Source organism: Ruegeria sp. CDSA241 (assembly GCF_059611265.1).
This window is the reverse complement of the sequence record NZ_JBXWPF010000009.1, coordinates 1-115,343: the sequence shown is the minus strand read 5'-3', so window position 1 is coordinate 115,343 and position 115,343 is coordinate 1. Positions and strand designations below refer to the sequence as shown.

The window sequence follows — 115,343 nt, the reverse complement described above, 5'->3', positions numbered from 1 at the left end:
ATATCCTGCGCGAGAGTTGTCTTCCCAACTTGCCGCGGCCCAAGCAGGACTACGCCCGCCTGGTTCTCGAGAGAGTCTTCGACTGACTTTCTATCACCGCGCTTGATCATACCTTGCATTTATTCCATTTGGTGGAAGATTTACAAGGATAAAATTCCAAATTACTGTCCAGTGAAACCCTATCGTCTCGGCCCTTCACCCCAAAACCATGACACGCAAGTCTGGACCTTAGGTCGAGCATAATCGTGGAAAGCTGCGTCCCATTTGATCAAGAGAAAATAGAACCTGAGTACGTTCTTCTTTCTTAACTATTAAATTTGAAGAGTCCTCTTTGCGTCCCTCAATTTCATTTCCATTGCCCTGAAGGGCGAAGCCAACTAGGTACTTGCCGCGCACAAACCCCTAAGAATCTGCGAAAAATCAAATCGCAGAAAGGACCAGGATCATGACCATACCAGCAATCAAAAACGCTGACACAGGCACGCTGGCTGGCTCGGGAATGCATATTCTGGTCGATCATTACGGCAGCCTATACCTAACCGACGTTATGCGCATCGAAGAGGCACTGACCCGCGCGGCGCGGGAGGCTGGCGCAACGATACTGTCGGGCAAGTTCCACAAATTTGGCGGGCATGGCGGTGTGACCGGAGTGTTGTTGCTGGCAGAATCCCATATCTCGATCCACACTTGGCCGGAAAATGATTATGCCGCCATCGACATCTTCATGTGTGGCACAACGCAACCGGACAAAGCGGTCGCATATCTTGAGAAGCACCTGCGCCCTGCCCGAGTTGAAATTACGCGCGTCAACCGCGGTTTACTGGAACCAGTAGTCCCAACCGTCTAAGTAATATCCCATCAATGCGTGCGATTGCAGTGTATTAGGTTCGGCATCGACCCGGTCGGTATCACCGCCAAAAATCTGTGCCGCGCGCCAAACATCATCGTCGAGATAGCTCAACCCATCCGGCAGTTCGATTCTACGGTCGGTCAATGGTTCAAATGTAGCCAGAACAAACCCCCATTCGCCGAAGCTCGGCACGTAGCTGTGATAGGGAACCGCCTGCAGTCCCCGCCCGGGCCTTTGCGGATTGCGGCTGCTCTCGATCGTTTCGGCCACCGACCAAAAGGCCTGCCGAGCAAAGAACGGTGATCCGGCCTGGGTGACAAAGACCCCCTGCCCGCTTAGCCGTTCGGCCAGCAAGCCGTAGAATTGCTTGGTGTATAACCGGGACAAGGCAATGGATTTGGGGTCTGGCAGATCAATGATCACCACGTCGTAAATCTGGGTTTCCCGCTCCAGAAACCTCCAGGCGTCTTCGTTGACAACCGTCACGCGCGGGTCGCTGAGAGCATTGTCGTTCAGCTTGGACAGATCTGGATGGTCGCGAAACAACTGCGTCACACGCGGATCAAGATCCACCAGCGTCACGGATTGCACCTCGGGATAGCGCAGCACCTCGCGCGCGGCCATGCCGTCTCCACCCCCAAGGATCAGGATGTCACGCGCGCGTGGTGCAAGGGCCATGGCCGGATGCACAAGTGGCTCGTGATAGCGGTGTTCGTCAAGGGAATCGAACTGGATCGAATGATCCAGAAACAGGCGCACCCGGTCGCGGTACCGGGTGACGGTGATCTGCTGATACGGCGTGGCCTCGGACAGGATGACATCATCCTCGAACAGCTCAGCCTCGGTGACCGAGACCAGCCGCTCGGACTGCCACAACGCGCCCAGTGTTGCCACAAAGGCCACCGCCCAAACCGCAACCTGGACTCGCGTGGCCCATTCCCGAAATACCAGCAGGGACAGGCCTGCGACGGCGAGGTTCAGCCCTCCGAAGGCCAGGCTGGCAGACATCAACCCCAGATATGGGATTACCAGCAGTGGAAAGGCCAGCGAGGCGACCAGCGCACCGATGTAGTCGACGCTCAGCACGTTTTCGAAACGGAATTTCAGCGCCCCAATCTGTTCCAGAACGCGGGCGATTAAAGGGATTTCCATCCCCGACAGGATACCAATGGCAATCAAGGCGCCGTAAAGCGGCAAGGCCACCTGCCCCATCCACGCGTAGTTCAGAAACAGCACCGGCGCCAAAAACCCGCCGACAATGCCCAGTAGGATCTGCGCCCAGACAAATCCGGAAAACGCATCCGAGACAAAGCGCGATAGCCAGGCCCCGACCCCCATTGCTGACAGAAAGATACCAATCACCAACGAGAACTGGCGGACGGAGTCCCCCAGCAGATAACTCGAAAGAGTGGCTGCAATCAGCTCATAGATCAGACCGGCGACAGCCACCAGAAAGGTGGCCAGCAACAACCACGCGGCACGCGCCTCAACCGCGCGGGGCTGGGTCATGACAGGATGACGGCCGCGATGATGATGGACACCGCCACAAATAGCAGCCCGATCAGGATCGCCAACGCGATATTCTGATCTTTTTCAATCTCGTGCACGACCGAGAAGGGCGTCATCCAGTCGATCACCTTCCACACGACCCACATCAGCGTCACGCCCAGAAGGGTGTAAAAGATTGTGCTGATGATCTCTGCAATCTGAATTGCTGCTATATAGTCCATTGATTCCTCACTATTTTATCCGATTTGACCGATAGTACCCGCCGCCACCGCTGCCGACCCGAACCGAAGTGTCCAAGTCACGGCTTTCGGCCCAATACCCATGCCACGAGACATAACCTGTGGCAGCCACGGCCAGGGTCGAAATGACGATGAAAATGATCCTGAAAGCTGTCACTCTAATCCTCATCTACCCAATCAGTTCCCGACCACCGGGCGCGTTGATGAATCCATTTGCGCCCGAACTGGAACAGGAACAGCGCTCCAAAAACCCCGGCCAGCGCAAATGCCCAGAGACCACTGGACAGTCCGGTTTTGACACTGACTTGCAACTGGCTGAACGGCTGCCCGGGCACATGATCTGCGCCCTGTCCGTTCCAAAGCCCCTGCTCTGGCACGTCCAGTGCCAATGTGTAATCACCCGTGCGATCTGGCCGAAACGTCAGGCTCGCAAATTTGCTGCCTTCACGCCATGTGCCGTCCGAGTCGCGACCGGTGTAATATTCGATTGTTCGACCCGCCTGGAACACCGGCTCTCCGTCCGGATCAAGCATCTCGATGTCCAGATAGATCCAACTGTTTTCAACATTGCCCGAAAAGGTAACGTTCGTCAGTTGGCTATTGGCTTCAAGCGGGATTGTGATCTCGGCGGGGAAGTCGCCACGTTTTAGCGCCTGACGCTCTATCGCCCTCTCACCTGATCGTTGAGAGAAGGAGACCGCCATCACAAGACAGAGGATCGTAAACACGAATGATACGACCAGCAAAAATCTATAGTTTGGGCCCTCGATGAAAGGTTGCAGCGGATGCACCCGATGTGGGTTCAGGTTCAATGAAACCCCAAAAGCTGCTTCGGCCTGCTGTTTCGAAACATAGAACAAGCGATAGGTCTCACGCTCGGACCCAGTGGTTGAAAACCCCAGCATCGCCGTATCAGACATCGCTGAAATCGTCGTTGTCTTTTCGCCCAGTGAAGGCGTCCAGGTGAATTCGCCCTCGACATAGGTGACCGCGCTTGTGGTGGTCTCGTAATACACAAAGCGCCCATCCTCGGTCGTCACAGAGGGAGGAGATTCCGCTGTCTCAACCCACCGCTCCGACATCCAGGCCGATCCGCGATAGCGTCTGGAAAACACCAGATGCCCCGCCTCAAGCGTTAGCCAGGCATAGCCGTGAGTTGGCGAATAGAGCTGATGGTCTATCCATTGATAGACCCGTCCGCCCCAGCGTTCGGCATGCTCGATCAGACCGATTATGGTGAACTCAGCACCATACAACGACCCACTCATCCCAATCGAAAGCGGGGTTTCCGGGCGTTTCTGATCCTTGAACTGGCGTAGAGTCCGGTAGTTGTTCTGTGCATCCAGTTCGGCCCCGCAATAGGAACAGATCTGCACGATCACCCTGCCCCCGCCCAGCACATCCAGACCGGCGCCGCAGCAGGTGCAGTTGATCGAAAGAAGACTTGGATCTCGGGTCATGGCTGCCGCTGAACCTTCACGTCAAATGCGTCGTACCACCGACCGTAGAACCAGATCGCATGACCCGGCCAGAATTCGCCGGACAACAGTGCCTCATCCCCGGCGGATGCGTTCACGAACTCATGGCTTTCCCCGACCTTTAGCACCTCATCGAACTGTCCACGCAGGGCGATACATTCGGCATGTTCAACTTCGGTAACCGTGAATGTGGCCGCGTCGAAATCCAGCGTTTCGCCCAGCTTGAACGGAGGCATGAATTTCGGCGTGTCCTTTTCGGTCAAGCGTTTCTGCCGAACGACATCTCCCTCATCGAGCGATATCCAGCAGGTGCGGCCATCACCATCGACACCGCAGAACTCATCCCAGAACCCCCGCCCGTAGGAATAGCGCGCATGACCAAGAATCAATGTCGACGTTCGACCCAGTTGCACTTGATCGCCTATCCCAAACAAAAGCGGTGCATCGTGCATCTCACCCTGCTGGCCCGCCGATTGAACCTGGACATCATTGATCATCAACGTCGTACCGCAGGACGCACAGGTGGCAACCTTTATCCCTTTCAGCGCAATCGGGGTTTGCGCACCGCAGTTTGGACAGTTCAAAGTCTTCATGCTTTCAAGTCGCGCAAAGAAAATGAAAGTTCAAGCCGTTATTGGTTCTGGAGAATACACGTCCGGTGCCGCCTCGCCCTTGTTGCCAGAATTCAAACAGAACCACTTAGGTGGAACTGAACATGCTGGCGGTTCTGTTAGAAGTGCCGTCAGCCCCAGCAATCATCTGAGTTAGTCGTGAAATAGGATTTCAGCTGCGTCTTTGCTTATGGTTGTGCCCTTCCTGCCCGCAACGATATCCGCCAGATCGGCCAGTGCGCCGATGGCTGCGGATTTGCCGGTAAGCCGCGCAAACTGGGCGGCGGCCTCGACCTTTGGGCCCATCGAACCGGCAGCGAAATTGAACTTGGCCATGGCCTTTGGTGAGGCGGCTTTTATGCCACGCTGAGTATCGGTACCCCAGTCCAGATAGGCACAATCAGCATCCGTTGCCGAAATGAACAAATCGGCCCCGACCTCTCGGGCCAGCAGCTCCGAGGCCAGATCCTTGTCGATCACCGCTTCTATCCCCTCCAGATAACCCGGAGAAGTATAGGCCGTGGGAATGCCACCGCCACCGGCACAGATCACCACGGTTTGCCGTTCCAGCAGCCATTTAATCGGCCTGATTTGAAAAATCCGTTTCGGCAGCGGAGAGGCAACAACCCGTCGCCATTTGTCACCATCCGCACGAATTTGCCAGCCCTTGTCGGTGGCCAATCGTTCAGCCTCGGGTTTGTCATATACCGGACCGATGAATTTTGTGGGGTCGTCAAAGGCGGGATCCTTGGCATCGACCTCAATCATGGTCAGCAGCGTGGCCAGAGGCGTCTCGGGCGGCAGACGGTTGCCCAGCTCTTGCTCGATCATATAGCCGATCATGCCCTCGGTTTCCGCCCCAAGCACGTCCAGCGGATAGGCCTCATCCGGTTTATAGGCGTTGCCCTGTAGGGCCAGTAATCCCACCTGAGGGCCATTCCCGTGGGTCACAATCAACTCGTTCCCCTCGGCAATGGTGGCCAGCGCCTGCGCGGCGATGGCCGTGTTTTCACGCTGGTTCTCGGCAGTCAGGGCCTGACCCCGCCGCAGCAGCGCATTGCCCCCAAGGGCGACGACGATGCGCATGACTCAGGCCCCCAGAGTGGCGACCAGAACGGCCTTGATTGTGTGCATTCGGTTTTCGGCCTGTTCGAACTGAATACCGGCGGGGCTTTCGAATACCTCTTCGGTGACCTCCATTTCGGTGATGCCGAATTTCTCGTGGATGTCTTCGCCCACTTTAGTCTCGGTATTGTGAAAGGCGGGCAGGCAATGCATGAATTTGACGTTTGGATTGTTTGCCGCTGCCATTAACGCGCTGTTGACCTGATAGGGGGTCAGCTGCTTGATCCGGCTGTCCCAGACCTCTGGTGCTTCGCCCATCGAGACCCAGACATCGGTGTGGATGAAATCCACGCCATCCACGGCGGCCGCAGGATCATCGGTGATGGTCAGCGTCGCGCCGTAACGCGCGGCGGCTTCTTCTGCCGGACCGCGGAATTCGTCGGACGGCCACAGATCACGTGGGGCGGCGATGCGGACGTCCATCCCCATCATGCAGCCCGCGATCATCAGCGAATGGCCCATATTGGACCGCCCGTCGCCCACATAGGCGTATTTGATGTCATGCAGGGGCTTTTCTCCATATTCCTGCATGGTCAGCAGATCGGCCAGCATCTGGGTCGGGTGGAACTCATCGGTCAGCCCGTTATAGACCGGCACGCCCGCATTGGCGGCCAGAGTTTCCGCCAGTTCCTGCCCAAAGCCGCGATATTCGATGCCGTCGAACATGCGACCCAGCACGCGGGCAGTGTCCTTCATGCTTTCCTTATGCCCGATCTGTGATCCCGAGGGGCCGAGATAGGTGACGCCAGCCCCCTGATCCATCGCGGCCACTTCAAAAGCGCACATGGTCCGGGTCGAGGATTTTTCGAAGATCAGGCAGATGTTCTTACCCTTCAGATGCTGGATTTCAGACCCCGCATATTTTGCGCGTTTCAGATCGCGCGACAGGTCCAGCAAATAACGCAGCTCGCGCTGGTCGAAATCGAGCAGTTTCAGGAAGCTGCGGCCCTTGATGTTAAATGCCATTGGTCAATCTCCTTTTTCAGTAATCGGGTTCAATAATCCACGGGGTCACGCCAGATCGGGCAGGTCATGCAATGCCCGCCGCCTCGTCCACGCCCCAGTTCCGAGCCCGAGATCGTGATCACCTCGACCCCCGCCTTGCGCAGCAGCGTGTTGGTATAGGTGTTGCGGTCATAAGCGACGACCACGCCGGGCTCTAACGCCACCACGTTGTTGCCGTCGTCCCACTGCTCGCGTTCCTGATTGAATGCGTCTCCGCCGGTCTGCACGATGTTCAGAGATTTGATCCCCAGACATTCGGCGGCCACATCGAACAGATGTTTGTCATCGCGCCGGAAGTCGATCGTGTCCTCTTTGTTTCCGGGGCGCAGGCTGATGCACTGGATGTCGTTACAGACATCAACATAGGCAGTCGCGGTCTCGCGGTCGCAATGGCTGAACACTGTATCCAGATGCATAGCCGCGCGGCTGCGGGGCATCTGACAGGCAACAACCCTCTCCGCCGCGCCTTTGGCAAACAGAGCGCGGGCAACCTGACCAACCGCCTGCGGACTGGTACGTTCGCCCATGCCGATCAACACACTGCCATTGCCCCAGGGCATGACATCACCGCCTTCGACCGTGGCCGCGCCGTGATCCTTGTCTGGGTCACCCCACCAGATCTCGAAATCTGCGTCGCGGAACTCGGGGTGGAACTTGTAGATCGCGGTCACCAACAGGGTTTCGGGGCGCCGCGCCGGCCAGTACATCGGGTTGACCGTAACGCCGCCATAGATCCAGCAACTGTTGTCACGAGTGAACTGCGTATTTGGAATCGGTGGGATCACAAAGCCCAATGGCCCCAGATAGCTGCCGAACATACCTGAGGGTTTGAACGGCATATCTTCGACCGCGATGCCTCCGATCAGATATCTGGCCAGATCCTTGGCCGCCATCTCATCCAACCAGCCGCGCAGCTCATTCAGCATACCGACGCCCACCTGATTTTCGGTAATGCGGCGGTCCAGAACCCAATTACGGGCTCCCTTGTCCTTCAGCGTTTCTGCAAGCAGCGTCTGGAATTCTAGAACCTGAACCCCGCGATCCTCCATCTTCATGCGGAAATCGGCATGGTCAGAGCGGGCTTTGTGCACCCAAAGGACATCGTCATAAAGCAACTCTGCCGCATTGCCAGGGGTCAGGCGGGAATGGGCCAGACCCGGTTCGCAGACCATCACCTTTCGAAGTTTCCCAATCTCGGAATGTGCGCCAAATCCAGTCATGATATCTCCTTTGATGTAATCGCGCCGGACTGCCAACGCAGCCAGACATGGATGGGCAACCCAGCCAACAGCAAAAGGACGCCCCAGAAAACGACGTCTTTTCCAGCGCCGAAGATCGCCCAGAATGAATAGACAAAACCGAGACCCGCCAGCACAAAGGCCTGCGGTGGCAGGCGGGTGCGTTCTTTGCGTTTTGCGCGGATCATAATCTCGGCACCTGCGCACAGCAGGTAGGGAACCAGCGTGGATAGGGTGGCCAACAGAATGATGAATTCAAACTGTTCAGCCAGGGATCGGGTATAGTTCATAGCGATCAGAGCGCTGGCGAGCAGGCTTGAGGAGATCAGGCCAAATGTCGGCGTACCAGTCCGTGACACCCGGGCAAAACCGGCCGGGAACAACCCGTCACGCGCCGCGCCCAGTGGCACTTGCCCGGTCAGCAGCACAAATCCGTTGAGCGTGCCGAAGGTCGAAACGCAGGCCCCGACCGCGATGAATACCGCACCGCCAAACCCCCACATCACATGCGCAACATCCGCCAGCGGTGCGTTGCTTCCGGCCAGCGTGCCGGATGGTACTACCCCAAGCGCCACATAGGTCGTGGCGATATAGACCAATGCGGCAACACAGGTTCCGACAATCGTCGCAAGAGGGATCGTTTTGGTAGGGTTCCTGACATCGCCCGCCGGAACCGTTGCGGATTCGAGCCCCACAAATGCCCAAAGCGTCAACGCCGCGCAGGCCGAGATCGCCGATATGTTCGGCATACCGCTGAGGTTAACCGGCCGGAAGTTTTCAGGTTGGACATGAGCCAGGCCCAGCAGGATCAGCACCAGCAGCGGGGACAGCTTCATCACCGTGGTCACCACTTGCACAATCCCGGCCTGCCGAACGCCGCGCAGATTGACCCAGGTGAGCAGCCAAATCGCACCAAGTGAGACCGCCAATCCCGCGAGCGCAGTTTCCCCGATGGCGGGTACCATAAAGCTGAGATAGCCAGCAAAGGCGACGGCAACGGCGGCATTCCCAGACCACAGCGCGATCCAATAGCCCCAAGCAATCAGGAAACCGGCAAAATCACCAAAGCCCTCGCGCGCATAAGCGTATGGCCCGCCGGTATTGGAAGACAATCGCGCCAGCCGTCCAAAGATCAGGGCCAGCACAATCGCGCCACCTGCGGTCAGAACCCATCCCGCCATCGAGATTGGCCCGAACACGGCCAGAGAAGAGGGCAGCAGGAAAATACCGGACCCGATCATATTGCCCACCACCAGCGCGGTGCACATCCAGAACCCAAGGGTTCCTTTGGGTTTAGATCGGGTGTCGGTGGGCATAATGCGACCTCATGCCAACGCGGAAAGGCTGAGCCCGGCCATGATGATGATGATCAGGATCAGTAAAAGCGGCCACATGAACCTGAGCCAGCGTTCATAGGGCACACGCCCCAGGGCAAGCCCGCCCATGACCACCGCAAAGGTGGGGTTAATCAGGTTCACCAAACCGCTGGCTGACTGATAGGCCGTCACGACCAAAGACCGTTCTACGCCGGAAAAGTCTGCTAGCGGCGCCATGATCGGCATGGTCAGAACCGCCAGGCCCGAGGATGACGGGACGAGGAAGGACAACAGCCCCTGCAAGGCGAACATCGCATTGATAAAGGCCACTTTGCCCAAACCATCCACGGCACCTTCTGCCCAATACAAAATGGTATCGGTGATGTTTCCTGCGTCCATGACCACTACGATCCCGCGCGCGATCCCGATCACCAGCGCAACCCCCAGCAAATCCCGGGCACCGTCAACGAAGGTCGAGGTGAATTCCTCTTCCCCGATCCGTGCGATCAATCCCACGATTATCGAGGACACAATGAACAGGCCGGACATCTCGGCCATCCACCAGCCTCCTGCCGCGACACCCCAGATCATCACGCCAAAGCTGGCCGCAAAGATCAAAAGGATCAGCCCATGCATACTCGTAAAGGTCGGAGCTTCACCGCCCGTGCGGCCACCTTTGAGGAAATGCGCCTCATTGCTTTCGCGCTTGTCGGCAACGATGGACAGATCCGGATCGGCTTTGACCTTGGCTGCATATCGCATGACAAAGACCACACAGGCCAACCAGCATGCCAGCAACAGCGCAAAGCGCAGCATTATGCCATTGGTGAAGGGCACCCCCGCCGCATCCGAGGCGATGACTGTGGCAAACGGGTTAATCGTCGATCCCAGCGTGCCAACCCCCGCCCCCAGCATGATGATGGCCACACCCACTACCGCGTCATAGCGCGCGGCAATCATCACTGGGATAATCAGCGCGTAAAAAGCCAGTGACTCTTCGGCCATGCCATAGATTGTGCCCCCCGCAGCAAAGAAGGCCATCAAGATGGGGATCATCCATTTCTCGCGCCCCTTCAGACGCACCATTGCGCGCGCAATCCCGGCGTCAATCGCCCCGGTTCGCGTTACAACTCCCAAAAAACCGCCAATCACCAGCACAAAAAGTGCAACATCAATCGCCCGCGCTTCATAACTGACAGGGTCATAGAACCCCCCGATAGGGGCCAGTACGACATCATAGAACCCCTGCGGATTGGGCTCGACAACCTGATAGCTGCCCGGTACCGGAACATCGCGTCCCAGGGCTTCGTTAGCGACGCGGTCATATTGGCCAGCGGGAACAAACCAGGTTGCAATGGCGACCAGTGCTATCAACGCAAACAGAATTGTATATGCAGTTGGAAACTTGAGCTTCATGTCATCAAACTCCTAAAAGAGCTGAGATTGGGTTTCGAAACTTCCGGTCTCTTCATACAGTCTCAATATGAGATTTCTAAGGATGAATGACCCCGAGGCGACCTGAACGGTTCTACATGAACGCCATTCGCTGGCGCTGCGCATTGACCTGCATCAATAGAATTCAGGCTGACGCCGGATTCAGGTTCGTCAGTTTTTGCTTTCCTACAGATCGTAAGTTGCTCATCTGAGTGCAGCGGTTAGCACCTTGCGATCCATCGCCCCAGTCTGGCAGAAACCCGCTTGAGACTGTGGTGATCATGTTGACATATCAGCCCATTTCCCTGAACCGGTAAGTCGCACATTTGCATTAGGCTTACCAAAGGCTAATGTGCAAGAAATTAAGGCGCAAATGCCCGTATCGAACAGTAACCCAAGGCTAACAACGTGAGCTCTGAAATTCCCAGGTCCCTGCCTGCCAGACATGAGTTGCGCAAGGTGCGCAACAAGGGGCTGTCATTTCTGGCACTGGCCTTCCTGTTCAGCATCTTTGTCAACCTGCTGATGCTGACGGGGCCTTTATTCATGCTGCAGGTTTATGACCGGGTCCTTGCCTCTCGGGCGGTTGAAACCCTCACGGCGCTGTTTCTGATTGTCGCTCTATTATATAGCCTTATGGCCATGCTGGATTTTGCGCGAGGACGTATCGTTGCGCGGTTCGGAGCGAGGTTCCAGTCGCAACTGGACGAGCGGGTGTTCGAGGCAACGCTGCGAAAATCTCTTGTTCCGCAGGCCCGTGCAGCCCCAGCCACTGCCTTGCGCGACCTTGAGGCAATCCAGAACCTGTGTTCCTCACCTGTTTTGCTGGCCGTAATGGATATCCCCTGGACACCGGTTTTTCTGGCAGCAATCTTCCTATTCCACCCGATGCTTGGATGGCTTGCGGTTGCGGGTGGCGCGATCCTGATTGTCATCGCTCTGCTTAATCAGGCGCTCACTCATAGAAAGGTTGCCGCTGCACAGCAGGCCTCGGCGCGGGCAGGCTCATTCTCGGAACATGCCAGACAAGCCGCAGAAGTTGTCCGCTCGCAAGGAATGCAGCACGACATCTCGCAACGCTGGCTGACCCAGAGGACCGATGCGCTGAGACAGACCATCTCGGCCAGCGATTGGACCGGAAGCTTTACCTCATTAACCAAGTCGATGCGGCTGTTCTTGCAATCTGCCATGCTGGCATTGGGAGCTTTGCTGGTTTTAAGAAACGAACTGTCCCCTGGGGCAATGATTGCAGGGTCCATCCTGCTTGGGCGCGCATTGGCCCCGGTCGAGCAGGCGGTGGGCCAATGGGCATTGGTGGAGCGTGCGCGATCTGCGTGGATTTCACTGAACCGATTCCTGGACACCACCCCGCCCGAGCCGGACCGGACCAAATTGCCTGTACCAGATGCGCGCCTGATCGCCAAAGGACTGACCGTTGTACCACCCGGCGCCGATTTACCGACACTCAGGAACGTTTCACTGAAACTAGAACCGGGCAAAGCTTTGGGCGTGATCGGCAAAAGCGGGTCAGGAAAATCCACGCTTGCCAAGGCCCTGTTAGGATTGTGGAAACCGGCCGTTGGCGAAATCAGGCTTGGAGGCGCTACACTGGATCAATACGGGACTGATGATTTGGGCCAACACATCGGCTATCTGCCGCAGGAAGTCACTTTGTTCAACGGAACAGTGACCGAAAACATCGCCCGGATGTCCCAAAACCCGGATTCGGAAGCGGTCATCGCTGCAGCCAAGAAAGCCAAGGCTCATGACCTGATCCTGACATTGGAAAAGGGGTACGACACGTTTCTGGAAGGCAATGACAGTCAACTGTCGGGTGGCCAAAAGCAACGTATTGCTCTGGCGCGCGCTTTGTATGGAGATCCTGTCCTGCTGATCCTGGACGAGCCGAACTCGGCTCTGGATGCTGATGGCACTGAGGCATTGAACACCGCTATCCGAGAACTGAAGGCCGCGGGCAAATCAGCCATCATCATGACGCACCGACCACAGGCCATTTCGGAATGCGACGATCTTGCTGTTGTTGAAAATGGCCAGGTCGTGAAATCCGGCAGCCGCGATGAGGTGCTAAGCGCCATGGTTCAGAACGCAAATGCGATCAAAAAAGGTCTGGCACGGGTGGGTGAGTAATGCAAAAGCCCAATCATAATGAAACGCGCCCTGTTTGGCGCATTACATTTCCTGCTCTGGTCGGGTTTCTCGCACTGGCTATTTTAATCGGCGGGTTGGGCTTTTGGGCGGTGCAGACCAGGCTGGCAGGCGCCATTGTATCGCAGGGCGTCATCGAAGTTCAAAGCAACCGCCAGGTAGTCGAGCATCCAGACGGTGGCGTGGTCGGCGAGATTTTTGTGCGCGACGGTGATTCCGTCACCGGCGGCGACATTCTGTTACGTCTGGATGACACGTTTCTGACCTCGGAAAAGACCATCGTTGAGGCGCAGCTGTTTGAATTACTCGTCCGAAAGGCGCGGCTTCAGGCCGAACGCGATGGCACTGATCTGACTGTTTTGACATCCGCGCTGAACGACGTACAGAAACAAGAAGACATTGACCCTGAGCTGATCGCCGGCCAGCAACGCCTGTTCGAGGCACGTCTGAATACCCTAAATCAGCAGACTCAGCAGTTGAGCAAGCAACGCATTCAGATAGAAAGCGAGATCGAGGGCACCTTGGCGCAACTGGTCTCGCTGCGCCGTCAGGTCGATCTGATACAGGAGGAGCTGCAGGACCAGCAAAGCCTGCTTCAACGCGGCCTGACACAAGCCAGTCGGGTATCCGCCTTGCAACGCGAAGAAGCCAGCCTGACAGGTGAAATAGGCAGGCTCGAAGCGGCTGCCGCGCGGCTCAAAGGCCAAATCGCGGCAACCGAGATCAAGATTGTAGAACTGCAGGCGACACGCCGCGAAGAAGCAATCACCGCCTTACGCGATGCGCAATCGAAAATCGCCGAACTGTCTGAACGCAGGCTCTCGCTGGCTGTTCGTCTATCGCGGCTGGATATTAGGGCGCCGGTTTCCGGTACTGTCTATGGAAGCCAGGTGTTTGCACTGCATTCGGTTGTACAGCCGGCAGAACCGATGATGTATGTCGTACCACAGGAAATTCCTCTGCTGATCGCCGCTCGCGTAGATGCGATTCATGTGGACCAAGTATATATTGGGCAGCCCGCCCTCCTGCGATTTCCCGCCTTCAACCAACGCGAAACCCCCGAAATCGAAGGGCATGTTGTCACGATTTCTGCCGATACGTTCACTGATGAGAACACCGGACACACATTTTATCGCGCTGAAATGTTACCTGATGCCAACCAGATCGAGCGCCTGAACGGGCAACGTCTTGTACCCGGCATGCCAGTCGAAGCGATGATCAAGACGGACGAGCGATCCCCGTTTTCATATCTGATAAAACCGATGGCCGATTACTTTAACAGGGCCTTCCGGGAATAGATTCCGTCGTCTTTAAACCGCTTCGAGATTGCCCAACAGGATCGAAGTCATGTCAGTCGTGATCACTCCGTCTACCGCGACGACATCGACACCGGTTTCGTAGGTCACGTTTGAACTTGTGATCCCCGACAAATCAGCGTCTGCGTCCAGAAACACCCACTCTGCCTCATGCGCTGTGGGCAATCCGACGGCGATCTGCAAGATAGCCAGCGCATCCAGAGCGTTGATGAGGCCATCTTGATTGATATCGGCTGCAATTAGGTTTTCCGGTGCTGCCTGCCCCCATGTCGGGTCCAGTCCCACAGAAAGCCGCAAGACCTGCAATGCGTCCAAGGCCGTGATCTCGCCGGTCCCAGCCGAATAGGACTTTATGATATCCAGTTCACCGATAAATGTGCCCGAAGGCAGATCCAGATCGAACCTCCCTTCATCGTCGGCTTGGACACTAACCGTGCCGCCTCCGTCCGGGGTGAAACGTATTTCAGCGTTTGACAGACCGGGATTTGCAGCTTGTGAATCAATGGTAATATTCCCTTGAATGCCTGCCGAACTGTCCGGGTCGAGCCCGCCCAAACCGTTCAAATCCACCGGAATATGGTCTGGCCCGCCAAATCCGGCGCCAAAGACATCTGAACTGGTCAGCGGAGCACCTGACGCCGAAAACACCTGAACCACATTATCCAGATACCCGATCTGCGCACCTTGCGCGGTGGACGTAAAAGTGAGCTGTCCAGGTGAGCGCAGGAATGGATAGTCAAACAGATCCAGCCTGTCCGATCCGACTTCAAAATCGGTAATCGTTGTCATCGCGCTTCCGGTCTGCATCACAAAGATATCAGACCCGGAACCGCCGGTCATCGTAGTGGCCCCAATCCCCGCTATCAGGATGTCATCGCCGCCGCCGCCAAGTAGAGAGGCATCAAGGATGCTGCCACTGAGCATATCGTTCTGCGCGGTTCCAGTGACTGTCCCATAACCGTCCGCTACTATACCCGGGTCAGCGACCGAAAAAGTAAGCTGCGTCAACCCGGCCTCTTCTTGTGAGGCGGCAAAGATCTGAATGTCGTCCCCGACATGGGCCACGCTGAGCGATTCGACATTTTGCAGCCCGGTGCTCAACGTATCGGCAAAACTGTCCAGATAGACCAGTTGACCATCCGGTGTCAGGGTAAACAGTGTCACCCCATCATCGCCTCCCCCGGCCACGACAAACACCTGACCATTCACTTCGACCACGGCCAGGTCCTGAGCCGATTCAAAGCGGGTATTCAGTGTATCCAGGACATGATCGGTGGGTATCAACCGGCCATCACCAGACAGCTCCATGACGCTGATCGTGTTGCTTTCGCTGCCAGCAACGATGACCCAGGAATGGCCATGCGCCTGCACAATTTCGACGGCCGTTGGGGCGCCAATGCCCAAGGTCGAGACCCCATCGCCGGAATCTGCGAGGCTCAAGGTTCCCGCGCTGCTGTCCACCAAATAGGTCGTTATCGAATTGCTGGTGGCGTCGGTTGCAACGACAAAATGATCCGACCCGGACTGAGCGGTCTGGATCGAGTCGGCCTGACCTGCAACGGCCCCCGCAAAGGTCAGTGAGCCGTCTGAGCCGACCGTATAGGTCGAAATCAACCCGCTGCCCTCTTGCGCCACGGCCAGAATGTCGACCGATCCAAAGGAAACCTGCACTAAGGCCGAATAGCCACCCCCACCGTTCAGGGTCCCGGTTTCCTGTAATTCTCCGATAGATCCGTCTGGAAGGATTTCGTAGCTGACAAGGCCGGTTGCGGACCTGACATCCAGAACGATCTGATCGCCCCCCAACAGAGAAACCATTACCCCGGAACGTCCAACTGTGCCCGAGATTGTACCACTGAAATATTCTATGTCTTGCTGCTGGGGAACCGCGCCTTCGACGAGGTGCCATACAACAATGCCCCCTCCCTGTCCGGTCAGGCTGTACAGATACGTTTCCCCGTTAAACGTTTCTAAAGCCGTATCGCCGATACCTGAATCGAGCGCTGCGCTCCCTGTTGCAACTACTCCGCCGAACTGAAGCATCATACCAAATCACCCCACGCCAAAACCTGGCTCTTGAACAGGATGATCTGATGCCCGGTCCAATACCAAAGCGGGATTGTGGTGAAAACGAGGAGTTCGGTTTCAGTTTAACACAATTTTTTCTGGTCCGACCGCATGAACATCCGATGGGCAACACACATGAACAAAACGTCGCTGCCCATGATTTCAGCGCGGAAACAGCATGTGAGGGCAAGATGACCAAAACACCTGATATGACACGCAATCCTGCAAGTACCCGGCCCGATGCGGGTCAGCGGCAACAGATACGCAAGTGGATCGGCAACAAAATGCGTCGCTGGGTCGGGCGCGGTATCGCAGGCAGTCTAAGTTCGGCCTTGCTTGCCCTTCCTGCGTTGGCACAGGCCACGACCGAAGAACTGGACACCTTCCAATTCGCTGATGCGATTCCCGGCGTTAACAGCGCAAAGCTGCTGGCAAATGGCGATGTTCTCCTCAAATTGGAAGATGGGCGCACGATTTTGGTCTCGGCAGAGAATGTTCATATCCTGGATGGCGGCTCCATCATGATTGCCGAAGATGCGGCGGCGGAAATCGCGCAATTCGCACTGGCCGCCGAAGCCGGGGGAGCCGCAGCAGCCGCTGGCGGCGTTAGCGGCGCCGGTGCTGTTTTGGGGGGCCTTGGTCTGGCGGGTGCAGCCGCAGCAGGGGGAGGTGGTGGCGGCGGCGGTGGAGATGACGAGGCTCCGGCGCCCGCTCCAAATTTCCAGAGCCTGAACCTTGCTGGTCTGCAAGCGAACGCATTGAACAGCGCCAGCGCAAACCTGATGGCACCGACCGGAACCACAACGGTCGAGGTGACAATCGGGTCACTGACCAAGACGGCAACGCCCAATCCAGATGGCAGCTGGAGTATTTCCCTTACGGCGGTTGAGGCGGCTAGCCTTCCTCAAGGTGTGACAACAGTCACCGTTCGCAACCTGGATGGAGCGGGTGAGGAAGTATCGGTCGAAACGGTAAGATTCGATGTGGACACTCTTCCACCGACGGTCAGCATTACGGGCTTTTCGGACGGGGCCATTCTGAATGCCGCCGAGCAAGCGACCGATCTTACAATCTCGGGCACTTCTGACGCCGAGAGAGGTCAAACAGTAACGGTATCTGTAAACGGGCAGACTTATACTGGGACAGTGAATGGCGGCGGCCACTGGAGTGTTACCGTGCCGGCCACAGACCTGGCCGCCCTGCCTGACGGGGTGACCGTTTCAGTGACTGCCGATGTCGACGACCGCGCGGGTAATCCGGCGGTACAGACAAGCGCAAGCTTTGACACAGACTTTAGCGCTCCAACGATCACGCTTGATCCGGTCTCTGGCGGCTCGATCGGCCTGGGGGACATTAGCTCTGATCTGGTTGTGTCCGGGTCAACGTCCGCCACAGACGGTCAGACGGTCACTGTGACGTTCGATGGCCAAGCATATACCGGCACCGTGTCAGGCGGTACTTGGAGTGTCACCATACCCAGCGGCGACCTCAGCTCGCTTTCCACCGGAATTCCGGCCACGGTAAGTGTTGTCGTAGATGATGTGGCAGGAAACCCATCGGTACCGGTCACCGCCTCGGTTCCGGTCGATCTGACGGGACCCTCGGTGAATATCGCGCCATTGTCAGTTGGCGCGGTCATCAACGCTGCCGAAACCGCCTCCGACCTGACCATCAGTGGCACAACAGGAAATGTTCAGGACGGCCAGGTGGTGACAGTCACCCTGGATGGACAAACCTACACCGGTTCAGTCAGCGGCGGCAGTTGGAGCGTCACCGTCCCTGCAAGCGATCTTGCATCGCTGGCAGATGGGGGCGATTTCACGATCACGGCGGATGTGCTTGACACAGACGGCCTATCTGCACCGCAGGCAAGTGTCCCGCTTTCGAAAAATGCCACCGCGCCGACTGTAAGCATCGACAACTTTTCCGACGGCGCTGTCATGAATGCAGCCGAACAGGGCACTGATCTGACAATCTCTGGAACAACGAACGCTGAGGATGGTCAAACCGTAACCGTTTCCATGAATGGGCAGGACTACACCGCAACCGCCTCTGGCGGTACCTGGTCGGCGACCGTCCCGGCGATAGATCTTGCTGCCCTGTCCGATGCAGCAACCGTCAATGTTACCGCAGATGTCTCGGACGCGGCTGGAAACCCTGCCCTGCAGGCCAGCGGCAGTTTCACAACGGATTTCACAGCACCGGCGGTCTCTATCACCGGGTTGTCGGATGGGGCTGTCATGAACGCCGCGGAACAAGGAACCGACCTTACAGTGTCCGGAACCTCTGATACGGCAGATGGCACGGTTGTGACCGTAGAAATCGTTCGGCAGGACGGCACAGTTGACGTCACCGGCACGGCGACCGTAACGGGCGGGTCCTGGATCTATACCGCCTCAGCCGCGGATTTGGCCGGACTTCAGGATAGCGAAACCTACGATGTCGAGGCATCTGCTTCGGATGCGGCTGGGAACACAACAGCGACATCAACCAGTTTTGACACAGACTATACAGCACCAGCGGTCACCATCGACCCTCTTTCGGTCGGGTCAGAGCTGGATGTATCCGAAAAAGATAGTGACCTGACGATCACCGGGACTACGGATGCCGCCGATGGGGAAACGGTTACAGTCACACTGAACGGGCAGTCCTATACAGGCACCGCCTCAAGTGGCACCTGGTCAGCAATCGTTCCGTCCGGTGACTTGGGAGCGTTGACAGACAGCACAACCTTCCAGGTTTCAGCGACGGTTACGGATTCCGCCGGCAACATCTCTACCGCCGCCGCCACCCCGTTAGCCACGGATTTCCGGCCTGTCCTGACAATCAATGACACCGGAACAAACGGTGCCGTTTCATTGAATGACGCCCAAAATTCAGGAGTCGTTGTCTCTGGCACGTCAATAGGCCTTGCCGCAGGCGAGGCTGTAGATGTGACGTTGAATTCCATGTCAGTCGGAACCGCTACGGTCGGTGCCGACGGAACCTGGACACTGTTGGTAAGTGTTGCGACCTTTGCATCAGTCGAGGCGGGGGATGATCTGGACTTTGGCGCAGAGGTTTCTGTGGCAGGTGGCCCTGATCCTTTGCCAGTTACGGATGAAAACACGGCCCATGAACCTGCAGCCTATGTGATCACTGAAGCCGGACAAAGTGGATCAACAGTCACATTTGAAATCTACGCAGACCCTGATACGGATCTGTCCAGCGGTCTGGCGATCACAGCCGAACTGGGTTTCGATCCCTCAGTGGTGACGTTTGACACCGGATCAGATGTCGAGAATGGGGCATTCGATTTGTTCCTGACGAACCCGGTGAGTGGATCAGCCGTCAGTTTTGCTGGCGCGGCGACCACCTATTCCGACCTGTCCCAACCCATCGTCACATTCACGATGACAGTTCTAGATGCCTCTGAACCGATTGTTCTGACGTTGACGACTCCGGATGGTGGTCCATCGGTGCTGCAGATCGGGACGTCAGGCGACGACACATTGATTGCAACCAACATCGACAACGTCATTCGTGGCCAGGACGGCGATGACACAGTGGATGTCTCAGGTGCTGGTCGGGACATTGTCGTGTTCGAGCCGGACCCAACAGCAAATGGCGTTGATACGATCACTGGCTTCACGACTGGACCCGCGACTGACACCGCTGATGCGATCATGTTCAGTGGATTGGATGTCGACAGCCTGCGCGGCGACGGAACAGGTGTGGAAACGCTTTCAGTAGGGGATGCACTAGGCGCGGACACCGGAGTGGTTGGTTTGATGACAGAGCTGAGCGATCTGACTGCTCAAACCATCGAGACCGCGGTCGAAAGCCTTACCGGCGCCGAAGCAGGTGACGAGATCTATGTCCTGGCTACGGATGGAACTGACAGTGTGCTAGTCAAGGTCGACTATTCCGCATCCGATGCGGCGACAGTCGAAACGGTGGCCCATTTCACCGGATTGGATGACCTCAGCGGGCTTACTGCTGACAATATTCTGCATACCGATCCAACCGGGGCCAGTGCCTGACACTCGACTACACTGCCACCCTGCACGGGTGGCAGTATTCTCGATATTCAAGAGGTTGCCATGGCACAGAATGGCCTAGTTCCAATCAATTTCAACCGTCACAGTCATCAGTATTGGAAGCGTTTCACATCTTATGACTTTGCAGCTGAACGCACCGAGAGCGTGATCGTGGAAGAAGAGGTGCTCCAGATTGCAGCCACTTTTCCGATTGTGTTTCGCAGGACCGGCCCAGAAATTGAACCGATTGCTGTATATTCACTTCTTGCTGGTGAACCCTCGCCATTTGTTTCAACAGAAGGGCGTTGGCTGGCCAGCTATATTCCGTCCGAACTGCGCAGCCACCCCTTTTCGTGCCGCCGAATGGATAACGGCAGCACCTTTCAGCTGGTGGTAGATGAAGGTTCAGGCCTGTTGACCGAAGAGTGCTCTGACAATCCCTTTTTTTCAACTCCGGATACGCTCGGCACTGAATTGAAAGAAGTTCAAAACTTCTTGAAAGCGTGCGCAACCTCTCAGATTAGAACAACCGAAATTTGCAAGATGATAGACGCATTTGGGCTGTTTGAGCCCCTGAGCGGCAATTTGGAATTAGGCTCTGCACATAACTGGTTGCAAATCAACTCTGCACGCCTGGAACAGCTATCGGCAAAACGCAAATTTGAACTGGTCGAAACAAAAGGCTTACGCCTGATCTATGGCCATCAGGCTTCATTATCCAATCTCAGATGGCTTTTTCAGGCGCAAAAGCAGATTTCCCAGGCCGGTGCATCTGTAAAATACACCGAAAATTCAGAACTTACCGGTTTCATGAATGCATTCGCCCAAGCCCAAACCGATGACGTAATCTGGCCCTAATGAAGTGTGAATGACAAATGCCCACATGCGGTCGCTTTTTGAGTTTTCTGATTTCTGCTCTCTCTTTCAACATAGTATCGGCCTGTACCCAACCACCTGACATTGCCGGTGTCGAGGCTTCTTTTTCAACCGGGGCCGTGGGTTTCCGCACACATGAACCATCTCAGAAACTGACCACCAGTTCCTTTGGCAAGCGCGTACGGCACGCTGTCGAGACCAGCCCCAACCTCGCGCGATCTATGTCCGCGCTGGATGTGGCGGTAGCCAATCACGACGCGGCAAAAGGGGCCTTTCTTCCGCAGGTTTCACTTGGAATCAACGCCAGATCCGAGCGGGTAGACTCGGACACAGCCGACGTGACCCCTTATCTGCGGATCTCACAGCTCGTTTATGACGGGGGGGCCGCATCCGGTGATTTGACTGCTGCAAAAGCACGGGTTTTTGAAAGTCGCGGCGGCCAGTTATCAACAGCCTCGGCAACCGCTCTGGCTGCGATTGAGGTCTATATAGTGGTCTTGGATTTACGGAAAATCCTGGATATTTCGGTGAAAAATGTGGAAGTCCACCAACAGCTCGTTCAACAAATTTCCGAGAGGGCTGCATTAGGCGCTGGTTCGAACGCCGATGTATTGACAGCGCGGTCGCGGATGGCCGATGCACGGACGCGACTGGCGGATGCAAAAGCCAGAGTGGACCTCGCCGATGCCCGTTTTCGTGAAGTTTTTGGCAGCCCATCAGGTGATCTGCAACCCCCAGTCAAAGCGCCGACGATCTCACAATCGGATCATAGTATCGTAACGGGAAGCCTGCAGATTCGACGTTCGGAAGCGGCCCTGCTTGCCGCCAAGGCAGAACGTGCTGCCGCTTTGGCACGCCGTCAACCCGGCGTGAATGTTTCGGCATTTGCGGATCGCGATGATAGCAATGACGCAAATTTCGGGGTCGACCTATCCTTCAATTATGAGCTGGACTCTACTGGACAGCGCCGTGCCGCCATCACCGCGGCTGAAGCCAAAGTTCGCGAAGCGGAATTCGTTCATCAATCCCTAACGCGAGAAATACAAAGAGAGCTGGACACAATTCGCGCTGACCAAATTGCTGGAGCACAACGGCTTAGAGAGGCGCGAATAGCTGCGCAGGCGAATGCTGACAGTGTTGCAGCGGCGCGCGCGCAATTCACAATCGGACGACGCAGTCTGATCGAAATCCTAGACGCACAGCGCGACTATGTGAATGCGCAGGAGAGACTTATCCTAGCCGAACAGAACTATTTCCTGACAGATTACGCAATCCTTAGTTTGACTGGTGACATCCTGGATCTCCTTGGCATTTCAATCAGTTCCGTTGAGGGTTCTCAATGAAACAATTGACACCTGCCTTCGCAACGCCCGAGTTATCGTGCTTTGAAAAATGCCTGATGCACGCTGCGGCCCATCTTGACTGTCCAATCACGTTTGCCGGGATCCTCGCGGCCCAAACAGGCTCGAACGGAGAGCTTACAATCCGCGATTCATTGGAACTGGCACGGCGTGTTGGGGTCCAGGCGGGATACGGAAGAAGGGCTTTGTCAGCTTTTGACAACACTTTGGTTCCTGCGTTGTTGATTCTTGAAGGGGGAAGATCCGTTGTGTTTCATGGCCGAACCTCAAATGGTCGGGTTCTGATCTATGATCCGGAGGTTGGCACGGAAATAGGTCAAATTCAGCAAACCGATCTATCAGAAGTCTATACAGGGTTTGCGATCCTGCTGCGGCGCAATCACCGTGAGGATTTAGCCACGGGGCCCAGTTCTGCTTCGGGCCACTGGTTTTGGTCTGCTATGGCGGAAAATCGTTGGTCTTACACTCAGGTTGCGCTTGCGGCGGCGTTGGCAAATCTGCTTGGTCTATCTACCTCGGTTTTTATCATGGTCGTCTATGACCGTGTTTTGCCAAACGAAGCCACAGAATCTCTGATTGCTTTGACAGCAGGTGTTGGGATCGCGCTGCTTTTTGATTTCGTGCTCAAACTCCTGCGGGCAGGATTCATAGATCGGGCTGGCCAGAAAGCAGATATTTCGATGGGCCGTAGAGTCTTTGACCAGGTCCTCAACATTCGCATGAAGGCGCGCACAGGTTCGACAGGGGCCATGGCCAGCACCATTCGTGAATTTGAAACACTCCGTGAGTTTTTCACATCCGCCACCTTGGTGGCAGTCGTAGATCTACCCTTCATAGCATTGTTTGTCTTTGTCATTTACTTGGTCGGTGGCCCACTTGCACTTGTTCCAGCTCTGGCTGTGCCTGTCGTTTTGCTAGCAGGCATCATCGTGCAACCTATACTTTCTCGTCTTGCCGAGAAAAGCTTCATCGATGGTCAATCCAAGCAATCGGTTCTGGTCGAAACTGTATCCGGGTTGGAGACCATAAAAACGACAGCGGCGGCCCGGCCAATGAGGTCGCGGTGGGAGGCTGCCATACAGCTTCAGTCATCACATGGCGCGCGCAGCAGGGCAGTGACTCAATTTGCCTTGAATCTGACCGGATTTACCCAACAGGCCGCCCAGGTCCTTATCGTTTTCTACGGTGTTTTTCTTGTGATGGATGGTCAGGCAAGCATGGGCGCGCTTGTTGCTTCGGTCATGTTGACCGGGCGGGCTCTTGCGCCACTTGGGCAACTGGCACAGACCCTGACACGGGTTAATCAGGCCCGAAATGCCTATCAAAACCTTAATGCCTTAATGCAGGCCGACAGTGAACGCCCCGAAGGGCGGAGCTGGATCAGTCGCGATCGCTTTGAAGGGAGATTAACCTTCGAAAATATCCAGTTTGCTTATCCCGAAAAACACGACAACGTCTTGTCCGGTGTTTCATTCACCATCTCGCCCGGAGAGAAGGTTGCAATCCTTGGTCCGATCGGCTCGGGGAAAAGCACGGTCGCGCGGCTAATGCTTGGCTTGTACGATCCAGACGCCGGGTCCGTTCAATTGGATGGGGTCGATATCAGACAAATTGATCCAGGTGATTTGCGGCGCAATATCGGCTCTGTTCTGCAAGATATTTGGCTGTTTTCCGGGTCAATCCGCGACAATATCAAAAGCGGCGCAATCAGGCCAAGGGATGAGGACCTGATTTGGGCGGGGCAAGTCGCTGGGGTCGAGGATTTTGTCTCTCGCCATCCCGGAGGCTATGACCAAAATCTGGCAGAGCGCGGTGAGGGATTGTCAGGGGGACAACGGCAGGCCATCGCCTTGGCCAGAGCCTTGATTGGTAAACCTCCGGTTCTTCTTCTGGACGAGCCAACAAGTGCCATGGACGTCAAAACCGAAGCTGAGGTCATACAGCGGCTCAAAAAGGCGACCCCCGACACAACTATGCTGATCGTAACCCATCGAACCAGCCTATTGGAACTTGTCGATAGGGTTATCGTCATAGAGGGCGGCAAAGTACGGGTAGATGGACCAAAAAGCATACTGTCACAGCATTCCGGAAAGCAACGGAGGCATCTGAATGTCGCAGCATCATGACCTAGCCTCGCTTGCGCGGGAAATGCGAGGCGGGTCACCGGTCAGGAGTTCATTGCTTCTCTTGGTAATCCTGACTTTCCTGGCGACAGCAGCGTTTTGGGCCCATTTCACTGAACTTGATGATGTCACCCGTGTAGAAGGCCGCATCGTGCCGTCGGCGGATGTTCAGATGATTGAAGCTACGGAGTCCGGCATTCTGCAGTCATTGAATGTCCGAGAAGGCGAGGTTGTTGAAAAGGGGAAGTTGCTGATGGAGTTCGATACCACCCAAATCGACAGCAAGCTCAGCCAAGAGGAACAGCGTGCATATGGCTTGAGAGCCCGATCTCAGCGCCTGCAAGCAGAGATAGACGAGACCGAGCTGACATTTGATACGATCCTGGTCCAAGGTGCGCCGACTGTTGTTCAGTCTGAGACAGCTCTGTTTCAAGGCCGGCGATCAGAGTTGCAGGCAGAAATCTCAATTCTGATGAGCCAACGGGAACAACGGTTAAGAGAATACGAAGAAGGGCTTGTCGATACGGTGACCGCGTCCGAGACTTTGAAAGTTCTGGCCGAGGAACGGGCAATCATTACCCCCCTAGTAGAACAGCAGATGGAACCCGCCACGACACTATTGTCATTGCGACGCAGCGAGGCTGAGTGGCAAGGCCGCCGGACCAGGGCTGAAGCCGCTACCAACCGTCTGAAGACAGGATTGGAGGAAATTGATGATCGGGTTCGGGCGACACAAAGCAGGTTTCGAAGTGCGGCTTTGACCGAACTTGCATTGGCAACTGCGGAACTGGCTACTCTGGAACCATCACTGCCAGCCTTACGAAACAGAGCGGAACAGGCACAAATCAGGTCGCCGGTACGCGGCATCGTAAATCGCATTCACCGCACGACCATAGGCGGTATGGCACGGAGCGGTGAGGAACTGATCGAAATTGTACCGCTGGATGAGTCTTTGTTGGTCGAAGCCTATGTCCGCCCCGAAGACATCGCATTTCTGCACCCTGAACAGTTGGTTCGGATCAAGATTACTGCCTATGATTTTGCTCGATACGGGGCCTTGGACGGGCAAATTATCCGTATCGGGGCTGATACCGTGACGCGATCTGAGCGGGACGATGAAGAAGTTTTTGTCGTGGAAATCCGGACCAACCACTCGATGTTGGATGGGAACGGAGTAGCGGTTGAAATTATTCCCGGCATGATTGCCGAGGTGGATATTCTTGCGGGCAAGAAAACCGTTTTGGACTACCTGCTGCAGCCGATTGTCAAAGTCAAAGATCAGGCTCTTCGTGAGTAGTAATTGACCGGGCCAACGCCCATTACTTCTCGATGCCGTTCAGAATCTATGTGGGGCCCCGCCCATTCGGACTGAGCTTAGGATCCCGGAAGCTTGAATTGCTGGTCAAACAGTTGGCGGAACGTCCCGTTATGTTCGATTAGCGCATCAAGGTTGCCTTGTTCGATAACTTCACCGTCTTGAACAACCATAATGGTATCTGCCTGAAGCACAGTTGAAAGCCGGTGTGCGATTACAATGGTTGTTACATTCTCGGTCAACTTGTCCAGCGCAGCCTTAACAAGCGCCTCAGATTCCGCATCCAAAGCACTGGTGGCTTCATCCAAAAGCAAAATCTCGGCATTGCGTAGAATTGCCCGCGCGATCGCCAAACGCTGTTTTTGACCTCCAGAAAGAAACGCGCCGTTTTCGCCTACCTGCGTATCGTACCCATTTGGCAGTTGTGAGATGAACACATCAGCATGGGCAGCCTTTGCGGCCTCAATCACCTCTTCATCGGTGGCACCAGGTCGCGCAAAACGAAGGTTCTCCATCACGGTTGTCGAGAACAGGAACGTGTCTTGGCCTACATAGGAGATCTTCCGGCGCAAAGAGGCAAAACTTACATCGACAAGGTTTTGGCCATCGATTTCGACCTTGCCCTGATCGGGATCATAAAACCGCATGATCAACCCAAAAATCGTGGACTTGCCACCACCGGACTGACCCACCAGAGCTGTCGTCTTGCCTGCCTCGAAGGTCAGGTTCATATCTCGGATTACTTTTTGCTCACCCTGATAGCCGAACGTCACGTTGTTTAGACGGATTTCACCCGGGCCGGATTTCAGCTTTTCAGGGTTCACGCTTTCGACCATCGGGTCTTCCTGATCGAGCAGCTCGAACATCATCCCCACTGGTACCAGGGCCGTTTCAATCACGACCCGCATTTTTGACAGGCGTTTGGCGGGTTCATAAGCCATCAGAAGCGCTGTGATAAATGACATCAGTTGGCCTGCCGAAGTCGGCTCGCTGCCGGTAATATCAAGAGTACTGATGATCAGAACACCCGCAATCGCGACACCGGCCAGAAGCTCCATCAACGGGCTGGCAATCGACTGCAATCTGGAAATTGAGTTCGCCCGTTTTTCAACCGACCTGATCGCCCCATTCATACGGTCAGTCATGTTGTCTTCCAAAGCAAAGACCTTGATGACCCGAATGCCCGCAGATGTTTCCTGCAGAACCTTGATGATTTCAGACAGCGCCTTCATTTCTGACTGCATGATCGACCGCACACCTTTGAGGATGTAACGCACACTCAAAAGCGCAACGGGACCCACAAAGAAGAACAGAATTGACAATACAGGTTCCTGGTAAATCATCACGAAGATGAGGCCGACCAATGTCAGGGCATCACGAACGAAGCTGGTCACCATGACGTCGATAAGCCGCCGCGCGGCCTGAGCGCCATGAGTTACGCGCATAAGAAGGTTGGACGATTCTGTTTCAGCAAAGAAACCAACACCGCGTTTCAGCAGCTTATTGTAAAGCCTTTCCTGTTGCACCGCGATGATCCGGTTGCCCGCACGCGCCAGAAAGATTGACTGGATATAAGAGGCGACAGCCTTACTCAAAAACAAGCCGACGACCGCTGCGGCAATCAGGTAGACTTGCGACTTCATCTCAGGCGTGGTCATCGCATTGACGATGTTCTCCATCATCCATGCGGTTCCCGCAGTTGTTGCTGCGACGACAATCATCGCCACCATGGCAACACCGTACAACCAACCCTGCTTCCGAAGACTTTCACTCAAAAGTCGACCGAGATGGCTGGATCGCCAGTTCGCTAAGGTCTCTTTGATCATTTTACGCTCCAAAACCTTTTCGAATTCGATATCTGATCACGTTTCAACCCAAGTTAGCCTTAGCCAAAGAACCGCGCGGTTGTGTTAGTTATGCCTGACTGTACCGAGAATCCAGTGCCTGCCGAAAGATTATCAACACGCGACCGACAATAACGGGGTGGCGACCGCAATATCTACTTTAGCACCCCTACGTTCCGACAGCTTATGAGCCCGTTTCACACCGAATGCCAGATGCACCCAGCTTCGTCATCATCATCGCCAGGCGACGTCGCCCAAAAAGATGTACCCTGCCCCATAGATGGTTTTAATCAATCGCGGGTTCTTAGGGTCCTCGCCCAGTTTTGTTCGCAATCGGGATATTCGCACGTCCATGGCCCGGTCAAAGCTGTCGCCCGCGCCTCCCCCGAGCGCTTCTTGCATCTGCGACCGGCTGATCAACCGTTTAGGACTATCTAGAAACAGACGTAACACCTCGGCCTCGGCGTGGCTGAACGGCGTTTCTGATCCGGAACCGTCTTCAAGAACGTAGCGGTCGAAATACGCGGTCCAGCCGTTGAATTCTGCGATCTCTGACTGAGGAGCTGGTGCCCGCGATGATCGAAGCCGCGCCCGGATACGAGCGACCACTTCGGCTGGATCAAAGGGTTTGGTGATGTAGTCATCCGCACCAAGCTCCAATCCGGTGACACGATCCTGTACCTGTGCCCGCCCCGAAATAATGATGACTGCGGCACCTTGTTCCAAAGCCAGGCGATGAACAAGTGCCAAGCCGTCTGTGTCCGGCAAAGACAGGTCGACCAGACACACATCGGGCACCACTCTTTTCAACGATGCTTCAAATTCACGAGCACGGGAAAAACTTTGAGTGCGGAACCCCGCCTCTTCCAGTGTGTCGGTCAGGATACGACGTATCTCAGGCTCATCATCTAAGATGGTTACCAGCGGTTGGTTCATCATGCGGCCTCATTTCGGATTAAGGCAGTAAGCTGCGCTTGTGTGAACGGTTTGCGCAGAACTGGTGCCAAAGCCAGTGCCTGACGATGCAGCGGGTCGGAATAAGGCAGCGATGTCATTAGAATACACGGCAAGTCAGGGTTCACTTTCTGCAAAAGGTCAAGCCCCGTCTCTGGTCCTTCCAGCCGAATGTCGGACAATATCAATGCAATGTCTTCGATCTGGTTCACCAATGAAAGCGCCTCATCGGTTGAGGTCGCCTCAATCACGGTGAACCCCATCTCCACAAGCATATCACGGAAATTCCGACGAAGTTGGCTGCTGTCTTCAACCAACAGAACCAGCCCTTCCAGCGCAGGCGGCGCGGCGCGGTATGGTAACCGAAGAACCACCATGGCGCCGCTTGGTGTATTGCGCAGGCTCAGATTTCCGCCGGTCAATTTGACCGTATCGTAAACCATGGGCAAACCCAAACCCGATCCCTTATCACCCTTTGTGGTGAAGAAAGGATTGAGTGCTTTTCCAAGCGCTTCTTCCGAAAAGCCCGGCCCTGTGTCCGAGACGGAAATCTCGATCCAGGTTCCACCAATCGTATGCGCGCTGATCGTGATCTGACCTGTTTCTCCGCACGCATCTCGCGCATTCAGCACCAGATTCAGGATGGCGTCCTGCATCATCCCCTGATCCAACATAAGTGCCACATCCGGCAATGTATTCACGACCGAAAGCCCCATGCCACGCGGCAGTGACGGCGTGGCGAGAATACGCAAATCCTCGAGCAGAGCACGCATATCCGTGGCTTTGGGTTGCGGCGTTCGGTTGCCGGTCATGCCTGCTATGCGGTTCAGCAACTGCCCGCCGCGTTTAGCAGTCTGGCGCGTGGCGGCCACCAGCTTTTGTGCGCCTTCCGGCAGGTCCATTTTATCAAGCTTGGCCTGCATCCCCAGTATAATTGTCAGCAAGTTTGAGAAATCATGCGCAAGACCGCTTGTCATTTGCGCCGCCATTTCCCGGCGGCGTGTTTGTTGCAGGGCCACACGGGCTTGCGTTTCTTCAGTGATGTCAACTGACATCACATAGACACCGCCTTCGCTGTCGGGCGTGAACGAAACACGGATTCGACGTGAATCCTGACCCTCTGTGAATTCAAATACCGTGGCTTCCCCGTCGTAGGCACGGTTCAGGTTCTGTTCGATCCGCGCAAATGCGGCCGGTCCCAAAGCGTCAGAAATATGCATCCCAAGAATTTCAGAGGGACGGCCGGGCAAAACCGAACTGAGCTTGCGATTGGAATAATCGTACCGCCCATCGGCATCCAGATGCGCAATATGCGCTGGCATCATTTCGGTTGTCATCCGGGTACGGGCTTCGATTTCGGTTAACTGACGTTTTGCCTCTTCCAAAGCCGAAATGGTCGACGCTAGCTTTCTGTTGGTCGCTGCCAATTCCTCGGCCCGGGTCAACAATTCGTCCGACAATTCTTCGGAACGCGCCCGCAATAGCGCTTCGGCCTGTTTGGTATCTGTGATGTCGGTATAGACCGTTACCCATCCGCCGTTGGGCAGCGGTGCACCCTCGACCGAGATCACCTGCCCATTCGCCCTGACGCGCTCAATATAGTGCGGTTCAAATGTGAGGGCTTGACTGACCCTATGTGCGACGATGTCCTCGACATCCTCATCATGGCCATACTCGCCGATACTCGCCAGAAAATGTATTGTGTCACGGAACAACGCACCCGGCCGGACCAGATCATCCGGAAGGTCGAACATCACCTGAAAAGGCCGGTTGCAAAGCACCAGCCGCAACTGACTGTCGTAGATCGACAACGCCTGACCGATCAGATTCAGCCCAGCTGTCGTCATTGCCTTTATCTGGTTATCTGTGATGTTCAATCTGCCCCCTCTCTGAAGCTATGCGTAACATCAGATTGATCGCAGGTGTAGCAGAGACAGGGCAACATTCCCGACTAATGCCTGAGCTTGGATTTTGGCCCCTCTTTGGTGATGGAATGCAGGGAAAGCGTATGGTCCATATTTCGCATACGGTGCCGCAGCATCTCGCGCCCCAACCTGGCCAGGTCTGTTGCGTATTCCGGGTTGCTCGCCACGTTTTCCATTTCGCCGCGACGCAGGTGGTCAAACAAAAGCGGTGGCAGGTTTGCCGCAAACTCGACCAGCGTAAAACGTTCGTCACGCAAGATGGACAGGCATGAATCGCTACTGCCCGTTCCCAATTCCTGTTGCCAAAGGGTTGGATTTTCCGGCTCGGCAAAGTCAAGCTCGCTGAAAGAAAAGCTTCGCCAATCCTTGGGTCCCTGCCCCTGCAGAAACGGCATCAAAGACCGCCCATCCATAGAATTCGGGATACTCTGGCCCACCCAATCCAAAATGGTTGGCGTGATGTCAATCGACTCGGTCGGTGCCGTCACCACGGCTCCGGCCTGCGCCTGATTGCCTGGCATCCGGACCAGTAAAGGCGTGTGATAAGCTGCGTCATAGACGGTCATCTTACCCCAGCTATGTCGATCACCCAGCATTTCACCGTGGTCAGCTGTGATTACGATCAATGTCTCATCATATTGATTGCTGTCCTTGAGAAACTGGACAACGCGGCCGATATGATAATCGACCTCTGTTGCAAGGCCCAGATAAACAGAGCGCAGCGCCTGAATATTGGCCGTGGAGGGTTGCACCTCATCAAAACCCAAAACGAAATCCGAAGCCGAATACCGAGCCATCGTTGGTCCAAAAAACGGGTGTATTGCCAGTTCATCTTCTGGGCTGACATGACCAACCGGCCGCGGCAACGCGACGGGATCGTACATATCGTTATAGGGAGCGGGTGCGACCAAAGGAGGATGAGGCCGGATATAGGTCAGATGCGCAAACCAGCTTTGGTCGCCGAAGGCCGCGATACTGTCCAGAAAAGCGTTGGTCAAAAAGGCGGTGTCGCTGTCTTCGGCGCGGTACACCGCCGGGTCGTTCAATTTGGATGGCTCACCTGAGGTTGAAACAGGTTTGTGCAGATCCCAGTATGAGTCGAACCTGTAACCTTTTTTCAGCAAGTCAGCGCGCCAGGGATAAGATTCTTCAAGCCGCATTTCCACGACCTCTTCAAACCCCTCCATGGGACGTTCGTAAGATTTCAGGATCGGGTCATTGGCATCGTAAACCCGTGGGTCAGCCGAGGTGTCGGTATACCCGTAGAGCAAGGGCAGATATCCCGCCTTACGAATCTCGGTTGCGATGTTTGGCGTGTCGTGCCGCAAAGGCGTTCCATTGCGAACCGATCTATGATTCATCGCATATTGCCCGGTCAGGATGGACGCACGCGACGGGCCACAAGGGTTAGTAACCGAGAAATGGCGCTGAAACGTGACGGCCTCGTCCATAAAAGCGCGCAAATTAGGCAAATTGACATGCTCGGCCAGCGCGCCGGTCAGACAATCTGCCCGAAGCTGGTCAATCACGACAAACAAGACATTTCCGCGCTGCCGCATTCCCTGCCCCCGATTCCACCAAATAGGTCTCAGGGGCAGACTGTGTCGCGGTTCCGCCGCTTGCGCAACAGATTAGTCCAGCTCGTATTTTGTCTCGTAATTCTCCCTAAGCGCGGGATCCTGATCTTCCTTACGCAACAGGCAGTTCCCGATGGACAGGACCTCGATATCCGTTCCCATGAAACAGCGGAACGCATCGGTGGGCGTGCACACAATCGGTTCGCCGCGCACATTGAATGAAGTGTTCACCACCAAAGAGCATCCGGTCAGTTCTTTAAACTTTGAAATCAGCGCGTGATAGGCTGGGTTGGTCTCTTGGTGAACTGTCTGGATACGGGCAGAATAATCAACATGGGTCACAGCAGGGATGTCAGATCGTTTGACGTTCAGCTTTTCAATCCCGAACAGAGCGTCTTCTTCCTCGGTCATCTTGCGCCGGATTTTTTCCTGCACATCCGCCACGATCAACATGTAAGGGCTATCGCCATCCAGCTCGAACCAATCGGCTACGTCTTCGCGCAGAACAGATGGGGCAAATGGGCGGAAACTTTCGCGATACTTGACCTTCAGGTTCAGCGTTTTCTGCATCGAAGCTGACCGTGGATCGCCCAGAATGGAGCGGGCACCCAACGCACGCGGACCGAATTCCATCCGCCCCTGAAACCAACCAACAGCCTTACCGTCAGCCAGCGCCTGCGCCGTCTGGTCAATCAACTCACCATTTTCATAGGTGGAAAACTTCGCACCGGCCGCCGCCAGTTCTTGCGCTATGTCGTCATCTTCATAACGCGGACCAAGATAGGCCCCCAGCATCTGATCACCCGAGGTCACCTGCCGCGGCTGCGCTAGCTCTTGATGCCAGGCCGCATAGGCAGCACCCAGCGCCCCGCCCGCATCACCCGCTGCGGGCTGCACCCAAACATTGTCGAAGGCGCCATCGCGAAGGATTTTGCCATTCGCGACACAGTTCAGAGCAACGCCTCCGGCCATGCAGAGGTTGCGTATACCATGCTCTTTCGCCAGGTCCCGAGTGATCCGCAGCATGATCTCTTCGGTCACGGCCTGAACCGACGCGGCAATATCCATGTGGAACTGCGTCAGCTGGTCGGTTTCGGCTTTTCGAACCGGTTGGTCGAACAGCTCTTCCATCGCTTTGCTCGTCATGGTCAGACCAGCTGTATAATTGAAATACTTCTGGTTCAGGCGGAACGAACCGTCCTCTTTCAGGTCGACAAGATGCTCAAGGATCAGATCCTTGTATTTGGGGTCGCCATAGGGCGCCAAGCCCATGACCTTGTATTCACCAGAATTCACCTTGAACCCGGTGTAATAGGTGAATGCAGAATACAGCAGACCCAGCGAATGCGGGAAATGCAGCTCTTTCACCATGGTCAGCTCGTTACCGCGACCAACACCCACGGTGGTGGTTGCCCATTCTCCGACTCCATCGACAGTCAGCACGACCGCGTCTTCGAAGGGCGAAGGATAGAACGCACTGGCCGCGTGACTGATGTGGTGCTCGGCGAACAGCAGTTTTTCGAGATTGAATTCCGGGTCGATTTTGCGAAGCTGCTTTGCAAGCAGATCCTTGAGAAACAGCTTCTCTCGCAGCCAGACCGGCATTGCCATGCGGAAGGAATTGAACCCACGTGGCGCCACCGCAATGTAAGTCTCGATCAACCGTTCGAATTTTAGAAACGGTTTGTCGTAGAAAACCACATTGTCGACGTCTTCAAGCGCAACCCCCGATTCGGCCAGCACGTAATTGATGGCTTCTACCGGAAATCCGGGGTCGTGTTTGCGCCGTGTAAAACGCTCTTCCTGCGCGGCCGCAACGATCTTGCCGTCGCAAAGCAACGCCGCTGCGCTGTCGTGATACAGCGCCGAAATACCTAAAATGTATGCCATGTGATCAGAACAACGTGTAGACGAAAGGTGCAATCGCCGAGCCTTGGCTCAACACGATCAATCCACCAAACACACCCAAAACGATCAGAATGGGCAACAGCCAGAATTTCTTTCTGACTTTCATAAATGACCAGAGCTCGGATACGAATGTCACGCCTGGTACTCCCTTGTTAAAATTGCTGTTTCATGCTGCCGGGCTGCTCTTCACGAACAATCCAGTAGCTATCTGATGAACTGTCCAGTTTCTGTGACAGCAGGTCTTTTCCCAACAGGCGCGTAACCAGCCCAAACGGGACAAACGTAGTGACAAACACCAAAAACATGACGATTGGGGCCACAATCGCACCCAAAAGCATGCCGAGTTTGAACCAAAGCCGGTTCGGCACCTTCAGAGTGGCGGGTGCAAAAACTGTCAAAGCCAGAATAACCCCGGCGATAACCATTGGGATCAGGCGCACCGACCCTCCGCCCCACAAGGGCCAAAGAGCGATAATTAAGAAGACAGCGGTGAAGACGTAACCAAAGCCCCGTTCGGACCCGATTTCGATTTCTACCTTCGCGTGATGATCAGACATTGAACACAACCATAATAACCAAACAAAAAACCTGCGCAAAGAATAACACTACTGGTTGCCGAAACAAGCCTTTTGCAAGCTCAAACCATCATTCTTGCGATGAATGCCATCTTGCATCGCCTGATGGCTAAATACTTGAAGCGTGACAAAAACCCGTTGCAGCACCATGCAGATTCACATCAGATACCCCCATGACCCCGCCTACATTCACAACTGACCTGGATACGGATCAGGTTCACCTGCAGATATCGGGTGATCTTCACACCCAGTCTCTGGATATGGTTGAGCGTGAATTCGCGAATTTCCATCCCAACGGCGGAACGGTCACAGTTGATTTGACAGGCGTTAAGGCACTCGACACTGGCGGGGCTTGGCTGATTGCCGGCCTTGTCCGCAAGGTGAAGTCCAGCGGCGGGCAAGTAGAGCTGCACGGTGCAACCGCCGCGCATTCCGCGCTGATCGAAACGGTTTCCCGCAACATGCCGGACGAATCCGCCCCTGATCCCGGAAAGCCAGATTTTCTGGATTGGGTGGCACGTGTCGGCGAGCGTACAGTCGGTGGCTGGAAAGACAGCTTGTCGTTGCTTGAGTTTCTGGGCCTGACGCTACACCGGCTGGTCCGCACAATCTTGATGCCGCGGCGGCTGCGGCGGGCTGCGCTGGTATCGCAGATGGAAGAAACCGGATTGAAAGCGATTCCGATCGTTGCCCTTATGGGTTTTCTGATCGGCGTTGTACTAGCATTTCAGGGGGCCACGCAGCTCAAGCAGTTCGGGGCCGAGATATTCGTGGTCGAATTGATCTCGATCTCTGTGCTGCGTGAGCTGGGCATTTTGTTGACGGCAATCATTGTTGCGGGTCGCTCGGGATCTGCCTTTACAGCTTCCATCGGCTCGATGAAGGTGCAAGAAGAAATAGATGCCATGCGGACGCTGGGCCTGGATCCGATCGAGGTTCTGGTCATTCCACGCGTTGTGGCGTTGCTGATCATGCTGCCAATCCTAGGGTTCATCGCCGATATCGCCGCCTTGATTGGCGGCGGTCTTATGAGCTGGATCGACCTTGGAGTCAGCCCCGGAATGTTCGTGACCCGCCTCAAGGAAAACACCGGCATCTGGCAATTTGCCATCGGTATGATCAAGGCACCGTTCTTTGCGCTGGTCATCGGTATCATCGCCTGTTGGCAGGCCTTACAGGTCAAAGGATCGGCACAAAGTGTTGGGCAAAGAACCACCGCGTCCGTGGTCCAGGCGATCTTCTTGGTGATCGCGCTGGATGCCATGTTCTCGATCTTTTTCTCGGTACTGGGGGTCTGAAATGGACGGTGTAGCCCGCGAACAGATGCCGATTGGCGACACCCAGCGCGAGGCGGTGATACGGGTCCGCAATCTGACCAACCGGTTCGGACCGCAGATCGTGCACCAGGATCTGAATCTGGATGTCTGGCGGGGCGAAGTACTGGGCATTGTCGGCGGCTCGGGCACGGGCAAATCCGTCTTGCTCCGCACCATCGTCGGCCTGAACAAACCGGCCGCGGGAAGCATCGAAGTTCTGGGCGTCGACGTCCTGAACGGCCCCGAACAAGAGAGGCGGCGCATCGAACGCCGCTGGGGCGTCGCCTTTCAGGACGGCGCGCTTTTCTCGTCGCTCACCGTGTTGCAGAATGTCGTAGCCCCACTGCGCGAGCATACAGGAATTAGTGAAAGCCTTATGTCGGCGCTTGGCGGTCTGAAAATCAGCTTGGTCGGACTGCCGCAGCTGAGCTGTGGCAAATTCCCGTCCGAACTGTCGGGCGGGATGCGCAAACGTGCCGCTTTGGCGCGCGCGCTGGCGCTGGACCCTGAGATCGTATTTCTTGATGAGCCAACGGCCGGTTTGGATCCCATCGGCGCCGCTGCTTATGACGACCTGATTGGCGAGCTTCAGCAAGCGCTGGGTCTGACTGTGTTTATGGTCACGCACGATCTGGATAGCCTTTATGCGATTTGCAACAGGATCGCAGTTCTTGCAGAAAAACGTGTTCTGGTTGATGGTCCGATTGAAGAGATGACCAAAGTCGATCATCCTTGGGTCCAAGAATATTTCACCGGCCCCCGGGCGCGCGCAGCACAAAAAAAGGGTCAGGACAGGTAACACCCATGGAAACCCGAGCAAATTATATCCTGATCGGTGCATTCACCCTGGCTGGAATACTGGGTGCGTTTGGCTTTTTTCTATGGCTGGCCAAATTCGAGGTTTCCCGGCAATACGCCTATTACAATGTACTGTTCGACAATGTTTCGGGCCTGTCTGCGGCAGGTGGCGTCAGTTACAACGGACTGCCAGTCGGGCAGGTAATCTCCCTTAACTTGGATGACGAGCACCCATCTAAAGTGCGCGTCCGCATTGAAGTAGACGCAAGTATCCCGGTGACCGAGGATACCGTCGCCCAGTTACAATCGCTTGGGGTCACTGGGGTCAGCTATGTGGAACTGACCGGAGGCTCGGCCTCGGCCAAGCGTTTAGAACAGGACAGCCTGATCAAAAGCAAACGCAGCACCATCCAGTCCTTGTTCGAAGGTGCCCCTAAACTGTTGGAAAAGGCGATTACGCTGATCGAGGATATCGACAAGGTGGTGGATGACAAGAACCGCCAGCAGGTATCTCAGATTCTGGAGAACGTATCTTCGGCCACCGGAAGGCTGGACAAAACCCTTGCAGATTTCGAAAACTTGTCCTCAGATTTGGGTGGCGCAGCTAAAGAAATTTCAGCCTTCTCAAAACGCCTCGAAAAATTGGCAGACACCGCAGAAACAACGCTGGAAGCCGGAACAAATACATTAAATAGCCTGAAAACCGCATCCGACACAGCTGTATCGGCCCTAGACAGCGCAAAAGATACTTTTGACGCAGCAGATCGCATCATGCAGCAGGATCTGCAGCCCTTCATCGAACGGGCCTCGACCCTGGCAGACCACCTTACGGTCCTGACCGAAGATGGGCGCGTCGCGCTGGCCACGGTTTCCGAGACTTTCGTGAACGCAAACAAAACGCTCGGCTCCGTCACTGGTGCGATGGAAACAGCAAAGGGCACTTTGACCTCAGCTGAACGCGCATTTGATTCGGCCAATGAGGTGATCAACAAAGATATCGGCGTCGTCATGGATGATGTCCGCAATGCCGCCAACCAAGTGGCGTCCACGGTGACGAAAGTGACAGACAGGCTTGATGATATTTCAGCCGATATCCTCAGCGCGTCCAAATCGGCCTCGGAACTTTTGGGAACGATCGACGGCATCGTTCAGGACAATCGCCGTCAACTGTCCGATTTCATGCGGGTTGGCCTGCCACAATTCACGCGTTTCATAGAAGAATCCCAACGACTGGTGATCAGCCTCGATCGTCTGGTGGACAAAGTTGAACGCGACCCCGCCCGTTTCCTTCTTGGGACCCAAGCATCGGAGTATCGTCAATGATCAGGCATTTGATAATGACCGCAGTTTTGGCGTCTTTGGGGGCGTGTACCGGACTGGAAACGCTGCGGCAGGCCTCAGAACCCAATGATCTCTATCTGCTGACACCCAAAAGCACGTTTTCTTCTTCGCTGCCACGCATCCAGAAACAGATCGTGGTCCAAGAGCCAACCGCGACTGCCGCGGTAAATACCGATCAAATTGCAGTTCAGCCGACACCTTTGCAGGTTCAATATCTGCCGCGTGCCAGATGGGTGGATCGCGCGCCGCTGATCGTCCAGGCGCTTTTGGTCGAAAGCTATGAAAACAGCGGACGGGTATCTGCCGTGGGTCGTTCGACCGTGGGGCTTCGTCCGGATTATGTGATTGTTCCCGATCTACGCGAGTTTCAGGGCATTGTCGTTAACCAGGATGGTGAAAGCTCGACCGTACGCGTCGAAGTTCGCATGAATATCAAGATCGTGGACGAGTTCGACGACAAAATCATCGCATCGAATTCGTTCCAAGAGAACATAATTGCCAAAAGCAACCAGACCGAAGATCTGGTTACTGCCTTTGACGTTGCTCTGGGTAAAACCATGCGGGATGCTGTCGAATGGAGCATTCGTAGAATTAGTACCCATACAGCCAACAACCCTAGGTCATTCTAGTTTCTCCCAAGCCCGGACCTTACTCAGCCAGCGTCTGGGCCAGACGCATCAAGGTGACAGCTTCAGCCCGATATCCGAAAAAATCCTCATCTCGGGACAGCGTGGCCAGATCAATGGCATCCGCATAGGACCAGCCGCCAAGATATTCTCCGCCCCGGAGCAACTGACCAAATCCTGCAATCGCATAGGAAAAGCGGATGTCATCCGTGACTGTCCCTTGTCCGGGTAAAATAGGCTGCTCCATCAGATTGCTTTGATCTTCACCAGGAAGCTTGTAACGCATTTTGAAGAAACCAATTTCCGCTGAATCATCCGATATGGATTGTTCAGCATACCGCAACGGGCCGTTTCTGATCGCATCGGAACCAACTGGCGTGACCTCGTAGATCGCCGTTACAGTGTGACCTGCTCCAATATCACCAGCATCCACTTTGTCATTTGAAAAGTCCTCGCGCTGCAGGGATCGGGTTTCATAACCGATCAGACGGTATTCAGCGATCTGTAACGGGTTGAACTCGACCTGGATTTTGACGTCGTTGGCGATGGGAAAAAGCGCCCCGGTAAGTTGATCGACCAATACTTTTTGCGCCTCAACCAGCGTATCGATATATGCCGCCTGCCCGTTTCCGTTCTGGGCCAGAGCCTGCATGGTGGCATCGTCCAGATTGCCTCGGCCAAAACCCAGAACGCTTAGGAATGTACCACTGTCGCGCTTGCGGGCGATAAAATCCTTCAGGGCATCAGGGTCTGACAGACCCACATTGAAATCGCCATCGGTGGCCAGAATTACGCGGGTCACCTCACCGTCCGCAGCCATACCTTCTGCCACTTGATAGGCTTGCTGCAACCCGGCCTGCCCCGCTGTCGAGCCACCGGCTTCGAGCCTGTCGAGGGCTGAGAGTATGCTCGTCTTTTCGGCTGCCGCGGTCGGTGGCAAAACCTGCCCGGCACTTCCCGCATAGGTGACGATCGAAACCTGATCTTCCGGCCTGAGTTCAGACAGCATCAACCTGAAAGACTGTTTCAGCAGCGGCAATTTATTAGCATCCTGCATTGAGCCCGATGTGTCGATCAGGAAAACCAGGTTCAATGGAGGACGGTCTTCGATCTGGGGCATGACCCCTTGGATGCCGACATGAACAAGCTGCGTCCCCTCATTCCAAGGCGTCGGTGTCACGGTGATCGTAGAACGGAACGGTTCCACCCCATCAGGCGCTGGGTAGGAATAGGGGAAATAGTTCACCATCTCTTCAACCCGCGCCGCATCCTTGGACGGCAGATAGCCATTCATCAAAGACGACCGAACAATGGCGTAAGAGGCGGTATCTACATCAATCGAAAAAGTCGAAACCGGTTCGTCCGTCGTGATCTTCAGCGAGTTGCTGTCCGCGTTCGCGAAAGTTTCGGTATTCTGTTCCGGCGCGGGAACAGTCTCATGTTGAATGTCAAATTTCCCGACCGCCGATGCCGGCGCGCTCTGTAAAAGGTCCGCAGCCCCTAGCTGCGCAACGGCCCCCTGCCTCTTGGCGGAAGGTGCGATTGTTTCTTCAATCACAACAGGCGCCTCAACAACTGGTTCTTCGAGATTGGCCTCGGGCATATCCGCCACCAATAGGTCAGACTCCTGCCGTGCGTCGGCGCGGTCCTCGGACCAGGGCAGTGGCGCAACAACCTCGTCGCGCGTCTGCGGCAAGATCACTATCAGAGCCACAGCAGCAACTGCGGTGGTAGCGGTCAGGGCACCGCGATAAGAGAGGGCATTCAACATGGCTTTCGCTCCTTCTGTCAGGCGGGCTATGAGGCCGCGCTTGACAGTGGGACGTCGCGCAGAGGTCGATCCTTGGATATTATCGAATTTTTTTTGCGCCTGGCTCAGATTTTCAATCCGTCGCGACACATCCGGGGTCGGCGTGGCGGCGTCCATCAGCATCTTCAGCTTGTCCAGTTCATCGGTCATTGTGCCAGTTCCTCTTGCCGCAAGGCGCGCAACCGTTTGCGGATATCTGACATCCTCCAGGATACTGTCCCTTCGGAAACACCCAGCACCTCTGCAGCTTCTGCATGGGTCATCTCATCCTCGAGGGTCAGGGCCAGAGTGTCTTGCAAGTCCTGCGGCAGGGACCGCATGGCCCGTTGCAACCAATCGACAGCCTCGGCCGTTTCCTGCACCTCGGCCCGGCGCATCTGTTCCACATCCCCCCAGCCGTGGGCCGCCCGCGTGTGACGGGTCGCGCGACGGCGTGCATCCTCGGCTGCATTGACAACAACACGGTACAACCATGTCGTAAACCGGGCTTCGGCACGAAAACCTACGATCTTTGACGGCAAGGCGGCGCATATATCCTGCGTCAGATCTTCGGCCTGATCCGCGCGTCCTGTCAGTCGAAAAGCCAACCGAAAGACCCTGTCGTAGTGGCGTGCCAATAGCGTGGCAAACGCATCAGCGTCCCCTGCAGCAGCGGCCTTTGCCAGATTCTCATCCGATGTTTTCATGCGCATCACAATGGGTAAGACGAACCAAAAACATCAATCCTTGGCAATGCACACAAAAAAATCAGAAATGATGCGCCGATGCGCGATTCCAGTCCTCTGCATATTCATCCGGAAGCGGAGCCTTCAGCAAAGCGCCTTCTTCAAGATGCAAATAGAGTTCAGCATAAGAGCTATCTCTTTCATCTGCAGTACGCCGAAGGATGTCCGAAGGGTGAAGTTCGGAGACCTTTTCCTTGCCCATGGCGCCCAGCAGCTCACGAAAGCTCTCTAAAGTCGCGTCGTGATAGCGATGTACCCGTTGTCTTTTTTGCGGAACATTCACAGCGCGGCCTCGGACCGGATCCTGTGTGGCCACGCCGGACGGGCATCGGTTTGTGTTGCAGTGAAGCGCCTGAATGCATCCCACTGCAAACATCATTGCCCTTGCCGCATTACACATATCGGCCCCAAGCGCGCATTTCTCGATGATGTCATAGCCTGTGGCGACTTTGCCCGAGCAAATAATGCGGATCTTATCGCGCAAACCCACACCGCGTAGACAGTTATTCACGAAAATCAACGCCTCGTTCAAAGGCATGCCCAACCGGTTGGTGAATTCTACAGGGGCCGCGCCCGTGCCGCCTTCGGCACCATCAATGGTGATAAAATCAGGCAGGATGCCTGTTTCCAGCATGGCTTTGCATATCGCTAAGAACTCGGACGGACGACCAATGCACAACTTAAACCCAATAGGTTTGCCACCGGACATCTCGCGCAGATTCTGAACGAAATTCATCAATCCGGTAGGTCCGTCAAATGCGGAATGAATTGGCGGAGAGATCACGTCCTGATGCAGGGGAACTCCGCGTATCTGCGCAATCTCTTCATCCACCTTCGCCGCAGGCAACACCCCCCCGTGCGAGGGCTTGGCCCCTTGCGACAGCTTGATTTCAATCGCCTTGACGACCTCGTTCCTCGCTCTTTCGGTGAATTTGTCTTTGTCGAACCCGCCATCCGGTGCGCGGCATCCGAAATACCCAGTGCCAATCTGCCAGATGATATCGCCACCTTCGGCCAGATGGTGCGGCGACAGACCACCCTCACCCGTATTATGCGCAAAACCTCCATCCTTTGCCCCACCATTCAATGCTCGGATTGCATTGGCGCTGAGGGCACCAAAGCTCATCGCTGAAACGTTCAGGCGCGAGGCACTATAGGGTTGAGAACATTGCGGCCCGCCCAGCATCACCCGTTCTTCGCTTTCGGGCACATGTTTGGGCGCAAGCGAGTGATTGGCCCTGTGGTATCCAACGGTTTGGATGTCGTATTGGGTACCAAATGCCTGGGTATCAACCTGCCCTTTGGCACGGGAATAAACCAGGCTGCGAATGATGCGATTATAGGGACGGCCGTTTTCGTTGGTTTCAACAAAATATTGCCGTATCTCTGGGCTGACAAATTCCAGCATGTACCGGAAATGCCCCAGAACCGGATAGTTGTTCAGCACGTTATGCCTTGTGGTCAGGATATCATATAGCCCGACCACCGCGTATGGGATCAGGAAAAGCAGCAGCCAATGGGCCGGGGGCCAGAAAAACCCGGCCACGATTGTCAGTGGCAGGCACACGAGGCTCAACACGTAATAGAGTCTGCGTATAATCATTCGTGCTCTCCTACTGTGGCTGTTAGCTGAGTCACCGTGGTACAAATTCGCGATTGCACGCAAGCCTTTACGCCCGAAATCACGTAAATGGTGAAACTTGTGATCCGCCATGCGCAGTTGATCCCGGCCGCGCCAATCGGTATCCCGGATGGCAGGGCAACGCGGGCAGGATCATTGGCTGTGAAAAAATCGCAAACAGCATGGGCCACGGCTCTCATGTTCTGTGCCGTTTTCGCGGGTGGCGCGGCTGGGTCACTGGTCAGAGAAGCGTTGTCGCTCGGGATCTCGGGCCTGCCGATCCTGACCGAGACTTTTGGAATCAATATAGCCGCATGCTTTGTGCTTGGCTTGTTATACGCCATCCGACACCGGGTACATGCGCACGTCCTGCATCTGGGCGCGGTTGGGTTTTGTGGCGGTTTATCTACGTTTTCCTCATTTGTTGCGGAATTGGAACGTCTGGCAGAGGTCAGTTTCGGGCTTGCCCTAACCGCAGCGGGTTTGGAAATTGTGGCGGGTCTTTTTGCGGCGATTTTGGGTGAAACCTCCGGGCGTCGCTTTTCCCCGCGGAGGTCGTCAGAGTGAGCGATCTCTACCTGCATGCAATGTTTGGTTTAGGCGGCGGTCTGGGCGCGGTTCTGCGGCACTGGATCGCCATTCGAATTCGCCATGACCTGCCCGTGGCAACGCTGATCGTGAACGTCTTTGGCAGTCTGTTGCTTGGGCTTTGGGTCGGGTATCTGGGTGGACCGACGGGCGTCAGCCAGGAGGAACAGCGCCTGGTGTTCGGCTTTTGTGGCGGCTTCACCACTTTCTCCAGCTTTGCCTACCAGTCCCTGGAACTGCGGCGCGAACGTACAATCGCTACGGCGGCGGGCAATATCGTGCTGAGCCTCTTGCTGTGTTGGGGCGCGCTGTGGCTTGGGCTGATGGCGATGCGCTGATCCGGTGCAGCCGGACCTACATCGGATAGGTATGCATCCGCACCGCCAGATTCCCCATTATCCAGACCGTCCCAACAATGATGATCAATAGAACCATCGTGGAAAACAGGACTAGGTCCAGGTCCTCGCGGCTGCTGCGTCGACGGTCGATATGCAGGAAATACACCAGTTGAACAATCAACTGCGCAAGCCCCAACAAACCGATCGACAAATAAACGCCCTTGGTCTCGATCCCGAACGTATATGCAATGGTAAAGACCGCCAGTGTCAGCAGCAGCGATCCGCCATAGCCAATCACATATCGGCGGCGTTCACGTCGGTGCATTTCGCTGCGCCTATCCATAGGTCAGCCCTCCGAAATAGACGATCGTGATTATGCCGATCCAGATGAGGTCGAGAAAATGCCAGAACAGGGCCAGACGAACCACCCGTGACATCAGAACGTCGGTTAGACCAAACACACGCAGCTGAATACCCAGAACGATCAACCACAGGCACCCCGCAGCAACATGCAGCCCGTGCAGCGGCACTAGCCCGTAAAACGCTGACAGAAACCCGCTGCGCTGTGGAATGCCACCCTTTTCCGCCATAGCCAGAAAGTCACGTATCTCAAGTACCAGAAAGCTGAGGCCCAGAACCAGAGTTACCGCGAACCAAAGCACGATACGGGGCCGTGGCAGGTTGTATTTCAACGCCAGCATCGCAAGGCCCACTGTAAGGCTGCTGGTCAACAGGATCAGGGTTTGGGCAAAAATGCTGGTCAGGTCGAACAGCTCATGCGGACCGGGCCCACCCGCCTGCGCGTCGATCATGGTGATATAGATCGCGAACATCAGGCCGAAATAGACCAGATCGCTCATCAGAAAGACCCAGAACCCAAAGGTGACCACTTCGCTGGCCTTGTCGGCTCCCGGATGCCGTCGGCCCAAGTTTAGGCCCGGATAGCTGTGTGTCGGCGCGCGTTTCATGTAGTGGCCTCCAGATCGGGACGGGCTAGGCCGCGGTTCTCGGGCGCGTATTCATGATCGCGATTGACCGGAACCGATGCGCGCACAAGATCAAGCCAGGCTTCATGCTCTTTGCGGACCTGCTCGGCCGGAATAAACTCTTCGGTGTCGGTTCTGAAAGTCCAGGCGATGAAGGCCGCCAACATCGCGGCTGTCGTCGCAATAGCCAGCCACCAGATCCACCAGACCAGCGCAAACATCCAGATACCGCTGAGCACGCACAGACCGAACCCGATCGCCGTATTGCGTGGCATGAGGATATCTTCATAGGCATCAAGGGACGGATAGGCGTTGCCGCGCTCTTTTGCGGCGGCAAAATCATCCCGGTCGGTCACATGCGGAATGATTGCAAAGTTATACGGAGGCGGCGGTGCCGGAATTGACCATTCCAGCGTGCGCCCATCCCAAGGGTCGCCAACCGGTACGCGGGTTTTTTCCCGGTCTCGAATGCTGACCCACAGCTGGACAATGATCGACAGAAGCGCTGCGAGAATGACCAAAGACCCAAGCACGGCGGCGATCATATAGGGGTGAAAGCTGGGATCTTCCCAACTGTAAGATCGACGTGGCATCCCCATCAGGCCGACAAAATAAAGCGGTAGGAAGGTCAACATAAACCCAACGGTCCACAACGCGACAGATATCCGTCCCCAGCCTTCGCTCAGGCGGAAGCCAAAGGCTTTGGGGAACCAATAGTTGTATCCCGCAAGCAGGCCAAACAGGACGCCAGGCAGCAGCACATTGTGAAAATGCGCGACCAGGAACAGGGTGTTATGCACCTGATAGTCGATGGTCGGATTGGCCAGGATGACGCCCGACAACCCTCCGATCACGAACAGCATCAGGAAAGACAACCCATAGAGCATCGGGACCGAGAACCGGATACGCCCGCGAAACAGCGTGGCCATCCAATCATAGACTTTCACGCCAGTCGGTATGGCGATCAGCATGGTGGCAATCCCAAACACCGCATTGATCAGCGCGCTTTGGCCCATGGTGAAAAAGTGGTGCAGCCAGACCGTGAAGGACAGCACCGCAATCGACATCGTTGCAATCACCAAGGAGTTGTACCCGTACAGGCGCTTGGCCGAGAAGGTCGCAAAAACCTCGGAATAGATACCATAGGCGGGAAGGACCAACAGATAGACCTCGGGATGTCCGAACAGCCAGAACAGGTTGGCATAGTTCATCATGTTGCCGCCAAGGTCATTTGTGAAAAAGTGGAAATCCAAGTACCGGTCTGCGGCCAGCATCAGCGCCGCAACACCCAGCGGCGGCATGGCAAAGACAATCAGGATCGAGCTGCAGATGATCGTCCAGCAATACATCGGCAACCGCATGAACTGCATCCCCGGCGCGCGCATCTTGTAGATCGTAACGGCAAAGTTGATCCCGGTCAGAGTCGTTCCGATCCCCGATACGACGATGGCCCAAATCCAATAATCCGGCCCAACGCCGGGATTGAAGGCCGCACCGGTAAAGGGTGGGTAGGCCGTCCAGCCCCCGGTCGAGAACTCTCCGACCACCAGGGAAACCATCAGCATCATGCCCGAGGACACGGTCAGGCCTAGGCTGATCTGGTTCATCACCGGGAATGCCACGTCGCGGGCGCCGATCATCAGCGGGATCAGGAAATTGGCGGCGCCGAACACAAACGGAACGGCGACGAAGAAGATCATGATCGTGCCATGGGTACTGAAAAGCTCGGCGAAATGCTCGGCTTCCAGAAAGCCTTCGCCCGGCCCTGCGGCTTGTTGGGCGCGCATGACGACACCTTCCAGAACCCCCCGCGCCAACATCACGATGGCAAAGACGATATACATGATGCCGATCTTCTTGTGGTCGGCGCTGGTCAGCCAGTCACGCCACAGCGGCCCCCACAGACGAAACCATGTCAGCAGCCCCACAACGGCAATGGCGCCCACAATCACGATCCCAGCGGCAGCATTTGCCACGATCTCATTTGCGTTGGGCGACTGGATCAACCCGGTGATCGGAAAAGCATCCCAGTTTAGACGGCCGAAAAAACCAGTCTCGACATCGGTCATTGTGTTTTCTCCTGACCATACTCGGCAGTGCCCGGTTGCTGATCGGCAGGCAAGGGTGTGGCCCCGTGATAGCGGTGCAGGATCGACTGAAACAGATCACCATCGGCTAGTGTGAAATACAGCGCATCAGTCGGCATCTGATCATTGCCCAACATGGCCTGCACCTCATCCCGATCGGTTCGCATGGCGAGGGTTCGGTATGTTTCAGCGCTCAACGGAATCCCGTTTGTCCGGACCTTTTCGGCCCAGTCGTTGAAGTCCTGGGGCTCCATGGCAATCGCTTTGAATTTCTGCTTGGTAAAGCCACGCCCGTTATATTGCGTGTTCTCGCCCTGCATCGTTTCGGGCCTATCGGCGACAAGGTGCAGTTTGGTCGTCATCCCCGGCATGGCATAGATCTGTCCGGCCAGCGCCGGGATCATAAAGGACTGCATCACCGTATCCGTTGTCAGTGTGACAGCGACCTGTTGGTTAACGGGGAGGCCCATCTCACCCACGCTGGCGATACCAAGATCGGGGTAGATGAACAGCCATTTCCAGTCGAGACCAACAACCTGCACATTCAGCGCCGGGTCTTCCCCGAACGAAGTCGCGTAGGGGTCCAGCCGATGGGTGGCTTTCCACAGATAAAACGAGAGGATGGCCACGATAACAACCGGGATACCCCACATGAGGAATTCCAACCGGGCAGAAAAATCCCATTCCGGTCGATAATCTGCCTGCCCCTCCTTTCGCCTTCGATACCGTATGGCAATCAAAGGCACCAGGATCAGAACCGGAACAACTGCGACCAATATCAGAACAGTTGCCCGTAAAAGGTGGCTTTTCTGAAGGGCGGCGACGGGTCCCTGAGGGTCCAAGAAATTGTTGCTGGCTTCGGCAACCGGCACAAAGCCAAGACCTGCTATGGCGGCAGACAGGACAACCAAGGATGCAAAAGACGGTCTGGAATATGTCACGCCTGTTCATCCTCATTTCAAAATTGATTGGGACAACTATCGGCAGAGTCCTGAATTTTCACAAGGATTTTTACGCAGCTCTGCCTGTTTCCCGAGATTTGATCTTGCCACCCGGATCACAGCGGCAGAAACGCCGTTCTGGTAGGTTGACTTAAAGCAGATCGCAGGTGAGATCATAGGACAATGCGTTGGTTAATCCTTACTCTTGGACTTTGCTACCTGTCGACAAGTGCGACAGCACAGGATCGTGCGGCGACCGAGGCTCAGTTTCAGTCATGGCTGAAACACACGGTCTGGGCGCGGGCGAAATCCGAGGGTGTTTCAAAACGCACGATGAACAGGGCCTTCAACGGCGTCACGCTGAACTGGAAACTGCCAGACCTGGTTCCTCCGGGTACGGCAACAGCGGTTCCCAAGGAACAAAAGCAGGCCGAGTTCGGATCACCCGGGCGCTATTTCAACGCTGGTTCGGTTCAGGGGGCCACTTCTGTCGGACGCAAGATGGCCCGGCGCTATAACACGACACTGAAACAGGTAGAATCTGATACCGGAGTACCAGCGCGCGTCATTCTGGCGATCTGGGGCCGCGAAAGCGGATATGGGCAGGTGGCTATCCGGCATAATGCGTTTCAGGTTCTGGGCACCAAAGGTTTCATGAGCACCCGCTCAGAATATTTCACGTCAGAGCTTATCGCCGCGCTCAAGATTGCAGAGGCTGGCCACATACCGCCGGATCAAATGAAAAGCAGTTGGGCGGGTGCGCTTGGGCAACCGCAGTTCATGCCATCGAACTACCTGACTTATGCGGCCGATGGAAATGGCGACGGGCGCGCGGATATCTGGACCTCGGCCGAGGACACAATTTCATCGATCGGAAACTACCTCGACCAACATGGCTGGGTCTCGGGTCGTGATTGGGGGTTCGAAGTAACTGTCCCGTCTTCGGTTTCCTGCACCCTTGAAGGGCCGGATCAGGGCCGTCCTATTCGCGACTGGGCCGGGTTGGGGATCACCCGTGTATCTGGCAAGCCGTTTCCAAAACAAGAAATGCAGGGACAAGGGTTTTTGATGATGCCCGCCGGGCGCAATGGCCCGGCCTTCATTGTCACCCCCAATTTTTATGTCCTGAAGGAATACAACAAAAGCGATCTCTACGCCCTGTTCGTCGGCCATGTTGGGGATAGGATAGAATATGGCGTCCAGGATTTCCGCGGCCGGTGGGACAAAGTCGGCGGTCTTTACCGATCGGATATAGCAGCCATGCAGCGCGCATTGGAACAGATGGGCCATGACGTCGGCGGCGCTGACGGCCTGCCGGGCTTTCGAACACGCCGCTCTATCGGGCGCTGGCAAGAGGCCACCAATCAGTCCGCCACATGCTTTCCTCAGACCCATATGGTCCGGGCACTGACCCAATAGCGATTCGCGCCAATTTTTGGAAAGCCGCAAAAGCGGACCTTGCGTCAACGCTCAACCGCTTACTCAAGAGCTTCACAAAAATGTCAAGAAACCATCGCGTATCATTATAATATTTCCATTCTCCCGTGGAATTTTTTAGATTTCGGCCGCACCTGGCCATTTTGCACGCAAAGGCTTTAACCTTTTTTGAAATAGTGCCACGTTCTGCATCAGTGAAAGGCGACTTTCGCAACTACGTTTCCGACAGCAAACCGAAAGACTGCGACGCGGTGTTCATTGCGATCTGAAAAAGCAAAATTCGAACAAGTCCCGGTCTATCTGAGTCGGACAATCATGGTGGTCAGCGACCATCCTGAACGGATGTGCGTACCTTGCCACCACACAAATGGGAGTAGAAAGATATGAACAAATACATTCGGACATCTCTGGCGGGGCTACTGACCTCGACCATGATCACCGGCGCTGCATTTGCCGCCGGCACCCATCCCGAAACCGGCGAGGCGCTGGCGGATGATCAAACCTTCACCTATCGCGTTCTGGATGAGCACAGTTCGGTTGACCCGCAGGTTGTTGAAGACGTTACCGGTGCGGAAATTGTCCGCGACCTGTTCGAAGGCCTGATGAACCAGGACGAAGACGGCAATTTGGTGCCCGGCGTCGCAACCGGCTATACCACAAACGATACCAAGGACGTTTACACATTTACACTGCGTGATAACGCCAAATGGTCCAATGGTGATCCGGTCACGGCAGGCGATTTCGTTTTTGCATGGAAACGTGCCGTCGATCCCGCTCTGTCCTCGCCCTATGCGTGGTTCATGGAGCTGATGTCGATCGAAAATGCGGCCGAAATCATTGCTGGTGAGAAGCCCGTGGACGAACTGGGCGTAACCGCCATCGACGACCACACACTTGAGGTTAAGCTGAGCGCAGCACTGCCTTATTTCGCGCAAATGACCACCCATTCCACCACCTTCCCTGCCCCGCAGAAGGTGATCGAAGAGTTCGGCGACGCCTGGACTAAGCCGGAAAACATCGTCTCGAACGGCGCCTATGTTCTGACCGAACACCTGCCACAGGAACGCTCGGTCCGTGAGCGCAACGAGATGTATTGGGATAACGACAATACGATTGTCGAAAAAGTCGTGGCCCTTGTCATCAACGACGAAAACGTAGCCCTGACCCGTTACCTCGCAGGCGAGCTGGACCGCACTGAAGTACCTGCTGGTCAGTTCCCGCGCCTACAGAAAGAGCACCCCGAAGAGGCCATCAGCTTCCCGCGCCTGTGCAACTATTACTATACATTCAACCTGTCTGACAGCGGACCGGAAGAATTCAAGAACCCAAATGTACGTCAAGCCCTGTCTCTTGCAGTTGACCGCGACATTATCACCAAGAACGTCAAAGCCGGTGGAGAGCCGCCCGCATATACGTTCGCACCCGAAGCAACCGCTGGGTTCACCGTCCCTGAAGTCGAAATGGCTTCGATGACGCAAGCCGAGCGTGACGAGCTGGCCAAGGAGCTGCTGGCCGAGGCCGGATTTGGCCCCGACAACCCGCTGAGCTTTGACATGGTCTACAACACATCAGAGGCCCATAAGAAAGTCGCAGTGGCACTGAGCCAGATGTGGAAACAGAAACTGGGCGTACAGGTCGAGTTGGCCAACATGGAATGGAAAGTGTTCCTGGAAGAGCGCGGCAACCAGAACTTCGATCTGGCCCGTGGCGCCTGGTGTGGCGACTATAACGAAGCCTCGACCTTCCTGGACCTGTTGCAGTCGGATTCCGGCTATAACGACGGCAAGTACAACAACTCCAAGGTTGACGAATTGCTGACCCAGGCCAAGACAGCAGATGACGCAGCACCACTGTATACCGAGGTTGAGCGGATCATTGCACAAGAGACTCCGGTTATCCCGATCTATCACTATGCTGGCGTCTACATGATGGACAGCGATGTCGGCAACTGGCCGGTCAAGAACGTAGAGCAGAACTGGTACTCCAAGAACCTCTACAAGATCGCCGAATAACCTTCCTTAGACCACGCTTTGCCCCGAGGATCACCCCGGGGCAAAGCCAATAATGGGGGCATGAAATGCTTGCCTATATCATCCGGCGATTGCTGATCGCCGTTCCAACGATCCTGTTGCTGATCGTTGCCTGTTTTTTTCTGATGCACTACGCGCCCGGCGGGCCGTTTACCTCGGAACGGCCATTGCCGCCGCAGGTGCTGGCCAATATCGAGGCGCGCTATGGTCTGGACCAGCCGCTGTGGAAACAGCTTTGGGACTATCTGTACAACATTGTCGTGCATTTCGATTTCGGCCCGTCCTTCAAGTTCAAGGACCGGGACGTCAATGATATCATTTCGCAAGGCTTCCCGATCTCGCTCACTTACGGGTCATTGTCATTCCTGCTGGCGAGTGTCGTAGGTATTGGCCTTGGGATCGCCGCGGCCATCCGACACAACAGCTGGATCGACTATTTTGCCGTAGGTCTGGGGATCGCTGCGCAGGCGCTGCCGAACTTCATCATGGGCCCGATCCTGATCCTGACCTTCACTTTGTGGCTGGGATGGTTGCCGGGTGGTGGCTGGAACGGCGGTCAGTGGCAATATCTGATCATGCCGGTCATCGCATTGGCCACGTCCTATATGGGGTCGATCGCGCGGATTACCCGTTCGTCGATGCTGGAAGTTCTGAACTCGAACTTCATCCGCACGGCCCGGGCCAAGGGTTTGCCTACCAGGACCGTAATCTGGCGCCATGCGTTGAAGCCCACGCTGCTGCCGGTGGTGTCCTATCTCGGCCCGGTCTTTGTCTATGTTCTGACCGGATCGGTTTTTGTCGACATCTATTTCTCGACCGGTGGTCTGGGGCAGGCTTATGTCGGCTCGGCCCTGTCGCGTGACTATGCGGTGCTGCTGGGGGTCACGATCTTGTACGGCACGCTTACAGTGATCGTGAACCTGCTGACCGACTTGGCATATGCCTGGTTCGATCCGAAAATCCGGTACTGAGGGGCACAAAATGCTAGGAAAATCACAAAAAGCCGCCCATCTGGCCGAGGACATCACCGATTTCACGGCCGTTCAGGGGCGTTCCCTCTGGCAGGATGCGCGGATGCGGTTTGTCCGCAACAAAGCCGCAATGGCGAGCGTATTCATCTTGCTGATGATCGTTCTGTTCACAATCTTCGGCCCATATTTCGCCGTTTGGAGCAATGAGGAAATCGACTGGAACGTGATGGGTGACATCCGTGGCATGGGAATGCCGTCGATCGAGACCGGGCACTTCTTTGGCGTCGACGATCTGGGGCGCGACCTTTACAGCCGGGTCATTCAGGCCACAACAACATCGTTGTTGGTGGGGCTCGTCGGGGCGGCCACCGCGTTGATTGTTGGCACCTGCTATGGCATCGCCGCCGGGTATATTGGCGGGCGCCTTGACGGCGCGATGATGCGGTTCGTCGATATCCTTCTGGCCATTCCGACAACTCTGATCATCATTCTGTTGCTTGTGGTGGCCGGTCGGTCGTTCTTTACCCTGTTCATCGCGTTGGGCGCGGTTGGTTGGTTGACCATGTCACGGATCGTCAGAGGGCAGACTCTGGCCCTGAAAAACCGCGAATTCATCGAGGCCGCGCGCGCCGCCGGTGTCAGCGAATTCACCATCATGTATCGCCATATCCTGCCCAACCTGCTGGGCGTGGTAATCGTCTATGCATCGCTTCTGGTGCCTGAGATGATCCTGACCGAAAGCTTTATCTCGTTCCTCGGACTTGGCATCTCGGAGCCCTATACCTCGCTAGGCCGTCTGATCGCTGAAGGGGCAGGCACAATGGGGTACGGAACCCTCTGGCAGCTGATGTTCCCTCTGACATTCTATGTCGCCATTATCATCACGATGTTCTTCATCGGCGATGGGCTGCGTGACGCTCTGGACCCAAAGGATCGCTGATATGAGCCTGTTCTCTGTTAAGGACCTAAGCGTCCAGTTCGACACCCCCGATGGTGTGGTCGAGGCCGTCAAAGGCATCAGCTTTGACATTAATCCGGGCGAATGCCTTGGTATTGTGGGCGAAAGCGGGTCCGGTAAAAGCCAGACTTTCATGGCCGCGATGGGGCTGTTGCCTTCAGCGGGTCGTGCAATCGGATCGGCCACGCTGAACGGCAAGGAAATCCTGAATCTGCCGATCAACAAGCTGAACCAGATCCGGGGCGATGACGTCGGCATGATCTTTCAGGATCCGCTGACCGCCCTGACCCCGCATCTGAGGGTCGGGCAGCAAATGCGTGAGGTTCTGCAGGTTCACGAAGGGTTGCAGGGTTCGGCCGCTCGGGCGCGCTGTCTGGAGTGGTTGGACCGGGTCCGCATCCCAGAGGCAAACCGTCGTCTGGATCAATACCCGCACGAATTGTCGGGGGGCATGCGCCAACGTGTCATGATCGCCATGTCGATGTTGTGCAACCCAAAGCTGCTGATCGCCGATGAACCGACCACGGCGCTGGATGTGACGGTCCAGGCCGACATCCTGGACTTGATGGTGCACCTGCAAAAAGACGAAGGCACTGCCATTGCGCTGATCACGCATGACATGGGCGTGGTGGCACGGATGTGTGACCGCATTCAGGTCATGCGTCTGGGTCAGTTTGTTGAGGCCGGGGACACACGCGAGATCTTCCGCGCGCCGCAGCATGAATACACCCGCACCCTGCTTGAAGCGATGCCGCGCATTGATGCCGGTGACGCGCCAAAAGCGCTGGAAGAAACCGACGCACCTTTGCTTAGGGTCGATGACGTGAAAGTGCATTTCCCGATCCACGTGTCGGGCGGGTTGTTCGGGCGCAAGGTACCGCTGAAAGCTGTGGACGGTGTCAGCTTTGACATCCGTAAGGGCGAAACGCTGGGCGTTGTGGGTGAATCCGGCTGTGGCAAATCCACACTGGCGCGGGCGGTTCTGCAGCTGATCGAACCCAGCGGTGGCAATGTCAGCTGGCTGGGCCATCCGATAGTCGGGCTAAAGCGGGCCGAGCTGAACAAGTACCGCAAGGACCTGCAGATTGTGTTCCAGGATCCGCTGGCCAGCCTCGATCCGCGGATGACCATCTCGGCCTCTATCGCCGAACCGCTGAAAACCTATCGCCCGGATCTGACAGAGCGTGAGCGCAAGAAAATGGTCGGCGAAATGATGGAGCGGGTTGGCCTGCAGGCCAACATGATCAACCGCTATCCGCACGAGCTGTCTGGTGGGCAGAACCAGCGGGTCGGGATCGCGCGGGCGATGATCAACAAGCCCAAGCTGATCATTTGTGACGAGGCGGTCTCGGCTCTGGACGTGTCGATCCAGGCCCAGATCGTAGAGCTTTTGAAAGAGCTTCAGCAGGAATTCGGGCTGTCGATGATTTTCATCAGCCACGACCTGTCCGTTGTGCGCGCGGTGTCGAACCGGATCATGGTGCTGTATCTGGGCCGCATCGTTGAACTGGGCGATGGTGAGGTGGTCTGTTCGCAACCGCTCCATCCCTATACCAAATCGCTGATCTCTGCGGTTCCGATCCCCGATCCGGATGTGGAACGGCAGCGTCAACGGCTGAAACTGCCGGGCGAGCTGCCGTCTCCGATGGATCCAAAGGCGGCGCTTAGGTTCCTGCCCAGTCGGTTATCGGCCGGTCAGAACGAATATGTGCCTCAGCTGAACGAGGTCGCCCCGAACCATTTCGTCGCCGAGCATGATCCGCTTGAGACAATCCTGGCGAACACATAAATCCCCTGTCCCCGAGGCCGCATGAACAGCCTCGGGGACAGGTTCGGCTTTGCACGACTTCATGACGATTCTTGGCGTATTCTTGCCAATGAATGGACGAAGGGCCGGATTGTACAACAAAACACCGGTTAATGACGGGTTTCAAAGGCATCAAACGGCGGTTCGTTTTGACTTCCCCTACCCCCGGTGGCACCTTCCTGTCAGATTTTAGACTGCGGCCGCGATGTCATTGATTGTTCTGACTGCGCAGCCTAATAGGAAACCCCGGCCTGCCCTACGCGGTCGGGCAAGAATTGAATTTGAGAGGTAACATGGTACGCAAGGTCACCAAGGCGATTTTCCCCGTTGCGGGATTGGGCACGCGTTTTCTCCCAGCGACAAAATCCGTCCCCAAAGAGATCATGACACTGGTTGACCGTCCTTTGGTTCAATACGCAATCGACGAAGCCCGCGCCGCAGGTATTACCGAATTCATCTTTGTAACTTCGCGTGGCAAATCTGCGCTGGAAGATTACTTTGATCACAACCTCGTTCTGGAACAAGAGCTCAAGGCCAAGGGCAAGGATGACCTGCTTGAAGCGCTGAATGCAACGAATATGGAAAGCGGCGCCATCGCCTATATCCGCCAGCACAAGGCGCTTGGTCTGGGCCATGCGGTCTGGTGCGCCCGCCGGCTGATCGGCGACGAGCCATTTGCCGTAATGTTGCCGGATGACGTCATTGCTGCTGATAAACCCTGTCTGCAGCAGATGGTCGAAGCCTATGAGGAAACCGGCGGCAACATGGTCGCAACGATGGAAGTGCCAAACGAAAAAACCAGTTCCTATGGCGTTCTGGATGTAGGCGAAAACGTCGGCTCCGTGGTACGCGCCAGAGGAATGGTTGAAAAGCCCAAGCCGGAAGAAGCCCCCTCGAACCTGGCCGTTATCGGTCGGTATATTCTGGGGCCGTCAGTGCTGTACAATCTCAACCAAAAGAAAAAGGGCAGTGGCGGTGAAATTCAGCTGACCGATGCTATCGCAGAAGACATCTGTAACGGTGTGCCCGTGTTTGGCTATAAATTCGACGGTCAGCGATTTGATTGCGGCTCGAAAGCCGGGTTCCTTCAGGCAACTGTTGCCTTTGCTCTGGCCCGTAGCGATCTGCGTGATGACCTGAGCCAATATCTGAACGAGATAGTCGCCGCCGGGAAGGCCGCTCAATAGTGCCCGCAACCTTCAGCATGTCGTTTCTAAAGTGACAAAGTCCAAGAACCTTCGAGGCAAGCCGCAATGACCACCATCCATCCCATCATACTCTGCGGAGGGTCCGGCACCCGACTGTGGCCCCTGTCGCGCAAAAGTTACCCCAAGCAGTTCGTCCCTCTGATCGGTGATTCAAGCCTGCTTCAGGATTGTGCTGAACGAATGCAGGGACCCAAGGACGCGCCTTATGCCAAGCCGCTGATCCTTACCAATGATGCATTCCGTTTTGTGGTTCCGGAACAACTGGGCGCGATTGGCATAGATCCGGGCCCCATTCTGATCGAACCCGAAGGGCGCAACACAGCACCAGCGGTTCTGGCCGCCGCGTTGTATCTGGCCGCCAGCAACCCGGATGCGATCATGCTTGTCGCCCCATCGGACCATGTCATCCCGGACAAAGCTGCTTTTCATCAGGCAGTTACCGAAGGCGCGCGCGCGATTTCGGATCGTGGGGATCTCGTCACTTTCGGGATCACTCCGGACCGGCCGGAAACCGGCTATGGATATCTCAAGCTCAGCCATGCCCCAGATACGGGCAACACCGCCATTGCGCTGGACCGTTTTGTCGAAAAGCCTGATCTGCAGAATGCCCAAGCCATGATCGCCGATGGCAGCTATCTTTGGAATTCGGGGATATTTCTGTTCGCGGTCAAAGACATAATAGCTGCATTCAAAGAACATGCGCCCGCACTGCTGGACCCGGTCGGCAAGGCCGTCCGTGAGGCAAAGACCGACCTCGGGTTTCTGCGCCTCGACCCCCAAGCCTGGGGCACGGTCGAGGATATCTCGATCGACTATGCGGTCATGGAGAAAGCCAGCAATCTGAGCGTCGTGCCCTATGCGTCGGGCTGGTCGGATGTCGGCAGCTGGTCGGCAGTTCAAGAGCTGAGCAATCCAGACGCCGATGGCGTTGCCACCACGGGCCAGGTTACCACCATTGACTGCCGGAACGTATTGGTGCGTTCAGAAACCCCCACGCAAGAAGTTGTTGCGATGGGTCTGGAAAACATGATCGCGGTCGCCATGCCCGATGCGGTTTTGGTGGCCAGCATGGACAAGGCTCAGGACGTCAAACAAGCGGTTGCGGCCCTGAAGGCCAAAGGTGCCAAACAAGCGGAGTCGCTGCCGGTCGATCATCGCCCTTGGGGCTGGTTCGAAAGCCTGGTCATCGGGGATCGGTTCCAGGTCAAACGCATTCACGTTCACCCCGGCGCCTCACTAAGCCTGCAATCCCATCACCACCGGTCTGAACACTGGATCGTTGTTCAGGGCACGGCAAAAGTTACGATCGACGAAGATGTGCGCCTGATCTCTGAAAACCAATCTGTCTACATCCCGCTCGGCGCCGTTCATCGGATGGAGAATCCGGGCAAGGTGCCGATGGTTCTGATCGAGGTCCAGACCGGGTCTTATCTGGGTGAGGACGACATCATCCGGTACGAGGATGTGTACGCCCGCAGCTAACCTTTAGCGGCGATTGGTAAACTTAAGGGCAGCTTCGGCTGTCCTTTTTCGTTGAATCCAGACCTTTGGCTACGCCCCATGGAATCCTCCAAACGTTAGCAAATGATTATTCGAACGTTCGGTCAGATCAGACCGGATTCATCCTGGGCACGGCAATGTAGCGCGCAATGCAATAGTCGGACCGACAGCTACAGGAGGACGCCGCCCGTGTCACAGAACTCATCCAGATTGGATTTACCTTTCCTGCAACCTTCGCAGGCTCAGAAACATGTCACCCATAACGAGGCGCTGCGTGCTCTGGACCTGATTGTCCAGCTGAGCGTAGCGTCGACAAACGCCTCGGTGCCGCCTGCGGTGCCGGAACAGGGCGAGATTCACGCGCTCGGTGCCAACCCTACCGGGGATTGGGCCGCGCAGCCGGGCACCCTTGCGGCCTGGTTGGATGACGCCTGGCATTTTGTGACCCCGGGAATCGGCTGGCGGGCCTGGGATGAACAGGCCAACCGGTTGAAGATCTGGGACGGCGCAGACTGGTCCGAACCTCAGGTCGCGACCCAGAACCTGGACGGGTTGGGCATCGCAACCGGGTATGACAGCACCAATCGGCTATCGGTCCGGTCGCCTGCGACGTTGCTCAGCCATGACGGGGCGGGGCACCAGTTGAAGATCAACAAGGCAGCGGCCGGGGATACCGCCTCGCTTTTGTTCCAGTCAAACTGGGTCGGTCATGCGGAGATGGGATTGTCCGGCAACACCGGTTTTTCCATCAAAGTCTCGGCTGATGGCGGATCCTGGACCGAGGCGCTGAGCTTTGACCCAGCCACCGGAACAGCCTCAGGCTCTGCCATTCAAAACGATGCCGAAGACATCACCGCAGGTCGCCTGATGCGGGCCGACTATGGCTACTGCCCCGGAAACCTGCTGGGCTCTGTGTCAGAAACCGCCGGGGTGCCAACCGGCGCGGTCGTCGAACGCGGATCAACCGCCAATGGCGAATACGTCCGGTTTGCGGATGGTACACAAATCTGCACGGGCGTTCTGACGGCCATCGATTGCGTGAACGCCGAAGGATCGCTGTATTCCAGCGCCGAGACCACCTGGAGCTTTCCCGCAGCCTTTGCGTCCGGAACCTCACCCTCGGTCGGTGGCAGTGGCGGCGCGACAAGCCGGTTTATAGGTTTAGGCGCGGCCACTGAAACACAAGTGCCCTTTAAGGTTCTATCGGCATCGTCGGACACAAGCAGCCTGTCCCCAACGGTAATCGCAACCGGTCGCTGGTTCTGAGCTTTAGACCGTCCGGAGCTATGCCCAGGCGGTCATTTGGCGCGCAAATCGGTGTCTGCCTGCTCCAGAAACCACGCATAGGTCTCGCGGATACCATCTTCGAGTCCAACGCGTGCGCGCCACCCCATATCTGCCAGTCGGGACACATCCATCAACTTGCGCAGTGTCCCGTCAGGCTTGCTGACATCCTGAGTGATCTTACCCGTGAATCCGGTTGTTCCGGCCACCAGGGCCGCCAGCTCAGCGATTGAGATATCTTCGCCGCATCCCACATTGATATGGCTCAGCATCGGCTGGGTATTCGCGTCGTAGATATCGCGCGGTAAGTCGAGCACAAACAAGGACGCCTCGGCCATATCATCAACATGCAAAAACTCGCGCCGCGGTTTTCCTGTGCCCCAGATCACCACTTCTTCCAGCCCGTCGCGCTGTGCCTCGTGGAATCTGCGGATCAGGGCCGGCAGGACATGGCTGTTTTCGGGGTGAAAATTGTCTCCGGGTCCGTAAAGATTGGTTGGCATAACCGACCGGTAATCGACACCATGTTGGCGATTATAGCTTTCACACAGCTTGATCCCGGCGATCTTTGCAACGGCATAGGGTTCGTTGGTGGGTTCCAGCACGCCGGTCAGCAAAGCGTCTTCACGCATGGGCTGAGGGACAGCCCGTGGGTAAATGCACGAGCTGCCCAGTTGCAGCAAATGCTTTACCCCCGCTGCAAAAGCCTGATGGATCACGTTGCATTCAATCATCAGGTTTTCGTAAATGAAATCTGCGGGGTAGGTGTTATTTGCGTGAATCCCACCAACCTTGGCCGCGGCTAGGATCACCATATCCGGACGCTCGGTCTGCATAAAATCACGCACGGTGGGTTGGTCGGTCAGATCCAGTTCGGAATGCCTGCGCGTGATCAACTCCAGCGCTTCGCCTTCGTCCTTGCGGTTTTGCAAACGGCGCAGGATTGCGCCGCCAACCATACCACGATGCCCGGCAACATAGATCTTACGCATGAGGGCCTCCTCAGCCGTTTTCCAGGCTCATTGGCAGCTCAAACCCGTGCTCTTTCAAAAGCGCGTGACGTTTGGCCGTCTTCAGGTCTTCGGTCACCATCTCAGCGCACATTTCCTGCACGGTCAGTTCTGGTACCCAACCCAGTTTGTTCTTGGCGTTTGAGGGATCGCCCAGAAGGGTTTCGACCTCGGCCGGGCGAAAATATTGTGGGTCTATCCGCATTACGACGTCACCGGGTTTCAATCCCGGGGCTTTGTCCCCCTCGATCGAAACAACAGTCGCGGTTTCGTCAACGCCTGACCCGGTGAATTCCAGTGAAACGCCAAGCTCGGCTGCCGACCATTCAATGAACTGTCGTACCGAATACTGAACCCCGGTCGCAATCACGAAATCCTCAGGATTGTCCTGCTGCAGCATCAGCCATTGCATCCGCACATAGTCCTTCGCGTGGCCCCAATCCCGCAGACTGTCGATATTGCCCATGTACAGGCAACTTTCCAATCCTTGCGCAATATTTGCCAAACCGCGTGTGATCTTGCGGGTAACAAAAGTTTCGCCCCGGCGCGGGCTTTCGTGGTTAAACAGGATCCCGTTACAGGCATACATGCCATAGGCCTCACGGTAATTGACCGTGATCCAGTAAGAATAAAGTTTGGCAACCGCATAAGGTGACCGTGGGTGGAACGGGGTGGTTTCGCGTTGCGGGGTCTCTTGCACCAGACCGTAGAGTTCCGAGGTCGAGGCCTGATAGAAGCGTGTCTTTTCCTCGAGCCCGAGAAAACGTATCGCTTCCAGCAAACGCAAAGTACCAATGGCATCCACATCCGCAGTGTATTCCGGGGATTCAAAACTGACGGCCACATGGGACTGTGCGCCAAGGTTATAGACCTCGTCCGGCTGCACTTCGCGAATGATTCGCGTCAGGTTAGACGTATCGCTCAGATCACCATAGTGCAGGTGCAGTTTGGGATTGGGAACGTGTGGGTCTTGATAGATGTGGTCGATGCGTTGCGTGTTGAATGAGGACGCGCGGCGCTTAATGCCGTGAACTTCATAACCTTTTTCCAACAAAAACTCGGCCAGATACGATCCGTCTTGTCCGGTAATCCCGGTGATTAATGCCGTTTTTGTCATAGTTCCGCCCTACGAAAACAAATGTGTATGATTGCCGACCCAAAAACAGCAAGAATCCCCGGAATGCAACCCAAGCACGCTGACAGGCATTGAAACCGGCGGAACTTTCTTCGAATGTGTGCGCGCCAAAGGCGGTATTTGTTAAGAAGGGTATTTTAGTATGCGTATTGCGATGATCGGAACCGGCTATGTAGGTTTGGTGTCCGGGGTATGTTTTTCCGATTTCGGCCATGATGTCATTTGCGTCGACAAGGCCGAACAGAAAATTGAGATGCTGCAGGCTGGCGAAGTCCCGATATATGAGCCCGGGCTTGACGTCCTGATGGCCAAAAACGTAGCCGCTGGTCGGCTCAGCTTTTCCACGGACCTGGCCGCAGCAGTGGATGGTGCGGATGCTGTTTTTATTGCCGTGGGCACGCCCACACGTCGCGGGGACGGTCACGCCGATCTGACTTATGTGATGGCCGCCGCAGAAGAAATTGCGCATGCGATTACGGGCTACACTGTGGTGGTAACCAAATCGACCGTTCCAGTTGGCACCAATCGCAAGGTGCATCAGGTCATTTCTGCCGCCAACCCGAAGGCCGAATTCGACGTCGCCTCGAACCCTGAATTCCTGCGCGAAGGGGCCGCCATTGATGATTTCATGCGCCCGGATCGTGTGGTTGTCGGCGTTGAATCAGACCGCGCCGCCGATGTAATGGCGGAAATATACCGCCCGCTTTACCTGCGGGACTTCCCGATCCTGACCACTGATCTGGAAAGCGCAGAGATGATCAAATACGCCGCTAACGCGTTTCTTGCGACCAAGATCACCTTTATAAATGAGATCGCAGGCCTGTGCGAACGTGTTGGCGGCGACGTGAAAGAGGTCGCCCGAGGCATCGGTCTGGATGGGCGCATTGGCAATAAATTCCTACATGCAGGTCCGGGATATGGCGGATCGTGCTTTCCAAAAGACACCGCCGCTCTGGCCCGGATCGGTCAGGAACATGCCCACCCGATGCAGATCACCGAAACCGTCATCCGGGTGAATGACGAGGTCAAGAAACGGATGATCCAGAAAATCCGAGATGTCTGCGACGACAGTTTCAATGGAAAAACGATCGCTGTTCTGGGCGTGACCTTCAAACCCAATACCGACGATATGCGTGATGCGCCCTCGTTAACTATCGTGCCTGCACTGATCGGTGGTGGGGCAACGGTGCGGGTTGTCGACCCTCAGGGGCGTTCCGAAGGTGAGGCCCTGCTGCCCGGCGTCGAATGGTGCGAAGACCCCTATGCTGCTGCTGCTGATGCGGATGTCGTTGTGCTGTTGACCGAATGGAACGAGTTCCGTGCGCTCAATCTGAGCGAACTAGCTGGCACGATGAAATCCCCCCGAATGGTCGATCTGCGCAATATCTATTCCGAACCCGCCGTCAAGAAATCCGGCTTCGATAGTTACGTCGGTATTGGGCGCTGATCTTCGGATCAAGTTTGGATGGCCGATTCAAAACAACCGGCCATCCGTCATTCATTTTGTCAAAACGCCGCCAGATCCCTGAGGAACAGCGCGATACCTGGGAAGTAGATCAGCATAGCCGTCATCAGCGCCAGGATCGCGAAGAACGGCAAAGTGCCCCGGATCACCTCAAGATAAGGTCTGTTGAAAATCGCGATTGCGGTGAAGATATCGCAGCCAAACGGCGGTGTTGCTGATCCGATGGCCATCTGCAGCGTCACCATAACCCCGACAAGAACCGGATCAATCCCCGAGGCATCCACGATCGGAACGAAGATTGGCGTAAGGATGACAAGCACGACCAGCGAGTCGACGAACATACATCCCACGAAGAAGCACAGCGCTATGATGAACAGGATGTATTCCTGCGACGCGCCTTCCAGGTTCAGCGGCTCTAACAGGCCCTGTGGAATCTGTTCGAAGGAAATATACCAGGAAAACGCCTGACCGATCCCGACAAGGATGAACACAACCGCCGTAATCAATCCTGTGCTGAGAGCGGAATCCAAAACGTCGTTGAGTTTCAGTTCCCTATAAATCACGCATTCGACGATCAGCGCATAAAGCACCGAAAACGAGGCTGCTTCGGTCGGGGTCACTGCGCCGGTGTAGATACCGCCGACGATCAGGACCGGGAAACCAAGCGGCAGTATGGCCTTGCGAAACGCTGCGCGCCGCTCGGCACCTGATTTCTTTGGCACCCGCGCGATCAGATCGCCCTGCAGGACGCTGTAGAAATAGCAATAGACCGAAAACATCAGCGCCAGAACAACGCCCGGACCAATTCCTGCAATGAACAGCTCGCCCACGCTGGTATTGGCCAGCGTGCCGTACAGGATCATCCCGATGCTTGGAGGGATGAGGAAGGCGATGTCGCTGGCATTGATGATCAACGCCATGACAAAACTGTCCTTGTAACCGGCCTTCAGCAGCTTTGGCCGCATGATCTGACCAATCGAAACCACGGTCGCCTGAGTCGAACCCGAAACCGAGCCGAACAATGTGCAACTGATGCAGGCCGTGATCGGCAATCCGGCCCGGCGGTGACCGACAAAGGCTTCGATCAGCCCCAGCAGATTATTGGCCGTATGACCTCTCGCCATGATATCGGCGGCGAATATGAACATCGGCACAGCGATCAGCGCGTTTGGCGAAATGCCGGTGACCATCTGCTGGATGATGACGCCAGTATCGCTTTGCGAGAAATGAACAAGGCCAATCAGCGTGGCAACCGCTAGCGGAACAACCATCGGGTAGCTGAGGAACAGCAGAACCACCATCACCATGACCAGAGCAAAGGTGATGACATAGATATCCAGCTCACCAGCTATGACATCGCCAAGGAAATCAAGGAATCCGGGCATCTCAGACTCCTACATCCACTGCGTCATTGTCCTCGACCTCGTACGAGTGCCAGATGCCGACATGAGTGACATTCATGATGAATGCGATCAGATATTGCAGGCTGGCCATAAACAGGCCGACCGGGATCACAGAGTAGATGATATAGACCGGAAACTGCAGCGCCGGGCTCAGACGGTTCAGCTCTTTGATCTCAAGCACGTAGAACACGGACTTGTAGGCCAAAAAGGCCAGCAGCATGCCGGTCGTGATCGAAATCAGCGTCAGGATCACTTTCTTGGACCGACGGGACAGCGTGTCATAAACCGCCGTCATCCGAATGTTCCGACCTTTCCGAACCGCATAGGCAAATCCAAAAAAGGTCACGCTGACAATCAGAAACTGGTTCAGCTCTTCCGAGAAGAACAGGCTTTTGCCAAAGGCGTAGCGGCCAATGGCGTTAGCGGTCGAATTCACCATCATCAACAATATGGCCAGAATGATAACGAATTTCTCGATGAACTCGGTGCCCCTACTCAGGGCGACCAATGCGCTTTTCATGATTTTCCCTCCCTCGGTCCGCCAGTCAGCGTTCCGTAAATGAAAGACGCGACGTCTGAATGAGACGCCGCGCCTTTCAGTGATGTCAGCTTTTATTGCGACGCATTGCTCACCTCGTTAAGCAGGCCGTCGAGGATCTTCTGGGCTTGCGCGCGCGCCGCAGGTTTCTCGGCGTCGTCATAGGCGTTTTCGACCACATCGAAGAATGTTTCATGCAATGTGGCGCTTTGGGCTTCAAAGACAGCGCGCTCGTCCTCGGTCAGGACAATGACCTGCAGATCGGGGCGCTCTGCCTTGACCTTTTCCATGTTTTCCAAGTTGATCTTGATCTGATAGTCATGCGCGGCCTGCTCACCCTTGGCGATAGCGTTCTTGACCATTTCCTGCTGATCTGCAGGCAGGCCGTTGAACCAATCGCTGTTGGTGGAAACAGTGCCGACGTAAGGAAGCTGACCCGGGAAGATTAGGTAATCCTGAACCTCATGCCACTTGGCGTTGTAGATGAAATAGATCGGGTTCACCATGCCATCGACGGTCTTCAACTGCAGCGCGCCATAGACCTCGCCCCAGGACAAAGGCGTCGGGTTGGCGCCAAACGCCTTGAAGGTTTCCACCGGAATGGTCGAAGTGAAGGTACGGATTTTCTGGCCTTCAAAATCCGCCGGGCTGCGGATCGCCTTGTTGGCACCCCAGGCCATGTCACCTTCCGAGATCATGGTGAGCAGCTTCAGGTTCACCTTCTCGAATTTCTCGCTGAGGTCTTCATAGATGGTCGGGCTGGTGGTCAGAACTTCGCGGATCACGTCGATATCACCGCCCAGAACATAGGGCAGATCAAGAACCTGCGCCTCGGGCACATAAGACCCCAGGTGACCGGTCCCCACCGATACGAACTGGACCGTACCCTTAGATGTCAGCTCGACAATATCGTTCTCGGTACCCAACTGACCATAGTAGTAGATGCGCACTTTGATGTCGCCATCAGACTGCTCTTTGACACTTTCGGCGAAGGCCTGTGCAAAGATATCCTGTACGTCGCCTTTGTCCTCTTCCGAGGCGAATTTCCAGGTGTCCGCAAAGGCAGCAGTCGACAGACCTGCCGCGAAAACCGCCGAGGTTATCAGCTTGCTAAAAATGGAGGTCATTCTGTTAGTCCTTTCTTGCCCGCTCATGCGAGCCCTTCTGAGATGATGACAAGAGGACGTAAATCCTGCGTCCTCGCCTGCTGGTTGGTTCTCTTGCACAGGGCGCCGTAACCGGCCGCGCCTGACGGCGTGGTCGCGATTCCAAGTGCTGTGACAGCTTCTGCGGCTGCCTGGCCTTCTTCTTCGGAAAGGGTTTCGTAGCTCACGCCGCAGCGCTCGAGCACATCCCAGGCCACGATCGACGGTGCCTTGCAGTCAAGCCGACCCATATTCGAATCCGGCCCATCGCTGCGGGTGGCCCGTCCGGCCAAGTGACTGGCCCGCAAACAGGACGCAGCGCCGGGTTCGACAACGATCAGTTCAGGCTGTTCCGCCCAGTTCAGACGGATCATATGCGACATTGCGGCGGCCAACCCACCGACACCGGCCTGCAGATAGACATGCGTAGGCCACTGCCCCGAAGCCTCGAACCGGGCGCGCAACTCTTCGGCGATGACGCAATAGCCCTCCATCACCAGTTTCGGAATCTCGGTGTAACCAGGCCAGGTTCCGTCGGCCAAAAGCGTGGCACCGGTGGTTTTGGCGTCAGCAATAGCGGCGGCGACGCTTTCGTCATAAACATCGCCCGAACGGACAACCTCGGCACCGAAGGTTCTAAGACGGTCGCCGAACCCTTGTGGTACGGTCTGCGCCAGATGAATTCGCGCCTTTGCACCCATCGCCCGCGCCCCAGCCGCAACGCCCATTCCGTGGTTGCCTGCACTTGCGCAGACGAATGTGTGGCCAGATGCGAATTCTCGAAAAGCGGCATCCTTCATCCGCGTGAGGGAGAGCGTTTCACCGGTATTCTCGAGCCATGCATCCTCGAGAAGGCGTGCAACCGCATAGGGCGCCCCCAAAGCTTTGAACGCGCCAAGCCCCATACGCTCTGTCTCGTTCTTGACCAGAATGCTCTGACCATCAGGCCCCGTGATTTCAATCAGCGGCGATACAGCGTAGGTCTCTTGCCCCTGAAAAAACTCCTGCGCACGGACGAAATCCGGGGCGAAGCTTAGGTCGTCGGTCGCTGTCATGTATTTTTCATCCGCTTTTTCCATGTGCAGAGATTGTGCATGACCGACCTATTTCTATTTATCGTATTTGACCCTAATCTCGATAATATGTTTCAAACCTGCCTCTTCCATCGCGAGGATTTTTCATGAACCAACAACTTGATGATGCAGACACGATAATCCTCAGAACCCTGCAAAGGGATTGTCGAATCGGGCTGGAACAGCTGGCGCAAGAATGCAGTCTTTCTGTTCCCTCGGTGCAGCGGCGGCTCAAGCGGTTGCGAGAATCCGGGCTGATCCTGAAAGAGGTCGCGGTGCTCAACCCGTCGCGCTTTGACTATAAGATGACCTTCATTGTTCTGGTCGAACTTGACCGGGAATCGCTTCAGCAACTCGATCTGTTCCGAAAACGCGCCAGGAACGAGCCGCAAGTTCAGCAATGCTATTATGTGACCGGTGATGCCGATTTTGTTCTTATCTGCGTCGCGCAGGACATGGAGGATTTCGAGGACCTGACCCATCGCTTGTTTTTCGATAACTCGAACGTCCGCAGATTTCGCACATCCGTCGCGATGGACCGTACAAAGATTGGTCTGGAACTTCCGATCTGAACTTGGCGCTTTTGTGCAATTTTTTCTGCTTTAGGGCCGGAAATTTGATGCGAAACACGCAGCCCTATCCTGTAGAACCGATGCAACTCACACGCGGATGAAGAAATGAGCGATTTAGAAAACCGTATGATCGCGCTTCGGCGGGATTTGCACAGGCACCCGGAACTGGGCTTTCAAGAGAAGCGAACCAAGTCGGTTGTCGCTGAACGGCTGCGTGCCCTTGGGATCGAAGTGCACGAAGGCGCAGGCGTTCTCGGTGTGCTTCGATCCGGCGGTGGCAACAAAGCCATTGGCCTGCGTGCTGACATGGATGCGCTTCCAATCACCGAAACCTCGTCCCATGACTATGTCTCTACCTCACCCGGTGTGATGCATGCTTGTGGCCACGATGGACATACAACCATGCTGCTTGGGGCGGCAGAGCGTCTGGCGAAAGAACCTACCTTTGACGGTACGGTTGTTTTTCTATTCCAGCCAAACGAAGAGCACGGCCTGGGCGCGCGCGCGATGATCGACGACGGTGTGCTAGAGCAATTTCCGGTCGAAGAAATCTATGCAATCCACAATTTGCCAGGGGCTCCAACCGGTCAGATTTCGACCCGCACCGGTATTATCTGTAACAGTGAAACCCTGTTCGAGATCACGGTTAAAGGCCAGGGCGGTCATGCCTCGATGCCACAAACCGGCGTTGATGCAATTACCGTAGGGTCCGAGATTGTGGTGGCATTGCAGACCGTGGTGGCACGAAAGCTTGCGCCCGCCTCTGGCGCGGTAGTGTCCGTGACCGAATTCCTGACGGACGGCCAGCGAAATGTCTTACCGGGCAACGCCACTCTCAAAGGAGATTTCCGCGCCAGATCGCCCGAGGACCGCAGCGCCATCGAAGGGTTCATGCGCCAGATCGCCGAGGGGATTGCGGCGGCGCATGGCATTCAGGCCTCGGTCAGCTTTGACACGCAATTCGTCGAGACCATCAACGCCGCTGCCCCGGCCCAAGCGGTCTATCGTGCCGCCGAGGCCGCTGGGTGTGACCTGATCAAGGATCGGCAGCCGATGAGTTTTTCAGAGGATTTCGCCCAGTTTTCGACCGCCGTGCCAGGATGTTTCCTTTTGCTGGGCAATGGCGAGACCGGGCCACATGGCCAACCGCTTCATGCTTCTGACTATGATTTCAATGATGAACTGCTGCCGATCGGAGCTGAATTCTGGGTCCGATTGGTTCAGGACCGGTTGCCCCTGCGAAAGGATCAAAAGTCATGAACGCCCCACGACGTGGTTTTGACCAACAAGAATTCGCAACGCGTACCGCAGCGGCGCAGACAAAGATGGCCGAAACCGGTATGGCGGGCATATTGCTGACAACTGAACCGGATGTGCGCTATTTCAGCGGGTTCCACACGCTGTTTTGGCAAAGCCCGACCCGCCCATGGTTCCTGTTCATCCCGGCATCCGGCAAGCCCATCGCAATCATCCCTGAGATCGGCGCAGACCTTATGCGGCGAACCTGGGTCACAGATATCCGCACCTGGGGCGCACCTGCACCAAAGGATGACGGTATCGGGCTGTTGACCGATCTGCTGGCGCCGCTTGCCAGCCGCGGCGAGACTGTCGGCCTGATGAAGGGCCACGAAACCCATTTACGGATGCCGCTTGGCGATTATGAGCGGCTGTTGGTGGGCCTGAATGGGCTAAAGATCACTGACGCGACCGAGATCGTCCGGGGCTTGCGAATGGTGAAATCCGAGGCCGAGATCGAAAAACTCACCTATATCTGCGCCATCGGGTCGCGCACATTTGAGCAGGTGCCCGAAATCGCCCGCGAAGGGCAGCCGCTTGAGGATGTGTTCCGCTCCTTTCGGCGCGAAGGGCTGGCGCAGGGTGCCGATGATGTTCCGTATTTGGTCGGCGGTGCGGATACGGGCGGCTATCACGACGTCATCTCGCCCCCGTCCCGCCGACCACTGGCGCGCGGCGATGTGCTGATGCTCGACACCGGTTCCAACTGGGACGGGTATTTTTGCGACTTCGATCGGAATTGGGCCATTGGCCGCGCCGATGACGCCTCACGCCATGCATATGATGTTCTTTGGCGCGCGACTGAGGCCGGGATGGCCGCAGCTCGCCCCGGAGCGACTTGCCGAGAATTGTTTCAAGCGATGCAGAAGGTGATCACGGAGCTCGACGATCAGGGTGGTGACGTCGGCAGGCTGGGTCATGGGCTTGGCATGCAGCTGACCGAATGGCCCTCGCACACCAGTTGGGATACAACCGAGATCGCCGAAAATATGGTACTGACCCTTGAACCATCGCTTGGCTATGGCGACGGTCGGGTCATGGTGCACGAAGAGAACATCGTCATACGTGCAAGTGGGGCGGAGCTTTTGACCAAACGCGCCGCGCCTGAACTACCAATCATCTGAGGCCAATCATGAAGCTTGATTTCGAAACAGACGAAGGCATTGGCACCCGCGCCAATCTGGGTGTGATTGTTCTTGAGACTGACGAGACGTTAGAGAACGAATTCTCTCGGATCATGTGCCTAGCTGGTGTCGCGCTCTATCACAGCCGGATTCCGATGGTGCCCGAAATCCGACCCGACACATTGGCACGGATGGAACAGGACTTGCCTGCGACGGCACGGCTTTTGCCACCATCGCTCAGCTTTGATGCAATCGGATTTGGCTGTACCTCGGCCTCGACCGTGATCGGGTCCGAGAATGTGGCCAAGGTGATAAAGACGGTCTGCCCGGATGCACGTGTGACAGATCCGTTGGCGGCAATCATCGCTGCCGGTCAGCATTTAGGAGCCCGACGATTGGGCTTCGTCACCCCCTATATTCCCGAAGTTTCCGCTGGGATGCGCACAAAGCTGGAACAGGCCGGTTTCGAAATCGCAGGTTTCGGGTCGTTCGAGGAAGGAAATGATCGCGTTGTTGCGCGGATCACAGAAGGGTCGATCCTTGACGCTATTGAAAAGGTCGCGGCTCAAGCGCCCTGCGATGCTGTCATTGTCTCTTGCACGAATCTGCGATGCCTTGACGTCATTGTTCAGGCAGAAGAAAAGATCGGGATTCCAGTCATTTCCAGTAATCAGGCGCTTGCCTGGCATATGCTTCGATTGGCCGGCATTGAGGACCTCAACCCTCAGTTCGGACGGCTCTTTGGATAGAGCGAGAAGGGTGTCCGCCTAGGGCGCTTTCGTTCAAGCAGGCGATTTGAGGCCAAGCGTTGCCAGAGTTGCAGCCATTGTCTGGCCCCAACGGTCCTGCAATGCGCTGTTTGTGTTGCGACGCAGGCCCATTGATTTCAACAGCTCGAACCGTTTCGGGTCATCGCCGCCGAAGGACACCGCAACCCGAGGCCACCAGTAAGTGACCGAGTTCTGCATGTCGTCCGCCGCACCGTTCTCGATCAGTTTGACCGCCCCTTCCAACGCCAGCTCGCCATGATGTGCCTCGACCGGGGCGATGGATCGGAAGGCTTCGGCCAGAGGCTGATACGAGATGGTGGAATACTCGGCCAGTTGTTCGGCCACCGCGCGGCTCATCAGCAGGTTCATGACCACAGCGTCTGTCCAGCCGGACAGCGGATAGTTGAACACCGCCAGACGCATGTCATGCTCGGACCGGGTGGCCCCTATATCCGCATCCCGCGACAAGCGCATGGTCCAAGGATGGTGATTGGCATAGCGTTCGGTATCTGCGCCAAATTCGCCCATGATGCTGAGAACACAATTTGCGTGGTCTGACTTTTCCAGCACGATCTTTGCGGCGGCGATCCGTTCCTTGATCCCCGGCCCCTGATTGATGATGTCGGCAAACCCGGCAGCCCCAGCCAGTTCGCTGTCGACAAATGTCGCCATCAGCTTCATCAGCTCGGCCCGATAGCGAGGCGGCACGTTCGATGGGTTGGTCAGAACACCGCCTGCGGCCAGATAGCTGTCGAGTGTCATTGAATCGGACATATCTGCCCCCTTTCTACCGGTCGTAATCGACGACCACGCGGTCTGTTACCGGGTAGGCCTGGCAGCTTAGCACATAGCCTTTTTCCACTTCGTAATCTTCCAGCGCGTGATTGGCGAGCATCTCGACCTCACCCTCAAGCACCTTGCAGCGGCAGGTCGAACAGACACCCGCCTTGCAGGCAAACGGGGCATCCATAGCGTTTGCAAGGGCCGCCTCAAGGATGGATTGGTCCTTGGGTATGGTCACGGTCTGAGTGGATCCATCCAGCGTGATCGACGCGCTGCTTTGATTGCCCTGCGTACCCGTTTCTGCCGAAACGGGCTTAGCCTTGGCCCGTCCGGGCTGGGCGCTGGCGAACAGTTCAAACTTGATCTGGCTGTCATCCAGTCCGTGTTCGCGCAATGCGGCGGCAATGCCCAGCATCATCGGTTCCGGGCCGCAGATAAATGCGGTGTCGACATGGTCGATATCGACCCAATGTTTGAACAGCTGCGCGCATTTTTCCTGGGTCACCAAACCGGTGAACAGCTCGATCTCTTGTGAATCCCTCTCAAGAACGTGGATCACGTTGAGGCGACCCATATAGAGGTTCTTGAGGTCTTCGAGATCCTCGCGGAACATGATCGTGTTGATGCCCTTATTGGCATAGATAAGGGTAAAGCGTGATTGCGGTTCCTGTGCGAGGGTCGTTTTGAGGATCGACAGGACCGGAGTAATCCCCGAGCCCCCTGCAAAGCCCAGATATTGCTTTTCCGCACCCGCATCTATCGGAGTTTGAAAGCTGCCCATCGGCGGCATGGCCTCGACGATGTCGCCGATATTCAGTTCAGTATTCGCCCATCCGGAAAATGCGCCGCCTTCAACGCGTTTGATGCCAACCTGCAGCACGCCTTCATCCTTGCCCGCGCAGATCGAGTAGGACCGGCGCAGTTCTTCGCCCTCAAATTCGCGACGAAATGTCAGATATTGACCGGCGGTGAAATCGAACTGATCTGCAGCGCCGTTCACAGGTTCCAGTGTCACCACCACCGCATCGCGAGTGGTTTTGTGGATATCTGTGACTTTCAGGTCGTGGAAACGTGCCATCCGGTGGTCCTCCTCAGATGCACTTGAAATAGTCAAATGGTTCCAGGCAGTCGGTGCATCGCCAATGCGCCTTGCAAGGCGTCGAACCGAACTGGCTGACCTTCTCGACCGCTTTGCTGCCGCAGCGTGGACAGCGATCCGGGCCGCCTGCCGGTTGCGGCGGGGCAATGCCATAGTCTTCCAACCGGGCGCGGCCCTTTTCGCTGAGCCAGTCGGTGGTCCAGGCCGGGGCGATGCTGGTTTCGATCTGCACGTCACTGATCCCGCGATCGTGCAAGGCGGTTTCGATATCCAGGCTGATAATGGATGTTGCCGGACAGCCGGAATAGGTTGGAGTGACCGTCACCTTCAACGTCTCGTCCTGCCACTGCACATCGCGCACAATGCCAAGATCGACCACCGAAATCACCGGAATTTCAGGGTCAGGAACAGCATCCAGCCATTCCCAGATTTGTTTGGTCGATGCCCGATCCATCGGCGTTACCAGCTTGCTTCGGGATAGGCGCGTTGCAGCCACTGCATCTGTGTCAACAGATGACCCAGATGTTCCGTATGCATCCGCCCGTCACGCCCACCTTTATGGGCAAACGCGCCTTCCGGGATCGTCAAGGTCGCCTCGGACAGGATCCGCTGCACCAAAGCGTCAAACTCCGCGCTCAGATCCGCGGGGTTCGGCGCAATGCCCGCCGCGACCATCTCGGCGTCAACTTCGTCGCTGGTGAACATCTCGCCTACATACGGCCACAGGTAGTCCAGAGCCGACTGCATCCGGGCGTGGCTTTCCGCTGTTCCGTCCCCCAGACCAACCACCGTGTCGCCCGAGCGTTCCAGGTGATATGCCACCTCTTTACTGGCTTTCGCGGCAATGGCCGCGACACGGTCATCCGTAGAGTTGAGCAAGCGTCCCAGCATGATGGAATGCCATGCATCGAACAGGAACTGGCGCATCAGGGTCCGGCCAAAATCCCCATTGGGAACCTCGACCAGCAGCACATTGCGGAAATCCCAGGCATCGCGCAGAAAGGCCAGATCGTCAGCAGTTTTGCCGCCTTGGATTTCCCCCGCCAGACCCAACCACATCTGAGTCTGCCCGATCAGGTCCAAGGCCGTGTTGGCCAGTGCGATATCCTCTTCCAGCACCGGCGCATGGCCGCACCATTCGCTGACGCGATGGCCAAGGACCAGGTCGTTGTCGCCCATCCGTAGAAGGAATTGTACAAATGCCGTGTCCCGGTCCATCACATGGCCCCCACTTCATCGGGGATGTCGAAAAAGGTCGGGTGACGATAGACCTTGCTTTCGCTGGGCTCGTATAATGGGCCCTTGTCGCTGGGCGAGGAGGCCGAGATATTATTCGCCTCGACCACCCAGATCGACACACCTTCGTTGCGGCGGGTATAGACATCGCGCGCGTTCTTGATGGCCATCTCCGCGTCAGGGGCATGCAACGAGCCGACGTGACGGTGACTCATACCATGCTGACCGCGGATAAAGACTTCCCACAAGGGCCATTCGTTTTTCATCGGGTTTCCTCCTCAGGGTCGACTTATTCGGCAGCCACTGTGCCAGAGCGTTTCTTTTCGGCATGGGCCATCAGCCCGTCGCGCACCCATTTGCCGTCGTCCCAGGCTTGGTTTCGGGCGGCCAGCCGGTCGGTGTTGCAGGGGCCATTGCCACTGATGACATCGAAGAACTCAGACCAGTCGGGTTCTGAGAAATCATAATGGCCGCGATCGTCGTTCCAATTCAGCTTTGGGTCAGGGATGGTCAGGCCCAGATACTCGGCCTGTGGCACAGTCTGATCGACGAATTTCTGACGCAGCTCGTCATTGGTGTTCATCTTAATCTTCCATTTCATCGACTGCGTCGAATGCACCGAGTCCTTGTCGGACGGTCCAAACATCATCAGCGATGGGTACCAAAAGCGGTTCAAAGCGTCCTGCGCCATTCGTTTCTGGTCCGGCGTGCCTTCGGCCATCTTGCGGATGGCGTCATAGCCCTGACGCTGATGAAAGCTCTCTTCTTTGCAGATGCGGATCATGGCGCGTGAATAGGGACCGTAAGACGTGCGCTGCAACGGCACCTGGTTCATGATCGCGGCGCCATCCACCAGCCAGCCAACGGCACCAACATCAGCCCAGTTCAGGGTGGGATAGTTGAAGATGGACGAGTATTTCATGCGCCCGTCCAGCAGCATTTCGGTGATCTCATCCCGGCTGACACCCAGTGTTTCGGCGGCGCAGTAAAGGTACAGACCATGCCCGGCCTCGTCCTGAACTTTTGCCAACAGGATCGCCTTGCGTTCCAGTGTGGGTGCCCGTGTGATCCAGTTCGCCTCGGGCAGTTGTCCAACGATTTCGGAATGGGCGTGCTGGCCGATCTGGCGGATCAGCGTCTTGCGATAGCCTTCGGGCATCCAATCCTTGGGTTCGATCTTTTCGTCAGCGTCTATGCGCGACTGAAAGGCAGCGAGCTTTGCAGGATCTTCCTGTGTCGCCTCGGACTTAACCATCTGAGCATACATGTCCCGTCATCTCCCCTATACGCGTTCAAGAATAAGCGCTGCGCCCTGACCGACGCCGACACACATGGTGCACAGCGCGTATCGCCCGCCCGTGCGCCGCAACTGATAGGCCGCGGTCATAACCAACCTTGCGCCGGACATGCCCAACGGGTGGCCAATGGCAATCGCGCCCCCATTCGGGTTCACCTGTGGCGCGTCGTCTGGCAGACCCAGTTCGCGCAGTGTCGCCAGACCCTGGGACGCGAAGGCCTCATTCAACTCTATCACGTCCATTTGCTCGATGCTCAGCCCGGCGCGGGCCAAAACTTTGCGGCTAGCCGGAACCGGGCCAATGCCCATGACACGCGGCTCAACCCCGGCGACAGACATGCCCACGACTCGGGCCATCGGGGTCAGGCCGTTCTTTGACGCTGCCGCCTCATTGGCCATCAAAATGGCCGCAGCGCCGTCATTGACGCCCGAGGCGTTGCCAGCGGTCACCGTCTTATCCGGCCCGTTGACACCTTTGAGACCAGACAGTTTGTCCACGGTAACATCTGGGCGCGGATGTTCATCCGTATCAACAATGATCGGATCACCCTTGCGTTGCGGGATCGTGACCGGGGTGATTTCATCCCGGAACAGACCTGCCTCATGCGCGGCGGCCCATCGGGCCTGACTGCGCGCCGCAAAAGCATCTTGGTCATCGCGGCTGATACCAAAGTCTTCGGCCACATTGTCGGCCGTTTGCGGCATCGAGTCGATGCCATAGGCCTGTTTCATCTTCGGGTTCACAAAGCGCCAACCGATTGTGGTGTCATAGACCGCATTGCTGCGGGTAAAGGCCGAGGTCGCCTTGGGCATCACAAAGGGCGCGCGCGACATGCTTTCGACACCGCCGGCCACAGCCAGATCATAATCGCCCGCCTTGATGCCCCGCGCTGCCATTCCAACCGCATCCATTCCACTGGCGCACAATCGGTTCACTGTTGTTCCAGGCACATCAACCGGCAATCCAGCCAACAAGGCCGCCATCCGCGCCACATTGCGGTTGCTTTCACCCGCCTGATTGGCATCGCCATAGATCACATCATCAACGCTGGCCCAATCAACCTGCGGGTTGCGCTCTTTCAGGGCGGCCAATGGAATCGCGGCCAGATCATCTGTCCTGACTGACGACAAAGCCCCCCCATATCGCCCAATCGGAGTGCGCGTCGCGTCGCAAATGAATGCGTCCATCACTTAATTCTCCTGTAGGTGCTGATCCGTATCATTGACCGCATGGTCGGTTTTTAGGGCGTCCATCGATTCGAGGCAAGCTTAATGTTACGAGTTCTTTTTCTTTTTTAGCTTTTCTGTAACATTTGGCGCGAGAGAAACGCCGCAATAATCGCCGAATGACCAGCATCGGGCGGATCAGATAGGTGACGCTAAAGAAAACCTAGCTGTCCAGCTCGGCTTCCAAGGATTCCAAATCAGGGCGCGGCAGTTTTTCCAACAACTGAGATACAGCCGCCCGGCATGTAGGGCCTTTCCAGTCAGCGGGCAGAAACGCTGCAGGAAAGGCGGGATGGCGCAGAACAATACGGCGCCAATTATGCACGATCAGGACACGCAGAATGGCCGTCTTCATCGGGTCGCCCGCCCCCTCAGATGGCATCTCTTGGTCGATGATCTGTGTCGATCTCAAGAACTGATCATAGGCGGTTTTCAACGCCTCTGGCCCGCAGAGATCCCGAAGCCAGCCAGGAACAGAGATAGCACTGCTTTCCACGCCCATCAGCTCTTCAAGACCCGCCGGAACCTGACCCGGAGCCATCGACGTTGCGGGATTGAGAGAGATGTAGTCCCCAGTCAGCATCAGGTCAGCCAATTCTTTGCGCGATGGGTCCGAATTGCTGGCGATAAGTACATGCCAGAGGCCGGGTTCCGGCGCTTCCTTGGCATAGATACGCGGTGCGGCGGTCACACTCTGATGACGGCCAAACGCGGTCAGGCGGTGAAAGCTGCTGCGCCCTTTGCGGGTGCTTTCAATCCAGCCATCCTTGCGCAGCCGATGCAGGGCAACACGCGTGGCTTCGGCCTTGATCCCGGCAAGGCTGGTCAGTGCGGTGATCACCGCACCACTTATCTGATCTGTTTCTTCCTGCGCCAGATCACCGAATATCGTCACCAGCACGGACCACACCCGTTGCGTACCCTCAGAGGTCAGATGGCTAACGCAGGTTTCAAACCAATCAGGGGCTGAATCTTTCATACGGCAAGTATAATCGGGCCAGATCGAATTACCATCCGGCCCAAGAATCTTAGTAGGCCACCATGGTCAGCAGCTCATATTCGGCCACAGGCTCATCATCTTGCTGGGTCAGGGTGACATGCCAGCGCACCTCGCCATATTCATCATTGCGGCGGGTTTTCTTTTTGACCGTCAGGCGCACCTTGATGCTGTCGCCTGCCTCTACCGGTTTCATAAAGCGCAGGTTATCGAGCCCAGTATTGGCCAGGACCGGCCCCTCGTTCGGTTCCACAAAAAGACCCGCCGCGAATGACAGCAAAAGATATCCATGCGCGACCCGGCCCGGAAAGAACGGGTTACGCTCAGCTGCGGCCTGATCCATATGGGCATAGAAGGTGTCGCCGGTGAATTCGGCGAAATGTTCAATGTCTTCCATGGTCACGGTCCGCGGTGCGGTGTGGATCGTCTCACCAATGGCCAGATCGTGATAGCGGCGTGTAAATGGATGGGCTGGCGCATTGATCTCGGCTGCACCCGGCACCCATCTCTCGCCAATAGCTGTCAATATGTCCGGCGATCCTTGAATCGCCGTACGTTGCATATAATGCATCACACCGCGCACACCGCCCATTTCCTCGCCACCGCCAGCACGGCCGGGACCGCCATGGACCATATGCGGTAAAGGAGAGCCATGGCCTGTGGATTCTTTCATCGAGTCTCGGTTGTTGAAATAGAGCCGCCCATGATAGGCCCCTGCCCCCATAACAAATTTGCGGGCAACATCAGCATCATGTGTGATGACTGAGGCCACCAGAGACCCCTGCCCTCTGTTCGCCAGCTCAATCGCGTGGTCGGTATCGCGATAGCCCATGATTGTACTGACGGGCCCAAAGGCTTCGGTATCATGCACACGTAGCGCGGCATCGGGATCGCTGCAATGGAACAGCATCGGTGGCAGAAAGGCGCCCTTATCTGCATCGGCCCCATCGACCACGAAGTCGTCCGGGTTGCCAAAGACGCACTCGGCCTCGTGCCCTATAATCACGGCCTTCTCCAAAACATCGCGCTTCTGACTGGCCGAGACCAGCGCACCCATTCGGGTGGTTTCCAGTTTCGGATCCCCGATGGTGGTCTTTGCCAAACGCGCGGACAGCGCCTCAATCACGGCCTGCACATGCGGCTCGGGCGCGATGATCCTGCGGATGGCAGTGCATTTCTGACCCGCCTTGGTGGTCATCTCGCGCTGAACCTCTTTGACGAACAGATCGAATTCGGGCGTTCCCGGCGCGGCATCAGGGCCCAGGACCGAGCAGTTCAAGCTGTCCTGCTCCGCCACGAACCGGACCGAATTCTCCAGGATTACGGGGTTCGCGCGCAGCTTCAGCGCCGTATCCGCCGAGCCTGTAAAGCTGACCACATCCTGCATGGTCAGGCGATCGAGCATGTCGCCCAGCCCGCCTGACACCAGTTGCAATGCACCGTTGGGCAATATGCCCGACTCGAGCATCAGCCGAACGCACAGCTCGGTCACATAGCAGGAATTTGTGGCCGGTTTGACGATAGCCGAAACCCCCGCCAGAAGAGTCGGAGCCAGCTTTTCCAGCATGCCCCAGACCGGAAAGTTGAAAGCGTTGATATGGATCGCAACACCTTTCAACGGGGTGCAGATATGTTGCCCCAGAAAGGTGCCATTGCGCGAAAGCTGCTCGACCTCGCCGTCGAGATAGACATGCCCGTCCGGCATCTCGCGCCGCCCTTTTGAGGCAAAGACGAACATCGTGCCAATACCGCCGTCAATGTCGATCAGATGATCCGCCTGGGTTGCGCCGGTATTGAAGGACAGATCGTACATCGCCTGCTTGTGCTTGCCCAGATGAACAGACAGCGCCTTGAGCATCTTGGCCCGCTGGTGAAACGTCATCTTACGCAGCGCAGGACCACCAACATTGCGCGCATGATCCAGCATTCCCTGAACGTCCAAGGCGTTGTTTCCGGCTGTTGCGATCACCTCTCCCGTCACCGCGCTTGCGATGTTGCGGGCACCTGCCCCCGGCGCAATCCACTCGCCCGCAGCAAAACTGGAAATCTGTTGGATCGTCATAGGTTTCTCCTTACTCGCGGCAGGGCTAGCGCGCGGGGCATTTGCGATATCTTATTATTAACCGTACGGTCGGTCAATAAATTTCAGAACAAGCAGCACGGCTAGTTCAAACCTGCGCGGGCAGGTGGGCGAACCCCCGAAACCGGATACGCCCCCCACGCTGAGCACTTTCCGTGATCTGGTAATCAGGGAACCGGTTCAAAAACCGGCTAACGGCAACCCGACCTTCCATCCGGGCCAAGGTCAAACCAACGCAAGTATGCGGCCCGCCCGCAAACGCGTGGTGCTTGTTGGGACGGCGATCCAACATCATGTCATCGGGGAAATCAAATTGTCGCGGATCGCGATTGGCCGCGCCGATGCAAAGATGCAGATCGGTTCCTGCTGGAATGACATGTCCGTGAAATTCCACCTCTTCAGTGGTCAGGCGATTGCCGAACTGGTTCGGGCTTTCCAGACGCAAAAACTCGTCCACTGCGGTAGAAATCAGGTCTGGATTAACCAACAGCTCGGTCCGCTTATCCCTGTGGCGGTCCAACAGATCCAAAGCGTTGCCTATCAGGTTTGTCGTGGTCTCATGCCCGGCATTCAGAATGAAGATGCAGTTCTGGTACAGTTCAACCTCGGTCAGGCCGCCCTCGGTGTCATCCTGTATCAACCGGGTCAATACATCGGTCTCCGGGTTGCCCGGATTGGCCCTGCGGTCGTCGATGATATCGCGCAGAAAGGCTTTGAACTCGCGGACTGCGCGGTTGCCCCAATCTTCCTGCTCGGGCGTCAGCTGCGGTTCCAACGCCCCGAGAATGGCCAAGGACCACTCACGCAACGGCTCGCGCTCGGACCGAGGGATGCCCAGCAGGTTGCCGATGATTTCGATCGGGATCGCCCCGGCAAAATCCTCGATCAACTCAACTGTGCCCTTGGCCTGCATTTGATCCAACAGCCCGTCGACAAGTTCGATCAGACCCGGCTCCATCTGCGCCAAAGCGCGCGGGTTCATCGCGCCCACCATCACCTTGCGGACACGCGAGTGCAAGGGCGGATCATTGAACACAAGACTGGTGGTGTGATGTTCAAACAATGGGCTATCCACCCCGTATTTGGGGCCAAACACGGCCTTCTTGTCCGAAATGAACCGCGTTGTGTCCCGATAGATGATGTCCAGATCCTGATGTCGTGACAGGATCACCGACCCATCGGGTTGCAGGCAGACGGGCGTATCTTCACGCAGCGCCCTATAGGTAGGATAGGGATCATCGTGGAACCCGTCAGGCAGCTTGGTCAGCGCAAACATCAGTGGCCCATCGCCCCCATCTGTTCCGGCAGAACCAGCACAAGCCAGGGCACCAGAACGATCAGGGCCAGCCGAAAGATATCTGCGATCCAGAACGGAGTTACCCCTCTGAAGATCGTCCCAGTCGACACATCCCCGACCACACCCTTCAGAATGAACACGTTCAGCCCCACGGGCGGGGTGATCAGGCTGATTTCGGTGACGACGACCACAACAATGCCGAACCAGATCGGGTCATATCCCAGCGATGTGACCAGAGGAAAAAAGATCGGCACGGTCAGCAGTAGCATCGACAGGGATTCAAAAACACACCCCAAAATGATGTAGATGCCAAGGATCATCAGGATCACCACAAAGGGCGCAACGTCATACGCTGTGACCATGGCGATCAGCGCTTCGGGCAAACCGGCGAGGTTGATGAAGTTCGAAAATATCTGCGCCCCGATCAGGACCGAGAACAGGGCCGCAGCGGTCGCGGTGGTTTCCTTCAAAACCTCGAATGTTGAACCCAGGCTAAGCCCGCCGCGCGACAAGGCAATCAAAAAGGCGCCCATGGCCCCCATCCCTGCCGCCTCGGTCGGGCTGAAGGTCAGGTTCAGCGGTTGAAAATCGAAGGCACCATAAAGCCCGCCAATGACCAGAAAGAACAGCAGCAACACGGCCCAGACCGAGCGCAAGGCCCTCAGGCGCTCGACCCAACCGTGGCGTTCGCCTGCCGGTCCCGCCTCTGGTTTGCGCCAGACGGTCCAGCGCACCGCGAGAAGATAAAAAAGAATGCCAAGCACACCGGGGATAATGCCCGCAACAAACAGTTTGCCAATCGAGGTTTCCGTCAGCAGGCCATAAATGACCAGGATCACCGAGGGCGGGATCAGGATGCCAAGCGTGCCACCCGCTGCAATCGACGCAGTCGAAAGCTCATCCGCATAACCATACCGGCGCATTTCCGGCATCGCGACCTTGGACATGGTGGCCGCTGTCGCCAGAGACGACCCGCAAATTGCCGAGAACCCGCCGCAGGCCGCGACAGTCGCCATGGCGATGCCGCCCCGGAAATGGCCGAGAAATGCATTGGACACCGCATAAAGCTCGCGCGCGAGTCCGCCTTTGTTCACGAACAGGCCCATCAGGATGAACAGAGGCACCACCGACAATCCGTAATCCTGTGCCGTATCGGTGATCTGGCGACCCACCATCGACATCGCCGCCTTCAAGCCGCGCTCCGAAAAGATGCTGCCGCCACGTTCGTAGGCGAACCCAAGCGTACCAACCAGACCCATCGCGAAGACGATAGGCAGACGCACCAGTACAAGCACCAGAACAAGGGCAAAACCGATAAGTGCGGCGGTCATTGAGAGGTCTCCGACAAGGATTGGGGGGAGAAGATAGTAATCAGGCCCGTGACAATCATCGCCATGGCCGTGATCGCAGTGAACCCGGCGATGAACCAGCCGACATAGAATACCGGGATCGACAGGTATTCAGTCACATCGCCATAGTCCCGTGCGCGCTCGGCAAGAATCCAGACGCGTTTGATCGGCCAGATGAGCATCACGCCCGACACAATATATACAACAGCGTCACGCGCTCGGCTCAGCCGCAAGCGGGAAAATACTCCGTCCGTCAGGTCGACGGCGATCTGACCCTTTCCGGCTGAGATCATCGGCAGAACCGAAAACACCATGATCGCCATGAAAATACGTGTCAGCTCAGTCGCTGCCTCAATCGGGGCGTTGAAGACAGACCGCAGTATGACGTCAAAAAAGGTCATCACCATCAGGATGAACAGCGCTATACAGGCCAGCAGCGTCGGAGCGATGCTGACGCGACGCGCAAAAGTCACGAGAGATTGCATGATTGGGTCCCGGCTGGTGAATATGGCTGGCGAAGAGACCCCGCCAGCCGGACTGTGTTACTGGGCAGCCATTTCATTTACGATCATGTCATAGGCCGCCTGTGCGTCAACACCGGTGCCGTTAACCTCGTCAATCACCTTGGCGCGGACATCAACGGCGATCGCGTTGAATTTTTCCAGATCTTCCGCCGAGGCCGCGTTGATTGCGTTGCCCTCAGTGGCTTCGGTCGCCTCGCGGCCGATCCCGTCGATCTCGTCCCAGATCTTGCCGATTTCGCGGCTCAACGGTTCACCAAACACATTCTCCTCCAGCGCCTGCTGCAGCTCAGGGGGCAGGTCGGCAAACGTTTCTTCGTTCATGATGAAGGCAAACGACCCGCGATACAGACCGCCCGGAACCTCGTAAACGTTCTGGGCAACCTCGGTCAGCTTAAAACCCTTGCGGGATTCAAACGGCATGACAACGCCATCGGCTGCTTTCGAAGCAAGGGTCTCATAGACTTTCGGTGCAGGCACCTGGATGCCGGTCGCGCCAAGCGCTGTGCCGACGTCACCGCCAACCCCACCCGGGATACGGACCTTGAGGCCCGACACTTCATCCAGCGTGGTCACCGCGCTGCTGGAATGCAGCTGCGCCGGACCATGCGTATGCAGGGCGATCACTTTCACGCCGCGATGCTCGTCCGCGGCCTTGAGATGCGCGTCATAGGTGCGCCAATATGCAACCGATGCGGCCTCTGCCGAGCCTTCATATCCGGGCAGTTCTATCATCTTTGTGGTGACAAAGCGCCCCGGCTGGTAGCCGTGGAAAATGATCGAGGCATCCGCCGCGCCATCCATGATCAGATCCATCTGTGCTGGTGGCGGCGCGATGCCCAACTTCAGTTCGGCGGTGACCTGACCGTCTGTGGCCTCTTCAACCATTTCCACGAATTTTGGCCACATCTTCGCGTTGATACCGTGGGTCGGCGGTGCCCAGCTGGATATGGTCAGCGTATAATCTGCGGCCAGCGCCACGGTGCCCGAAACGGCCAAGGCGGCTGAGGCCAATAGCGTGCTCAAACTGTTGAATTTCATGGTTTTGTCTCCTCCCTCTGAAACATACATTGAATCTGCGTTAATAGTCCGTTTTGTAACCATCAATAGTCATGGTGATGTGGTCTGCCTCGCAATCCTCCAAGACCCGGGGCTTTCAGAGGCGACGGTCTCCATTATTTCCCGCGACAGCTGCGCCCCAATTTCATCTCGATAGTTCATCGGCCCCCCGCGCCAGCGCGGGAATCCGTAGCCATGGATCTGGACCATATCCACGGCCATCGCGTTTTCGGCGATACCCTCTTCGATGATCAATGCGCCCTCATTCGCAAGTACCGCCATCAAGCGCGACGAAATCTCGGTGCTCGCAAACGCGCGCCGGGTGATGCCATGTTCAGCCGAGTTGGCTTCGATCAAAGCCTCGACCTGTGTATCACGGATCGGCGTACGGTCGCCGTCATCATAACTATACCAGCCTTTTCCGGACCGCTGCCCGAAACGCTCCATCTCGCAAAGCTGGTCGGCCACAGAGACATAGCGCTCATCCGGTGGGCGTGTTGCGGCATTGCGCTTGCGATTGGCCCATGAGATCTGAAGACCGGTCAGATCCTGCAATTCGTACGGACCCATGGGCATACCAAAGTCGCGCATGGCCTGATCCACTTGATAAGGCAGCGCACCATCTGCCAGAAGATAATCAGCCTCGCGCCGATAGGCGGCCAGCATGCGATTGCCGATAAAGCCATCGCAAATACCTGATAGGACCGCCACTTTGCCCAGCTTTTTGCCAAACGCAAATCCGGTGGCGATGACCTCTGGGTCCGAATGCCCGGTATGTACGATTTCAAGCAGTTTCATGACATGGGCTGGGCTGAAGAAATGTAGACCTATACAGCGGGCCGGACTGTCGATACCGGCGAAAATCTGGTTTGGATCCAGATAAGATGTGTTGGTGGCAAGAATTGCGTTTGTGTCCATATGCCGGGCGAGTTCCGCGAAAACCTGCTGTTTGACAGATATGTCCTCGAACACCGCCTCAATGGCCAGTTGCGCATCCCGTGCGTCGGCATAGCTGTCAACGGCGCGAAAGGCGCTCAGACGGCTCTGCATCTGCGCCTCAGTCAGCTTTCCCCGTTTGGCAGCGCCTTCGAGCAGACCCTTAACACGCCCAAAGGCCGCCGCGGCGGCTTCGGCGTTCTGCTCAATCAACGTGACAGAAAACCCCCCATTCAGGGCGGCGGTTGCAATCCCGGCCCCCATCAGACCGCCGCCGACCACCGCGATACGGCTGATGTCGCGCGGGGTTACGCCTCTGATCAAAGAAGGTTTGGACACGCTCCGTTCGGCAAAGAAAGCATGGCGAAGGGCTCGGCTTTCGGCACCTTGGCGCAGGGCCAAATGGCGGACGCGCTCTTTTGGCAAGGCATCGGCAAAGGGTTCGGTCGCCCACCCCAATGCCGTCAGATTTTCCAGCGGAGACTGCTGACCCTTTGACCGTTTCAAAAGTTCCGCGCGCGAAACCTCGATCAGGTCCGGTGCAAAGCTGGTGAGGCTACGCTGACTGACTGGCACTGGTCGCTGCGGCAGTTCGGCCGCAAAGGCCTCAACGGCAGCCTCAGGCTGTTCAGCGACAAGATCAAGGCCACCCAGCCCTAGTAACGTTTCTGCAGTCTGGATCTTGCCCCGGCAGGCCATGTCAATCGCGGCCTCCATCCCCACAAGACGGGGAATACGCTGGGTGCCCCCTGCCCCGGGGATCAGGCCGACATTGACCTCTGGCAGACCAAATCTGGTGCCCGACGCGGCAATGCGCCAAGCGCAAGCCATGGCAATCTCGAACCCGCCGCCCAGAACAGTACCGTGCATGCAGGCGATAAAGGGAACTTCACTGTCTTCGATCATCTGTACTACGTCAGGCAGATGTGGCTCAACCGGTGGGGCGTCGAACTCTGACATATCGCCACCGGCAACAAAGGTCTTACCCGCACATCGCAGGACAGCCACGCGCGCGCCTTTGATGGCACCTACCGCGTCGGCCAACCCCTGACGCACCGCAGCGGATGTCGCGTTCACTGGCGGATTGTTGATCGTTACCCAGGCAACGTCACCCTTCCGCTCAACGCTCACCACCGGCGATTTTGCCATAACCCATCCCTTTGATTTGCTCAGATTCGGCTTGCGTTTATATATTGACCAACCGTTCGGTTAATGCAATCATAAAGTTGAAACGATACCGGCCGAGGCAGTGATGAGCGATACGATTCTTGTAGAAAATCACGGGAACTGGGTCGAGATTACATTGAACCGTCCAGACAAACTGAATTCGTTCAACGAAGACATGCATTATGCGCTTCAGGCTGCCTTGAATTCCGCGCACGATACAGGCGCGCGGGCAGTGCTGCTGACGGGCACCGGGCGTGGCTTTTGTGCCGGCCAGGACCTTGGTGACCGCGATCCGTCGAAAATGGACGGGCCGCCGGATCTGGGCAAGACCGTCCGCAGTTTCTATGCCCCCCTCGTGCGGCTGATCCGGTCGTTGGACTGCCCTGTCATCTGCGCCGTGAATGGCGTCGCCGCGGGGGCTGGGGCCAATCTGGCACTGGCCTGCGACATGGTTCTGGCAGCGGAAAGCGCGAAATTCATCCAGAGCTTTTCCAAGGTCGGCCTGATCCCGGACACTGGCGGCAGCTGGCACCTGCCCCGCCTTTTGGGCGAGGCGCGCGCCAAAGGGCTGGCCTTTACTGCACAGCCGCTGCCCGCCAAACAGGCCGAAGACTGGGGCCTGATCTGGAAAGCCATACCCGACGATCAGCTATTGGCAGAGGCTCGTATGCTGGCTTATCAACTGGCCAATGGCCCGACCCTTGGGTTGGGCAAGACCAAGCACTGTATCCAAGCAGCGGCGGCGACCTCTTTGTCCGATCATCTGGAACTCGAGGCTGATGCGATGAAAATCTGCGGCGAAAGCGCGGATTATGCCGAGGGCGTGTCCAGCTTTCTTGAAAAGCGCGCGCCCAATTTTCAGGGTAAATGACGATGACACCAAAGGAACGTGCCAGCAAATCAGCCGCTGCGATGTGGGCGAGTGACGAAGCCAGCAAATGGTTTGGCATGGAGCTTGTCGAGGTGGACGAAGGCTGCGCAGTTCTGGCGCTGACCGTCGTTGCGCATCACTGTAATGGGCACGGCATGTGCCATGGCGGCGTGACCCATGCCCTGGCCGACAGCGCCTTCGCCTTTGCCTGCAACAGCCGTAATCACGCGACCGTTGGCCAGCACACGATGATGAGCTATCTCGCCCCCGGCAAGCTGGGGGATCGCCTGACGGCCACCGCGACCGAGGTCTCGGTTACGGGTCGCAGCGGCATCTATGACGTGCGCGTCACCAATCAAGACAGCAACGTGGTCGCCGAATTCCGCGGCATGTCCCGCGCGATTGGTGGCACGAATTTTCAAGAATAGCTTCGCGACCGAAGGAGTAACGCGATGGAGGACCTGTCCCCTAACAAAGCTGACCTGGACCCGATCGAGATCGCCTCGGTTGACGAAATCCGCGCCACCCAGTTGGAGCGTCTGAAATGGTCCCTGCGTCACGCTTACGAAAATGTGCCAATATACACCCAGCGCTTCGACGATGCCGGCGTGCATCCGGATGACCTGCAACAGTTATCTGACCTTTCGAAATTTCCCTTCACCTACAAGAACGACCTGCGTGACAACTACCCGTTCGGCATGTTCGCCGTGCCGCGCAGCCAACTGGTTCGGCTGCATGCCTCATCCGGGACAACCGGCAAGCCAACCGTTGTGGGCTATACCAAAGGCGATATCGACAACTGGGCCGATCTGGGTGCTCGGTCGCTGCGGGCCGCAGGTCTGCGCAAGGGCGATATCGTGCATAACGCTTATGGCTATGGCCTGTTCACCGGGGGTCTGGGCGCGCATTACGGCATCGAACGTCTAGAGGCGACCGTGGTTCCGATGGGTGGCGGGCAAACCGAAAAACAAGTTGGTTTAATCACAGATTTTCAACCCGATGGGATCATGGTGACCCCATCCTACATGCTCAACATCCTCGAACAATTCCATAAGGTGGGCCTTGATCCGCGCGAAAGCTCTCTGAAGGTTGGTATCTTCGGCGCGGAGCCTTGGACCGACGCGATGCGCTCGGAAATCGAGGCTGCATTCGACATGCACGCGGTCGACATCTATGGCCTGTCGGAAATCATGGGGCCCGGCGTTGCCAGCGAATGCGTCGAAACCAAGGATGGCCCTGTGATCTGGGAAGATCACTTTCTGCCAGAAATCATCGACCCCGCCACCGGCGAAGTACTGCCTGACGGTGAAACTGGTGAGCTGGTCTTTACCACCCTGACCAAAGAAGGGCTGCCGATGATCCGCTATCGCACGCGCGATCTGACCTGCCTGCTGCCCGGAACGGCCCGTTCCATGCGTCGCATGGCCAAGATCACCGGCCGCAGCGACGACATGATGATCCTGCGCGGCGTCAATGTCTTTCCCAGCCAAATCGAGGAACAGGTCATGGCGACTGGAGGCCTTGCGCCTTATTACCAGGTCGAGCTGTATAAATCCGGCCGGATGGATGCCATGCGGGTCTTTGTCGAAGCCTCTCCGGGATCTACCGATGAAATGTCCAAGACGGCGGCCGCCCGGATGCTGACCAAACGCATCAAGGACATCGTTGGAGTTTCAACCGAAATTGTTGTAGGTGAGCCGGGCGACGTCGAACGCTCTCAGGGCAAGGCGAAGCGCGTCATCGACAACCGCGATAAGGATTAAGCCTTGGCCCGGACAATCGCAAAAGACCACGACCAAAAGCGGGAACAAATCCTGAAAACGGCAGCCAAAGTGTTTGCCGACCAGGGGTTTGATCGCGCCTCGATGACCCTTTTGGCCAATGAGTGCGGAATCTCCAAGGCTAACATTTACCACTATTACGACAGTAAGGATGCCATCCTGTATGACATCCTCGAAACCTATCTGCGCGAGCTGCGCGACCGCATTTGCGAGGTCGATTTGGCGGGTCTTACACCCGAGCAAAAGCTGCGAAAGACCGTGCGTGAGATCCTGTTCGCTTATCAGGGTGCGGATGATGAACACCGGGTGCAGATCAGTGGCATGAACGCCCTGCGCGACGATCAGCAAAAGCTCTTACGAGGGTATCAGCTGGATCTAGTGAATTTCGTCCGGGACATCCTGAAAGACCTGTCTCCGGACTCGTTTGGCGATGACAAGGACAAGCTGCGCGGTGCCACGATGTCAGTTTTTGGCATGCTGAACTGGTATTATATGTGGAACACAGGCGCAGGCACCAAAGCACGTGAGGATTACGCTGATCTGGTCAGCACCCTAACGCTCCACGGAATACGCAAACTCTAGACCCAGGACGGGCCGCTTCGCAGGACAGTTGCCTAACAGAATAATTTTGGCTCACCCCCCAATTCCGATCCATACCATTGGGTCAGAAATAGGGGGATAAGCCTGCTTTCAATCTGTTACAGCTGGATGCGGAAGGCCGCAAAGCCATCTGCGCCCTCACCGGCATCCTCAATCGAAACACCTTTGACGTCACTCATATAGTCACGCGCCTTCGGGCCTGTTTCGAACAGGACCGTGGTGCCGTCCAGCGGCGCAAACGACCAGTTGGCATCTGCTTTGGGGTCAATCGTGCCCTGTTCGACGATATAGCGGACAATCACGTCGCGGTTGGTGTCCGGCGCCTCGAACACAACCGTGTCGCCCATCGCGCCGGGGAAAGATCCGCCACCGGACGCTCGGTAATTGTTGGTGGCGATAATGAACTCCATGTCATCCGTGACCGGAGAACCATTGAAGGCAAGGTCCACGATCCGGGCCGCGCCAGGGTTGACCTCTTCACCCTTGGGTCCAAACCGCGATGGCTGGGACAGGTCGATCTGATAGGTGACACCGTCCATCACGTCGAAATTATAGGACGGAAACTCTGGGTTCAGCAGGACCGCGTCGCTTGCGCCCGGTTCGACCTGATTAAACATTCCGGCAGACCGCTCCAGCCAACCTCGGACCTGCGCTCCGTTCACCCGTACGGCGCGCACGGTGTTGGGATAAAGGTAAAGGTCGGCCACGTTCTTGATTGCCACGTCACCCACCGGGACATCGGTGTAATACTCGGGGCCACCACGACCGCCGGCTTTGAAAGGCGCCGCGGCTGACAAAATGGGCAGGCCTTCGTGTTCCGTGCCCTTCATCATCTCTTCGACGTACCATTTCTGCGCTATCGACACGATCTGAACGGACGGGTCATCTGCTACCAGCGCAAAATAGCTGTGCAGCGGGGCCGACGTCTTGCCGACCGCTCTGCGCACATAGGCCAGGGTTTCGTCATGGTCTTTCGCGACCGAGGCCAGCACGGCCTGATCGTCCTCGACCAGCGCCGTGATCGAGCGATCTTCGTTGCGAACCGAAATCGGGCGCGCCTCAGACGTTGTGGTCACCACACGCCACTCGTTCCCATCGCGCTCCAGCAGCAGGTCCAGAAGGCCAAGATGTGATCCCCAGAACCCGCCCATGACGGCGGGTTTGCCCATCAACGTCCCTTTTGCAACGTCAATACCGGGACGGTCGGCAAATGTCTCGGACGGGAAAACAAGGTGGTTGTGACCGGTCACCAGCGCGTCAATCCCGTCAACACCGGCCAGCACAACCGAGGCGTTTTCCATACCGTCGGAATGGTCGGCATCGCCAATCCCCGAATGCGAAAGCGCGATGATCAAGTCGCAGCCCTGCTCTTTCATCTCAGGCACATAGGCCTGCGCTGTCTCGACAATGTCGCGGGCCTGCACGTTGCCTTCGAGATGCTTGCGGTCCCAGTTCATGACCTGCGGCGGCGTAAACCCAATGACGCCGACCTTGATCGGGTGTTTGCTGCCATCGCCCATTTCAATCTGGCGGTCGAGAATCGCATAGGGTTTGACCAGCGTTTTATCCTCACGCGGGTTTGCCCCCTGTTCCTTTGCGACGTTGGCCAGTACAATCGGGAAATCCGCGCCAGCAAGCGCCTTTTCCAAAAAGTCCAAACCGTAGTTGAATTCGTGATTGCCCAATGTGGCGGCGTCATAACCGACTGTGTTGAAGGCGGTGATAATCGGGTGGCTGTCGCCCTCTTTCATCCCCCGCTCATAGGCGATGTAATCGCCCATTGGGTTGCCCTGCAGAAAGTCTCCGTTATCGACCAGCAGAGAATTCGTCGCCTCGGACCGGATGCCGTTGATGATCGAAGCGGTGCGGGAGAGGCCTACCGTGTCGCGAGGCTTGTCGGCGTAATAATCATAAGGGAAGACATGCACATGAATGTCCGTCGTCTCCATTATCCGTAAATGCGCCTGATTATTGGCAGCCGCCGCAGAAAAAGGGTGAAGTGTAATGGCCGCGGCGCTGGCGGTGGTGGTCGCAAGGAACTGACGGCGGGACATCAAGCTGGGGTTGGAAAATGGCATGTGACACCTTTCATTTTCGTTTGTCGACGCGACTTGTGCAGGCCCTGCGAAACAGTGGTGTGACACTGGCTGGCAGGTCCTGCCACGCGTCGAACTGGGCATGAACCAAGTCAGTTTGCCCACAAGTTTCAGGGCGCGTAAAGCAATCCCGGGGTCTCAATTCGATTTTTGTAAAATTTTGCCAATGCCCAAAGCCGCGTTCAGGCAATCAATCGGGCAACGCTTTCTGCTGTATCCAGCTAAGGATCGGCGATGAAAGGTCCAAGGCTGTCGCTGAACTGTTCTATGAATTCCAGCGTGACCAGCGATGGTTGCTTCAAAACCGGTCGCACCAGCGACAGCGTATGAGGCAGAAATGGCCTGAAAGACCGATAGCTCAACCCCCTGTTCTGATATTGTACTGCGTCCAGTTCGCTAACGACAGACACCCCAACGCCCTTCACCACCAATTCGCAAGCGGCCGTGAATTGCCGAACCTCGATATGCGAGTTCAGTTCGACATTCGAGTTTTGAAATGCACGCGACAGGCGCGCGAAAAAGTCGCTGTCGCGCCGGGTGTGGATGATCTTCTGATCGGCAATATCTGCCGGTGTCACGGTCGAAAGGTCTTCCAGCGCATGGCCTGCGGGAAAGACGCAAACTGTGCGGATATCAATATGGGTGCTTTCGACAGCCGGGTGGCCATTAAACCCATCTGTGATTCCGAAATCATATTGCTCGCCGATCATCCACTCCAGGATGCGCTCGGGCCGATCCGGCTCTATCGTCATGGTGACGCCAGGCCGGTCGCTCAGAAATCCGGCTACAACATCTGGTAAGTGACTGGTGGCGAAGCCAGGAAGGCAGGCGACGCGAATATGCCCGGCTTTGCGTTGCGTGATGTCCTGACTGACATCCGAGATCTGCCGCATCAATTCCAGCACGCGCTCTACGCTAGGTTGCAGATAGCGGACCTCTTGCGTCGGAACCAATCGACCTTCGCGGCGGTCGAACAGTTGAAACCCAAGCGATTTTTCCAAATCTGAAAGCAACCTGCTGACCGCGGGCTGGCTGACCCCCAGATCGGATGCGGCAGCCGTGACCGAGCCATTAACGGTCACCGCCATAAGTGCCTCAAGCTGCCTAATTCTCAGGGTTTGGCTCATGGAGCGTCCTGTTTTTGCTGCAAACCTCGGTCAGTTCATAACATCGTATTATATTTTTTGCCAGAAAATCAGGCTTGAATTATATTTCTGTAACGTTAACGTCGTGAAATCGTCATGTGTGCCGATTACGCGTAGCGCTCGGTATTCAACGAAGCATCGCCTTTGATGCATGGGAGGAATCATGAAAACGAAATTGCTTGGCGCTCTTGCCGTATCAACAGCCTTGTCCCCGATCGCGGCAATGGCGCAAACCGAAGTTCAGTTCTGGCATGCCTTTACCGGCCGCCTGGGTGAGCTTGTGAAAGCTCAGGTTGAAGAATTCAACGCCAGCCAGGATGAATATGTCGTGGTTGAAAGCCACAAGGGCAACTATTCGGAAACCCTGAATGCAGGCATCGCCGCCTTCCGCGCCGGTGAACAACCGCAGATCCTGATGGTATTCGAGGTTGGCACCGCAACTATGATGTCGGCCCAAGGCGCGATCAAACCGGTCTATGAGGTGATGGCCGAAAGCGGTGCGTCATTTGATCCGGACGCCTATATCGGTTCTGTCAAAGGTTACTACACGACCACGGATGGCGACATGCTGTCCCTGCCCTTCAACTCTTCCACGCCGGTTCTTTGGGTCAATCGTAACGCGTTCGAAGCGGCGGGCGTTGATCCTGACACCGATCTGTCGACCTGGGAAAAGGTCGGGGAAACGCTGGAGCAGCTCAAGGCCGGTGGTGAAGATTGCCCGTTGGTCACTGCATGGCAAAGCTGGATTCATCTTGAGAACCTGTCAGCCTATCACGACGTCCCCTTCGCCTCGCAGGATAACGGCTTTGCCGGTCTGGATACTGAGCTGATGTTGAACGGTCCGGCCCAGGTTGCACACTTGACCGCGATGGGTGACTGGGCCAAAGACGGCAAGTTCATCTACACGGGCCGCCGCAACGAAGGTGGCGCGAACTTCCGGTCCGGCGAATGCGCCCTGTTCACCGAAAGCTCGGCGGGATACGCCGGGATCAAAGCCGAAGCCGAGTTTGATTTCGACGTGCGCCCGCTGCCCTATTGGGAAGCTGTCACGGCCGAGCCGCAAAACACCATCATCGGTGGTGCCTCACTGTGGGTCATGGAAGGTCACGAGGCCGATGAATACAAAGGCGTCGGCGAGTTCCTCAGCTTCCTGTCCTCGTCTGACGTTCAGGCGGCCTGGCACCAGAACACCGGCTATCTGCCCATCACTACCGAGGCAGGTGAGGCGACCCGAGCGTCTGGTTTCTATGACGAAAACCCGGGCACTGACATCGCCGTCATCCAGATGACCGCGAAAGAGCCGACGGCAAACTCGAAAGGTCTGCGTCTGGGATCGTTCGACCAGATCCGTGGCATCATCGACGAAGAGCTTGAGGCCATCTGGGCCGGTGAAAAGACCGCCCAAGAGGCGATGGACAGTGCGAAGGAACGCGGCGACGCGCTGCTGCGCCGGTTCGAATCCGCCAATCAATAAGTCGTAATCTGATGCGGGCCTCGTTGGGCCCGCATTCTACTCTGGTGGGCCAATAGAATGGAAAAACGCGTCATTTTTCGCGGCTGGCTGCTGCCGCTTGCGCTGATCGCCCCGCAGGTCATCATTTCCGCCGTCTTCTTTTTCTATCCTGCTGGTCAGGCCGTTTGGCAATCGTTGTTCATTCCCGACCCGTTCGGGTTGTCTTCTCAGTTCGTGGGCTTGGGCAATTTCGAATTCCTGCTGAGCGATAAATACTACCGCGCCTCATTCGTGACGACGGCGGTGTTTTCTACGCTTGTGACCCTGTGCTCGATGATCCCGGCCTTGTTCCTGGCAGTCATCGCAGATCGACTGATCAAGGGCTCGGGCGTGTATCGGACCTTGTTGATCTGGCCCTACGCCGTTGCCCCCGCGGTGGCGGGTGTGCTGTGGCTGTTCATGTTCAACACCCGCGTTGGTGTGGTCGCATGGTATCTGGGCCAGCTCGGCTATGACTGGAACCACGTCCTGAACGATGCCGAGGCCATGGGGCTGGTCGTTGTCGCCTCGGCCTGGGGACGCATCAGCTATAACTTTTTGTTCTTCTTTGCGGCGCTGCAATCCGTGCCCCGCTCGGTCATCGAAGCGGCGGCGATTGATGGGGCCCATTTTTGGCGCCGGTTCTTTACCATCGTACTGCCGCTTTTGTCGCCGACTGCGTTCTTCCTGCTGGTCGTGAACATTGTCTATGCCTTCTTTGAAACTTTCGGCGTGATCCACACGATCACCGGAGGGGGTCCGCAACAAGCCACAACCATCCTGGTCTACAAAGTCTTTTCCGATGGGTTTGTGGGTCAAGATCTGGGGTCGTCTTCGGCCCAGTCGGTCATCCTGCTGGTGGTTGTCGGCCTGCTGACAGTGATCCAGTTCAAATATGTTGAGAAGAGGGTGCATTACTGATGGCGGCCCAACAACATGGAATGGTCGAGAAACGTGGTGCGGGCCTGTGGCTGACCCATGCGTTTATGATCCTTGGCGTTCTGGTCATCTTCTTCCCGATCTGGCTGGCCTTTGTGGCCTCGACCGTTACTCAGGCCGACATAATCTCGCCCCCGATGCCGGTTGTGCCAGGTGATCAGTTCTGGGTGAATTACAAGGCGGCCCTGTTCTCAGGCGTGAACGTCCCGGTCGCAACGATGCTGTTCAACAGCCTGGTGATGGCGATTGGCATTGCCATGGGCAAGATCGTCATCTCGCTCCTGTCAGCCTTTGCCATCGTCTACTTCCGCTTTCCCGGGCGGAACACGTTTTTCTGGCTGATCTTCCTGACCCTGATGCTGCCGGTTGAGGTGCGGATTGTCCCTACCTTCGAGGTGGTGGCCGGGTTTGGTATGCTCAACAGCTATTCGGGGCTGATCTTTCCGCTGATCGCCTCGGCCACTGCCACGTTCCTGTTCCGCCAGTTCTTTCTGACCATCCCGGACGAACTGGCCGAGGCCGCGCGGGTGGATGGCGCCCGCCCGATGCGGTTCTTCGTTGATATCGTGATCCCGATGAGCCGAACCAACATCGCGGCCCTGTTCGTGATCCTGTTCATCTATGGGTGGAATCAATATCTCTGGCCGCTGCTGATCACGACCGACCCCGAGATGAACACCATCGTGATGGGCATCAAACAGATGTTCCCCTCGGGCGATGATTTTGCCCATTGGCCGACGATCATGGCGACCTCGATCCTGGCAATGATCCCACCGGTCCTTGTGGTGGTGTCGATGCAAAAGCTTTTTGTCCGCGGCCTTGTCGATAGCGAGAAATAAGAAATGGCAACAGTATCCCTTGAGAACGTCAAAAAGAGCTTTGGCCCGACGGACGTCATTCATGGCATCGACGTCGATATCGCGGATGGCGAGTTTATCGTGATCGTGGGCCCCTCCGGCTGCGGCAAATCCACTTTGCTGCGGATGGTGGCCGGGCTTGAGACTGTGACATCCGGCGAAATCCGGATTGGCGAAGAGCGCGCCAATGACAAGGAGCCGATGGACCGGGACATTGCAATGGTGTTCCAGAACTATGCTCTGTACCCCCATATGTCGGTACGCCAGAACATGGGCTATGGTCTGAAAATCGCCGGATTGCCCAAGGCTCAGATTGACCAGAAGGTGACCGAGGCCGCTAAGCTGTTGCAGCTTGAGCCGCTGCTTGACCGCAAGCCCCGTCAGCTTTCAGGCGGTCAACGCCAAAGGGTTGCCATGGGCCGCGCTATTGTCCGTGAACCTGCCGTGTTCCTGTTTGATGAGCCGCTCTCAAACCTGGATGCAAAGCTGCGTGTCCAGATGCGCCTGGAAATCCGCGAACTGCAAGAAAAGCTGGGGATCACCTCGCTATACGTGACCCATGATCAGGTCGAGGCCATGACCATGGCCGACAGAATGATCGTGATGAACGGTGGTGTTGCCGAACAGATCGGCACCCCGCTTGAGGTCTATGAGACGCCGCGGACGCTGTTCGCTGCGCAATTCATCGGCAGCCCGGCGATGAATACCTTTGATGCAGAGCGACAGGGCGGAAAGATCAGGATCAACGATACCGAGATTGGCCCATCAGGCGGGCCCGATGGCCCGTTCAAATTGGGCATACGGCCAGAGCATCTGTTCTTTGATGAAAACGGGCCCTTTGATGTCGTAGTTCAGATATCCGAACCGCTGGGGGCGAATACTTTGCTGCACGGTCAGGTGTCAGGCTCTGGCGCGGCAATCACGATCAGCCTTCCGGGTGTTCATCCGATCGAAGGCCGTCATCCCAATATGCGTTTTTCTGTTGCGCCAGAGCATATGCATCTGTTTGACCCTACCTCTGGCATAAGGCTCGAGGGCTGATGCCTTTCCCTCAGGTCGAGGCGTTTCGCGGCGGTAAAAACCTGATCCGTGTAGTAGGGCACCGGGGGGCACGCGGCGTCCTGCCCGAAAACAGCATGATCGGTTTCGATTTTACGCTGTCCATCGGGGTTCCACTTCTTGAGTTTGACGTGGTGCTGACGGCGGATGATGTACCTGTCATAACCCATAACCATCGGCTGCACGCGCCGACCTTTCGGGATGCCAGCGGTCAGTTTTTGACCGGAAAAGAACCCAAAGTCTCGTCCCTGTCCTTCGACCAGATTCAACAGTTCGAAATCGGGCGCTTGGACGGACACTCGGATTATGGTCGACGGTTCCCCGATCAGGCCCAACTGGACGGCGTTCGCGTGCCAAAGCTGCAGGACCTGCTGGATCTGATCAATCGGCCGGAATACGGCAAAGCCAATCTGATGCTCGAACTGAAATCTGATCCGGATCTGGCCCATGACGCGGCCTATCTGGACCGCTTTGTCGAACGCGTGGTACAGCAGGTTCGGGCTGCTGGCCTATCCGATCGCGTGTTGCTGCACAGCTTTGACTGGACCCTGTTGGAAGTCTGTCAGCGGCAGGCACCTGACATGCCGTCATCTTACCTGACGCAGCTTCCCGAAAATGCCGATGACCTTGGCGAGGATTCCTCCAAGGCCGTTTGTCCGGACTTTCGAGGCCAAAGCGAAAAAATCCCGCAAATGGTCAAGCAAGCGGGCGGCGCGCTTTGGTGTCCGTATTTCGCAGATGTGATTTCTGAGGACGTCGCGCTTGCCAAAGAACTTGGGCTTTGCGTAGCCGTATGGACGGTCAATGAACCGGCGGATATCAGCAGGATGATTGATCTGGGTGTCGATGCCATCGTCTCGGACTATCCTGGACGGGTTCAAAGGCATCTGTCGGATTTGGGCATGAGATGGGTGTGATCCAGCCGTGATTTCCGACACAATCGCCATCGCTAGTGACGGGCCAATTCAGGATCACATCGGCTCGCTGCCGGGTTAGTCTATGGCTGGGCCGCGCGGTTGTTGCCGCATTTACGTGCGCGAGGCTTCGAACGCCGCCCATGCTTGTTCAAAGGCCTCAAAATCGAACTCTGACGCGCGTGCTGGGCCAAGAATAAGCTTTTCGGTTTCAAGCAATTTGCGGATCGCCTGTTCCAGGCTGTCCACCACTTCGGGCGGGATCACCAAAGCGCCGTGCCGGTCCGCATGCACCAGGTCCCCGTCCTTGATCGAGAGGCTGAAGATGGTAACCGGAGTGCCCACCTCTTTGACATGCACGAACCCGTGGCTTGGACCGACCGAGCCCGCCACAACCGGAAACCCATCCGGCAAATCGCCCAGATCCCGCATCACGCCGTTGGTCAACGCACCGCTGATGCCAAACCCTTTGTGGACCGTGGTATTGATCTCACCCCAGTAAGCACCGATGCAGTCCGGGAAATCCAGATCTTCGACAACCGTGACAGCCGGGCCTGTGCCCGTTGCCATATGCCGGTAGTAATCCATCCGGCGCTGACGGATCACTTCGGGAGGGTCGTCAGGAGGGTTCACCGCCGCGATCTTTGCCGTTCTGGCATAACCGACCATTGCCCCCGCATCGGGATCCGAGCACAGCATTGTGCCCCGCGTGAAATTGTCGAACCCACGCTTGCCTTGCGCCACTTCAATCGCATTGCAGACGGTGGGGGTGTCGACGGATTTCAAAAGATCCAGCAAGGGTTTTTTCATAGTGCCTCCAGCCAACGGCACAGAGCCGCTGTCGTCCGTTCGGGTTGTTCAAGTGTAGGCAAATGCCCCGCCTGCTCGATGACCTCGAAACGGCTATTCGTGAGAAGTTCATGCATCAAGGCGTGTCGCGAAACCGGGCACAGAGCATCATCTTTCCCGCACAGGATCAGGGCCTGCCCGGTATAACCGCGCAAGGTATCGCTTTGGTCGGGGCGATCTCGCAGTGCTTTGGACTGGTTAATAAAAACATCCGATCCAAGACCCAAGGCCATATCCATGCACAGGTTCAGAATTGCCTCGCGGTTCGGGCCATCGGTCAGGTAGTTTGGTTTCATCTCCTCGGCCATGACCCGGCCCAAGCCCCCACTGGACACAGAGGCGATTTGTGGACCACGCCTGGCTTTGACGTCATCCCGTTCGGCCATGTGGTTGGTATCCATCAGCGCCACGCTGACGACGCGCTGCGGTTGCTGCCGGATTATTTCCATCGCAACGATGCCACCCATGGACAGACCCGCAAGGACAAAGCGCGGGGGCGCATAAGACAACACTTCGGCGGCCAAAGCCTGCACCGTGTCATGCCCCCCAATCGGCGCATAGAGGACAGGATTGCTGCTCGAAAGCGCCGCGATCTGCGGGGCAAAAAGCCGGGCATCGCACATCATGCCGGGCAACATTACAAGTGGCTTCATGTGACCAATGCAGCCCCGTCGGCCAGAGAACCAAGCTTGGCAAAGGCGATATCAGGATCAACCGCACCAAATCCGGCAAAAGTGCCAAATCCGCAATCCGAGCCCGCGATCACTCTTTCGCGGCCGACAATATTCGAAAACCGTTCAATACGTTGGGCGACCAGTTCCGGATGTTCGACAAAATTTGTCGTGGTGTCGACAACGCCAGGTACAAGCACTTTGTCCTCTGGTATTTCGGCTTTGCGGTCACGGAACACCGTCCATTCATGCGCATGACGGGGGTTCGAGGTTTCGAACAGGACATAGCGGGATTTGGTCGACATCAGCGTGCCGAACACTTTGTCCATTCCAATGTCGCAACAATGCGGTCCTTCGTAATTGCCCCAGCAAATATGGACGCGCACCTTGTCAGCGGGAACGTCCTGCAATGCGTAGTTCAGGGCCTCAACATGCAAATTGGCGATCTTGACAAATTCTTCGTCCGAAAGGTCAGAGAACAGCATATGGCGAGACAGGGCCAGGTCGGGGCAATCCAGCTGTAGGTCCAGACCGGCCCCCACAATGGTTTCGTACTCTTGCTTCATCGCATCGGCGAGTGCAGCCAGATAGGCTTCACGCGTGGGGTAGAAATCATTTTGCAGAAACAGCGAGATGACACCCGGGCTGGCCGCGTTCATAAAACCACGCTCGACATCATGCGTGGCCATGGCGGCCTTGAGGTTGTCGATGTCTTTTTGCAGTTCACCTTGCCCTTTTGACCGCACCGCACCCACACACATTGGGCGCGCATATTGTGGCGTACCGCCATCATCAGCCAGGCGTTTCAGGAAGCCGGGAAACATCTTCAGATCCGCTGGCGCGTTGCGCGGGCTGTCCCCGTCAAAGCCGGTATAGCGGTCTTTGACATAGGTGGCGTATGAGATCTTCGACGTCTCGCCATCTGATACGATATCGACCCCGGCTTCGACCTGTTTGCGCACTGTCTCGGACACGGCCGAGGTCATACAGGCATCAAACGCAGCCGCGTCAAATGGCTCTGCACGCTCGCGCGCAAAGATGAAATCCACGACCTCCTGACTACGCGGAAGGCTCCCTACATGTGTGGTTGAAATGCGGGTCATTCCTTCTTCTCCCTCTGCAAGTCTAATCTGCGCCGCCCGGAAGGCAGCGCAGTTTGTTTCATGCACCTGTCCAAGTTGTACCGGCCGGATCTTCGGTTGCGGTAACGCGATAGAGCCCCGCGTCACCGGTCATCGAAGGCGTGACGCCATAGCTTTCGCCGGGCAGAACCAGTGCGGTATCCCCATTTGTCAGGGTTGTTTCGACATCCTCAATCGTAATCCGCCAGTGGCCACTGGCCGGCATCAAGACCACAGGCTTTTCGGCTTTGACCGGATCAGACACGCACGAGCCGCGACCAAGGAAATCAACCTCGAAACCCGGCTTGTCTTTGATCAGGCCGTTTTCACCGATCACAACGGCAGGCTTGTTTGATGACAGCGCCATCAAATCCCAATAGCGGGCCACGTAATTGCCAATCACATTTTCGACGGGGACCTCGGGATAGGCTTTCAACTGCTCTTCAGTCAGCAAGGGCATGGGCTGTACGTTATGCGGCAGCGTTTCCCCTTTTTTGCTGTCGTAAAGAACCCCATTGTTTCCCAGCATCAAGCCATGGGCCTGCGCATCCTGAATAACCTGCGGCGCCCAGGTGACCCCGCCCCCGGCATCGTCACCACCAAGGACCGCCATGATCATCCCATAGTCCTGCCCCACATTTTCAAACCCGCGGAAGATACCGGTCGGGATGTTGAAGATGTCTCCTTCTTCGGCAATGAACTCACCAGCCGATCCGTATCTGCCCCAGAAGAACCGCCAACGGCCTTTGGCGACAAAGAACACTTCGGCCGTGGTGTGGCTATGCAGAGAGTTCCGGCATCTCGGCGGTTGGCCTGCGGCACCGATGTTGAAACCAATCTTGTCGGTGATGTGGACATGCTGGTCGGGGCTTTCAGATACGCCCCCGCCGATGATGGTGAAGTTTTCCTTTTGATCTGACCCCGGGGTATGGGCGTCGATGAACGCGGTTTTACAGGGTTTCAATTCGCCATAACGGACGATGCGGCTTTGGATGGTACTCATTTCAGTCTTCCTTTTGGTTGGAGTTCGCTGCGGTCAAACTCCGAAACCAGGCGGGCGGTTGTTCAGTCGCCGGGCACGCAGGCTGGCCCGGTGGGCGTGAAAACGCCGCAGGGCCTGCCCAGCCTCCAGATTTGAGAGACGATGCGACATTTTACAGATCACCGGTTTTCAACAGGATCTGTTTCCAGACCGACGTTTCATCAAACAGAGTGTATTCACGGCGCAGGCCCCAGGGGCCGAATTCGGCGTGGCTGATACCCAGCACAAAGACCTCGGCCCCCGTCGGTGTGCCGAACACACCCCATCCATCATGCTTGCCATGCAGCGACCAGCGGATCGCGGCGCGAGGCGGCATCATTGGGTCATCGCGACCGATCTGATGTTGAATTTTGAACTCGGCATTCGGGAAAGAGGCGCGAAGTCCCATCCAAAAGCGATCGACCGGAGCCCAGCTGTGACCAGTCGTGCCGCGCGGATATTCCGATTGCACGGCGCGGTCATACTCGGCACTGATCACGCTCAGGTCTGCAGACATGACCCGGTTCAGAATGTCGGCGTATTTCTGACCCCATTCATTGTCATTACCACGCCCTTTGTAAGGTCCAGGCTGATCATTCGCCGGCGTGTAAGGCTGGGCGCAAGCCTCTGGGCCGCCTTCGCGGGCGATCAGATCGCGGGCATATTCTTTTGGGTCCCAACCCATCTGTTGGACAATCGCACCCTGGTCGCGGATCAGCCATTCATCGTTGATCTGGTTGTTGATGGCGTGACAGTCAGCAAGGATACGGTAGACCAGCTTTTTCCCGGTAGCCTTCCCATAGACACCGTCGCCCAGATGGGTCGCAGTCGACAAAAGCCTGTGCGAGGACAGCATGCCATTTTCCGGTGTGCCTGACCAAATCACATCCTCACCCAGCAATGTGCGGTCGGGGAACTCGGCAAGCGTTGCCATGGTAGCGGCAATGACGCCCTGATTGCCAACGACAACTGACCCCGGGGATCGAACTACGATATCGGGCGCATAGTAATGGTGCAGCGTGGCAATGCCCCGATCTTCCCAGATTTCTTTTGTGATCCCAATAATATAGTCAGGAAAATCTTTGAATTTCGGGTCAAATCCCTTCATGTCTTCCATCCTTCAGGTATACGTGCAGAACCGCGAACAATCAGCGGTCCATCTATTTCCAATCGGTGCGGACCAACATCGGGCCCTTCGATTTTGCTCAGCAAAATGTCCACGGTTTCGGCAACCATACGGTTTGCAGGCTGTCGTACAGTGGTCAGGCTATAGGTTGGCCATGCCGCAACGGCCACATCGTCATATCCGACAACCGAAACATCTTCGGGAATCCTTAGGCCCAACTCGAATCTGAGGGTGTCCATCACTGCAATGGCCATGTGGTCATTGGCCACAAAAACGGCGTCGGGCGGGTCCGAGGCAAACATCTCCAGCGTTGCCGCCCGCGACTGTTCGCTGGTGAAGTTCCCAACACCGCGCGCATGCAGTTCCGCCCCCGCATCGTGCAAGGCGGCCCTGAAACCTGCTTCGCGGTCACGCTGGGTCGACGCGCCTTCCCAACCGGCGATGTACCCGATCTTTTTATGCCCCCCGGCCAAAAGGAATTCGGCAGCCTTGCGCCCACCCGCGATATTGTCCGAGGTGACCGCCGACATGGCCGGGTCGTCCTGAACCCGGTTAAACAGCACCATCGGCACACCGGCAGCCAGACAACGATCCGACAGATCCGACGACAAAGCCACCGAAGCCGCGATAATCCCATCAACCTGAAAATCCAGTATTTCTTCGATCACGTTGTCTATGTTGCCGGCCTGATGCGACGCCATGAAGACCAGCACGTGGTAGCCGCGCTCTTGCAACTTGTTTGTCAGCTTTTCCAACGCTTCAGGATAGAACTGATTGTTCAGATAGGCGACCACAAGTCCAATGATCCGGCTTTTGCCCGAGACCACCGCACGGGCCAGAAAATTTGGCCGATATCCCAGTTCATCCGCTGCCTTGCGCACTTTCGCGACCGTTTTTTGCGAGGCCGATGCACCAGGCGTAAAGACCCGGCTAACGGCGGATTGGCTGACCCCGGCCAGCCGGGCAACGTCCAACGATGTAACCTTCTGAGTAACCATCAGTCTGCCGTCCAGCCTCCGTCCACCAACATTGCTGTTCCTGTAACCAAAGCCGACGCCTCTGATGCCAGGTACACTACCGCGCCCATAATATCCTCAATCTCTCCCGGGCGGCCCAGCTTGATCTTGTCCAAAATCCAGGCCCGTTTGGTCGGGTCTTCGAATGTAGGCCGGGACAAATCCGTCAGGATGAAAGTCGGGCAAATCGTGTTGACACGGATCTTTGCGGGCCCGAATTCCAGCGCCATCGCCTTGGTAAAGCCCTCGACCGCAAACTTGGAGGCGCAATAGACCGCGCGTTCCTGCCCGCCGACATGGCCCATCTGGCTTGAGATATTTATCAGCGATCCGGGACGCCCGGCTTCAAGCAACCCTTTGGCAACGGCTTGGGTTAGGAAATAGGCCCCCCGGACATTGACGTTCATGACCAAGTCAAAATCTTCGGGCACCGTTTCGACCGCCTTGCTATGACGTGCAAACCCTGCCGAGTTCAAAAGGATGTCAAACGGCCCGTTTTCGGCGACAGCCGCGGCAGTTCCTGCGACATCGGTGACATCCATCTCAAGCACCTTGGCAGACCATCCCCTGGCAGTCATCTGATCGGCTATCTCTTGTAGCGCACTTGCGCGGCGCGCCGACAATGTGACCTCGGCCCCATGCTCTGCCAGCGCTACGGCGCAGGCCAGACCTATGCCCGACGATGCCCCGGCGACTAGCGCACGTTTGCCGCCTAGACTGAAACTAGGGGTACTGGGAAAATTGAGCATATCAGACCTCGCCGACTGGGTATGGAATTTCACCTGCGACACGCGCTTTGTTGAATTCGCGCAGGCGGGCAAAGACATCTACGCCCAGTTGCCGGTACACGTCCAGCAGGTCGACCAACACCCAGTTCTCCCGGATCAGGCCATCTTCCAATCGCCAGAAATCCAACGATCTCATAGTGATGCGCTGGCCAGAAGGGGCGATACCCATCCAGCCGTCATGAGTGATGGTCTGGATCATGTCCGGCCAGCCGGTAACAGCTGCATAATCACCGTCACCAAAGAAATGAAAGGTGATCTCGTCGGCGTATTTGCCTCGGTCCGGCATGCCACCCAGGAAAGGGATCTGGTGCCAGTTGCGAAACCCTGCAATGCCGCGCCCGGTGCCGATCCCAGCGGGGCCGTACCAGTTCATGCGCGGATGCCAGAACCTTTCCATCTCCATCACTTCGGGGCCACCCTGACTGGGATGCTTTTCCAGATGTTCAAGCATGGAAACGATATGGTCGCAGGAGGCCTTCGATTTTGCCTCATCCCAGGGGCCCCGCACGATACCGTCCAGCGTCGCCGGGCCGGGAATACAGAACTCCTGCCCCAAAGACGGGGCCATCGGCCAGGCCTTCGCCTGCATCATCACTTCGGGAATGTCCCAGAGTGCCTGGATTTCGACAACTTTGCGATTTTCAAAGCGGTAGAATTCGTGGAACCGCATATGGGTCAGATGCCCGGTCGGCGGGATGTCCAACCAAGGGGCGACGAAGGTGCCTACGTAGTGGCCGCCACAGCAGACCCAATCATCACCATGTTGCGTCGGCCCGCCCATCACAATCCAATCCCGGCGTTCCAGATCGGGCATGGATTTCAAAAGCGGTGTGTAGCAGGCATCATAGAGTTCCTGCGGCCCGGTCAGGTCGCCGAATGGATGGGGCATGTGGATGACGGCATCGGGCGCAATCACCGCCTGCAGTGCAGCTCGGACGCCGGTTTCGTCAAAGTTATACATGGCTTCGCGCAATGGCGCGATCAGGGCCTTATGGGTAGAATGTGTGTCCATTGCGAAATCTCGCATTGTGTTATCTGCTTTTCTTTCAAAACCCGTGGTGCCCGGGCAAACCCCAAGCGCAAGTTCTGCAGCAATGACCTCACTCTTATGAGGACGCGTCTGCAGCCTCGCGATAAGCCGCACCTTCGCCGTAAGGTACGTTGATGCCCCCATAACGCCGGACGCGAATATTGCATTGCTCGGCATGGCCGACAAAGCCTTCCAGCATACACAGGCGTGAGCCGTATTCGCCGATCATTGCCGCAGCCTCGTCAGTAACAACCTTCTGGTAGCTGTGAGTTTTCATGAACTTGCCGACCCACAAGCCGCCGGTATAACGTCCGGCCTTTTTGGTCGGCAGCGTGTGGTTCGTGCCGATCACCTTATCACCGTTTGCAACATTGGTCCGCGCCCCAAGAAACAGCGCGCCATAGCTGGTCATGTTTTCCAGGAACCAGTCGTCACGGTCGGTCATCACCTGCACATGCTCAGAGGCGATATCATCGGCAACTTGCAGCATTTCGCCATAAGTGTCGCAGACAATGACTTCCCCATACTCCTCCCAGCTGACTTTTGCGGTTCCGGCGGTAGGCAGGATACCGAGGATACGGTCGATCTCGCTCAGCGTTTCTTCGGCCAACTTGCGCGAGTTGGTGACCAGAACACAGGGGCTGTTGTAGCCATGCTCGGCCTGCCCCAACAAGTCGGTCGCACAAAGTTCGGCATCGGCAGCGGTTTCGTCGGCAATGACCATCGTCTCGGTCGGGCCCGCAAAAAGGTCGATGCCAACGCGACCAAAGAGCTGCCGTTTGGCTTCTGCCACAAAGGCATTCCCGGGGCCGACCAGCATGTGGACCGGATCAATGGTTTCCGTACCGATCGCCATGGCACCAATCGCTTGGATACCACCCATGACATAGATCTCATGCGCCCCACCCAGATACATGGCAGCGATCACGGCCGCATTGGGCTTGCCCTGAAACGGTGGCGTACAGGCGATGATGCGAGGCACACCGGCCACTTTAGCGGTCGCAACCGACATATGCGCCGACGCAACCATCGGGAATTTACCGCCAGGAACATAACAGCCAACAGACTGCACCGGGATGTTCTTGTGGCCGAGGATGACCCCCGGCAAGGTTTCAACCTCGATATCCAGCATTGAGTCGCGCTGCGCCTGGGCGAAGTTTATCACCTGTTTCTGAGCGAACTTGATGTCGGCGAGCTCGCGTTCGGTCAATGAGGCAATCAGCTCGTCGATCTGTTCCTGGCTCAGGCGGAAACTTTCCGGCGAGTAATTGTCAAACTTTTCCGACAGATCGCGCACCGCCGCATCACCGCGAGTTTCGATGTCTTTCAGCGTCGCTTCAACGACAGTGCGGGTTTTGGCGTCATCTTCGGCCCGGTCGGCCTCGGGTTTGCCGCTTTTCAGATATTCGATAGCCATTGTCCTAATCCTCAATTTTCGGGCCGGGGCGGAATTTCTTCTCCCCGGTCAAATGTTTCCCACCCTTTGCCCTGGAACAGATCGACTCCAAGCTGCGAGGCGACATGGGCAAAATCGACATTCACCCAGTTGTCGACGATCTTGCCGTCGACAACTTTCCAGAAATCCATGTAACGGATCTCGACGCGCTTGCCGGTGGGCGCAATCCCCAGAAATTCGCCAGAATGGGTTGCTTCCTGGCGGCCAAAAGCTGCCGCCCACTCGCCCATATAAAGCCGGGCCTCGTCGATGCAGGTCTTGTCGGAAAACGCAGCCTGGAACGGGCGTTGCCAGTTTTCCTGGAATTCCTTCAGGCCCGTCTTGGTGCCGCAACCCTGGTTGCCAAGCCAGCGGAACCCTTCGGCGAAGAATTCGCCGATGTCTTCGATACGGTGGTCGTTCAAACCATCGACCATCCCCTCGATCACGGCGCGGGTCTCGTCGGTTTTGCTCATGTCCGTGTCACGTGTCAGCACGGCCTGTTCGGGGCGGGAGCCCTTCATGTTTCTCTTCCTTTTATGGTTACCAAGGGGTCTTCTGTGTGGAGGGCGAGGATTAATCCGCCGTCAGAAAATCCCTTGGCATCCGGTTGAGCGCCGGATGGCGCGCAACGGCGTTATGTCTGGCAGAGCAGCTCATGCAGCCTGCTCGGCGATTTCAGCAAAGAGGTCATAGCCCAGTTGCAACAGCACATGCGGGACATCGACAAAAACCCAGTTTTCGACCAGCAGATCGTCCTCGCGGCGCCACCAGTCGCAGACCCGCATGAAGACGCGTTTGCCACTTGCGGACTGGCCGAGGAAAGGTTTCACCTGGACGCCAGTTAACGAGGGCCAACCGCCCGAGCATACGTAGTTACCTTCGCCATAGCGGGTGAAATGCGCCGTCATACCGTTGCCCGCAGTGCCGCCGGACCAGCCTTCAAAGGTGGCTTCGAAAGGCACCTGGAAGCTGGCAAAACTCTCGATCCCGACGAAAGAACCGAAGGCGCCGGGGCCGTACCAGACCATGTTGTCATGCCAGTAGGGGCGCCAAGCCTCGTTCTCGGTAGCAAGCCCGGCCAGCATTTCTGTGACCATATGATAGCTCTTGGCACCCTCGGCAGGATCCTGCGGAGTGGTCAAGATGCCATCATGGCTGGCAGGGCCCTGAATCATGCCGGTGAAGCCGCGGGTCTTGCCCGGGCTGTCGGGGATCGGCCATTGTCCAGCGGCCAGCATCAGCTCTGGAATATCGAGGAAGATATAGCTTTCCACCGCCTTGCCGTCCTGCATCCGGTGGAACTCGCCAAAGCGCAGATAGGCAAGCTCGCCTGTGGCCCGGATGCCAAGCCAGTCGCGCGAGAACCGACCAACGAAATAGCCGGTGGCGCTGATCCAGTCCTGCCCGTCAAATTCGCCGGCCATGACGATGTCATCGCGCCGAAAAAGCCCGTCGAAGGCAGCGGCGAGCGGGGCGATGACGTGATCGTGCAGCCCGAGGCCGCCCGCGACCTCATTGAAGGGATGCACCACGTTGACATGTGCACCGGGGGCGAAGAAAGCGTCAAATGCCGGCCGGAAGTTGCCAGGATGGCGTTGTGCTTCGGTGAATCTCAGAAAGGGTTTACGGTCGAGGTTTTTCATCTTCTCTGTCTCAATGGGGTCTGTTCGGGGCGTGTTCGGAGAAGCGCCCCGCAAGGTCCCGCGCGCATCAAAGCAAATGGAATTCGTCCCGGCCGCCGGGTCCTGCGCGCAGCCACATTCAGTCTGGCAGTATGCGCATGGGCAGATACGGACTGAGGATGAGTGCGTCCCATCAGAGTTAGCCTTTCACAGCCCCGGCCGTCAGACCGCCCACAATCTGTCGCTGGAAGAACATGACCAGAATGAACAGTGGAACTGTGGCTGAAACCACAGCCGCAACCGCGAACATCACGTTACCTTCGGTCTGCGTTGTACCAAGAAACGCGGCAATGGCAGGCACCATCGTGCGGTTACTTTCGGACAGAAGCATCGCCCCGACGGCAAAATCGTTATAGGCCAGCAGGAACGAGAACAGCCCGGTGGTGATCACCCCTGGCCACATCACCGGAATGATCACCCGACGAAATGCCTGGAACTGGTTGCATCCGTCGACCTTGGCACTTTCATCCAGCTCGCTTGGGATGTTCTTAAAGAAAGAATGCAGCATCCACAGAGTGAACGGCTGGTTTATCGCCACAAGCACGATGATCGTGGTTGGAAGGATCCCCCAGATGTTCCATTCGAAGAAAGGCAGCAAATATCCCGAGACCAGCGTAATCGGGGGCATAGCCCGGAAGATAAGTGCCGTGATCAATAGCCAGAACGTATAGTTGTAGGTCGACCGAGACAGGGCATAGCCCCCCAGCGTTCCGATTGTGAGCGAGATGGTGACAACAAAGAAACAGATGATCCCCGTGTTGAGAACATTCCGCCAAAATTCTTCCTGTATCCAGGCGCCCTCGTACCCTGTGGTTGTGAAGGGCGAGCCATAGACGGCTTCGGTCCGTGCTCCGGTGATGGCATTGGTCCAGTCGGCGATCGAAAAGAAATCCAACTCTACCTTGAACGAACCCCAGACCGTCCAGAGGAACGGGAAAGCGGCCAGAACGAACCATAGGATCACAAATAAGGACGTGGCGATCCGGAGACTTCTAGGCATTCTTTGTGCGCGGCTGGCCATATTATCTTGCTCCTTTGAAGTCGCGCCAGGTGCGGACAAGCACCGGTGACAGCAGAATGGCGACTCCGATTATCGTGATCACAGAGGTCGCGGCCGCGGAAGAAAGCTGCCGGGTTTCACCGCCTAAGTCGTTGAAGATGAATGTACTAAGGGATTGTGCGTGCGCACCTGCGCTGAACCCGATTATCGGTTCAAACACCTTGAAGTTGTCCATCAACTGAATCAACGCAACAAATGTGACCAGTGGCATGAGATGAGGAACGACCACGAACTTAACCTGTTGCCAGCGGGTTGCCCCGTCTATCTGGGCGGCCTCGATTTGATCCTGGGGCAATGTTTGCAACCCCGCATAGAACACGACAAATGCAAATGGAGCGGCGTGCCAAACTCCATAAACCATCAGCGCCACCCACATCAGCCCGGTTGAGGCCTTCAGGCTAAAATCCGGATCCCCGGCCAGATATACTAGGGCGTTGCCGATGACCCCGCGGCTGTCAATCATCCAGAACAGGATAAGCGAGCCAATCAACGGAGTGACGATCATCGGCAGAAGCGAAAAGAAGATCAGCAGCCCTTTGAGATTTCGGTGCAGGGAGTTGATTGCCAGCGCAATCACCAGCCCCAAAATGATTGTGAGCGGCGTCACAACAAACGTGAAGGTCAGCGTAAAAGCCATTGCCCTGTAAAAGGGCAAATTACCGATCTTTGAGAAGAAACCGCCCCAGGTTTCATTCGCAGCCCAGATCTGTCCAATTTCCTGGATCGCCAGGTGGCCACGGTCCAGGTAAATGTCCAATCCGACAAATCGGCCCAGTGGTTTCTCGGCGCGAAGGGCGGCTGTTGCCTCTTGATCAATCGTGGTCTCTGTCGTGCAGCCGATCAGGGGGGTGCAGCTTTCGACCTCTAACAAAACGGCCGGATGAGGCGCGAAAATGGATTGGGTCACCACCGAGACTATCGGCATCGCGATGAACAGCAGCATCGCAAGCCCGGTGGGCAGGAAGAACCACAGGAAGGTCTTATGGCGCATGTCGCAATCCCCACGTGAATTGGTTTGTGCGGGCGGCCCTTACAGACGCCCGCACGAGTCAGGCCCTACTGGAGGAAACCTTGTTCGATGGCAGCGGCGCGATATGCGGCTTCGACATCGGCCAGCGCCTGCTCAGCGCTTTCCTTGCCTTGCATGAAGTCTGAAAGTTCATTGCCTAGCGCGCTGTGCATCAGGCCCATGTAAGGCAACATCGGATAAGGCGGTGTGCCCATTTTTGCCGCCTCAAACACGCCTTCGGCGTCCGCACCAGGCTCGTAGCCTTCGATCAACCATACCGCCAGCGGCGTGGTTTCATCGTTCAGCATGTCAGGACGGATACCGTGTTTCATCGCGATGAACGTAGCCTCGGCTTCTTCATCCGAGATGTTCTTGCCGACGGTCCAGCCGTCCCACCACAGGGTCGATGCAGGCGTCGACCCGCCGCCGACTGTCAGTGGTGCGCCGATCGCATGACCGTCGATCACTTCCTGAAGCACGCCTTCGGTCGTGGTTTGCTGCGATGCGCGTGAACCCCACATATTCATGATTGCAACGTTACCAGCACGGTATTCGGCATTAGTGGCATTGGAATCGTGGGTCAGGAAGTCGGGGTTCATGTATTCCGACAAAGCCTTCATCATGTTCAGCGCATTGACACCAGCCTCAGAATTCACGTTGGGCTCGGCTGTTCCGGCTTTGAAGTGGCTGCCGCCATAGCCAAGAAAAATGTTGTTGAATTCCTGTGCCAGATTCCAACCCGACGCATAGGCGCCGCCAACCGGGTTTTGCATGATGCCCTGCTCGCGAATGGCTTTGGCCGCTTCGAGCAATTCTTCATAGGTTGTCGGCACTTCGACACCGGCCTGTTCCAACACGTCCTTGCGATACATCAGGTGCTGAGCATTCGCCATGAACGCCACGGCCATAATGTCATCACCAATCTTGATCAACTGACCTGGCTGCAGGTCCTGACCATGCTGTTCCACCAGATCGTTGAGCGGCCGAATAACATCTTCGTTCATCAACGCCACGATCGAGCTGTTGGCGATGATGGCACTGGTGTATTCAGACGGGTTTCCGGACAGACCAGCCACGTTGATGGTCTGGTGCTCGGAGGTCAGGTTTGAATTGACCGATGCGCCTGTGCATTCTTTCGCGCCGGTTGCGACGGCCTGAATGGCCGCAAATTCGTTACCAACGATATTCACGCGCCCGCTAATTTCACAGGCATAACCTGCGCTGGCGGCAAAGGCGGCCAAGGACCCAGCCAATGCAATTTTCTTCAGAAACATTTGTATTCCTCCCTAGGTAGATGGGTGCATCTTCGAAGTCTGCACCTGCGTTAAACCCGGCAATGCGGGTTTGGATTTTCTGTTCAGCGCTCCAAACGCGTTCCGGTTTGCGCATCAAACAAGTGGCAGTGATCGGTGTGGATATGGATTGAAACCTGATCATCGATTTCAGCGCGATAGGTTTTGTCGGCTTTGACCGAAACCAGCGCGCCACCGATCCGAACCGAGACCATCGTGCTGTCGCCCAAAAGCTCCTGCGTGTAGATGGGCCCGTTAATCTCGCCGCCGCTTTCCACGACATTGGCGTCCTCGGCGCGAAAGCCCAGCGTAATCGGGCCGTCCGACGCATTCAGCCCATGCACCTCAGTGTTCTGAGCCCGAAACACCCCATCCTGAACCTGACCATCGATAAGGTTCATTGCCGGATTGCCAATAAAGCTGGCCACAAAAGTGTTTGCGGGTGCATCGTAAATATCGGTCGGAGAGCCAACCTGCTGCACGATACCCTGCTTCATGATCACCACACGATCTGCAAGAGTCATCGCTTCGATCTGGTCATGAGTCACGTAGATCGTGGTCACGGCAAGCTCGTGGCTGAGGTTCTTGATCTGCGCGCGCGTCGAAACACGCAGCTTGGCGTCAAGGTTTGACAGCGGTTCGTCCATCAGAAAGACATTTGGCTCGCGAACAATGGCGCGGGCCAAAGCGACGCGCTGACGCTGGCCGCCCGACAGCTCTGCCGGTTTGCGATGCAGAAAGTCATCCAGTTCGACCATGGCCGAAGCGCGGCGCACTTTTTCGTCATGTGTGGAAGGGTCGATGCCGCGCACCTTCAGCGGGAACCGGATATTCTCATAAACATTCATGTTCGGATAGAGCGCGTAGGACTGAAACACCATGGCAACATCGCGGTCCTTGGGCTCCATGTCATTGACACGCTCGCCATCTATCAGAATGTCGCCCTCGCTGGCGTCTTCCAAACCCGCAATCATGCGCATGGTCGTCGTCTTGCCACAGCCTGATGGGCCAAGAAGAACCAGAAACTCTTTATCGGCAATAGTCAGGTCGAAATTATCCACCCCCACAAACGATCCCCAACGTTTCCCAACACTGCGAAGTTGAATTTCGGCCATTCTGTCCTCCCATGTGCACTTGTCGTGCATACGTTTGCAAGAGCATAGACATCTGATGGAACATCAGGCAAGCTTTTTTTGCATGCGTTTGCAAATCTACGTTTCACTATACAGAAAACCTGTGCTCAATTCCTGGTAAAGCACTGAAAGAAAAGAATATGCCTTACGAAGCCGAGAAAAATATTGTTCTGGATCTTTATGAAGCTCTGAGCCGAGCTGAAGAATCAGCGGTCCCTGACGTGATCTCGAAATATTGCGCCGATGACTATCTGTGGCGCGGATTCCATCCCTTTGACGAACTGCATGGCCCCAGTGACGTAGGTGCCCAGTTCTGGCTTCCGCTGAAACAAAGCCTGACCCGAATGCAGCGCCGTATGGACGTATTCATGGCCGGAGAAAACGAGATGGACGGTTTCACCTCGGTCTGGGTTGTATCAATGGGCCATCTCATGGGGCTGTTCGACAAAGATTGGCTAGGTATCTCGCCAAACGGCAAAATGACATTTCTGCGCTATTGCGAATTCAACAAGGTCGAAAACGGAAAAATCACTGAAACGGCGATGTATTTCGACATACCTCATTTCATGATGCAGGCCGGATTGCAGCCGTTCCCGCCTCAGACAGCCGCGCAGCTCGTGCAGCCGGGGCCCATGACCCATGACGGCCTGATGGTCGGTCCGCAACCTGCGGCGGAAGGAGAGCGGACTCTGGCGGCCATCAACTCTATGATCTCCGATCTGGGCCAATGGAACAGCGGCCTCAGCCTTGAGGACGAACTACGGCGCACATGGTCCGAAGACATGATCTGGTGGGGGCCATCCGGGATCGGGGCGACCTACACGATCGAACGCTACGCCCAACAGCATGCAGGCCCTTTCCGTGCTGGTTTCACTGACCGGTCGAAAACCAAACACATATGCCGCCTGGCAGAGGGTCACTATGGCGGTTTTTTTGGCTGGCCGAACTTCACAGCCCGTCCAACTGGCGGGTTCATGGGAATGCCTGCAACTGACAAAGCCGGTGAATTTCGGGTGATAGATATCTATCGGCGAGACGGGGATAAGTTGGCCGAGAACTGGATATTCATCGACCTTTTGCATTTCTGGAAACAGCAGGGTGTGGACATCCTTGCCAGAATGTCCGAGCTACCGCGAACATAACCGGCAGGATTGACGCACATCAGACCTTGGCTCTGTGCACTACCCCTGGCTCATGGCGCGCAGGGTCAAAAGGTTCTTTGGCGACCCAGCGCCGATTCACCGGGAATACATGCTGAACGAGTTCCGGTCCGACGCCGCCCCAATCGGGGCGGCATTTTTTTTGTTTGCAAACGGAGCAAGCGCTGGCTCATATCCCAAGCCTCACATGGGCCCGGCGCCTGAGCGGGATTGCGTATCTGAGCGAACGAGAATGGGCCAAGCGGCGGCGTTCAGGGCGTCCCATTGGCCGGGGTCAACCTCAATCCCCTGTTCCAAAGCTTGGTTATAGTTGGCTGCTAGCTGCGCCGCCGAAATTTCAAACCGCTGAAGTTCGGGTTGCTCCACCTGACGTGTCACCGCGTCCGCCAGCAATGCAGGCTGATTTGTGCAGATGATAGTGACGGTCGAGATTTCTTTTCTGTCATCTGCATTATCCAATCGCCAGTAATGCGGGAAAGTCGCGCCGCTTTCAAAGCTCGCTCCGTGTGATCCAACCTGATCTTTCCGATAGGCTGAGATATACACGCCCAACTGCGCGACCATCGACAGGCTTCGCAGGATTAGACCAGGATAGCGGCAGTTGGCCAGTTCGATGATCGCAAAGCCCGACTTGTTGGCCTTGGAGTGCATCAGATAGGCCGCCAATGAGCCGTGCTCGCAGACATCCGCGCCACCTGCATCAAGAACGGCGATGTCGCCATTTTCGAACACCAACCGCGGAGTCGCTCCACCCTTGGGGGCCCGTGGTGGCAGGCTGATACGGTCGAACCCGCTCAGACCCGCCATTTGCAACCAAGTGACCAATTGGCCAGCGTCCTCATAGTCACCGATCTCGTGCCCGGCTCCTTCGTAGGCGCGGGACAGCGCGGTGATCATTTCGTTACGGGATACTTTCATGCCTGTGCCTCCTCAATCTGCGGTTTCAGTGGCAGGAACCAGCTTTCATAGGTCTGGCCGATGTCATCAATCAGCGGTGCCCCCTGATACATTGTGTTACGTAGCCATAGCTTCGAACGAGGGTCGAACTTGCTGACGCCAAAGAAGGCAAGCTTGCAGCGCAACAGGTCCATGGGGCGCACGTTCCGGTCCGCAAGGTTGGCTCGGATTTCGGCGTATTTGTGCCTGCTCATGGTTTGGATGCGGCGCACGATGCTTTTCAGAGCTGGGCGGCGCAACAGGAAATGAATGACGTCACTGCCTGGATGCTCTTCAAGGTCTTCCAACAACACGTCATAGCAGGCGCGAACACGGCACCCGATGGGCAGCGGCATTTGTTTCTCAATCCCCGGATCAGCACCGGCAAAACCCAGTGCTGAGCCTCCCCAACTGAACTGGTCCCCCGTTATGTATAGGAAACGGAGGACCTAGAATGGCAAACAAGAGACCGAAG

At 56.4% G+C, this 115,343-nt stretch carries 103 protein-coding genes (1 of these 103 running past the window's edge); 38 read left to right on the top strand and 65 right to left on the bottom strand.

Annotation, left to right across the window (positions count from 1 at the left end; all coding sequences use genetic code 11):
• Positions 1-110: the start of an ATP-binding protein gene (locus AC2FJV_RS10260; RefSeq protein WP_496713621.1), read on the bottom strand. 1,054 nt of this gene lie to the left of the window's left edge; only the first 110 of its 1,164 coding nucleotides appear in the window; the start codon lies at positions 108-110; its stop codon lies beyond the left edge, outside the window.
• Between the two features lie 335 nt (positions 111-445).
• Here AC2FJV_RS10260 and speD point away from each other — a divergent pair, with 335 nt between their 5' ends.
• Complete coding sequence (gene speD, locus AC2FJV_RS10255) at positions 446-847, top strand: adenosylmethionine decarboxylase (RefSeq protein ID WP_496713619.1); 402 nt, start codon at positions 446-448, stop codon at positions 845-847.
• On the opposite strand, the gene AC2FJV_RS10250 is transcribed toward speD, so the two are convergent.
• Genes AC2FJV_RS10250 through AC2FJV_RS10230 form a run of 5 tightly spaced genes read right to left on the bottom strand, consistent with a single transcriptional unit; the run spans position 818 to position 4,573 of the window.
• Positions 818-2,359 carry a polyamine aminopropyltransferase gene (locus tag AC2FJV_RS10250; RefSeq protein ID WP_496713617.1) on the bottom strand — a complete coding sequence of 514 codons (1,542 nt, stop codon included), beginning with the start codon at positions 2,357-2,359 and terminating at the stop codon, positions 818-820. The two genes, speD and AC2FJV_RS10250, sit on opposite strands and share 30 nt — an antisense overlap.
• A complete protein-coding gene (locus AC2FJV_RS10245; protein ID WP_142636390.1) occupies positions 2,356-2,580 on the bottom strand; it encodes a DUF350 domain-containing protein in 225 nt (74 codons plus the stop codon). The genes AC2FJV_RS10250 and AC2FJV_RS10245 overlap by 4 nt, the downstream gene beginning before the upstream one ends.
• Positions 2,581-2,590: 10 nt before the next feature.
• Positions 2,591-2,755: a hypothetical protein gene (locus AC2FJV_RS10240; protein ID WP_496689284.1), complete on the bottom strand. Its 165-nt coding sequence runs from the start codon at positions 2,753-2,755 to the stop codon at positions 2,591-2,593.
• Position 2,756: 1 nt separating this feature from the next.
• The gene (locus AC2FJV_RS10235) at positions 2,757-4,058 is read right to left on the bottom strand and encodes a DUF4178 domain-containing protein (protein ID WP_496713615.1); all 1,302 of its coding nucleotides are present in this window, start codon (positions 4,056-4,058) and stop codon (positions 2,757-2,759) included.
• A complete protein-coding gene (locus tag AC2FJV_RS10230) occupies positions 4,055-4,573 on the bottom strand; it encodes a DUF4178 domain-containing protein (protein WP_496713613.1) in 519 nt (172 codons plus the stop codon). The genes AC2FJV_RS10235 and AC2FJV_RS10230 overlap by 4 nt, the downstream gene beginning before the upstream one ends.
• Between AC2FJV_RS10230 and AC2FJV_RS10225 the strand changes: the two genes are divergently transcribed.
• Positions 4,566-4,844, top strand: coding sequence for a hypothetical protein (locus tag AC2FJV_RS10225; RefSeq protein WP_496708006.1), 279 nt, complete (start codon positions 4,566-4,568; stop codon positions 4,842-4,844). The two genes, AC2FJV_RS10230 and AC2FJV_RS10225, sit on opposite strands and share 8 nt — an antisense overlap.
• Here AC2FJV_RS10225 and arcC read toward each other — a convergent pair.
• Genes arcC through AC2FJV_RS10200 form a run of 5 tightly spaced genes read right to left on the bottom strand, consistent with a single transcriptional unit; the run spans position 4,841 to position 10,787 of the window.
• Complete coding sequence (arcC, locus tag AC2FJV_RS10220; protein WP_281972893.1) at positions 4,841-5,773, bottom strand: carbamate kinase; 933 nt, start codon at positions 5,771-5,773, stop codon at positions 4,841-4,843. The two genes, AC2FJV_RS10225 and arcC, sit on opposite strands and share 4 nt — an antisense overlap.
• Positions 5,774-5,776: 3 nt before the next feature.
• The gene (argF, locus tag AC2FJV_RS10215; RefSeq protein WP_142636395.1) at positions 5,777-6,778 is read right to left on the bottom strand and encodes an ornithine carbamoyltransferase; all 1,002 of its coding nucleotides are present in this window, start codon (positions 6,776-6,778) and stop codon (positions 5,777-5,779) included.
• A gap of 29 nt (positions 6,779-6,807) precedes the next feature.
• Complete coding sequence (locus tag AC2FJV_RS10210; RefSeq protein ID WP_142636397.1) at positions 6,808-8,037, bottom strand: arginine deiminase; 1,230 nt, start codon at positions 8,035-8,037, stop codon at positions 6,808-6,810.
• Complete coding sequence (locus AC2FJV_RS10205) at positions 8,034-9,371, bottom strand: amino acid permease (protein ID WP_496713611.1); 1,338 nt, start codon at positions 9,369-9,371, stop codon at positions 8,034-8,036. Before AC2FJV_RS10205 ends, AC2FJV_RS10210 begins: the two co-directional genes overlap by 4 nt.
• A 9-nt stretch (positions 9,372-9,380) precedes the next feature.
• Positions 9,381-10,787: a YfcC family protein gene (locus AC2FJV_RS10200; RefSeq protein WP_496713609.1), complete on the bottom strand. Its 1,407-nt coding sequence runs from the start codon at positions 10,785-10,787 to the stop codon at positions 9,381-9,383.
• A gap of 426 nt (positions 10,788-11,213) precedes the next feature.
• Between AC2FJV_RS10200 and AC2FJV_RS10195 the strand changes: the two genes are divergently transcribed.
• The gene (locus AC2FJV_RS10195; RefSeq protein WP_416383920.1) at positions 11,214-12,953 is read left to right on the top strand and encodes a type I secretion system permease/ATPase; all 1,740 of its coding nucleotides are present in this window, start codon (positions 11,214-11,216) and stop codon (positions 12,951-12,953) included.
• Positions 12,953-14,269 carry an HlyD family type I secretion periplasmic adaptor subunit gene (locus AC2FJV_RS10190; RefSeq protein ID WP_496713607.1) on the top strand — a complete coding sequence of 439 codons (1,317 nt, stop codon included), beginning with the start codon at positions 12,953-12,955 and terminating at the stop codon, positions 14,267-14,269. The genes AC2FJV_RS10195 and AC2FJV_RS10190 overlap by 1 nt, the downstream gene beginning before the upstream one ends.
• Before the next feature lie 12 nt (positions 14,270-14,281).
• Here AC2FJV_RS10190 and AC2FJV_RS10185 read toward each other — a convergent pair whose 3' ends face one another.
• Positions 14,282-16,333, bottom strand: a complete 2,052-nt coding sequence (locus AC2FJV_RS10185) for a beta-propeller fold lactonase family protein (protein ID WP_496713605.1) — start codon at positions 16,331-16,333, stop codon at positions 14,282-14,284.
• A 212-nt stretch (positions 16,334-16,545) separates the two neighbouring features.
• Between AC2FJV_RS10185 and AC2FJV_RS10180 the strand changes: the two genes are divergently transcribed.
• The 5 genes from AC2FJV_RS10180 to AC2FJV_RS10160 all read left to right on the top strand — a co-directional run bounded on the left by AC2FJV_RS10180 (position 16,546) and on the right by AC2FJV_RS10160 (position 26,030).
• A complete protein-coding gene (locus AC2FJV_RS10180) occupies positions 16,546-20,376 on the top strand; it encodes a beta strand repeat-containing protein (protein ID WP_496713603.1) in 3,831 nt (1,276 codons plus the stop codon).
• Positions 20,377-20,436: 60 nt separating this feature from the next.
• Positions 20,437-21,231, top strand: coding sequence for a SapC family protein (locus tag AC2FJV_RS10175; protein WP_496693773.1), 795 nt, complete (start codon positions 20,437-20,439; stop codon positions 21,229-21,231).
• A 137-nt stretch (positions 21,232-21,368) separates the two neighbouring features.
• On the top strand, positions 21,369-22,592 hold the full coding sequence (locus AC2FJV_RS10170) for a TolC family protein (protein WP_496689262.1): 1,224 nt from the start codon (positions 21,369-21,371) through the stop codon (positions 22,590-22,592).
• Positions 22,589-24,736: a type I secretion system permease/ATPase gene (locus AC2FJV_RS10165; protein WP_496689260.1), complete on the top strand. Its 2,148-nt coding sequence runs from the start codon at positions 22,589-22,591 to the stop codon at positions 24,734-24,736. The genes AC2FJV_RS10170 and AC2FJV_RS10165 overlap by 4 nt, the downstream gene beginning before the upstream one ends.
• The gene (locus tag AC2FJV_RS10160) at positions 24,720-26,030 is read left to right on the top strand and encodes an HlyD family type I secretion periplasmic adaptor subunit (RefSeq protein WP_496693774.1); all 1,311 of its coding nucleotides are present in this window, start codon (positions 24,720-24,722) and stop codon (positions 26,028-26,030) included. The genes AC2FJV_RS10165 and AC2FJV_RS10160 overlap by 17 nt, the downstream gene beginning before the upstream one ends.
• A 77-nt stretch (positions 26,031-26,107) precedes the next feature.
• Here AC2FJV_RS10160 and AC2FJV_RS10155 read toward each other — a convergent pair whose 3' ends face one another.
• From AC2FJV_RS10155 to AC2FJV_RS10125, 7 genes are all read right to left on the bottom strand, one after another.
• Positions 26,108-27,874 (bottom strand): ABC transporter ATP-binding protein, encoded by a 1,767-nt coding sequence (locus AC2FJV_RS10155; protein WP_496713601.1) that lies wholly within the window; start codon positions 27,872-27,874, stop codon positions 26,108-26,110.
• A 252-nt stretch (positions 27,875-28,126) separates the two neighbouring features.
• On the bottom strand, positions 28,127-28,828 hold the full coding sequence (locus tag AC2FJV_RS10150; RefSeq protein WP_142636417.1) for a response regulator transcription factor: 702 nt from the start codon (positions 28,826-28,828) through the stop codon (positions 28,127-28,129).
• Entirely contained in the window at positions 28,828-30,693 is a 1,866-nt protein-coding gene (locus tag AC2FJV_RS10145) for a PAS-domain containing protein (RefSeq protein ID WP_496713599.1), read from the bottom strand. Before AC2FJV_RS10145 ends, AC2FJV_RS10150 begins: the two co-directional genes overlap by 1 nt.
• A 104-nt stretch (positions 30,694-30,797) precedes the next feature.
• Entirely contained in the window at positions 30,798-32,330 is a 1,533-nt protein-coding gene (locus tag AC2FJV_RS10140; protein WP_281995124.1) for a sulfatase-like hydrolase/transferase, read from the bottom strand.
• Between the two features lie 72 nt (positions 32,331-32,402).
• Positions 32,403-34,238 carry a carbamoyltransferase family protein gene (locus AC2FJV_RS10135; protein WP_496693777.1) on the bottom strand — a complete coding sequence of 612 codons (1,836 nt, stop codon included), beginning with the start codon at positions 34,236-34,238 and terminating at the stop codon, positions 32,403-32,405.
• A 4-nt stretch (positions 34,239-34,242) separates the two neighbouring features.
• Positions 34,243-34,392 carry a DUF5989 family protein gene (locus AC2FJV_RS10130; RefSeq protein ID WP_142636421.1) on the bottom strand — a complete coding sequence of 50 codons (150 nt, stop codon included), beginning with the start codon at positions 34,390-34,392 and terminating at the stop codon, positions 34,243-34,245.
• Positions 34,393-34,408: 16 nt separating this feature from the next.
• On the bottom strand, positions 34,409-34,813 hold the full coding sequence (locus AC2FJV_RS10125) for an SxtJ family membrane protein (RefSeq protein ID WP_496713597.1): 405 nt from the start codon (positions 34,811-34,813) through the stop codon (positions 34,409-34,411).
• A gap of 191 nt (positions 34,814-35,004) precedes the next feature.
• On the opposite strand from AC2FJV_RS10125, the gene AC2FJV_RS10120 reads away from it, so the two are divergent.
• The 4 genes from AC2FJV_RS10120 to AC2FJV_RS10105 are packed head-to-tail and all read left to right on the top strand — an operon-like array spanning position 35,005 to position 38,915.
• On the top strand, positions 35,005-36,129 hold the full coding sequence (locus AC2FJV_RS10120; protein ID WP_496693778.1) for an ABC transporter permease: 1,125 nt from the start codon (positions 35,005-35,007) through the stop codon (positions 36,127-36,129).
• Between the two features lies 1 nt (position 36,130).
• Positions 36,131-36,946, top strand: coding sequence for an ABC transporter ATP-binding protein (locus AC2FJV_RS10115; protein ID WP_281995126.1), 816 nt, complete (start codon positions 36,131-36,133; stop codon positions 36,944-36,946).
• A 5-nt stretch (positions 36,947-36,951) separates the two neighbouring features.
• Positions 36,952-38,268 carry an MlaD family protein gene (locus tag AC2FJV_RS10110; protein WP_271949005.1) on the top strand — a complete coding sequence of 439 codons (1,317 nt, stop codon included), beginning with the start codon at positions 36,952-36,954 and terminating at the stop codon, positions 38,266-38,268.
• A complete protein-coding gene (locus AC2FJV_RS10105) occupies positions 38,265-38,915 on the top strand; it encodes an ABC-type transport auxiliary lipoprotein family protein (protein WP_496713595.1) in 651 nt (216 codons plus the stop codon). The genes AC2FJV_RS10110 and AC2FJV_RS10105 overlap by 4 nt, the downstream gene beginning before the upstream one ends.
• A gap of 19 nt (positions 38,916-38,934) precedes the next feature.
• On the opposite strand, the gene AC2FJV_RS10100 is transcribed toward AC2FJV_RS10105, so the two are convergent.
• The 3 genes from AC2FJV_RS10100 to AC2FJV_RS10090 form a co-directional block, all read right to left on the bottom strand.
• Positions 38,935-40,872 carry a vWA domain-containing protein gene (locus tag AC2FJV_RS10100; RefSeq protein WP_496713593.1) on the bottom strand — a complete coding sequence of 646 codons (1,938 nt, stop codon included), beginning with the start codon at positions 40,870-40,872 and terminating at the stop codon, positions 38,935-38,937.
• Positions 40,869-41,408 carry an RNA polymerase sigma factor gene (locus tag AC2FJV_RS10095; RefSeq protein ID WP_142639814.1) on the bottom strand — a complete coding sequence of 180 codons (540 nt, stop codon included), beginning with the start codon at positions 41,406-41,408 and terminating at the stop codon, positions 40,869-40,871. The genes AC2FJV_RS10100 and AC2FJV_RS10095 overlap by 4 nt, the downstream gene beginning before the upstream one ends.
• 61 nt (positions 41,409-41,469) lie before the next feature.
• On the bottom strand, positions 41,470-43,050 hold the full coding sequence (locus AC2FJV_RS10090; protein WP_496713591.1) for an FMN-binding glutamate synthase family protein: 1,581 nt from the start codon (positions 43,048-43,050) through the stop codon (positions 41,470-41,472).
• An 87-nt stretch (positions 43,051-43,137) separates the two neighbouring features.
• Here AC2FJV_RS10090 and AC2FJV_RS10085 point away from each other — a divergent pair, with 87 nt between their 5' ends.
• Both AC2FJV_RS10085 and AC2FJV_RS10080 read left to right on the top strand, forming a co-directional pair.
• Positions 43,138-43,635 carry a fluoride efflux transporter FluC gene (locus tag AC2FJV_RS10085; RefSeq protein WP_281995129.1) on the top strand — a complete coding sequence of 166 codons (498 nt, stop codon included), beginning with the start codon at positions 43,138-43,140 and terminating at the stop codon, positions 43,633-43,635.
• The gene (locus tag AC2FJV_RS10080; protein ID WP_281972876.1) at positions 43,632-43,994 is read left to right on the top strand and encodes a fluoride efflux transporter FluC; all 363 of its coding nucleotides are present in this window, start codon (positions 43,632-43,634) and stop codon (positions 43,992-43,994) included. Before AC2FJV_RS10085 ends, AC2FJV_RS10080 begins: the two co-directional genes overlap by 4 nt.
• A 16-nt stretch (positions 43,995-44,010) precedes the next feature.
• Here the strand turns inward: AC2FJV_RS10080 and AC2FJV_RS10075 are convergent, their stop codons facing one another.
• Genes AC2FJV_RS10075 through AC2FJV_RS10060 form a run of 4 tightly spaced genes read right to left on the bottom strand, consistent with a single transcriptional unit; the run spans position 44,011 to position 48,008 of the window.
• A complete protein-coding gene (locus AC2FJV_RS10075) occupies positions 44,011-44,337 on the bottom strand; it encodes a cytochrome o ubiquinol oxidase subunit IV (RefSeq protein WP_142639820.1) in 327 nt (108 codons plus the stop codon).
• The gene (locus AC2FJV_RS10070) at positions 44,330-44,962 is read right to left on the bottom strand and encodes a cytochrome c oxidase subunit 3 (protein WP_142639822.1); all 633 of its coding nucleotides are present in this window, start codon (positions 44,960-44,962) and stop codon (positions 44,330-44,332) included. The genes AC2FJV_RS10075 and AC2FJV_RS10070 overlap by 8 nt, the downstream gene beginning before the upstream one ends.
• The gene (locus tag AC2FJV_RS10065; RefSeq protein WP_281995131.1) at positions 44,959-47,049 is read right to left on the bottom strand and encodes a cbb3-type cytochrome c oxidase subunit I; all 2,091 of its coding nucleotides are present in this window, start codon (positions 47,047-47,049) and stop codon (positions 44,959-44,961) included. The genes AC2FJV_RS10070 and AC2FJV_RS10065 overlap by 4 nt, the downstream gene beginning before the upstream one ends.
• Positions 47,046-48,008: a cytochrome ubiquinol oxidase subunit II family protein gene (locus AC2FJV_RS10060; protein ID WP_496713589.1), complete on the bottom strand. Its 963-nt coding sequence runs from the start codon at positions 48,006-48,008 to the stop codon at positions 47,046-47,048. The genes AC2FJV_RS10065 and AC2FJV_RS10060 overlap by 4 nt, the downstream gene beginning before the upstream one ends.
• A gap of 183 nt (positions 48,009-48,191) precedes the next feature.
• Here AC2FJV_RS10060 and AC2FJV_RS10055 point away from each other — a divergent pair, with 183 nt between their 5' ends.
• The 8 genes from AC2FJV_RS10055 (at position 48,192) to AC2FJV_RS10020 (ending at position 59,185) form a co-directional block, all read left to right on the top strand.
• Positions 48,192-49,427 (top strand): lytic murein transglycosylase, encoded by a 1,236-nt coding sequence (locus AC2FJV_RS10055; protein ID WP_496693782.1) that lies wholly within the window; start codon positions 48,192-48,194, stop codon positions 49,425-49,427.
• Positions 49,428-49,828: 401 nt separating this feature from the next.
• Positions 49,829-51,457 (top strand): peptide ABC transporter substrate-binding protein, encoded by a 1,629-nt coding sequence (locus AC2FJV_RS10050; RefSeq protein WP_142639830.1) that lies wholly within the window; start codon positions 49,829-49,831, stop codon positions 51,455-51,457.
• Between the two features lie 65 nt (positions 51,458-51,522).
• On the top strand, positions 51,523-52,446 hold the full coding sequence (oppB, locus tag AC2FJV_RS10045) for an oligopeptide ABC transporter permease OppB (protein WP_142639832.1): 924 nt from the start codon (positions 51,523-51,525) through the stop codon (positions 52,444-52,446).
• Positions 52,447-52,456: 10 nt separating this feature from the next.
• A complete protein-coding gene (locus tag AC2FJV_RS10040) occupies positions 52,457-53,386 on the top strand; it encodes an ABC transporter permease subunit (RefSeq protein WP_142639834.1) in 930 nt (309 codons plus the stop codon).
• A gap of 1 nt (position 53,387) precedes the next feature.
• Complete coding sequence (locus AC2FJV_RS10035) at positions 53,388-55,193, top strand: ABC transporter ATP-binding protein (RefSeq protein ID WP_496713587.1); 1,806 nt, start codon at positions 53,388-53,390, stop codon at positions 55,191-55,193.
• Positions 55,194-55,504: 311 nt separating this feature from the next.
• Entirely contained in the window at positions 55,505-56,398 is an 894-nt protein-coding gene (galU, locus tag AC2FJV_RS10030; RefSeq protein ID WP_496693785.1) for a UTP--glucose-1-phosphate uridylyltransferase GalU, read from the top strand.
• 66 nt (positions 56,399-56,464) lie between these two features.
• Complete coding sequence (locus tag AC2FJV_RS10025; protein WP_496693786.1) at positions 56,465-57,901, top strand: mannose-1-phosphate guanylyltransferase/mannose-6-phosphate isomerase; 1,437 nt, start codon at positions 56,465-56,467, stop codon at positions 57,899-57,901.
• 207 nt (positions 57,902-58,108) lie between these two features.
• Positions 58,109-59,185 (top strand): DUF2793 domain-containing protein, encoded by a 1,077-nt coding sequence (locus AC2FJV_RS10020; protein WP_496713585.1) that lies wholly within the window; start codon positions 58,109-58,111, stop codon positions 59,183-59,185.
• 32 nt (positions 59,186-59,217) lie between these two features.
• Here AC2FJV_RS10020 and fcl read toward each other — a convergent pair whose 3' ends face one another.
• Together fcl and gmd are read right to left on the bottom strand one after the other, a co-directional pair.
• Positions 59,218-60,195 (bottom strand): GDP-L-fucose synthase, encoded by a 978-nt coding sequence (fcl, locus tag AC2FJV_RS10015; protein WP_496693788.1) that lies wholly within the window; start codon positions 60,193-60,195, stop codon positions 59,218-59,220.
• Positions 60,196-60,205: 10 nt separating this feature from the next.
• Entirely contained in the window at positions 60,206-61,330 is a 1,125-nt protein-coding gene (gene gmd, locus AC2FJV_RS10010) for a GDP-mannose 4,6-dehydratase (protein WP_496693789.1), read from the bottom strand.
• 160 nt (positions 61,331-61,490) lie between these two features.
• Between gmd and AC2FJV_RS10005 the strand changes: the two genes are divergently transcribed.
• Complete coding sequence (locus tag AC2FJV_RS10005) at positions 61,491-62,795, top strand: UDP-glucose dehydrogenase family protein (RefSeq protein WP_142639848.1); 1,305 nt, start codon at positions 61,491-61,493, stop codon at positions 62,793-62,795.
• Positions 62,796-62,854: 59 nt separating this feature from the next.
• Here AC2FJV_RS10005 and AC2FJV_RS10000 read toward each other — a convergent pair whose 3' ends face one another.
• The 4 genes from AC2FJV_RS10000 to AC2FJV_RS09985 form a co-directional block, all read right to left on the bottom strand.
• On the bottom strand, positions 62,855-64,138 hold the full coding sequence (locus AC2FJV_RS10000; protein ID WP_496689479.1) for a TRAP transporter large permease: 1,284 nt from the start codon (positions 64,136-64,138) through the stop codon (positions 62,855-62,857).
• 61 nt (positions 64,139-64,199) lie between these two features.
• Positions 64,200-64,736 (bottom strand): TRAP transporter small permease, encoded by a 537-nt coding sequence (locus tag AC2FJV_RS09995; protein ID WP_496713583.1) that lies wholly within the window; start codon positions 64,734-64,736, stop codon positions 64,200-64,202.
• Between the two features lie 92 nt (positions 64,737-64,828).
• Entirely contained in the window at positions 64,829-65,881 is a 1,053-nt protein-coding gene (locus AC2FJV_RS09990) for a TRAP transporter substrate-binding protein (RefSeq protein ID WP_496713581.1), read from the bottom strand.
• Between the two features lie 23 nt (positions 65,882-65,904).
• The gene (locus AC2FJV_RS09985; protein WP_496713579.1) at positions 65,905-66,954 is read right to left on the bottom strand and encodes a pyridoxal-phosphate dependent enzyme; all 1,050 of its coding nucleotides are present in this window, start codon (positions 66,952-66,954) and stop codon (positions 65,905-65,907) included.
• A gap of 125 nt (positions 66,955-67,079) precedes the next feature.
• Here AC2FJV_RS09985 and AC2FJV_RS09980 point away from each other — a divergent pair, with 125 nt between their 5' ends.
• The 4 genes from AC2FJV_RS09980 (at position 67,080) to AC2FJV_RS09965 (ending at position 70,713) form a co-directional block, all read left to right on the top strand.
• Positions 67,080-67,544, top strand: a complete 465-nt coding sequence (locus tag AC2FJV_RS09980) for an Lrp/AsnC family transcriptional regulator (RefSeq protein WP_496693791.1) — start codon at positions 67,080-67,082, stop codon at positions 67,542-67,544.
• Between the two features lie 105 nt (positions 67,545-67,649).
• Entirely contained in the window at positions 67,650-68,804 is a 1,155-nt protein-coding gene (locus AC2FJV_RS09975) for an amidohydrolase (protein ID WP_496713577.1), read from the top strand.
• A complete protein-coding gene (locus AC2FJV_RS09970) occupies positions 68,801-69,964 on the top strand; it encodes a M24 family metallopeptidase (RefSeq protein ID WP_496689223.1) in 1,164 nt (387 codons plus the stop codon). Before AC2FJV_RS09975 ends, AC2FJV_RS09970 begins: the two co-directional genes overlap by 4 nt.
• An 8-nt stretch (positions 69,965-69,972) precedes the next feature.
• Positions 69,973-70,713, top strand: a complete 741-nt coding sequence (locus tag AC2FJV_RS09965) for a maleate cis-trans isomerase family protein (protein ID WP_142639862.1) — start codon at positions 69,973-69,975, stop codon at positions 70,711-70,713.
• 33 nt (positions 70,714-70,746) lie between these two features.
• Here the strand turns inward: AC2FJV_RS09965 and AC2FJV_RS09960 are convergent, their stop codons facing one another.
• The 14 genes from AC2FJV_RS09960 to AC2FJV_RS09895 all read right to left on the bottom strand — a co-directional run bounded on the left by AC2FJV_RS09960 (position 70,747) and on the right by AC2FJV_RS09895 (position 85,764).
• A complete protein-coding gene (locus AC2FJV_RS09960; protein ID WP_271949049.1) occupies positions 70,747-71,508 on the bottom strand; it encodes a Phenylacetic acid catabolic protein in 762 nt (253 codons plus the stop codon).
• A 13-nt stretch (positions 71,509-71,521) separates the two neighbouring features.
• Positions 71,522-72,595, bottom strand: a complete 1,074-nt coding sequence (locus tag AC2FJV_RS09955) for a 2Fe-2S iron-sulfur cluster-binding protein (RefSeq protein WP_496713575.1) — start codon at positions 72,593-72,595, stop codon at positions 71,522-71,524.
• Positions 72,596-72,608: 13 nt separating this feature from the next.
• Positions 72,609-73,070 carry a 1,2-phenylacetyl-CoA epoxidase subunit PaaD gene (gene paaD, locus AC2FJV_RS09950; protein ID WP_142639942.1) on the bottom strand — a complete coding sequence of 154 codons (462 nt, stop codon included), beginning with the start codon at positions 73,068-73,070 and terminating at the stop codon, positions 72,609-72,611.
• A gap of 5 nt (positions 73,071-73,075) precedes the next feature.
• Complete coding sequence (paaC, locus tag AC2FJV_RS09945) at positions 73,076-73,834, bottom strand: 1,2-phenylacetyl-CoA epoxidase subunit PaaC (protein WP_271949058.1); 759 nt, start codon at positions 73,832-73,834, stop codon at positions 73,076-73,078.
• Positions 73,834-74,118 carry a 1,2-phenylacetyl-CoA epoxidase subunit PaaB gene (paaB, locus tag AC2FJV_RS09940; protein WP_142639870.1) on the bottom strand — a complete coding sequence of 95 codons (285 nt, stop codon included), beginning with the start codon at positions 74,116-74,118 and terminating at the stop codon, positions 73,834-73,836. The genes paaC and paaB overlap by 1 nt, the downstream gene beginning before the upstream one ends.
• Positions 74,119-74,141: 23 nt before the next feature.
• A complete protein-coding gene (paaA, locus tag AC2FJV_RS09935) occupies positions 74,142-75,119 on the bottom strand; it encodes a 1,2-phenylacetyl-CoA epoxidase subunit PaaA (protein ID WP_496689215.1) in 978 nt (325 codons plus the stop codon).
• A gap of 15 nt (positions 75,120-75,134) precedes the next feature.
• Positions 75,135-76,337: a 3-oxoadipyl-CoA thiolase gene (gene pcaF / locus AC2FJV_RS09930; protein WP_282021795.1), complete on the bottom strand. Its 1,203-nt coding sequence runs from the start codon at positions 76,335-76,337 to the stop codon at positions 75,135-75,137.
• A gap of 202 nt (positions 76,338-76,539) precedes the next feature.
• Positions 76,540-77,355 (bottom strand): PaaX family transcriptional regulator C-terminal domain-containing protein, encoded by an 816-nt coding sequence (locus tag AC2FJV_RS09925; RefSeq protein WP_496713573.1) that lies wholly within the window; start codon positions 77,353-77,355, stop codon positions 76,540-76,542.
• 49 nt (positions 77,356-77,404) lie between these two features.
• Positions 77,405-79,435 (bottom strand): phenylacetic acid degradation bifunctional protein PaaZ, encoded by a 2,031-nt coding sequence (gene paaZ, locus AC2FJV_RS09920; protein ID WP_496713571.1) that lies wholly within the window; start codon positions 79,433-79,435, stop codon positions 77,405-77,407.
• Between the two features lie 106 nt (positions 79,436-79,541).
• Entirely contained in the window at positions 79,542-80,729 is a 1,188-nt protein-coding gene (locus AC2FJV_RS09915) for a cytochrome P450 (protein ID WP_496713569.1), read from the bottom strand.
• Positions 80,729-82,081 carry a TRAP transporter large permease gene (locus AC2FJV_RS09910; RefSeq protein ID WP_281972857.1) on the bottom strand — a complete coding sequence of 451 codons (1,353 nt, stop codon included), beginning with the start codon at positions 82,079-82,081 and terminating at the stop codon, positions 80,729-80,731. Before AC2FJV_RS09910 ends, AC2FJV_RS09915 begins: the two co-directional genes overlap by 1 nt.
• Positions 82,078-82,584: a TRAP transporter small permease gene (locus AC2FJV_RS09905; RefSeq protein ID WP_281972856.1), complete on the bottom strand. Its 507-nt coding sequence runs from the start codon at positions 82,582-82,584 to the stop codon at positions 82,078-82,080. Before AC2FJV_RS09905 ends, AC2FJV_RS09910 begins: the two co-directional genes overlap by 4 nt.
• Positions 82,585-82,641: 57 nt before the next feature.
• Entirely contained in the window at positions 82,642-83,661 is a 1,020-nt protein-coding gene (locus AC2FJV_RS09900; protein ID WP_271949076.1) for a TRAP transporter substrate-binding protein, read from the bottom strand.
• 69 nt (positions 83,662-83,730) lie between these two features.
• Entirely contained in the window at positions 83,731-85,764 is a 2,034-nt protein-coding gene (locus AC2FJV_RS09895) for an FAD-dependent oxidoreductase (protein ID WP_496713567.1), read from the bottom strand.
• A 103-nt stretch (positions 85,765-85,867) separates the two neighbouring features.
• On the opposite strand from AC2FJV_RS09895, the gene paaG reads away from it, so the two are divergent.
• The 4 genes from paaG to AC2FJV_RS09875 are packed head-to-tail and all read left to right on the top strand — an operon-like array spanning position 85,868 to position 89,016.
• Entirely contained in the window at positions 85,868-86,653 is a 786-nt protein-coding gene (paaG, locus tag AC2FJV_RS09890) for a 2-(1,2-epoxy-1,2-dihydrophenyl)acetyl-CoA isomerase PaaG (protein ID WP_496713565.1), read from the top strand.
• A gap of 2 nt (positions 86,654-86,655) precedes the next feature.
• Positions 86,656-87,081, top strand: a complete 426-nt coding sequence (paaI, locus tag AC2FJV_RS09885) for a hydroxyphenylacetyl-CoA thioesterase PaaI (RefSeq protein ID WP_142639944.1) — start codon at positions 86,656-86,658, stop codon at positions 87,079-87,081.
• A gap of 24 nt (positions 87,082-87,105) precedes the next feature.
• A complete protein-coding gene (gene paaK, locus AC2FJV_RS09880) occupies positions 87,106-88,416 on the top strand; it encodes a phenylacetate--CoA ligase PaaK (RefSeq protein ID WP_142639891.1) in 1,311 nt (436 codons plus the stop codon).
• A 3-nt stretch (positions 88,417-88,419) separates the two neighbouring features.
• Positions 88,420-89,016 carry a TetR/AcrR family transcriptional regulator gene (locus tag AC2FJV_RS09875; protein WP_496689202.1) on the top strand — a complete coding sequence of 199 codons (597 nt, stop codon included), beginning with the start codon at positions 88,420-88,422 and terminating at the stop codon, positions 89,014-89,016.
• 116 nt (positions 89,017-89,132) lie between these two features.
• Here AC2FJV_RS09875 and AC2FJV_RS09870 read toward each other — a convergent pair whose 3' ends face one another.
• Together AC2FJV_RS09870 and AC2FJV_RS09865 are read right to left on the bottom strand one after the other, a co-directional pair.
• Positions 89,133-91,112 carry a bifunctional 2',3'-cyclic-nucleotide 2'-phosphodiesterase/3'-nucleotidase gene (locus tag AC2FJV_RS09870; protein ID WP_282021800.1) on the bottom strand — a complete coding sequence of 660 codons (1,980 nt, stop codon included), beginning with the start codon at positions 91,110-91,112 and terminating at the stop codon, positions 89,133-89,135.
• Between the two features lie 239 nt (positions 91,113-91,351).
• Positions 91,352-92,257, bottom strand: a complete 906-nt coding sequence (locus AC2FJV_RS09865) for a LysR substrate-binding domain-containing protein (RefSeq protein WP_142639895.1) — start codon at positions 92,255-92,257, stop codon at positions 91,352-91,354.
• 181 nt (positions 92,258-92,438) lie between these two features.
• On the opposite strand from AC2FJV_RS09865, the gene ugpB reads away from it, so the two are divergent.
• Genes ugpB through AC2FJV_RS09840 form a run of 5 tightly spaced genes read left to right on the top strand, consistent with a single transcriptional unit; the run spans position 92,439 to position 97,539 of the window.
• Entirely contained in the window at positions 92,439-93,749 is a 1,311-nt protein-coding gene (gene ugpB, locus AC2FJV_RS09860; RefSeq protein WP_271949090.1) for a sn-glycerol-3-phosphate ABC transporter substrate-binding protein UgpB, read from the top strand.
• A 57-nt stretch (positions 93,750-93,806) separates the two neighbouring features.
• Positions 93,807-94,688, top strand: coding sequence for a sn-glycerol-3-phosphate ABC transporter permease UgpA (gene ugpA, locus AC2FJV_RS09855; RefSeq protein WP_142639899.1), 882 nt, complete (start codon positions 93,807-93,809; stop codon positions 94,686-94,688).
• Positions 94,689-94,708: 20 nt separating this feature from the next.
• Entirely contained in the window at positions 94,709-95,545 is an 837-nt protein-coding gene (ugpE, locus tag AC2FJV_RS09850) for a sn-glycerol-3-phosphate ABC transporter permease UgpE (RefSeq protein ID WP_496713659.1), read from the top strand.
• Positions 95,546-95,548: 3 nt separating this feature from the next.
• Positions 95,549-96,604 (top strand): sn-glycerol-3-phosphate ABC transporter ATP-binding protein UgpC, encoded by a 1,056-nt coding sequence (gene ugpC / locus AC2FJV_RS09845; RefSeq protein WP_496713563.1) that lies wholly within the window; start codon positions 95,549-95,551, stop codon positions 96,602-96,604.
• Entirely contained in the window at positions 96,604-97,539 is a 936-nt protein-coding gene (locus AC2FJV_RS09840) for a glycerophosphodiester phosphodiesterase family protein (protein WP_496689194.1), read from the top strand. The genes ugpC and AC2FJV_RS09840 overlap by 1 nt, the downstream gene beginning before the upstream one ends.
• A gap of 111 nt (positions 97,540-97,650) precedes the next feature.
• Here AC2FJV_RS09840 and AC2FJV_RS09835 read toward each other — a convergent pair whose 3' ends face one another.
• The 15 genes from AC2FJV_RS09835 to AC2FJV_RS09765 form a co-directional block, all read right to left on the bottom strand.
• Complete coding sequence (locus AC2FJV_RS09835) at positions 97,651-98,346, bottom strand: RraA family protein (RefSeq protein ID WP_496693799.1); 696 nt, start codon at positions 98,344-98,346, stop codon at positions 97,651-97,653.
• Entirely contained in the window at positions 98,343-99,038 is a 696-nt protein-coding gene (locus AC2FJV_RS09830) for an alpha/beta fold hydrolase (RefSeq protein WP_496693800.1), read from the bottom strand. The genes AC2FJV_RS09835 and AC2FJV_RS09830 overlap by 4 nt, the downstream gene beginning before the upstream one ends.
• Entirely contained in the window at positions 99,035-100,159 is a 1,125-nt protein-coding gene (locus AC2FJV_RS09825; protein ID WP_496713561.1) for a cobalamin-independent methionine synthase II family protein, read from the bottom strand. Before AC2FJV_RS09825 ends, AC2FJV_RS09830 begins: the two co-directional genes overlap by 4 nt.
• Before the next feature lie 58 nt (positions 100,160-100,217).
• Positions 100,218-101,180 carry a cupin domain-containing protein gene (locus AC2FJV_RS09820; protein ID WP_281972845.1) on the bottom strand — a complete coding sequence of 321 codons (963 nt, stop codon included), beginning with the start codon at positions 101,178-101,180 and terminating at the stop codon, positions 100,218-100,220.
• A gap of 151 nt (positions 101,181-101,331) precedes the next feature.
• Positions 101,332-102,306: a nuclear transport factor 2 family protein gene (locus AC2FJV_RS09815; RefSeq protein WP_281972844.1), complete on the bottom strand. Its 975-nt coding sequence runs from the start codon at positions 102,304-102,306 to the stop codon at positions 101,332-101,334.
• Positions 102,303-103,322 carry a LacI family DNA-binding transcriptional regulator gene (locus AC2FJV_RS09810; protein ID WP_142639914.1) on the bottom strand — a complete coding sequence of 340 codons (1,020 nt, stop codon included), beginning with the start codon at positions 103,320-103,322 and terminating at the stop codon, positions 102,303-102,305. The genes AC2FJV_RS09815 and AC2FJV_RS09810 overlap by 4 nt, the downstream gene beginning before the upstream one ends.
• Positions 103,322-104,089 (bottom strand): SDR family NAD(P)-dependent oxidoreductase, encoded by a 768-nt coding sequence (locus tag AC2FJV_RS09805; RefSeq protein ID WP_496713559.1) that lies wholly within the window; start codon positions 104,087-104,089, stop codon positions 103,322-103,324. The genes AC2FJV_RS09810 and AC2FJV_RS09805 overlap by 1 nt, the downstream gene beginning before the upstream one ends.
• Position 104,090: 1 nt before the next feature.
• A complete protein-coding gene (locus tag AC2FJV_RS09800) occupies positions 104,091-105,155 on the bottom strand; it encodes an ester cyclase (RefSeq protein WP_496713557.1) in 1,065 nt (354 codons plus the stop codon).
• 79 nt (positions 105,156-105,234) lie between these two features.
• Complete coding sequence (hisD, locus tag AC2FJV_RS09795; RefSeq protein ID WP_496713555.1) at positions 105,235-106,575, bottom strand: histidinol dehydrogenase; 1,341 nt, start codon at positions 106,573-106,575, stop codon at positions 105,235-105,237.
• Positions 106,576-106,586: 11 nt separating this feature from the next.
• Entirely contained in the window at positions 106,587-107,117 is a 531-nt protein-coding gene (locus tag AC2FJV_RS09790) for an ester cyclase (RefSeq protein WP_142639920.1), read from the bottom strand.
• 132 nt (positions 107,118-107,249) lie between these two features.
• Positions 107,250-108,239, bottom strand: a complete 990-nt coding sequence (locus AC2FJV_RS09785; RefSeq protein ID WP_496676809.1) for a nuclear transport factor 2 family protein — start codon at positions 108,237-108,239, stop codon at positions 107,250-107,252.
• 178 nt (positions 108,240-108,417) lie between these two features.
• Positions 108,418-109,299: a carbohydrate ABC transporter permease gene (locus AC2FJV_RS09780; RefSeq protein WP_496676806.1), complete on the bottom strand. Its 882-nt coding sequence runs from the start codon at positions 109,297-109,299 to the stop codon at positions 108,418-108,420.
• A gap of 1 nt (position 109,300) precedes the next feature.
• On the bottom strand, positions 109,301-110,329 hold the full coding sequence (locus AC2FJV_RS09775) for a carbohydrate ABC transporter permease (RefSeq protein WP_142639926.1): 1,029 nt from the start codon (positions 110,327-110,329) through the stop codon (positions 109,301-109,303).
• A 65-nt stretch (positions 110,330-110,394) separates the two neighbouring features.
• A complete protein-coding gene (locus tag AC2FJV_RS09770) occupies positions 110,395-111,621 on the bottom strand; it encodes an ABC transporter substrate-binding protein (RefSeq protein WP_496713553.1) in 1,227 nt (408 codons plus the stop codon).
• 83 nt (positions 111,622-111,704) lie between these two features.
• Complete coding sequence (locus AC2FJV_RS09765; protein ID WP_142639930.1) at positions 111,705-112,754, bottom strand: ABC transporter ATP-binding protein; 1,050 nt, start codon at positions 112,752-112,754, stop codon at positions 111,705-111,707.
• 158 nt (positions 112,755-112,912) lie between these two features.
• On the opposite strand from AC2FJV_RS09765, the gene AC2FJV_RS09760 reads away from it, so the two are divergent.
• Entirely contained in the window at positions 112,913-113,914 is a 1,002-nt protein-coding gene (locus AC2FJV_RS09760; protein ID WP_142639932.1) for an ester cyclase, read from the top strand.
• A 201-nt stretch (positions 113,915-114,115) separates the two neighbouring features.
• Here the strand turns inward: AC2FJV_RS09760 and AC2FJV_RS09755 are convergent, their stop codons facing one another.
• Positions 114,116-114,850, bottom strand: a complete 735-nt coding sequence (locus tag AC2FJV_RS09755) for a DUF3726 domain-containing protein (protein ID WP_496713551.1) — start codon at positions 114,848-114,850, stop codon at positions 114,116-114,118.
• Positions 114,847-115,224: a hypothetical protein gene (locus AC2FJV_RS09750; protein ID WP_282027217.1), complete on the bottom strand. Its 378-nt coding sequence runs from the start codon at positions 115,222-115,224 to the stop codon at positions 114,847-114,849. The genes AC2FJV_RS09755 and AC2FJV_RS09750 overlap by 4 nt, the downstream gene beginning before the upstream one ends.
• Positions 115,225-115,343: the final 119 nt, after the last annotated feature.

Excerpts from the sequence above, each read along its gene's own strand:
- AC2FJV_RS10165 (WP_496689260.1), top strand. The coding sequence starts at position 22,589 with ATGAAACAATTGACACCTGCCTTCGCAACGCCCGAGTTATCGTGCTTT.
- paaZ (WP_496713571.1), bottom strand. The coding sequence starts at position 79,435 with ATGACGATCCAACAGATTTCCAGTTTTGCTGCGGGCGAGTGGATTGCG.
- AC2FJV_RS09925 (WP_496713573.1), bottom strand. The coding sequence starts at position 77,355 with ATGAAAGATTCAGCCCCTGATTGGTTTGAAACCTGCGTTAGCCATCTG.
- AC2FJV_RS10150 (WP_142636417.1), bottom strand. The coding sequence starts at position 28,828 with ATGAACCAACCGCTGGTAACCATCTTAGATGATGAGCCTGAGATACGT.
- AC2FJV_RS09960 (WP_271949049.1), bottom strand. The coding sequence starts at position 71,508 with ATGTCCGATTCAATGACACTCGACAGCTATCTGGCCGCAGGCGGTGTT.
- arcC (WP_281972893.1), bottom strand. The coding sequence starts at position 5,773 with ATGCGCATCGTCGTCGCCCTTGGGGGCAATGCGCTGCTGCGGCGGGGT.
- AC2FJV_RS09825 (WP_496713561.1), bottom strand. The coding sequence starts at position 100,159 with ATGACCCGCATTTCAACCACACATGTAGGGAGCCTTCCGCGTAGTCAG.
- paaK (WP_142639891.1), top strand. The coding sequence starts at position 87,106 with ATGGAGGACCTGTCCCCTAACAAAGCTGACCTGGACCCGATCGAGATC.
- AC2FJV_RS10235 (WP_496713615.1), bottom strand. The coding sequence starts at position 4,058 with ATGACCCGAGATCCAAGTCTTCTTTCGATCAACTGCACCTGCTGCGGC.
- AC2FJV_RS10135 (WP_496693777.1), bottom strand. The coding sequence starts at position 34,238 with ATGGCATACATTTTAGGTATTTCGGCGCTGTATCACGACAGCGCAGCG.
- AC2FJV_RS10245 (WP_142636390.1), bottom strand. The coding sequence starts at position 2,580 with ATGGACTATATAGCAGCAATTCAGATTGCAGAGATCATCAGCACAATC.
- AC2FJV_RS10100 (WP_496713593.1), bottom strand. The coding sequence starts at position 40,872 with ATGACCGATGAACTGGACAAGCTGAAGATGCTGATGGACGCCGCCACG.
- paaG (WP_496713565.1), top strand. The coding sequence starts at position 85,868 with ATGAGCGATACGATTCTTGTAGAAAATCACGGGAACTGGGTCGAGATT.
- galU (WP_496693785.1), top strand. The coding sequence starts at position 55,505 with ATGGTACGCAAGGTCACCAAGGCGATTTTCCCCGTTGCGGGATTGGGC.
- AC2FJV_RS09780 (WP_496676806.1), bottom strand. The coding sequence starts at position 109,299 with ATGGCCAGCCGCGCACAAAGAATGCCTAGAAGTCTCCGGATCGCCACG.
- AC2FJV_RS09895 (WP_496713567.1), bottom strand. The coding sequence starts at position 85,764 with ATGGCAAAATCGCCGGTGGTGAGCGTTGAGCGGAAGGGTGACGTTGCC.
- AC2FJV_RS10090 (WP_496713591.1), bottom strand. The coding sequence starts at position 43,050 with ATGATTATACGCAGACTCTATTACGTGTTGAGCCTCGTGTGCCTGCCA.
- AC2FJV_RS09985 (WP_496713579.1), bottom strand. The coding sequence starts at position 66,954 with ATGACAGCGACCGACGACCTAAGCTTCGCCCCGGATTTCGTCCGTGCG.
- hisD (WP_496713555.1), bottom strand. The coding sequence starts at position 106,575 with ATGGCTATCGAATATCTGAAAAGCGGCAAACCCGAGGCCGACCGGGCC.
- AC2FJV_RS10190 (WP_496713607.1), top strand. The coding sequence starts at position 12,953 with ATGCAAAAGCCCAATCATAATGAAACGCGCCCTGTTTGGCGCATTACA.
- AC2FJV_RS10115 (WP_281995126.1), top strand. The coding sequence starts at position 36,131 with ATGGACGGTGTAGCCCGCGAACAGATGCCGATTGGCGACACCCAGCGC.
- AC2FJV_RS09905 (WP_281972856.1), bottom strand. The coding sequence starts at position 82,584 with ATGCAATCTCTCGTGACTTTTGCGCGTCGCGTCAGCATCGCTCCGACG.
- argF (WP_142636395.1), bottom strand. The coding sequence starts at position 6,778 with ATGGCATTTAACATCAAGGGCCGCAGCTTCCTGAAACTGCTCGATTTC.
- AC2FJV_RS09770 (WP_496713553.1), bottom strand. The coding sequence starts at position 111,621 with ATGTTTCTGAAGAAAATTGCATTGGCTGGGTCCTTGGCCGCCTTTGCC.
- fcl (WP_496693788.1), bottom strand. The coding sequence starts at position 60,195 with ATGCGTAAGATCTATGTTGCCGGGCATCGTGGTATGGTTGGCGGCGCA.
- AC2FJV_RS09995 (WP_496713583.1), bottom strand. The coding sequence starts at position 64,736 with ATGAAAAGCGCATTGGTCGCCCTGAGTAGGGGCACCGAGTTCATCGAG.
- paaB (WP_142639870.1), bottom strand. The coding sequence starts at position 74,118 with ATGAAAAACGAATGGCCCTTGTGGGAAGTCTTTATCCGCGGTCAGCAT.
- AC2FJV_RS09975 (WP_496713577.1), top strand. The coding sequence starts at position 67,650 with ATGAGCGATTTAGAAAACCGTATGATCGCGCTTCGGCGGGATTTGCAC.
- AC2FJV_RS09775 (WP_142639926.1), bottom strand. The coding sequence starts at position 110,329 with ATGCGCCATAAGACCTTCCTGTGGTTCTTCCTGCCCACCGGGCTTGCG.
- AC2FJV_RS09800 (WP_496713557.1), bottom strand. The coding sequence starts at position 105,155 with ATGCGAGATTTCGCAATGGACACACATTCTACCCATAAGGCCCTGATC.
- AC2FJV_RS09865 (WP_142639895.1), bottom strand. The coding sequence starts at position 92,257 with ATGAGCCAAACCCTGAGAATTAGGCAGCTTGAGGCACTTATGGCGGTG.
- AC2FJV_RS09990 (WP_496713581.1), bottom strand. The coding sequence starts at position 65,881 with ATGACCTCCATTTTTAGCAAGCTGATAACCTCGGCGGTTTTCGCGGCA.
- ugpA (WP_142639899.1), top strand. The coding sequence starts at position 93,807 with ATGGAAAAACGCGTCATTTTTCGCGGCTGGCTGCTGCCGCTTGCGCTG.
- AC2FJV_RS10055 (WP_496693782.1), top strand. The coding sequence starts at position 48,192 with ATGCGTTGGTTAATCCTTACTCTTGGACTTTGCTACCTGTCGACAAGT.
- AC2FJV_RS10145 (WP_496713599.1), bottom strand. The coding sequence starts at position 30,693 with ATGACGACAGCTGGGCTGAATCTGATCGGTCAGGCGTTGTCGATCTAC.
- AC2FJV_RS10075 (WP_142639820.1), bottom strand. The coding sequence starts at position 44,337 with ATGGATAGGCGCAGCGAAATGCACCGACGTGAACGCCGCCGATATGTG.
- AC2FJV_RS10160 (WP_496693774.1), top strand. The coding sequence starts at position 24,720 with ATGTCGCAGCATCATGACCTAGCCTCGCTTGCGCGGGAAATGCGAGGC.
- AC2FJV_RS10065 (WP_281995131.1), bottom strand. The coding sequence starts at position 47,049 with ATGACCGATGTCGAGACTGGTTTTTTCGGCCGTCTAAACTGGGATGCT.
- AC2FJV_RS10070 (WP_142639822.1), bottom strand. The coding sequence starts at position 44,962 with ATGAAACGCGCGCCGACACACAGCTATCCGGGCCTAAACTTGGGCCGA.
- AC2FJV_RS10085 (WP_281995129.1), top strand. The coding sequence starts at position 43,138 with ATGGTGAAACTTGTGATCCGCCATGCGCAGTTGATCCCGGCCGCGCCA.
- AC2FJV_RS10180 (WP_496713603.1), top strand. The coding sequence starts at position 16,546 with ATGACCAAAACACCTGATATGACACGCAATCCTGCAAGTACCCGGCCC.
- ugpE (WP_496713659.1), top strand. The coding sequence starts at position 94,709 with ATGGTCGAGAAACGTGGTGCGGGCCTGTGGCTGACCCATGCGTTTATG.
- paaD (WP_142639942.1), bottom strand. The coding sequence starts at position 73,070 with ATGGATCGGGCATCGACCAAACAAATCTGGGAATGGCTGGATGCTGTT.
- AC2FJV_RS09965 (WP_142639862.1), top strand. The coding sequence starts at position 69,973 with ATGAAGCTTGATTTCGAAACAGACGAAGGCATTGGCACCCGCGCCAAT.
- AC2FJV_RS10105 (WP_496713595.1), top strand. The coding sequence starts at position 38,265 with ATGATCAGGCATTTGATAATGACCGCAGTTTTGGCGTCTTTGGGGGCG.
- AC2FJV_RS10025 (WP_496693786.1), top strand. The coding sequence starts at position 56,465 with ATGACCACCATCCATCCCATCATACTCTGCGGAGGGTCCGGCACCCGA.
- ugpB (WP_271949090.1), top strand. The coding sequence starts at position 92,439 with ATGAAAACGAAATTGCTTGGCGCTCTTGCCGTATCAACAGCCTTGTCC.
- AC2FJV_RS09760 (WP_142639932.1), top strand. The coding sequence starts at position 112,913 with ATGCCTTACGAAGCCGAGAAAAATATTGTTCTGGATCTTTATGAAGCT.
- AC2FJV_RS09755 (WP_496713551.1), bottom strand. The coding sequence starts at position 114,850 with ATGAAAGTATCCCGTAACGAAATGATCACCGCGCTGTCCCGCGCCTAC.
- AC2FJV_RS10175 (WP_496693773.1), top strand. The coding sequence starts at position 20,437 with ATGGCACAGAATGGCCTAGTTCCAATCAATTTCAACCGTCACAGTCAT.
- AC2FJV_RS09790 (WP_142639920.1), bottom strand. The coding sequence starts at position 107,117 with ATGAAGGGCTCCCGCCCCGAACAGGCCGTGCTGACACGTGACACGGAC.
- gmd (WP_496693789.1), bottom strand. The coding sequence starts at position 61,330 with ATGACAAAAACGGCATTAATCACCGGGATTACCGGACAAGACGGATCG.
- paaC (WP_271949058.1), bottom strand. The coding sequence starts at position 73,834 with ATGGACCGGGACACGGCATTTGTACAATTCCTTCTACGGATGGGCGAC.
- pcaF (WP_282021795.1), bottom strand. The coding sequence starts at position 76,337 with ATGGACGCATTCATTTGCGACGCGACGCGCACTCCGATTGGGCGATAT.
- AC2FJV_RS09765 (WP_142639930.1), bottom strand. The coding sequence starts at position 112,754 with ATGGCCGAAATTCAACTTCGCAGTGTTGGGAAACGTTGGGGATCGTTT.
- AC2FJV_RS09870 (WP_282021800.1), bottom strand. The coding sequence starts at position 91,112 with ATGCCATTTTCCAACCCCAGCTTGATGTCCCGCCGTCAGTTCCTTGCG.
- AC2FJV_RS09785 (WP_496676809.1), bottom strand. The coding sequence starts at position 108,239 with ATGAAAAACCTCGACCGTAAACCCTTTCTGAGATTCACCGAAGCACAA.
- AC2FJV_RS09835 (WP_496693799.1), bottom strand. The coding sequence starts at position 98,346 with ATGAAAAAACCCTTGCTGGATCTTTTGAAATCCGTCGACACCCCCACC.
- AC2FJV_RS10155 (WP_496713601.1), bottom strand. The coding sequence starts at position 27,874 with ATGATCAAAGAGACCTTAGCGAACTGGCGATCCAGCCATCTCGGTCGA.
- AC2FJV_RS10035 (WP_496713587.1), top strand. The coding sequence starts at position 53,388 with ATGAGCCTGTTCTCTGTTAAGGACCTAAGCGTCCAGTTCGACACCCCC.
- ugpC (WP_496713563.1), top strand. The coding sequence starts at position 95,549 with ATGGCAACAGTATCCCTTGAGAACGTCAAAAAGAGCTTTGGCCCGACG.
- AC2FJV_RS10210 (WP_142636397.1), bottom strand. The coding sequence starts at position 8,037 with ATGACTGGATTTGGCGCACATTCCGAGATTGGGAAACTTCGAAAGGTG.
- paaI (WP_142639944.1), top strand. The coding sequence starts at position 86,656 with ATGACACCAAAGGAACGTGCCAGCAAATCAGCCGCTGCGATGTGGGCG.
- AC2FJV_RS09955 (WP_496713575.1), bottom strand. The coding sequence starts at position 72,595 with ATGGCACGTTTCCACGACCTGAAAGTCACAGATATCCACAAAACCACT.
- AC2FJV_RS09840 (WP_496689194.1), top strand. The coding sequence starts at position 96,604 with ATGCCTTTCCCTCAGGTCGAGGCGTTTCGCGGCGGTAAAAACCTGATC.
- AC2FJV_RS10110 (WP_271949005.1), top strand. The coding sequence starts at position 36,952 with ATGGAAACCCGAGCAAATTATATCCTGATCGGTGCATTCACCCTGGCT.
- AC2FJV_RS10230 (WP_496713613.1), bottom strand. The coding sequence starts at position 4,573 with ATGATCAATGATGTCCAGGTTCAATCGGCGGGCCAGCAGGGTGAGATG.
- AC2FJV_RS10205 (WP_496713611.1), bottom strand. The coding sequence starts at position 9,371 with ATGCCCACCGACACCCGATCTAAACCCAAAGGAACCCTTGGGTTCTGG.
- AC2FJV_RS09810 (WP_142639914.1), bottom strand. The coding sequence starts at position 103,322 with ATGGTTACTCAGAAGGTTACATCGTTGGACGTTGCCCGGCTGGCCGGG.
- AC2FJV_RS10140 (WP_281995124.1), bottom strand. The coding sequence starts at position 32,330 with ATGCGGCAGCGCGGAAATGTCTTGTTTGTCGTGATTGACCAGCTTCGG.
- AC2FJV_RS10095 (WP_142639814.1), bottom strand. The coding sequence starts at position 41,408 with ATGAAAACATCGGATGAGAATCTGGCAAAGGCCGCTGCTGCAGGGGAC.
- AC2FJV_RS09900 (WP_271949076.1), bottom strand. The coding sequence starts at position 83,661 with ATGAAATTCAACAGTTTGAGCACGCTATTGGCCTCAGCCGCCTTGGCC.
- AC2FJV_RS10040 (WP_142639834.1), top strand. The coding sequence starts at position 52,457 with ATGCTAGGAAAATCACAAAAAGCCGCCCATCTGGCCGAGGACATCACC.
- AC2FJV_RS10120 (WP_496693778.1), top strand. The coding sequence starts at position 35,005 with ATGACCCCGCCTACATTCACAACTGACCTGGATACGGATCAGGTTCAC.
- AC2FJV_RS10200 (WP_496713609.1), bottom strand. The coding sequence starts at position 10,787 with ATGAAGCTCAAGTTTCCAACTGCATATACAATTCTGTTTGCGTTGATA.
- AC2FJV_RS10125 (WP_496713597.1), bottom strand. The coding sequence starts at position 34,813 with ATGTCTGATCATCACGCGAAGGTAGAAATCGAAATCGGGTCCGAACGG.
- AC2FJV_RS09910 (WP_281972857.1), bottom strand. The coding sequence starts at position 82,081 with ATGACCGCCGCACTTATCGGTTTTGCCCTTGTTCTGGTGCTTGTACTG.
- oppB (WP_142639832.1), top strand. The coding sequence starts at position 51,523 with ATGCTTGCCTATATCATCCGGCGATTGCTGATCGCCGTTCCAACGATC.
- AC2FJV_RS10005 (WP_142639848.1), top strand. The coding sequence starts at position 61,491 with ATGCGTATTGCGATGATCGGAACCGGCTATGTAGGTTTGGTGTCCGGG.
- AC2FJV_RS09750 (WP_282027217.1), bottom strand. The coding sequence starts at position 115,224 with ATGCCGCTGCCCATCGGGTGCCGTGTTCGCGCCTGCTATGACGTGTTG.
- AC2FJV_RS10250 (WP_496713617.1), bottom strand. The coding sequence starts at position 2,359 with ATGACCCAGCCCCGCGCGGTTGAGGCGCGTGCCGCGTGGTTGTTGCTG.
- speD (WP_496713619.1), top strand. The coding sequence starts at position 446 with ATGACCATACCAGCAATCAAAAACGCTGACACAGGCACGCTGGCTGGC.
- AC2FJV_RS09915 (WP_496713569.1), bottom strand. The coding sequence starts at position 80,729 with ATGTTTGCGCTGACCAAGCTGCCTGACGGGTTCCACGATGATCCCTAT.
- AC2FJV_RS10185 (WP_496713605.1), bottom strand. The coding sequence starts at position 16,333 with ATGATGCTTCAGTTCGGCGGAGTAGTTGCAACAGGGAGCGCAGCGCTC.
- paaA (WP_496689215.1), bottom strand. The coding sequence starts at position 75,119 with ATGTATGCTCAGATGGTTAAGTCCGAGGCGACACAGGAAGATCCTGCA.
- AC2FJV_RS10050 (WP_142639830.1), top strand. The coding sequence starts at position 49,829 with ATGAACAAATACATTCGGACATCTCTGGCGGGGCTACTGACCTCGACC.
- AC2FJV_RS09815 (WP_281972844.1), bottom strand. The coding sequence starts at position 102,306 with ATGAAGGGATTTGACCCGAAATTCAAAGATTTTCCTGACTATATTATT.
- AC2FJV_RS09830 (WP_496693800.1), bottom strand. The coding sequence starts at position 99,038 with ATGAAGCCACTTGTAATGTTGCCCGGCATGATGTGCGATGCCCGGCTT.
- AC2FJV_RS09805 (WP_496713559.1), bottom strand. The coding sequence starts at position 104,089 with ATGCTCAATTTTCCCAGTACCCCTAGTTTCAGTCTAGGCGGCAAACGT.
- AC2FJV_RS09980 (WP_496693791.1), top strand. The coding sequence starts at position 67,080 with ATGAACCAACAACTTGATGATGCAGACACGATAATCCTCAGAACCCTG.
- AC2FJV_RS09970 (WP_496689223.1), top strand. The coding sequence starts at position 68,801 with ATGAACGCCCCACGACGTGGTTTTGACCAACAAGAATTCGCAACGCGT.
- AC2FJV_RS09820 (WP_281972845.1), bottom strand. The coding sequence starts at position 101,180 with ATGAGTACCATCCAAAGCCGCATCGTCCGTTATGGCGAATTGAAACCC.